The organism is Nonomuraea sp. H19 (genome assembly GCF_052068215.1).
Classification (GTDB): Bacteria; Actinomycetota; Actinomycetes; order Streptosporangiales; family Streptosporangiaceae; genus Nonomuraea.
On the sequence record NZ_JBQHCV010000034.1, the window covers coordinates 1 to 102,928 of the forward strand.

A 102,928-nucleotide genomic window follows, 5' to 3' on the forward strand; every position below is an offset into this window, starting at 1 on the left:
GCCGCGCTGCTGGTGATCTTCGTCCCGCTGTCGCTCCGCGCCTACATGCGCAGAGGACGCTGAACGCTCCAGGCATCCGCAAACCGCGTGTTCTCCTCCGAAAGGCATCAAAATGGAGCAAAACATCCACGAAGACGTCACCACCACCGCTACCTCTCCCGCGCGACCGCTGGTCATCGGTGGCTTGATCGCCGCGGTGGTCGCCGGCGGGGCGACCGCGGCCGTTGCCGCGGTGGGTGAGTTCGCCGGGATCAGCCTGGTTGTCGGCGGCATGCCGATCCCGGTGTCCGGGTTCGCCGTGCTGACCGTTGTCTTCTCCGTGGTGGGGTTGGTGCTGGCGCTGGTGCTGGCTCGCACGGTTCGCCGTCCGCGCACGGTATTCGTCCGTACCACGGTTGTGCTCACAGTGTTGTCGCTGGTACCGGATGTGCTCGTGGACGCGTCCGCAGCCACGAGGGTGCTGTTGATGCTGGCGCACGTGGTCGCCGCCGCGATCGTGGTCCCGGCCATCGCCCGCCGCCTGTCCGCCTGATCCTTCCAAGGAGTTCGAGCTCTGCACGGCGAACGTCTCCGCCGCCACCATTGATCGCATCATCTCGGGTGAGCCACCGGAGCTTGACCATCACGCGGACGTGTATGACGTCGTCAGCCAGATCCGCATGCCCGTCTGGTCTACCGGCCGCGTCGCCCTCGTCGGCGATGCCGCCTACGCGACGTCGTTCATGTCGGGCCAGGGGTCGAGCCTGTCACTGGTAGGTGCCTACGTCCTGGCCGACGAGCTGGCCAGGCACAACGACCACACCACCGCCTTCGCGGCCTATGAGAAGACCGTTCGGAACTTCGTGGAGCAGAACCAGGCCTTCGCCACCCGGCAGCAATTCGAGGCCCGCAACGCGATGCTGCGAAGCCAGACGGCGCTGCCATCCGACACCCAGGGTCGCGCAGCCCATACCGCCCTCACCCTGCCCAACTACAAGCACCTCTGAGGCAGCCGGCATGCGGCTCACGTCACGGGACTGCACGTGTCACAAGAAGTGGGCCACCGGCATCTCATGTCCGACCAGCTCAGCTGATGCAAAGGAACATGTCATGAACTCAGCACCTGAAACCCTTCGACGTGACTTCGGCGGCGACATCATCGAACCGGGCGCGGCCGACTACGCCGCGGCCCGTCGCTCGATACTGGCCTCCGGCAACCCGGCCTACGTGCTGCGTCCCAAGAGCGCCGCCGACGTGCAAGCCGCTGTCCGATTCGCCGCCGACGCGCGACTTGTGCTGAAGGTGCGTGGCGGCGGCCACGCCTTCGCCGGCTTCGGCACCAATGACGGCGGTGTGGTGATCGATCTCAGCGGGCTGTCGAGCGTGGAGGTCATCGACAAGGATCGGCACCTGGTGCGGATCGGCGGCGGCGCCACCTGGGGCCAGGTCGTGGCCGCGCTGGCTCCGCACGGGCTGGCGATCTCCTCCGGTGACACCAGGAGCGTCGGTGTCGGCGGGCTGACGTTGAGCGGCGGCATCACCTGGAAGGTCAGGAAGTACGGCCTGGCGCTGGACAACCTGGTCACGGCGAATGTGGTCACCGCCGGCGGGCAGCTCGTGCGCGCCAGCGCGACCGAGTACCCGGAGCTGTTCTGGGGACTGCGCGGTGGTGGCGGCAACTTCGGTGTCGTGACCGCCTTCGAGTTCGCCGCCCACCCGACCACCGACGTCATCTTCGGCAAGATCACCTTCCCGGCCTCCGAAGGGGCCGCGGTGCTGCAGGGCTGGGCGGACTACCTGCGTACCGCGCCGGAGGAGCTCACCTCCATCGCCACCCTGGCCAACCCGTTCGCGGGCGGCCCCGAGGCGCCGGTGGAGATCCAGGTCGCCTTCGACGGCGACGACCCCGAGCTCGCGGCCCAGGTCATCGACCCGATCCGGGCGCTGGGCACGGTGCTCTCTGACGATGTCGCGCTCATGCCTTACGGCGACGTGCTCGTGGACGGCGCGACTCCGCCGCCCGGCATCCAGCTCGTCACCCGCAGCGCCTTCGTCGGACCTACGTCGGTGCCCGGCGCCCTGCGGACCCTGACCGAGATCGCGACGGCGCAGGGCTCGCCGGTCATCGCCATCCGCAGCGTCGGCGGCGCCGTCTCCCGCGTCCCCGACGACGCCACCGCCTACGCCCACCGCCAGGCGGAGCTGATGGTCATCACCACGACCGTCGGCCCTGAGCCTGTCATCGCCGCCGGCCAGCCCGCGTTCGACGCGGTCTGGGGCAAGCTCGCCCCGCACGTCACCGGCGCCTACGCCAACTTCCTGACCACCGCCACCGACAAGGACGTCGCCGCGGTCTACCCGTCCGCCACCTACCAGCGGCTCGCGGCGGTCAAGAGCGAGTACGACCCCGCCAACCTGTTCGCCGCCAACCACAACGTGAAGGGTTCCAACTGATGAGCAAGGTCTGGTTCATCACCGGCTCGTCCCGCGGTCTTGGCCGCAGCTTCGCCGAGGCCGCCCTGGCGCGCGGCGACAAGGTCGCCGCGACCGCACGTGCAACGTCCGGACTAACCCTGCGACTGGAGCGATCTGACAGGAGTCTTGGGTGCCTAGCCGATGAGGGCCTCGGTGATCTGACGCGTGGTCTGCGCGGCGACCCTGGGGTGGATGGCGGCGTAATGGATGTAGGCGTTCAGGCCGGTGGCGAGGGCCCACCCGCGGCCGCGGGTCCAGGTGGTGTCGTCCACGCCGAGCGCCGTGCGGAAGGCGGTCCGGCTGGCACTCCCCGGCCAGTGGGCGCGGCGGGGTGGGGCGAGGACGCCGGTGACTTCGGCGATGGCTTCGCCGCCGGGTCGGACATAGCGCATGGCGGTGCGGGGGTTCTTGTGGCGTGTTTTGGCCATGATGAGGTGGAGCGGGGTCTTGGAGTCGCCGAGGTGGGCGGCGGCTGAATGGCGGAGCTGGTGGGGCTCGAGACCGGCGTACTGCTCGAGGAGGACGCGGACGCGGTCGTATCCCAGGCGGGCGCGGACGGTGTGCGGGCAGAGGTCCTTGGGCGGGGGGCGGCGGGCGGGAACCGGATGACGCTCGGACAGGAACAGCGGGCCCTCGGTGCGCGAGGCCCCATCATTCAGTACCTGGTAGAGGGCGAGAAAGGCCCTGAGTACGAGGTAGTCGCGTGGAAGCAGCCATCGCCTCACAAGCACGTGCTGAGGGCTCTGTGGAATGCGGCCATCGATGGGTATCCCAGTTTCGATGTCCTAAATCGCACGAAGGTGGAGCGGCGGAAGCCCCCGATCATCGTCTCCAGACTCAAATCCGGATGCCAGCGCGCCTGGCACGTAGCAGCGTCGACTCGTCGTGGCTGGACGTGAGTCGACGTGGGCGGACGTGGCTGAGAATTGCTGCAACGAGCGGCTAAGAGGTTCTAACAAAATTGATCCAGGACCGCGCCCAGCCTGTGGATGCGAGTGCGGGAGGAGTTCACTGCGATCATCGGCATATGACAATCGCTGCGATCTACGCCGAGTTCGCCGCGCGCGAGGCGCACGGCGTGTCGCCCGCGTACGAGCGCCTGGCATCCGCGGTGACGCGGGATCACGAGCTCCTGGCCTTGCTCGCCGTGCTTCCGCCAGCCAAGCGGCAGCCGAACCTGCTGTTCGGCGTAGTCCGGTTGCTGGGCGGGCCGGTCGAGGATCCGGCCGCGTTCCATGAATACACGGTGGCGAACTGGCCGGTGATCGAGGCGGAGATACGCACACGAGCCACGCAGACGAACGAACCCGGACGGTGTGCCGTCCTGCTACCGGTGCTCACCGTGCTACCGCAGCCGCTCGCGCTGTTGGAGGTCGGCGCGTCCGCCGGGCTGTGCCTCTACCCCGACCGGTACGCCTACCGCTACGGCGATCACCTGGTCGGCTCCGGTGACCCGCTCCTTGCCTGCACGGCCACCAATATGGCGCCACCGACCGGCCTGCCCCAGGTGGTGTGGCGGGCCGGCCTGGACCTGAACCCGCTTGATGTGACCGACCCCGTGGATCTCGCATGGCTCGACGCCCTCATCTGGCCGGAACACACGCATCGCCGCGCCCGGCTGCGGGCGGCGGCGGCCGTCGTCGCAGCCGACCCGCCGCTGCTCGTACGGGGCGACCTGGTAGACGACCTGCCGGCACTGGCTGCGCAGTCCCCACCCGACGCGACGCTGGTGGTGTTCCACAGCTCCGTGCTGTACCACGTGCCAACGCCGCGACGGGTAACGTTTGCCGAGGTGGTACGCGGGCTACCCGGACATTGGATCGCGAACGAGGCCCCGGACGTGCTGCCCTACGACACGCTTCCGATGCCGCCGGGCGAGGCACTGTACAACGTGCTCGCGCTGGACGGGACGCCGCTCGCCTGGACCCGATCGCACGGGCAGGCGATCAGCTGGTTCGCGTAATGCGCTTGGGCGACCGACGCCGAGATCAGCGATCTCGACCGTAACTGGGCACGGTCTTGGATCATTTTGTTAGGACTTCTAAGGCAAATGGCGGCGACCTGACCGGCGACGACCGCGAAAGCGTCGAGGTCTCCACCCTCGCACTCCCCCTGGTCCAGGCCGCGATCGTCTACCTGAACACCCGCATGGTGCAGATCGTCCTGGCCGAGCCGAAACGGAGCGAGAAACTCACCGACGCCGACCGGCGCGGTCTGTCACCACACGAGCTACATCCGGGTCCGCGCGTACGCTTGCAGTGCGTCGCGGACGAACGCCGCCCCCGCGGCGTCGTCGTACATGCCGGCGAAGCGGGGGTCGTCGACGTACATGTCCCCCAGGCCTTTCACCATCTCGATCGAGCGCTCCCGGTCGCCCTCGGCCGTGGGGGTGCCCGGGATCTGGCTCAGCCACCGGACGTGCCGGGCGGCCAGTGACTGAGCGTGTTCCGAGGTCGGGGAAACCTCGGCCTTCGCTGCGGCCACCCATGCGGCGACGAGGTCCTCGGTGTCCTGCTTCCAGGCCCGCTGCTGGTCAAGGGTCTTGCCGTGCCACCAGTCGTTGCTCACTTGGAACGCGCGCTCGCCCCAGCGTGAGATCACCTCGTCCTTGGAGTGGTCGTTGAACCCCGCCAACATCACGTCCATTTGCGGTTCCGCCCCCGCCTGCAGGGCCTCGAGCGTGTGACGCACAGACCGGATCTGCCGTTCGATGCGGTCCCGTTCCTCTTCCAGTGCGGCGATGTGGGCGCGGAGCCCGTCGCACGTGTCCACCTCGTCCGCCAGGACCTCGGCGATGGCCGGCAAGCCCATGCCGAGCCGGCGCATGAGCAGGATCCGCTGGAGCCGGGCGACCGCGCCCGGGTCGTAGTAGCGGTACCCGTTCGCGCCGACCCGGGACGGGGCCAAGAGCCCGACGCGGTCGTAGTGACGCAGGGTGCGGCTGGTGATGCCGGCCCTCGCCGCGAGTTCCTGGATCGTCCACTCCATCGTTCCAGTGTTACCCGCGGCGGAGCGTGGCGGCGATGATCTCCGAGCTGTCGGCGTGCAGGGCCTGCGCCGCCGTCTGCCCGGTCGCCGCCAGGTAGGTGTCGACCAGCCTGTTGCCCGCGGCGTAACCGGCACCCATCGGCAGTCCCACCGGGGTGAGGCCGAAGCGCTCGGCGCTGGGGTCGCCGTGCACCCAGGCAGTGAAGTTCTGCATGCCTGTCACGTCGAGCCCGGTGAGTACCTTGCTGAAGACCTCGTCGTCGTGCAGGTGCGGCACGCCGATGCGGGCGGGGCCGAGCTCGTCGCCGTAGAGCTGGCGGGCGAAGGCGTCGGCCAGGCCCTCGCCGACGATGTGATCGCCGACCGTGACGGTCATCGGGTCCCACACGACCCCGCCCGGGCCCCACCGCAGGTTGTGGTGCAGTTCGTGCACGGCGGTGGCCTCCAGCCGCTCCACGTTCTCGGGGAAGGGCCAGAACGTGATGGCGATGTGGCCCGAGATGCCGCCGAACCCGGTCAATCCTTTGCAGGGACCCATGAAGTGTTCGTCACCCGGATCGCCGAGGACGAACAGCACGGTGATGTCCGGGGCCTCCAGCCCCGGCGTCGCCTCCAGCAGTACGGCGAGAGCGTTGTCGAGCGCGCGTTGCATCCGCTCCCAGGCTCCGGCCGCCGCCAGGGTTTCGAGCGCGTCGAGGCAACGCTCCTCGTCGCGGTCGATGGGGAACCCGGACGTTTCGAGGTGCGCGGCCACCAGGTCGACCTCGCCGGGGTTGTAGCGGTACATGCCCCTGTTGGCTTCCAGCATCGAACGCAGCAGGTCAGCGCGCTCCGCGACCGGGGCCAGCAGGATCCGCCGCATGGCGGAGTAGGTGTCAAGAACGGTGATGGACATGGCCCCGATGCTAGAAGTTGACGCAGCGTCAAGGTCAAACCAGCGGCGCTCTTCGTCAGGTACGGCCGCCATGCCGTCACGTTTGCCCGCGGTGACGCCGACCCGAGTGGGGTGATGTGGGGTATCTGCGAGGTCTTTCTGCTTTCTATCGGGCCTTCTGCACGTGGGTGGTGTCGGTGTCGAGGAGGGTGCCGTCGGCGCCGGTCGGCGCGATTTCCGGCACAGGGGTGCCGTGCTGGTCGACAAGGGTGGAGTGGGTCTCGCCGGGGGCGAAGGCGTGGCGTTCTCCCCACTGTCGCAGGGTGAGGATGACCGGGAAGAGGTCGCGGCCGGCGTCGGTGAGCACGTATTCCTGACGGCGGCCCGATGGTGCGGTGCGCTGCGCGAGAAGCCCGTGAGCGGTGAGCTTGCGGAGGCGGTCGGTGAGGATGTTGCGTGCGATGCCGGTGCGTCGCTGGAACTCGGTGAACGATCGTGCCCCGTCCATCGCGTCGCGGATGACGAGAAGGCTCCACCTGTCGCCGACGAGGTCGAGCGTGCGGGCGACGGGGCAGTCGGGGTCGGTCCAGTCGAGGTTCGGGGCACGCATGGTGGTGCGCGACATGACACCTCCCGATGAGTTGCGGATTGAAACCATTATGCCGTACGGTCAATTTGGTTGCAATATGCTACTGATTGGGATGGGAGTGCGATGGACGTGTGGCGGCGGTTGCTGCTCGCGGTGGTGTGTGGTGTCGCTGTGGCGAGCATCTATGCCGCGCAGCCAGTTCTGGAGCCGATGGGACGCGATCTCGGTGTGTCGGCAGAACTCACTGGGTGGATCGTCGCGACCGGCCAGGTCGGCTATCTGGCAGGGCTGGTGCTGCTGGTGCCGCTTGGCGATGTGATCGACAGGCGCCGACTCATCGCCGTGCACCTGGCGCTCACCGCAGTGGGCATGATGCTGACGGCCTCGGCGTCAGCCGCATGGGTGGCGTTCGTGGGACTCGCGGCGGCTGGGGTGTTCGCGGTCGTGGTGCAGACCACGGTGGCCTACGCCGCGTCGGTCTCGCCGCCTGCCGAACGCGGACGGAACATCGGTGTCGTGACCTCGGGCGTTGTGGTCGGCATCCTGGGCGCGCGGGTCGTCACCGGCACGCTTGCCGAGGCGTGGGGCTGGCGGAGCGTCTATGCCGTGCTCGCGGTGCTGTCGTTCGGGCTCGCGGCCCTCATCCTCGTCGTACTGCCGTCGGAGGAGCGCCCCGACCGACCTGCGGGGTACAGGCGGGCCGTCGTCGCACTCGGCGGACTGTTCGGGCAGCGCATCTTCCTGACGCGCGGGCTCATCGCGTTCTTCTTGTTCGCATCGTTCGGAACCCTGTGGAGCGGACTGTCCCTGCCGCTGGCGGACACGCCGTGGCAGCTGAGCGAGAGCCAGATCGGACTGTTCGGCATCGCCGGACTCGCCGGCGCGCTCGGCGCGGCCCGTGCGGGACGGTGGGCGGATGCAGGACGGGCGGCCCCGGTCACCGCTCTCGCGCTCACCCTGCTCATCCTCTCGTGGGCAGCGATCGCGCAGCTGCCGTGGTCACTGTGGCTCCTCATCGTCGGAATCGTGGTCCTCGACTTCGCGGTCCAGGCCGTGCATGTGAGCAACCAGCACCTGCTCACCGCCGCGCATCCGGATCGCACCAGCAGCGTCATCGGCAGCTACATGGTCTTCTACTCGCTCGGCTCCGCCCTCGGCGCAGCCGCGACCACCGCCATCTTCACCGCCCACGGCTGGGCGGGCTCCAGTCTTCTCGGGGCCGGATTCGCGGCCTGCGCCCTGGCCGTCTGGGCGACCGACAGGCGACTCCACCCCGATAGGGCGAACCTCGGATCCGAGAAAGCAGGCACGCGATGACCTCACCTGACCCGTTTGCCGAAGCCGAGCTGATCGCGCTACGAGGTACACGCGATCCGCTGGATGACCACGCGCTTGGCGCCGGAAGCGCGCACGCCGTCCAGGAACGCCTCATGCAGCGCGGGGGCTGATCGTTTCTACTTGACATATTCTGCCAAGTACTTGCTATCGTTCGTCAAGTGAACCACGCGAGTACGGCAGAGCACGTCGAACTGGCCGGAGAGCTCGTCCGGCTGATGGAAACCCGGATCGTCGACCCGCTCGAAATCCTTTTCGAGTCGGATGATCAGGTCCGGCCGATTCGGGAACGGCTGCGCATCGAGGCCGAGGTGTGGGCGGCGCAGCTGCTCGGCCCAGACGACAAGCTCGCGGTCCGTACGGTGGCGCGGCTGATCGCGGCGGTCTTCCCCGGAGACGAGCCGTTCAACCCGCCAGAGGCGTGGTGGCGTTCGGTCTTCGGGCAGGCCGTCGCCCGCCGCGCGGGGCACCCGGGGGCGGCGGCCGTGCCGTACGCCACGGCCGCGGCCATGCTCGGCATAACCCGCCAGGGGGTTCACGACCTCGTCAAGCGCGCGAAGCTCGAACGCCATCCCGACGGCGGAGTGACCACGGAGTCCGTGCGCGCCCGGCTCAACCAACCGAAGGAGCAGCGTGTCCCCTCAGGACATCACCATCACTGACCACGTCATTCCTCTGGCGGCCCGCGACCACGGCGGGGACGGCACCGCCGTACTGCTCCTCCATGGGCTGGGCGGGACGCTCGAAGCGTGGGACGCCCTCGCACCGCTCCTCGCGCGAAGGCACCGAGTCGTAGCCGTGGACCTGCGCGGCCATGGGCTGTCCGGGGACGGTCCTTGGGAGTGGGACGCGGTTCTCGGCGACCTTGAGGCCGTGGTCAAGCATTTCAGCCTGGATCGTCCGGCGATCGTGGGCCATTCGCTCGGCGGCATGCTCGCCATCATGTGGGCGCGACGCCACCCCGGATGCCCGGCGATCGTCAACCTCGACGGCCTCAGATCCGCGGAGAACGACCCGGGCAACTATCCGGGCATGGCGCAGGAGGCGCTGAAGACGGCCCTCGACCAGCTCAAGGCCACCTTCGACGCCCAGGCCGCGGCGATGGGCCGGCCGATCCCCGCCGAGCAGGCGCCGATGCTCCCCCAACGGGCCCTCACCACCAGGGACGGCCACAGCTACCTCCGCCCCGGGCCGGAGACTCTGGCGGCGCTGCGCTACGCGCCGGAGTTTCGTGACGCGATCCCCCTCCTCCGCGCGGTGACGTGCCCCGCGCTGGTGGTCCTGCCCGATCGAGACCCGGCGGGAATGGACGGCGGTGAGCTCATGGCGGCCTTCCGCCGAGGGGTACGGCGCGACCTCCACGACCTCCCGGGCACCGTTCACGTGACCGAGCTGGCCGCGAGCCACAACATGGTCGCGGAGCAGCCCGGCGACCTCACCAATCTGTTCATCCGGTTCCTCGCGAGCTCCGCGAAGGAATGAGCAGGCGCCCTCGACGCCTTCAGCGCTCGCGGGCGATGACCGCCGTGGCCAGGATGGCGACGACGGCCAGGTCCAGGGCCATCCTGGCCACGTCGAGAGTGATCCAGAGATCCACCTTGGCGAGCGTCGCGCCGTGTGTCCAGCCGAGCACGGTGGGCGCGAAGTACAGGTAGGTGGCCAGGCGCTGCAGGTAGTAGACGGTGGCGGCGGTCAGTAGCCGCCGGCGCTGCCGGGGGCGGTGCCAGGTCAGGGTCAGCGCCGCGGGCATGAGCAGCCACTCCACCAGGGGGTTGAGCGCCATGTAGAGCCCGGTCGCGCCGCCGGAGGCGGGCGATTGCATCAGGCCCAGGTAGGCCTCGGGCGTCGGGTACATCACGTGCTGGATCAGCCCGGCGCCGAAGGTGAGCATCACCACGAACGCCGCACTGAGTGTGGTGAGATCGGCGGCCACCGTGTCGCGCAGCCGCAGCAGCGGCCGGGCCAGCAAGGTGGCCACGCCGGCCCACAGCAGGCCGGCGATTGCTCCGACGCCGACGAAGGGGGCGGAGTTGGCGGCCAGGCCGCCCAGCGCTCCCAGGGCCACTGCGAGCGGGGCGACGATCAGCATCGGCTTGCGCGAAGCGGGGCTGGTCAGAGTCGTCATAGCTTTTCCTCTCGACTGTCATGTATCTTGATGTTCGAGATACATATTTAGCTTGATAGTCGAGAGGCTTGAATGTCAAGGGATTCTTGGGCAGTCCTCCGCCGCACGGTCGGCGAGGAGATGCAAGCGATGCAGGCGGCCGTCGACGCCTACGACGAGACCGCGGCACGGGCGCTCGGCATCAACCGCACCGACCTACGCTGCCTGGAGCTGCTCAACCAGCACGCCGCCCTGACCCCCAGCCGCCTGGGCGCCGAGCTCGGCCTGGCCACCGGCAGCGTCACCGCCATGCTGGACCGGCTTGAACGCCTGGGCTATCTGACCCGCTCCCCCGACCCCACCGACCGCCGCAAGACCCTCATCCAGATCACCGACACCGCCCGGCAGCGCACCTGGGAGCTCTACGGACCCTTTGTCACCGAAGGCGACGCACTCATGAAGGACTACACCACCGCCGACCTGGAACTCCTCGCCGGCTTCCTGCGCCGCAACCGCGAACTCTACGAACGCCACCTGGCCAGGGCGCGCCAGCCCTGACAAACCTCCCTCCCACATAGAGGCAGACCCCGAGGAGAACCGCTCTCGTCCCCTGGCCCTCCAGAGCCGACAAGACCGCCGTCCCTGCTCGCCCGGACCACAGGGACAAGCAGGGTCTTGCCGGGTTCCCGGCGGGCCCACCACCCCACCGCCTAGATGATCCTCACCACCGTTGGACGGATGTTCACCGCTCTATCGTGAGCCGCCACAAGTTGTCCCCGCCCAGCCGTCCGAAGGCTCGGGCGCACCACGGAGGTGGCGCCGAAACTCACGTTCACCTCATGCTGAAGTGATGACCGAATGGCCCCGAATCCACCTGCCCGCCGCGGGCTGGACGAGTCCGTTGCTCAGCCCGCCCGCCACCAAGACTGCCGTCATCGTGGCCAGGTCGTTCGCCTGGAGACGGTGAGCATCACGGCACCGGCGACCACCGCTGCGCCGGCGAGCACCCCGGGGGTGGACAGGCGCGCCGCCACCCGTTTGGCGAGGGGCGAGCCAAGCGCGGTGGCGGCGCAGAAGGCACTGATCATCAGCTGTAGGTCTTGCTCGATCGCCGAGGCGAGGGCGCCGACAGTGAAGCCGGGCATGACCGTGACCGTCGCGGTCAGCGCGGCTGCGACGATGCCGGGCCAGTGCCTGGCGCGCGGCTTCATGGGGAGCTCGCACGCGAACGTGCTTGTCACCGGTCGCCTCCGATGGGTCAGGCGTCCAGGGGCCGCCAGGCGGGACCGTCGCCGTTCCGCCGGACCTGCCCGAACACCACGTCGGCGAAGTGGATACCGAAGCCGATCGTGTCGGGCTCTTCCAGCTCGGCGACGAGACGGCTGCGATGGTCGGCGGACTGGACAGGGTCGTGGTCGTAGACGCAGGACCATTCGGGGCGGTCGACCTGGATCGGTGAGTGCAGGGCGTCACCGAAGGCGATCAGCCGCTGCCCGCCCGATGTGATGACGTATTCGGCATGCCCGGGCGTGTGACCGGCGGCGATCCGGACTCGCACGCCAGGGAAGATCTCCTGGCCGTCGGTCACCGTACGGACACGCGGTGCCAGGCTGGTGATCTCTTTGGACATGCCCTGCGCCTCCAGCAGGTCGCGCTGGGCCCATTCCGGCTCGGACACAAGGTAGTCGGCATGAGCGAACGCGGGCCGGTCACCGCCCGGGGCGGGATGCCAGGCCCAGCCGAGGTGATCGGGGTGCAGGTGGGTGAAGGCCACCGCCTCGATCTCTTCTGGCCTGCGGCCGAGTTCGGTCAGACTGTCCAGCAGCGCGCCGCCGTGAATGGCGCCGTTCGGACTTCCAGGCTCCGCCGGCAGCGACCGCGGGCCGAACCCCGCGTCGATCAGCAGGGCGCGGTCGCCGTTCTCCACCAGCAGGCTGCCGATGCTCGCCACAAGATAGCCGGAGGCATCCAGGTATTCCGGGTGAGCGGCCCAGATCTCATCGGTGGTGCCGGGCAGCCAGCTGCCCGGCTTCCCCTGCACAGCGCCGTCCGGCACGAAGGACACCCTCGTGTCGCCGAGGCGTACCGAGCGGATGCCCGCCGGCCGCCGCAGCCGCTCGCCCTGGTCAACCACGGAGTTCGCCATGGTCCCATCTCCCTTTTCAGCACGTCAGGTCATCGCCGCGTCCCACGTCGGCGGCAAGGCAACGATAAGCATCAAGCTAGCAATGTTCAAGCTTTAAATGTTTCGGCTTGATGGACTTGCTAGGATGGCATGCATGACGATGTCCCCAGAACCGCAGGCCATCGCCGAGCGGCAGCTGTGCGGTCTGGTGAACGGGCTGGCCCAGCAGATCACCGACCACCTACGCGAGCGCGCCGTCACCTTGGGTCTCACCGCGGCCCAGGCGACCGCGCTGCGGGAGATGGCCGGACCGATGACCATGCGAGAGCTCGCCGAACGCATGAGCTGCGAGCCCTCCAACGCCACCTTCGTCGTTGACAAGCTCGAGAAACAGGGCCTGATCGAGCGCCGTGCGCATCCGACCGACCGCCGCGCCAAACAACTCGTCCTCACCGCGGAGGGCGACGCCCTCCGCGAACGGCTCCTCCAGCTCCTGGCCCGGGACTCACCGCTGGCCGGGCTAACCCCTGAGCAGCAGCGCGTTCTTCAGGACCTGCTTGAGCAAGCCATCACCCGTTCGTGAGCCGACGCCGACAACCCGGATCCCGGTAGCCGACGGCCGGCTTCAGTTCGCGGTGGCCACCAGCCGCCGGCGTGTGCCCCGGAAAACGTGGCCAAGGCCGTGACGATCGCCGACGACAGCCGGACTCGGCACGGGCGCGCAGCCGCCAGAGCCCCGGCGGGGAGTGGTGGTCTCGTCCGGCTGGCACTAGTCTGCCGATCATGCGCATGCTGCACCTCGGGCTGCGGGTCACCGACCTGGAACGCTCGCGCGCCTTCTACACCGCGCTCGGGTACGCCGAGCTCGGCGGTGTCCCCGAGACGGAGTTCGGCAGCCTGACCATGCTCCAGCTGCCCGACGATCCGTTCGTCAGCCTCGAGCTCGTGCACGACCCCGCGAGACCGGTCAAGGACATCGGCGCCGTCAACCACCTCGTCGTCCAGGTGGACGATCTCGACGCCACGATCGCCGAGCTCGCGGCCAAGGGCGTCACAGCCGAGCCGCCGACGGAGCCGGGGCCAGGGCTCCGGACGTCATGGCTCACCGACCCCGACGGCTACAGGATCGAGCTCGTGCAGTGGCCACCCGGCCATCCAGCCGGCATGACGGCGGCCGATTTCGCCTGACGGGTTGGGCAGGCTGGGCCTTCCTTGGGCTCGCATCGCTGTCGTTGCGTGCGCCACCAGCTGCGAGGTCAGCTCCGAGGCGCCGCGGCGGACGATGACAGGCCGGCTCGGCTTCACCAGGGGCGGTTGGCGTTAGCGGGCGAAAAGGGCGCGGTGGAGCATTTCCCGCACGCGCTTGTGGCGGTTGTCGCGCTGGGCGGCGTCGTTGGTGGTGATGGCACCCTCGCCCATGGAGATGGCGAGCATCAGGTCGTCGATGTCGACGACGGGGTGGACGATACCGGCCGCGCGGCCGTGGTCGAGGAGGGGCTCGAAGCAGGCCGCGATGCGGCGGAAATGCTCCATGAACCATTGCAGGTCGGCATTGGACAGGACCTGGGCGAGGCCGCGGTTGTCCAGCTGCATGTCCAGGACGAAGTCGAACAGCTTGACCGCACCGTCGGGTTGTTCTCGCAGTGCGGCCGCACGGTGCTCGATCTGGGCGACGTTGTCGGCGAAGACCGTGGCCGCGAGTTCCTCGCGGGTGGCGAAGTTGCGGTAGATCGTGGTGCGGCTCACCCCGGCGACCCGGGCGATCTCCTCCAGCGCGACGTCGTGGCCGTGTTCGGCGAACATCCGCCGGGCCGCGGTGAGCAGCCGGTCCCGGTTGCGGGCGGCGTCCTTCCGTGTCACTGGCAACCCACTTCACGCATGGTCCAACCCTAACTTGCCACGAACCGTACATGATTGTACGTTTAGCGGCGACGGAAACGTACACATATGTACGGTTTGGCGGACCGGGTGGCGGACGCCCATCGGATCGCGCCACCGGCCTACATCACGACGTAGGCGCCACCGAGAACAGCGGGGCGCCCGAATCGATCGGAGCGGACAATGCGTGGTTTGAAGGAGAAGGCGATCATCGTGGCCGGCGGGGCGACCGGCATCGGCGCGGGCACCGCGATCAGGCTCGCCGAGGAAGGTGCCAACGTCGTCGTCGGCGACATCAACCTGTCCGGCGCGCAGGCCACCACCGCCAAGATCACCGAGGCCGGCGGTTCGGCGATCGCGCTGCAATTCGACCTCGCCGACGAGGACTCCGTCAACGCGATGGTCGCCAAGACCATCGAGGAGTTCGGCAACGTGCACGGCCTGTTCAACGTCGGCGCGGACCTGTCGCCGGGCAACCTCGGGCGCGACAAGTCGCTGCTCGACACCGACCTGGACGTATGGGAACGGACCCTGGACGTCAACGTCCTGGGTTATGTGCGTACGGCTCGCGCCGTCCTGCCGCACCTGCTGGACAACGGCGGCGGCAGCATCGTCAACTGCTCCTCCGGCGCCGCGGTCAGCGCCAGCGACCGCAAGCGCCCCGCCTACGGGGCATCGAAATCGGCGGTCAACGCGCTCACCCGGCACATCGCCGGGCGCTTCGGCCCCAAGGGCGTGCGCTGCAACGGAGTGATGCCCGGCCTGGTCATGGGCGAGACGCAGGCGGCGCAGAACGACGTCCAGCTCCAGAAGATGTTCCTGGAGCACGTCCCCACCACCCGGCTGGGCCGCCCGAGTGACCTGGCCGCGGTCGTGGCCTTCCTGCTGTCCGACGACGCCGAATGGATCAACGGCCAGGTGTGGGCCATCGACGGCGGTGCGAACATGCGCGCCTGACCGGCACGGGGCCGATGCCATCGACGGCAAGCCCCCGCCACCATCCCCCTCGACCCGCACGGCCAGGGCTGGACCCTGCACCAGCTCCGCCACCCCGCGCTCCAGCTCCCGGCCCGGACAATGCGTCGTCCGCGCGATGATCTCCGTTCCGGAGAAGGCCCCGGCGTGACGTAGAACCTTGAATCCTGTGTCACTCATCGGGAACGGCCTGGCGGGACGCGTCTTTCCTGGCAAGCGGGCCGTCGTGTTCGGGGATGTCGATGGTGACGGTGCCCAACGCGCGATGGATCAAGTCTGGCAGCGACCCGCCGTGCGCGATCCAGTCATCGAGGGAGATCCTGACCACGGCGGACTCAACGAGACCGCCGCCATGCTCCACCTCCACCCGCGCCTGGTGGACATGGCGCAGGCCCGCCGCAGCGTCCCCGAACACCTCACAACGTACGAGCACATCGGCTTCGGCAAACCGGTCTCCTTCGGCTGGAGCAGCGACGACTTCGGCACCGGCGACGGCGTCATCGGCGACCCCACGGGCGCGACGCCGGAACTCGGCCACGAGCTCGTCGACGCGGCGATCGCGGCCAACGCCGCCGCACTGCGCGAATGCGCCCGCTTCCTGCCCGGCCGCCCCACCACCTCGTGACCCGCCGGGAGCCCGCCATGGCCGTACCCCCCACCAATGAGACAGCTGGACAGATCGAGCGGGGACGGGCCCGCGGCGGCCGGCAACATTCCGCCCACTCACCGCAGGCGGTGCGGTGACGCGGAGCCACACACTGTCTCAGGCAACGACGCGGGAAGGGCGCAGTATGACGAAGCGAGGCCTCGGTTCGCTGACCTATGGGCATGTGGTGCAACCGTGGGGCCGCGGAGCCGCAGCAGGAGGGTTCGTCTTCCTCAGCGGGATCGACGGTGCGACCGACGAACAGGGCAGACCCGTCCCCGGAGTCGCCGCGCAAACAAAGGTCGCCCTCGACCGAGTGCAAGCCCTGCTCGCGGACGCCGGCGCCGACATGGACGACGTCGTCCAGCTCGACCAGTTCGTGGCCGATCCCGCGGAGCGCACGGAGTACATGCGCGCTCGCGACGCCTGGCTCTCCGAGCACGCGCCCCGGCTGCTCGACGACCGCTCCTACGCGTCACTCCTGGTCTATCCGAGACTCGCCACTCCGGCTATGCGCGTCGAGATCCGGGCAGTCGCCTACGTCGGCTAGCGAGACCAGGCCGGCACGTGCCGGTAGCCGTGGTGGACGGTAGTACGAGCGGACAGCATGTTCACCGGTCGGCGGGGCGCCGCAGGTGCCAGACATGGGCCGGGGGCAGGTTGGGCCACACGGTGCAGCGAGCGATGGCGTAGTCGCGCTGGTAGGCGGCCATGACCTCGTCCACCGCGGCGGGCCGGCGCGCCTCGGTCCGTGATGCCAGCAGGGCACGAGCTTTGCGAGTCCAGAGGTATGCGGGGTGCGTGGCGACGAGGCGTTCACCCTGACCACCTTTGACCTCGACGAGTAGGTCTACAACGCCCTCGCGGCCGGAGCCGACGGGTTCCTGCTCAAAGACACCGACCCAGCCGAGATCCTGCGCGCCGTCCACCTGGTGGCCGCCGACTCGGCCATGCTCCACCCCACCGCCGCCCGCCGCCTCATCGACCGCTACCACGCCACCATCCAGCCCAGAACCACCGCGGCCCAGGCCCGGCTGGACCAGCTCACTCCCCGCGAACGGGACGTGCTGACCCTGCTCGCCCAAGGAGCGACCAACGCCGATATCGCCACCCACCTCGCCATGCGAGAAAGCACCGTCAAAGCCCACGTCAGCCGCATCCTGGCGGCGCTGGAAGTCACCAACCGCGTCCAAGCCGCCCTCCTGGCCCGCGACGCGGGACATACCAATTGATCAGATGAAGGCCAGTTGCGGCGCGGCCGTCTGCGTGGCAGCAGACCGCTACCGGGAGAACAGAGCCCGGTACCGCCGGTGCGCCGACCGGAAGAAGGTGGCGTGAGGACACGCGGGCATCGTCGGCGATGCGGTCGACGGTGGTGCCTGTGAGTCCCCGTTCGGAGACGCGCTCGGCGGCCGAGGCGGCGATGCGGGCGGCGGTGGCTCGCCTCTTGCGGTTGTGGGGGCCCTCCGGTTCACTATGAGACATAGTCTCACTTTCTGGACTTTGTCGCATCTGAACGTAAAGCGGCCTCCGGGCCCGCGCTTGCCTCACCGGTTGGAGCCGACCGGGCCCGCGTCCGTCCACGGCTTTCGCGCTGACGTCAAACGGGCGCCTGCCGTTGTGTCGTGTGCCCACAGAACGGGAGATGAGATGACCGACGCCGAACCCACCACCCCGGGCTTCAACCGGCCACAGGGCCTGGACTCCAGGCTGGTGCCAAAGATCATCAAAGTGGTGTCGCGGCTCAATGTCGCCGTCTACCGCGCCACAGGCGGCCGGATCGGTGGCACGTGGCGCATCGGCAGCGCTTTTCCGCGCGGTGTGCCCATGTGCCTGCTCACCACGAAGGGACGCAAGAGCGGGCTACCGCGGACACTTCCGCTGCTCCATCTGATCGACGGTGACCGGGTGATCCTGGCCGCCTCACAGGGCGGGCTGCCGAACAATCCGCTCTGGTACCTCAATCTGCAGGCCGCCCCGGAGGTCACCGTGCAGATCAGACGTGACGTCAGGAGGATGCGGGCCCGCACCGCCGACCCGGCCGAACGGGCCGAATTGTGGCCCCGGCTGGTGGCGATGTACGCCGACTTCGATCGGTATCAGGCATGGACCGAACGGGAGATTCCAGTCGTCATCTGCGAGCCGATCCGATGATCCTGCCGCAGAAGCTCCGGCGGTTTCAACGCCGCCTTGCCGACCGAGATCGTCGGTCCGGAGCGGCTGGTGGTTTCCGTGGACATCTTCTCTGTCAAGTCCCGCATGTTGAACTCTGCAGACCTGTCGCCGCGACGCGCTCACGCCCCGGCGACACCGGCCCGCACGGCTGACAGCACACAAAGACCCCCGCCTTGCGGGCGCCTTTGTGCTTTCCCGGCTGACTCAGACGCATGACCGTCCTCGTCTGCTGAGCGTGTACTGGCCTCCATACGGTGGCCAGGCCGGGATCTGTGAGCGTGGTCGGCGATGATCAGGGCGCCTGGGTGACGGGGACGAATTCGGGCTGGTCGAGCAGGCGTAGCCAGCTGCCGTCGGGCTGGCGGCGGACGACCTGGGCGCGGGCGCCGGCGCCGTCCTTGGGCGGGGTCGACGTGAGGGCGATGTCGCCGCTGATCAGCGTCGGCAGCGGGTCTTCGTGCTCGAAGTGGGGGCGGTTGGCCAGCACCTTCTCCCACAGCGCACGGATCGCTTCCCGGCCCGTCGTCTGGCTGCCCGGCGGGTAGGCCATCACCGCGTCCTCTTCGTAGAGCGCGGCGACTCCTGCCGCGTCGCCGGCGTTGGACCGCTCGACGAACAGGCGGGTGAGGTCTTCGGGGCGCATGGCCTTCTCGTACATGAGTTCCTTCTGTGGCTGGTTCTGAGGTCTCTTCCAGGGTGGTGCCAGCCAGTTCAGAAGTCCAACAGCTTGTTCTGATCGGAACTAGAATCTGTAGTTATGGAATTGCGGCAGCTGGAATACTTCGTCGCGGTCGCCGAGGAGCGGAACTTCACCCGGGCGGCCGATCGGGTGCACATCAGCCAGTCAGGCGTCAGCGCCCAGATCCGCCAGCTGGAACGTGAGCTCGGCACCGAGTTGTTCGACCGGTCGGCGCGGACCGCCACCCTCACCGTCGCGGGAAAGGCCGCGCTCGAACATGCCCGCGCCACACTCGCCGCCGCTGCGGCGGTCGGCCAGGCGGTGGGCGAGGTCACCGACCTGATCCGGGGCCGGCTCACCGTCGGCATGGTCATCGGCTGCACCATCACGCCGCTGTTCGACGCCCTCGCCGCGTTCCACAGGGCGCATCCCGGGGTGGAGATCTCGCTGCTGGAGGGCAACTCCGACTGGCTCGTGGAAGGCGTCCGCGCCGGCACGATCGACCTGGCCCTCATCGGGACGGCGACCGCCGCCCCGGACGGGCTGGACGCGATGACGATCATCAGTGAGCGGCTCGTCGCGGCGGTACCGGCCGGACACCCCCTGGCGGACCTGCGGCGGGTCACGCTGCGCGAGTTGGACGCCTACCCGATCGTGTGCATGCCACCCGGGACCGGCCTGCGCACGGTGTTCGACCAGGCCTGCGCGGCGCACGGCCGCCGGCCGGTGATCGCGCTCCAGGCCAGCGCCGCGGACGCCATCGCCGACCTGGCCAGCCGCGGGCTCGGCGTCGCCATCCTCAGCGAGTCGATGGCCGCGCATTACCGCGACCGGCTCACCGCCCGCGTCATCGACGACGTCGAGGCGCCCGCCAGGCTGGCGTTGACCTGGAAGAGCACGCATGGTCCAGCAGTACGTGAATTCCTGGTCCACGGCCGGCGAGCGTTCGCGATATCAGATCCTGTCGCCCACTGATGGCAGCCCTCCGTGTCACCGATTCCCATTTGTCGTGGGCGGGGGCCGACTTCGAATACCCGGACAAGAAGCTCATCGGGCTCGGGTCCGAAAATCAATATTTAGCGTTCCGGAATATCGGGGACGTGAGGGAGTCGCTTGGCTGAGGTCGAGCCGTAGCGCTGCGGGTGGCCGGCGGGATTCACGGTGGACGGTCCGGCGTAGCGGATATGTCGCGACAAATGCAATAAACGTGATCGTTGTTCTACGGGGCGTGGTGGAACATGAGTCCCTCTTGCGTTTTCTGCCTACAGGACGGATCATTTCGATCAGCGGTTGGGCCGCCCATGAAGTCGCGGGACCTTTGTGTTGTTTCGTGCCCAGGAAGGACCATTGATGATCCGTCGCGCGCTCGTCGCCGCCGCCCTGGCCGCCACCGCCCTCGTCGTCCTGCCATCCGGCCCGGCGCATGCCAGGCCCTGCAGGATCGACCACTACTGCACCACCACGTACTACTCCGACTCCGCCCGCACCAACGCCGTCGGCGGCAAGCAGGAGGACTGCGACGGAACCACCCGTACCTGGGGCGTACGCGGTCCCTACCAGACCTTCTCCGAGCGTTCCTGCTTCTGACCGAGCATCTGTCTCCGGCGGGGCTTCTTCACCGCGTCACCACGTACTACTCCGACAGCACCGGCACCCAGGTGGCCGGCGGCCGCTTCGAGGGTTGCGACGGCTCCTGCCACGACTGGGGCGTGCGCACCGTACACAAGGACTGGTCCGAAACCCCTGTAGCTGATTCCCACCATTCCCCCGCGATCTGGAAGGACGATTCATGATCCGTCGCGTACTGGCCGTCGCGGCCTTGGCCACCGCCGCTCTCGCGGCCGTACCGGCCGGCGCACAGGCCGCCCCTGCCTGCAGGGCCGGCTACATGTGCAACACCCAGTACTTCTCCGACTCCGCGCGCACCAAGTTGGTCGGGGTCAAGACAGAACACTGCAATGGTGAGGTCGTGACCTGGGGCAGGGTCACCGGCTACATCAATTGGTCCGCGAGCCCCTGCACCTGACGGAAGGCATCCGGCAGGGCACGCAGTGGCGGCCCTGCCGCATCCGGTTGCACGCCTGACCATCGTTATCTCGGGGTTGTCAAGCGATCTCGGCCTGTACAGCGTCAGCACTACCGCCGAAATCCGGTCCCATCCCCCTCAGCGGCCGGGGAGCGCGTACGAACAGCAGGAGCCACCTCACGGCCTCATGCCTTTGGGGAACCCGGTCCAGCGCAGGTCGGGCGGGAGGTGGCTCATGTCGTTGAACATCACGATCGTGGGCGGCAGGCCGTTGCGGTACTCGATGACCGTCAGTGCGGTGTTGGCGCTGTTCAGTCCGAGCCACCGGGATGGCGGCGCATCCAGTGCGTGCCGCACCAGCCACGCGATCTGGTAGGCGTGCGTCACCAGGACCTCGTGTGTGTCGGGCTGGGTCCCGTTCGTGGTCGTGCCGGGGACCTTCGCGAACCGGGCGATCAGGGCCTCGGCGAGCTTCTGGCCCGAGGCTGCCTCGGTGTCGTCGTAGCCGTCGAAGAAGCCGGCCCATGACGCGGGTGTTTCGGCCGCATGGGGAACGTAGGGCACGTGGTCGACGAGTTCGGCGGCCTCAGTCACGGGCACGTTCGGTAGATGCCGGGCGAGTTCGTGCGCGCTCGCGACGGCGCGTGGTAGCGGAGAGTGCCACACGGCGTCGACCGGTACGCCGGCGAGCCGTTCGCCCAGCAGGCCCGCCTGCCGGCGCCCGATGTCGGTGAGCTCCCCAAACGCGTTGGCCGCGCCGTGGCGTGCCAGGTAGAGGTGTCGCGTTGTCATGAGTAGTCAGGGCGCGGTGTCCGTGCGGACCCGTCCCCATCTCCTTCCGATTCGTAGGTGGGGGTTCGGCCGCGTGCGGCTTCTGGCAATGACTCCCGGCCTGGGACGGAAGTGATCAATCACGCGTTTGCCGCCGTGACGGTGCCGGTGGTGCCGTCGATGGTGATGATGGTGTCGTCGTGGAGCCTGCTCGTCGCGTTCGGGATGCCGAGGACGGCGGGGATGGCGTGCTCGCGAGCGACGATCGCGGCGTGGGAGAGCACGCCTCCGGTTTCGGTGACGACGCCGGCGGCGATGCGCAGCAGCGGCGTCCAAGCGGGGTCGGTGAAGGGGCAGACGAGGATGTCGCCCGGGTGCACGCGCGCGAAGTCGCGGGGACCGCGGACGATCCTCGCGGTGCCGGTCACGGTCCCGTGGCTGCCTGGTGTTCCGGTGAGTGTGGCGGCTTGGGCATCCGAGGCGCCGGAAGGCGATGGTGGTGGTGGTGGTGGTGGGGGTGCGGCGGTGACCGGCCGTGCTTGCAGAACCCAGATGCGGCCGCCGACGATCGCCCACTCGATGTCCTGCGGTCCACCGAGTACGGCAGCGATCTCCTTGCCCAGCTCGGCCAGCTGTGTGGCGGTCGCGTCGTCGATCGTCGGCTGGTTCCGGGTACGGGTGGGCACGTCGCGAATGACGAGCTGCGTGCCGCGCCGGTCAAGGCGGATCCGTTTGTCTGCGACGGTGCGTGTGACCGACCCGTCCTCGGCGACGCGGTAGGCGTCAGGGGTGACCGTGCCCCCGACGATGCTGGGGCCGAGGCCCCAGGACGCCTCGATCTGGGTCGCGTCGTCCGGGTCCGCGGGTGTGAACATGACCCCGGATACCTCGGCATCCAGATGGCGTTGGACGATGACGGCCATCGCAAGATCATCGGACGGCTGGTGGTCGCGGCCGGAGGCACCCCGGTAGCCGATGGCACGGGGAGAGAAAAGCGAGGCCCAGCAGGCACGTACGGCATCGGCGACCTCGCTGACTCCGTGCACAGCGAGAAAGCTCTCGTGCTGACCGGCCGCCGATGCCTGACCGGTGTCTTCATTTGCCGCCGATGATCTTACCGCCACGGGCGGATCGCCGAGCTCGTCGAGTGCGCGTCCCAGCGCATCGATCACGGTGGCGTGGACCGGGCGGGACTCGATCGCCTGTCGCGTTGCGTCAAGATCGTCCGACTCGCCGGCGAACGGCCCGAGGTCCAGGTCGCGGACAGCGGCGAGGTAAACGGCGAACGAGACGACGAAGCCGTCGGGAACCGGCAGACCCGCGCGGAGCAACGCGCCGAGTGCGCCGGCCTTGCCCCCGCAGGTATCGGCGGCAGCCTCCATGAGGGGTACGATCATCCACCCTACCTTTCAACATATAGTTGACAACAATTTGTTGATTGTGCATCATGAGAGCCATGCCACGCAAGCAGGACATCGCTCACGGCGTGCACGCTGACCACGTCGAGGCTCGCCGTGAGCAGGACGCTCGTGAGCGTCTGATGAGCGTGGGCGCAGATGCGCTCGACGCCCGCCCGTGGCGGCCCTCGCCCGCCCCGCCGTCGGCGGTCGACCTCGCGCAGTTCGCCGTCTGGCGCAGCGCCGACCTGGACCCGGAGGACATCCTGAGCGCGCTCGCCCTGCTGCCCGCCGCACGCGCCGAGGTCGAAGGACTCGAATCCGCCCTGCTGTTCATAGCCCGGAGCGCAGGACTGACCTGGGCACAGATGGCGCAGGCGATGGGATTCAACTCCCCGCAGGCGTGCCAGCAGCACTACACCCGCCTGACAGCACGACAGGACGCCGACTCGTGACGCCAGACTCTCCGCCCGCCCTCCTGGTCCTGCACGCCGTGCGCATCACCGGGTTCGCGGACACCCCGGTGATCGCTCATCGGTACGGCCTCAACGCGGCCGAGACGAAAGAGGTGCTGGTCGACGCCGAGGCACGTGGCTGGGTTGAGCACACCGCCTTCGCCGGCGCCGGAGGTTGGTCGTTGACCGAGCAGGGCCGGGCCGAGAACGAGCGCCAGCTCGCGGCCGAGCTCGCAGGCGTCGGCGGTGCCGACCAGGTCCGTGACGTCTACCGCGAGTTCCTCCCGCTGAACGCCCTCCTGCTACGAGCCTGCACCGACTGGCAACTCCGGCCCACGGCAGGCGATCGGCTCGCCGTCAACGACCACTCCGATCCCGCCTGGGACGCCAGAGTCCTCCACGAGCTCGCCGGGATCGACCGCGCACTCACGCCACTCGCAGACCGGCTCGGCAGCGTCCTCACCCGCTTCCGCGGATACGACACACGATTCACCACAGCCCTGGCGCGCGCCCGAGCCGGGGAGGGCACCTGGGTCGACCGCACCGACGTCGACTCCTGCCATCGTGTCTGGTTCGAGCTCCACGAAGACCTCATCGCCACGCTGGGCCTCGACCGGCACGCGGAACCCTGACCCCCACGCTCCGCATCAGCAAGTACGTGGTACGCGAAGCCGAACGCACCGGCCAAGGGATCGCCCTGGAAGAGTTGCAGGGCATCCGCGGCCGGGTAAGGGCTCACCGGCTCCAGCGGCGCACCCTGCACAACTGAGCCTTCGCCCAGCAGATCGCGTTCACCCGCTACAAGGCCGCGCGCGCCGGGGTCGCCTTCGTCCTGGTCGACCCGGCCTACACCTCGCAGGCCTGTCCGGACCGGCTTCAGCCGGTGGTAGTTGACGCCTTAGCTCCGCGGGACGTCCTTGACGAACACGATCCCGTCGTTCTCGGCCAGGTGGGCCGGGTCCAGCGGGAAGTAGCCGTAGTAGGGGGACACGCGGGGGGCGGGACGCGTGTCGCCGAGGGCGGCGGCCATCCGGCGGGCGTCGACGACGTAGCGGTCCTCCGGGAGCGCGTACAGGAGCCCTTCGACGGTGTCCGGGGGCGGGGCGTCCACTCCCTGGTGCCGGATCGTGCCGAGGGCCGTGGCCAGGAAGGCGTACCCCTCCCCCAGGTGGGCGCTGACGATCGCGCCGGCGCTCCACCACTCCAGCGGCAGGTTGCCCAGCCGCATCGTGCTCTTGTCCCGCTGGAGATGGCGGTTGTGGGCGTGGGCCAGCGCCGGGCCCCGCTCGGCGACGGCGAGAAGGTTGGCGGCCATCATCGAATCCCGCAGGCCCATCATCCGCGTCACGCGGCCCGGTGAGGTGTCGGCCATCCAGAAGTGGTAGCGCAGCAGGCCGGTGGCGGTGCGCCCGTACAGGCGCGCCCGGTCCCAGTCGTCCCGCGAGGACGCCGCGATCAGGTGCGGCGTCTGCGCGTCGAGCAGCGCCACCAGATCGTCGGCGAGCAGCCGCAGCTGCCTGGCCTCGGCCGACCGCCCCACGGACCGGGACGGGTCCATGACCGCGGCGGGGTCGATCCACCGGTCGTCGGCGCCGAGCAGGCGTTCGAGCGTTTCCACGGTGCAGGGGAGCAGGTCCGCCTCCACCCAAGCCGCGAGGTAGCCGTGGAGTGCGGTGAGGGCCTGCCGGGGGCTCGCGGCGCCGGTCATCTCCAGAGGGCCGTCGAAACCGGCGAAGCGCAGCCGCTCGGACGCGGGCCGGCCGTCGTTGTAGTCGCGCATCCAGCGCACGAGCTCGCGATTGGCCGCCGACGCGCCGAACCCGTGGCTGAAACCGCGCTCCATGACCTCGTCGAGGGTGCCCTTGCCCGCGGTGACGTAGTCGTCCACGACCAGGCCCATCACGCAGTCGCTCTCGATCGCGATCGACCGGTAGCCCTCCTGCTCGACGAGCTGCCGGAAGAGCTCGTTGCGCAGGTCGAGCAGAATGTCCTCGCCGTGGGTGGGCTCGCCCAGGGCGAGCAGCCGCGGCCGGGCCGGGAGCAGCCTCATGACGGCGGCGACCTCGACGGCATGGGCGGTGTCCTTGATGCCAGTAATCACGCCTTCAACGGTATCGTTGAACCCATTGTTGAAACTTTCGCCGTGGTAGCGCCCAATCCATGGGGCGAACCTTCAAAAATGGTGAGCGGCTCAGACCTATTGACCCGGCGCGCGGGCACGGTCCGTCCGCGCAGGCGATCAGGATCTACGAGGAGGCCGGCGTCCTTCCGGGCTCGCGCAACGATTTCTGCCTGGGAAAGCCGCCGCCTTGATCCGGCGCCCGGAGGTACGCCGGTCCCGCTGTCCACCCCGGGCCTGCTGCCCTGCCGGTGGGCGTGGGCAGGTGGCCGGGTCAGTGTGCGAAAAAGCGCTGGCGAGGACCACGGGGACGGTGGCGCCGCCAAGGATGCTCAAAAGGGCGTTGCGGCGCCACAGGTGCAGACCGATGGTGACGGCCAGGGCCGCCAGCGTCGTCGCGCCGGTCCCGGATCGCGTCGAGGGCCACGACGGCGAACAGGGCGGTGAGGGCGAAGTCCAGGCCGGCAACGCTGTCGGGGATGAGCGGGTGCGCGACGGCAGTGAAGCCAACGTCAAGCCGGGTCAACTCGGCGCTTTCGATCTTGAAAGACCGTGCCCGCTTGTCAAACCAGACACCTCACACCAGACACCCCGCCACACACAGACCTTCACCGCATCAGGCCGACACGAACATCAGACTCGCCGGGGCCCTGGTCGAGACCCGGACAGCACGACTGGCTACCGACGCTGGCATGGCCATTTTCCGCCATGCCAGCGGGCAGTGGATGTCCGACGAGAACGCCGACCACTCCCAGTTCCTGGCCGACAGCTCCGCAGATCTGCTCGCCATCTCGCCACGTATATGCGGGATGACCACTGCTCAGGCGAAATCAGTCGGCGGGCTTGCCGAACCAGCGGGAGAGGTGGTCGTCCAGGTCCTGCTGATCGTCGCCGATCCAGGCGACGTGGCCGTCGGGACGTAGCAGGACGCACGGAACATCCAGTACCGCAGTGGGATCCGCGAGGTAATCGACCCGGTCTGACCAGCCGCCGGCGGTCAGGCGTTCGGTGCGGTCCAGCAGCAGACCGCGGCCGCGATGCAGCAGACCGTAGAGGTGGCCCTGTTTCACGTCGATGTCGCGCAGGCGGCGGCCGAGCAGGTCGGGGCCTTCGCCGAAGTCGTAGCGGATGCCGATCGCGGTGATCTTCTCGATCAGATAGCGGTTCACCTCGTCGAAGTCCATCAGTTCGGTGAGCAGCCTGCGCACGGCCTGCGGGCCCGGTTCGGTCGACAGCAGTTCCATCTGGGCGCGGGTGTTGTCCAGCACGTCCTCGGCGACCGGATGACGTTCGGCCTGATAGGTGTCCAGCAGTGTTTCCGGGGCCCAGCCGCGGATCTGTGCGGCCAGTTTCCAACCGAGGTTGAATGCGTCCTGAACGCCCAGGTTGAGGCCCTGTCCACCGATGGGTGGATGAACGTGTGCCGCGTCGCCGGCCAGCAGCACCCGCCCGACCCGATAACGTTCGGCTAGCCGGGTGGCATCCCCGAAGCGGGACAACCAGCGCGGGGAGTGCACGCCGAAATCGGTTCCGGGCGATGGTGCGCAACTGTTGTTTGAAATCCTCGAGGGTGGGCGGTTCCGCGCGGTCGCTGACTCCCGCGGCGGGGACTACGACGCTATAAACTCCTTCGCCGAAGGGCCGGAGCCAGAATGGCTGATGGGTCTCGCGGATTTCGGTCACCTTGGCGGTGATCTCCTCCTGCGGCACGCCCACTTCCATCTCGCCCATCAGCGTCTCGGTCCGTGAGGCCTCGCCGGGGAAGCCGACACCGAGCAGTTTGCGCACCGTACTGCGCCCGCCGTCACAGCCGACGAGGTAGCGCGAACGCAGCTGTTCCCCGTCGGCCAGCTCGACGGTCACACCATCGTCGTCCTGCTCGAAACCGGCCACCGCACAACCGCGCCGGACCTGCGCGCCCAGTGCGATCGCATGTTCTTCGAGCAAATGTTCGATTACCGGCTGCGGGATGCCCAGCAGATAGGCGTACGCGGAATCCAGGCCCTTGGGCGCGGGTTTGGGGATGGCGGCGAAGAAACCGCCGGCCGGACGCTGTCTTCCATGCTGGAGAATGCGCTCCAGCAGTCCGCGCATCGCCATCAGCTCGAGACTGCGAATATGCAGACCGACTATGCGGACGAACGACTTGGGCTCGGTCTCCTTCTCCAGAACGAGTACCCGCACATCGTGCAGCCGCAGTTCGGCGGCCAGCATCGCACCGGTCGGCCCGCACCCGGCAATGATCACATCGAAGATGAGGGGCGCGCGATCGGCGCCGGAGGCCGGCGACCAGAGAACTCCGGGGACGTCGCCCACCGTGGAGTCACGCTCGACCCTGTCGTTCGACGGCGGCTCGGCGGTGACCTGCTGAGAGTGCATAGGTGTTGCCTTTCGGGAGTGCCTTGTTGGCGAGGCGCTCCCGGCGACACCTACCTCAATCGCCCGACCGTGACGGGAAGAGGGAGCACCCACATCGATACAGCGTTCATGGGTCTCACCTCCTCGGGCGGTGTCACGATCAACTGCAAGCTACAAGCCCGAGCATCATCCCGTCCAATCCTTTCCCAGCCACGTGATCACGACTCCAGACGGGCCCGTGCGGTCGCAGGGGGAATCCGGCGTGGCGGCCCGGCTGGTCCCGCTCACGGTCGACGGTCTGATCCTGGCTGCCCCCGAGGCGGACCGGATCTCGGTAGGCGCAGCCCTGATGAGGTTGTCATGGCCACTACGCGAACTGGTCGTAGGCGAGCTTGACGACCAGCGCGATGACTCGCATGCGTACTCCAGGGCCTGACCGCCCGCCTTGCCTCCAGAGATTCGCAAGGCCGTTAGCCAAACAGGCCGGCCTTCCAAGAACATCACTTCTCCGGCTCCATCGACGTTGCCATCGAAGGCGAGCGGGCCCAACTCGGTCTCACCGGCTACGGCCGCTGCGCGCGCGACACCCTCCATGACGGCGAGGGCTGCGATGACGAACCCGGCGCCGGGGTCGAGTCAGGTCCAGCCGAGCGCGGCGCAGGCGAGGGAGCCCGATCTCTGCGTGTCAGCCGGTGAGGCCCTTGACGCCGCGAACCGTCAAACGATATTCGCGTGGTCACGCCTCAGCCACTCGGCGATGTCGGCGACGACGTTCGGGTCCACGTGTTGCGCGGGCTCGTATTCCGCCGGCGTGGACGGCCCCGTGCCGGGAAAGAACAGGTGGTTGTCGGCGTCGTAGACGCGGATCGTGACATCCGGCCGATGAGCGAGACCCGCCTTCCATCCCGGCAGGTCGTCCGTGACGGTCACTTGATAGTCACGGCCGCCCTGGAGGATGAACATCGGCCTGTCCAGGGCCGCCGCGGTCGCGACCGGGTCGTAGTCGCGCAGATCCAGCCAGTACGCCGCCGGCCAGCCGAACAGCAGAGCTTCGGTCGGCGTCGACGGTGACAGGTCAGGACCGGCGACCATCGCAGCCTGCCGCGTGATCGCCTCGACGGCGGCCTCCACCGCCGGGCCGGGATCCAGCGAGGCGAGGTAACGGACGACGCGGACGGCGGCCTGGTGCATCGGCTGCGTATCGCCAGCCATGATCACCAAACCGGCGACGGACGGCTCGGCTGCCGCGACCCGAGGGGCGACCTTGCCGCCCATGCTGTGGCCGAGAACGAAGACGCGGGCGGGGTCCACACCCGGCTGCCGCTGGAGCAGGTGAACGGCGGCCACCGCGTGCGGCACGTATTCGTCGGCCATCGTGAAGCCGGCCGCGTTCGCCACCTGGCCGCTGTGGGCGTAGGTCACCTTGTCGAACCGCAACACCGCAACACCGCGGCCGGCCAGCCCCCAGGCGAGATCCTTGAGTGGTTTGTTGGCTCCGCTGGTGGCGTCGCGGTCGAAGGGGCCTCCCCCGCTGAGCAACACGACGCCTGGTCGCGGGCCGGGCCCATGCGGCAGGCTCATCGTGCCGGGCACAGCGAGAGGTCCGTCACCGATCATGACGTCGTGCTCGTCGAAGGTCCTCGGGTCGGCGTACGGCGGCGGCGCCCAAGGCGCTGCAGCCGCGGCTAACAGCAGGTCGTGCAGCATGCCGTCGTGGTCAACGGCTACCACCACGGTCAATGCCCCGCGCTCGCAGGTCACCGGAACACTCACGCGGACAAGCCCCGCCCCGGCCTGCTCGCTCACCGGCTCTCCGACGGCGGACACCGGTCCCCTTTTACCCATCTCGGCCACCCAGGCCACCTGCAGCACCTCGGCGTTGATCAACGCTCGCAGCGGTGGAGCGAAGAGGTGTTCGATCTCGGCGAATCGTCCCTGCTGCGCCATCTCAACGATCGCGACGGCGATCGCCGCCGGCTCGGTGCCTGTCGTCATCCCGGCCCCTACCTTTCTCGATTTTTGAGAAAGGTAGCATGATATGAGATCGTATGGAGATGAACGTGTTGGAGCTTCTGGGCCATCCGATCCGGCTGCGAGTCGTGCACGCCATGCGCGGAGGGCGGATGCTGACGACGTCCCAGCTATGCGCTCGGATCTCTGACGTCTCGAAGGCCACCGTTTACCGGCACGTCGACCTGCTCGCAGCCGGGGGAATCCTGGAGGTGGCCGACGAGCAGCGAGTGCGCGGCGCGGTGGAGCGCCGATACCGACTGCGCCAGGACCGGGCCACGATCGACGCCGACACGATCGCGTCCCTGACACTCGACGATCATCGGCGCGGGTTCGCCACAGCGATGGCCACCCTGCTCGCCGAATTCAACGCCTACCTCGACCGAGATGGCGCCGACCCGGTGGCAGACCTCGTCGGCTACCGACAGCATGCTGCCTGGCTCAGCCAAGACGAGCTCCTGGAGCTGATCAGCGAACTACGCAGCGCGATAGCGCCAAGACTGACCAATCAAGCCACGCCCGATCGCGCCCAATACCTGCTCAGCCCGATCCTGTTCCCGATCGAGGAAGCGTCCGCCGATCCCGAGGCCGGTTGAGCCGCCACCACACTCACACCGCAGTGCCGGGCAGCACGGCCTGCGGCCATGCCGGCAGGCCGGTTTCACACCTCTACGCGCGCCGCCAGCGCGAACACGAACGCGGTGCCGACCAGCCCGAGCATGGTCCAGGCCTGGAGCCGCAGGCGCCGCTGGTAGCCGGGCAGTTCCTCGGGGAGCGCGAAGAGCCGGGCCGGCCAATGGCGCCACGAGACGTTACCGAAGACCACTCCGGCGGCCAGATAGAGCACGGCGGGTACGGCCAGGCCGAGCGCTAGGCCGCTGAGTGCGAGGAAGCCGATGAGAGGCGCGACCTTCCAGCGGTTACCCTGGGCCAGGAGAAGCAGGAACTCCTCGCGGGCCGACGGGGTCGGAAAGAAGCGAGAGATCTTAGGCTGGACCACGGCGAGGCTGTAGGCCATCGCGCCGAACCAGACGGCTGCGGCGGCAAGGTGCATGATCAGCAAGATCATCACGCCTCTCACCGTATCAGCTCCTACCGGCGTCCCGCGCCACGGTGATCGCGGCCCCGAGCCGGATTCCGCGGAGCGCTGACCACCTACTCGACCTTTCAGTGGCGAGACGCTGCGCCTGGCTCACTTCATGGCCCCGCCCACCGCCATCGCGAGCATGGGCGCGACGCGTGCGGGCCGGTCCCGGCTCGGGCACCTGCCGGATGATTCACGGTCCGTCACGCAGGTCGCCCATGGATTCACGATGCTCCTCCCCCGCGCTCCATCAGGCCGCGAGTGGCGCGGCGTTCTCACGGTCGTCTCATCGAAGCCGTCCGACGATGGCAGTTGAACACTGCCGGACCGGCTGCGACCACGTCGGAGACAACACCGTTCCAAGACCTGCGGGAGGACCACATGAGCAAATTCGCGATCATCAACATGAGCGCGGTGGAGATCCTGGACTCGCGGGGCCGGCCCACGCTGTCGGTTCACCTCACCCTGGCCAACGGCGCGACCGGCTGGGCCGGAGTCCCCTCGGGCGCGTCCACGGGAAGCCGTGAGGCGGTCGAACTGCGCGACGGCGACAGCGGCCGCTACGGCGGGGCGGGCGTCCTGCGTGCGGTGGGCTCCATCAACGGAGAGATCGCCCTCATGCTGGAGCATTGCACATGGATCTCCCTGGCCGAGGTCGACCAGGCGATGATCGAACTGGACGGGACACGCGACAAGTCACGCCTGGGGGCCAACGCGCTCGTCGGTGTATCGATGGCCCTGACCCGCGCGCTGGCGCACTGGGAAGGCGGATCACTCTACGAGTACCTCACCGCCTTCACCCCGCACGACGTCCACCCGCGGCTACCCGTCCCGCATTTCAACGTACTCAACGGCGGCGTCCATGCGGACAATGCCATGGACTTCCAAGAGTTCATGATCGCGCCCCTGGGCGCCGCGTCGATGAGCGAGGCCGTACGCATCGGAGCGGAGGTCTACGCCGCCTTGCACCGCCGTCTGGCCAAAGAGGGCCGTGTGACGTCGCTCGGGGACGAAGGCGGCTTCGCGCCCCAACTCGCCGATCCGGAGGACGCCTTGGCACTGCTCGTCGCGGCGATCGAGGACGCGGGCCACACCCCCGGCCTGCACGGTGTGGCCATCGCCCTCGATCCGGCCGCCTCGCGGTTTCGCGAACCGGACGGCTCCTACCGCGTGGGTGACGCCCGGATGTCGTCATCGGAGCTGATCAAGCGCTACGCGGCCATGACCGAGGAATATCCCATCTGGAGCATCGAGGACGGCCTCGCCGAGGACGACGAAGACGGGTGGCGCCTGCTGACCAAGGAACTCGGCGACCGGGTCCAGTTGGTAGGAGACGACGTGTTCGCGACCAACCCGGCGATCATCAGGTTGGCGATCGAGCACGGAATCGGCAACGCGGCGCTCATCAAACCGAACCAGATCGGCACGGTCACCGAGACCTTGCAGGCCATCTCACTCTGCCAAACCAGAGGGTACGCGCAGATGATCTCGCACCGCTCCGGAGAGACACACGACGACTTCATCGCCGATCTGGCGGTGGCCTCGGGATGTGGCCAGCTCAAGTCGGGAGCACCGGCTCGCGGCGAGCGGATCGCCAAGTACAACCGCCTCCTCGAGATCGCTGCCTACCGCCCCCATCTGCCCTTCGGCCTGCCCGAGGGAGCGCGGCGTACCGGTGGGATCTGATACCGCGACCGGAAAGTGATCGCGACGCCCAGCGCGGGGCCGGTCTGCACGAACGTCTCTTTGGTGCGGGTTTGAGTGTGCGGGACGTTGTTGTCTGGAGGCAATTCTTAAAAACCGGCGCCTTTACAAAGTAGATTTCCATGGGCGGGGACGACAAAACCGCCGCCCGCTTCGTCGCGGCCATGAACTCCGGCGACCCCCACGCCGTAGACCATGTCTACGAGGACGACGCCGTCCTCGTACCGATGCCGGGACATCCCGTCACCGGCCCCGCGCGCCTGGCCGCCAACCAGCACCTGCAGAGCTTCGGGCTGCCGATCGAGGCCCGTCCCCGCCACGTGTACGCCGCCGGGGACATCGCGCTGCTCATCGTCGACTGGTCGATGCGCGGCACAGCCCGCGACGGCAGCCAGGTCGACCTGAGTGGCACGGCCACCGACGTCGTGCGGCGCGGCGCCGACGGCCAGTGGCGCTACGTCATCGACAACCCGCACGGCACCGCCTGACCGCAAGGGCCCCTTAGCGCTCCAGGACGAAAGACCGGCGACGGGCTCAGGCCATGGGCGATCGCCGAGGCGCTCGGCCGGGCGCTGAAGTTGGTCGAGCTCACCCGAGGAGCGGGCTCGCGAACGGTGGCGGCAGGCCGGATACGGCGATATGAAAACGGTTGTCGCCCCGCATGCCATACTGAACCCTCCGAAAACGGCGGGGAGGGCGATGACCACCGCAACAGACCGACCCGGGCGGACCATCGGGCTGCCGTGGGCGTTCCTCGTGCTGGTCGGGCTGCTGGTGGCGGGCAGGTTCCTGCTGGCGCCGCACCTGACGGATCCGGCCCTGCGGACGTGGGCGACGGTGTTCGTGGCGGTGTGCGTACAGGCGATCCCGTTCCTGGTGCTGGGGGTGGCCCTGTCGGCGGCGATCACCGCGTTCGTGCCCGCGTCGTTCTGGACGCGGGCACTCCCCCGGCGGACCTACGCCGCGGTGCCGGTGGCCGGAATGGCCGGGGCCGTGCTGCCAGGATGCGAGTGCGCGTCGGTGCCCGTGGCCTCCGGGCTGATGGCGCGAGGCGTGGCGGCGCCGGCGGCGTTGGCCTTCCTGCTGGCCTCCCCTGCGATCAACCCCGTGGTGCTGGTGGCCACCGCCGTCGCCTTCCCCGGCGACCCGGCCATGGTGGTGGCGCGGTTCGCCGCCTCGCTGGCGGTGGCGGTGCTCGCGGGCTGGATCTGGGCGCGGTTCGGGCGCGCCGCGTGGCTGCCTGCGCCGCGCCGTACCGCCGATCCCGGGCAGGGCAGGTGGGGCGCCTTCCTGGACGCGATGTGCCACGATCTGATGCACGCCGGCGGCTACCTCGTCGTCGGCGCGCTGGCCGCGGCGACGCTGAACGTGACGATCCCGCGCGAGTGGCTGACCGCGGTGGCCGGGGTGCCGGTGGTGTCGGTGCTCGTGCTGGCGTTCCTGGCGGTGCTGCTGTCGATCTGCTCGGAGGCCGACGCCTTCGTGGCGGCGTCGCTGACGGCGTTCTCCCCGACGGCCAAGCTGACGTTCCTGGTGGTCGGGCCCATGGTGGACCTGAAACTGATCGCGTTGCACGCCGGCACCTTCGGCCGCGCCTTCACCTGGCGCTTCGTGCCGCTCACGCTGGCGCTGGCGATCGCCGCCAGCGCCGTGACGGGCTGGGCGCTGCTGTGAGCCGCCAGGCGCAGGGATGGCTGCTGCTGATCGTGGGGGCGACGCTGCTGAGCGTGTCGGCGTTCTCCACGATGTACGTCAACTACGTCAGGCCCGGCTTCCGGCCGATGCTCGTGACGGCGGGCGCGGTGCTGGTGGTCCTCGGTCTGCTGTCGGCCGCCCGCCGCGGGCCCGGCCATGCCCCGCGGGTGGCGTGGCTGCTGGCGGCGCCGGTGTTCGCCATCGTGCTGGTCGCGCCGCCCGCGCTCGGCTCGTACGCGGCCCGCCGCCACGCCGCCGCTCCCCCGCTCGCCACCGCCCACGCCGAACTGCCCGCCGCCGAGGTGACGGAGCTGTCGCTGGGCGAGTTCATCGGCCGCGCCTACGACCCCGCCGGGGAACTGGCCGGCAGGCGGGTCCGGCTGACCGGGTTCGTCGTGGCGTCGAAGACCGGCTGGCACCTCGCCAGGATGCGCATCAACTGCTGCGCCGCCGACGCGCTCGCCCTGGAGGTGGCCGTCGAAGGCGCGCCCGCTCCCCGCGAGGACTCCTGGGTACGGGTCACCGGCACCTGGATCCCGTGGGAAGACGGCATCCCGGCGGAGTACGAGCCGCCCGCCATCGCCGCGATCGACGTCATCGGCGTCCAACCGCCCGCGGAGCCGTACGAGGAGCCCGCGTGAGCCGGTTGTCCCAGGGGCTGCTCCTGCTCCTGCTCGGCGGGGCGCTCCTGAAGATCTCCGCCTTCTCCGCGGACTTCACCAACTACGTCAAGCCGGGCTTCCGGCCGCTGCTGATCGCGGCGGGCGCCGTACTGACCGTGCTGGGCGCGGTGATCCTGGGGCGGGAGCGGCGTCACGGGCGCGGCCCGGCGCCCCGGGAGGCGCTCGCGGGGGCCGGCCTCGAGGAGGAGCTGCACCTGGCCCGGCTCCTCGGCCGCGAGCCGGCCGTCACCCCCCGTCCGGAGCCGCCGCTCCTTACCGAGGCACCCGCCGGGCACCATGGCGGGGCCCGGGTGGCATGGCTGCTCGCCGTGCCGATCGCCGCGATCGTCGTCGTGGCCCCGCCGGCCCTCGGCTCGTACGCCGTTCAGCGAGCCGAGCACGCCCCCGCCCCACCCCCGCCGTCCGTCGTGGACGCCGGCCTGCCACCGCTCAACAGCGGCGGCGTCAACGACCTGAGCATGAGCGAGTTCGGCGGCCGCGTCTGGGCCGACCCCGGCTCGCTGAAGGGCAAGACCGTGCGGCTGACCGGGTTCGTCGTCCCGGCCCCGGACCAGGGCGGCTGGTACGTCGCGCGCCTGCGGATCGGCTGCTGCGCCGCCGACGCCCTGACGATGAAGGTGGCCGTGACGGGCGCGCCCGCCCCGGTGACCGACACCTGGGTACGGGTCACCGGGACGTGGACACCGGCCAAGCGCACGACGGTTCCCGAGCTGGCCGCCACCCGCGTCGAGCCGGTGGCCGCGCCCGCCGAGCCCTACGATTAGCGGCCGCGCCCGGGCTGTGACCTTCGGCACTGACCGCGGGGCGGCAGCCGACCGACAGTGAAGCCATGGAGCTGCTCAGCGTGGAGTTCGAAGAGGAGTGTCTGGTACGGACCCGCCGCGCGGTCCTGGCCTGCGCCCGCGATCAGGGCGCGCCGGACGAGCGGCTCTGGGACTTTCTGGCGGCGGTCAACGAGTGCGTCGTTGTTTCGTATCAGGAATTGCCCTCTGACCTGCAAGGAAAGATGAGGAAGGCTGGGGCGCGTCATGATCATTCCATACGAATTCCGTAGCGACATCTTGAATATCACGACTCCAGTGCTTTCTCGATGCGTTGGTTGGCGACCTCGCGCTGGTCGTCTATGCACTTGGCGTAGATCTTCAGGAGCACGTTCACGCTGTGCCCGGCCCGCTCGGCGACCTCGAGAGCGTGCACGCCGGCGTTGAGCCACAGCGACACTGCGGCGTGCCTCAGGTCGTAGGGCGGCCAGCCAGCGGGGAATCGAACTGTTCCGGAGTGAGCGCAAGGCGGCGGGCCTCCCGCCACACCTTGGGGTAGGAGCCGCTCAAGAACGTGCCCCCGCCGCGGGTGTAGAAGAGGCGTCCGTCGGGAGCGGTGCGCATGCAGGCGAACATTCCCGCCAGCATTGGCCCGCGCGTCCGCCCTATGTAGGTCACGGCGACCAGCAGTTCCCGTGCTTGGCGGGGATTGACGACTACGCGCCGGTCTACAACGTTGTTCGGCCTGCGCGGTTTCCACTTGACGCGATCCAGCGGGTTGGCGTCGAGTTCGCCGGGTTCGACGGCGTACTCCAGGGGGGTGGTGGAACACCACCCGCTGCGTCGGAACGTAGAAGGCGCGGCAGCCTTGCCGTTTGGACACACCGCGAGGACTTCCAGGGCAGCGCGGGCATGGCGAGGCTCTTGAAGATCGATCATCGGCAGCGAGGCCGCCTCCAGCCACCGCAACGCGGCGGCGGCCTGGGCATCAAGCTCGGGCTGACGCTCCGCGGGGAGAAACATACTTGCGCAGGGCGCGGCGCAACAGCGTGGTATCGGATCTGCCCTTGGGGTCATTGATCAACGTCGGCGTGACAGCGACCAGGGCCTCGACGGTGCTCTTACGGGATTTGGCCGCCTGGTGCGGCCACCGGACGGCCGCGTAGGCCCGCGCGAACTCCAGCCAGGTGCGGGCGTTCTTCCGGGCCCGGGGTCTGGCAAGGGATCTACGGCGGCCCTGATTTCCGCGGCGCAACCTTCGGTGGCCTTACCTGGCTCGCAACCGCGCATGGCTTGCGCCCCAGCATGAGGGAAGTGCGGGTGACGCACCCGGAGCTCGATCACATGTGGCCATCGGGCTGGCGTCCGGAGACCGACCCCGACGACACGACGCTGATACGGGACGAGGCGCCCGACGACGGTGCGGAGGACAAGCAGGCAGGCGGGGAACCAACCGCCGAAACATAGCGAGACGTTAACGATCGGCCTACATGAGGGCTCGAACCGCGTGTCCCTCGGTGGACAGCCGCTCCAGGAGTTCGACCTGCTCGGCCTCGGAGTCGCAGGTGACGACGACGCCCCACACGGTCGGCGGCTCCACCCGCTCAGCCGGCCCCGACCCCGTGACCGGGTTCGGCGGTGCCTGCTCGGGGTCGCGGGGCACCAGCTCGTCCAGGTCCGCTAGGTCGTCGTTCGTGTACCCGGCCGCGGCCAACAGCGCCTCGTCGGCCGCCCCGATGTCCGTGAGCATGTCGGCGAGCATGCCGTGATCCCAGCCGCCCCGCTCGGTCAGCCGGTTCGCCGCCACCAGGTAAGCCTCCGCGTCCGCATGCGACCGGGACGTCCAGCCGCGCAGGATGGGCACCAGCCACGTGCCGTCGTCGCCGACCTTCACGCCTTCGGGCGGCGAATTCCCTTCGGCGGCCATCTCGTCCAGGATGTGGAGTCGGCCGTGCCCGGCGACGAGGCGGCCGGTGCGCTCGTCCAGCTCCCCGGCGAGGGTGCAGCCGAACGCTTCGACCGACTTCCGGATGGCCGGGAGATCGTGCTCCTTCGGGTTGCGAACGGCGCGGGTGATCTCGGGGAGGGGCATGTGTTCGATACGGCGCATACGGGTCCTCGCTATCGTGACGGATCATGAGCACCAGCCTGGCCGAACCCGTACGACGAGGACGCGTTCCCGGTCTCGCCCCCGCCGCTGGTGTCGGTGCCGCGACGATGATGAGCATCGCCCCTCTGGATGTCGCCGTCCGAAATGAGGCGCTGAGAGCGATTCTCAGCGCCTCACCGTGCGAGCGACACCGACCATCAGGCCAGGTCAGTTAGGCCGCGAGCGGCCACCATGATGAGCATTCCGCCCGTATACCGGACGTATTCCCTGAATATTCCGAGGTCGGATAGAGTTTGGTCGGCACAAAACCCGAAAAACGCCTGATAGGAAAGGAATTGTAATGACCAGCAAGCGGAAGAGGATCGCAGGCGTTGTGTCCGTTCTCGGCGTTTCTGCTGGCGTCATCGTCGGGATTTCCGAACCCGCGATGGCCATTCCTCCCGACGTTATGGTGGTCCGGATTCGGAGCTATGCTCAAGTCGGTGCCAGCACCGGATTTTATGAAAGCTTCAACACATATGCATACCGACACCCGGCAGTCGTGCGGGTGGTGGCCTACTTCAGGGACCACACTCGGACGAGGGTAACACTAACCAAGATCAAAGTGTGCTATTCGAATGGCTTCGATAGGAACGTGCTGATCGCCCCGGCCATCACGAACAGCAGCGGCTCTTTCCACAAGGATTGGATAACCAACAGTTACGCGCCTCGACAGTGTCGCGAATACCCTTACACTCGGAGGCTGTCAAGGCAGTCAGACGGGAACATGATGCAGGTACTCTTGCGGATCGTGTCCAGGGACCAGTCGAGGGCGTCAACGTGGACCGGATTCAACCGCTAGCCCAGCTCAGCGCAGATGCGGTTCATCCCGTTCCCCGCCTCCTGTGCCTCGCGGTCGGCTCGGAGGAACAGGGCCGCGCACGCCGACCGGCGGCACCGCCAGCTCTCCTCAATCTCAGTCGCGGGCTTCTCCTTCAGCCCACCCAGCATGATCCGGCGAGGGTCGCACGCAGCCGTGACCTCCATCGAGCCGCCCGCGACGGCGTACCGGTGAGAGACCACGGCCACGTGCCACTGCTTGACCGTCCGAGCGTCCGGGCAGCTGAGGAACCGCGCGTCACGGTACCCGGCGAGAAGCCGACCGTCCCACAGCAACGGCGCCCCATGGTCAACGCCGTCAAAAACGTCGTCGCCCACCCACTCGACGCCGGCCGGGCCTGCCACGGCGGCGCTCACACGCCACCCCCGACCGAGCCGTGGGCATCCTCGTCCTCGGCCGGGTCGTACCTCTCGTCCGGGTCGGCGTAGTAGTCGGCAGGCTTCGGCAGCGCCTCGATAGCCGCCCGCCGCTCCTTGCTCCGGTCAAGACCACGAGCAAGCCAGTTCGCCTCGGTCTGGGCGCACGGCCACCTGCCCGTGTGGCGACTGCCACGACCAGGAGCGGTACCACGTCGCGGCCCGCGTGGTCGAGCTTCAGTACAGCGAGATGACGGGCGACAGCCACGGCACGCACCTGTCGGACATCCCGAGGGGCAGCGCCCGCAGCGCGGCCAGGGAGATGGCTCGTCTGTTCCGCCAGGTCTCCCAGGGCTGCGGCCAGCCGCAGGTGCAGGGTGACGACCTGGGCAAGGTGGCTCGGCTGATGTGGGAGCAGGCGCACGGCATCGAACTGGCGAGGTGCCCATGACCACCCCACCGGCCCCGGCTGACCGAGAGCAGTACGAGCGGTGGGTGGCCGAGCAGATCGGCCCCCGCAAGGTCGGCGGACGCTACGACCACGGGTACGAGGACAGCGCCTACGAAGTGCTCGCCATCGAGCGCGGCCCCCGCGACTCCTGGCCTGTCTGGCGCATCAAGGTGCGTGACCAGGCCGGGGAGCACTGGCACCGCACCGGGTGGGATCCGCGCCGGGACCGGGTGGTGTCCGCTCGTACGTGAAAGAGGAGTAGGAGGTAGAGATACCCGACTCTGGAAAGCCCGCCGGCCATCTGTCGGCGACGCCCATTTGCGGATGGTGCACGGCTCGCGTTCCAGCCGGAGGGCAGTCTCGCAGGCGGTTACGGGAGCGTACGGGGTCACGTTCACCCCGCTTCCGCTGCTTTGTCCCGGAATGATCGACGCGCTGAGATGGCCGTAGACGCGCGAACACGCCCCGGCGAATAGGAGAGGTGGGGGCGGCACACGCACCGGCAGAAACGCGTCCAGTCCCGCGCTCCGCTCAAGCCCAGCTCACAAAGGGGGTCGCAGGGCATAGGGGTGCCGCCCGCACGAAGTGCGACACAGAAGATCGCGTGGGCGCAACCGTTGGCGGCACCGCCAACATCCCAGGCCAGACCCCGGCCGCAGCAGGCACGGCCGGGGCACCGCCAGTGGTCAGCCGTGGATGTGCTCGGCGACCTTTGCCTGCGGAGGTGCCCTCCACGTTTGGAGGGCACCCGGCCTGGCCAGAAGGAGCGGTTCAGCCGCAGTGCACGTTGTTGAGCTCGGTGGTCTTCCCGGCCACTACCGTTCCGGACACGTCAATACACTGGCCAGGCGCCGAGACGTACACCGGGCCAGCGTAGTACTGGTAATAGTTGGCTTGGTGGTCATACCCGCTGCCGTCAGCTCTCGAAATCGAGACGCCCTTCCACGTCGTGGTTCCGGCGGTTGAGCCGTAGCCGTAGGCCAGGGCGCAGTTCCTACCGGTGCTGGAGCTGTAGTACACCTCCAGCGTGCCCGTGCGGGTCCCGCTCTTGGGGATGGCGTAGGCGCCGATCCGGGAGTAGCTGCTGCCGCAAGGTCCGGCCGCGCTGGCGGGGGCGGCGCCCGCCACCAGCGCGGTAGAGGCAGCCAGGGCCGCGCCAGCCAGGAGGGTCGCCAGCTTACGTGTGCGCACGAATATCCTTTCGCTTGCCATTGATGCGATCATGGATATCACTGGCTCACGGCCGCCACGGGCGAGTCGTGCTCAATGTGATGGTTCGCACATTGTTACCTCTGTGGTCCGTTTCGTGCGTGCGGAGGTGCTGACAGGGGTCAGGCGTGGATGTGCTCGGCGACCTTCGCTAGCAGGAGCCTCAGAGCATGGGCCATTGCTGATACAGGCTGCTTTGATTGCAGCGCGCCATGAAGACCCCTCCGCCCGTAGTCGTTCCTTGCATGCAGTAGCCATTACCGGCGTTCTGGACCAGGCCGAAACCGGCACGTATCCATACCTGAACAGTGGAACCGTTACACGGGGCCGTCCAGACGCTTGCGGTGCTGGCGGTCAGGCAGCGCCCCGTCCCTCTATTGACGAGGCGGCCACCCCCGATGTCTTCGACTCCATACCAGTAGCGGTTTCCCCCTGTCGTGCAGCTGCCGGTGAAGACTCCGCTGATAGAGCCGCCGCTGTTGAGGAGACAGCGACCACTACCTCTGGTGTAGAGACGGAAGTCTGCCTGAGCTCCAACGATGCCGACTTCGCTACTCTCGGCCGTTGACACCGCCGCAGATGCGGGAGCAGCGGACGCCACGGCGGAGCCGAACAAGCACAGCCCCGAGAGGATCGCTGCGGCTGTTCCGGTGAGGCGCATTACGTCTCCTTTTGTTGGACTCCCAACCTGGGGCGACTCGCCCAACCTGGGTAACGCGCTCCCAATGCTCGTACCTGTATGTGGGCCAGGCCAGGACACGCGAAGGGCATATGCCGGGCATTGCGTGTCCGATGAATGGGCACCCGGATCGTCGCGTTCGTGCTCGGCCGCGCGGCACCCCGCCTCCATCACCGCCACCTCACGGTTCGCCGCTCCCACACGTCCAGGTCGTCAGCCGCTGACCGCTGGCCGTTCGCGCGGATCCAGGCTGCGGTGGCCGCCTATGTTAGCTTCCGCCACCCACACGGCCTGGCCATCCCGTGTGCGGCTCGCCGGTCACCACGACCTTCCGGGCAGGCCGTCGAACTCGTCTATGCACACTCAGGCGGGTGGTGCGCCGCACCACCCGCCGCCGTGAGCCATTGAAATTCGGAATGGCGCTGGATCAGGGGCTGTCAAAAGCAGCGATAGCCCAAAACCCAGATTCTATTTAGGCCGTTAATCTTGTACCAGGCCACACCCAGCCCACGACGATCGATTGTCGTCCCCGAAGTGGTTAAAACGCAGTTGGCGCCGACTTTGTAGGGCGTCGTCAACGCGGTGGAGCACGGCGGCGGGCGCGGGCGGCTGCGGATGTGGCGGGAGGACGGCAGGGTCGTGTGCGAGGTCGCCGACATCGGCCGGGGGATCTCGCCAGGCGTGCTGGAGGAGGCGGAGCTGCCCGCGCCGTCGGCTCCGGGCGGGCGCGGGATCTGGCTGATACGGCGTCTGTCCGACGAGGTGGTCTTCACGACCGGGTCCGGCGGCACCGCCGTACGACTGGCCCTGGAGCTGCCGCCTGAGCCGCATGGACCTGCCGCCCGCGCCGATGACGGCGGCGGGACGGATCTGGCGATGACATCGGGACGGCCCGGTATTTCCCCTCCGGCGAAAGCCGGCCGCGCGGTGCGTTCAAGGGCCGAGTAAGGCACTCCGTGAATGCCTGATCGGTGAAAGCCGGAGATGACGTGCTTGCGGACGCCGGGGGGCGAGGCTTTAATACGCCGAGACCCGACCGCAGCGACCCCGTTGCCGACGAGGAGGCCGGATGCCCGTTCCCGCAGGCCAGGCGTACAGCTTCGGGAAGGGCATTGCCGGCGCGGTGATGTTAGCGCTAACAGCGCGTCACCCGGCCCATGAAACTTTCTTTTCGCCCATCTGGAAAGCGCTTACCCAGCGCTGGTTGCCACCCATTTCGACAACTCCGCAGAAAGGACCCACGATGCGGTTACGAATGGCCGGCGCGGCCGCCGTCCTCGCTCTGGCAGCGGCCATGACCACCACGACCACCGGCGCCACCGCCCAGGCCGCCCCGCCCACGAAGCAGATGGAGGACCTGGATCGCGGGCTGGTCAGCGTACGGTCGGGCACCGGCAACCTGGTGTCCTGGCGGCTGCTCGGCACCGACCCCGACGGCGTCTCCTTCAACCTCTACCGCGGCTCCACCAGGGTGGCCACCGGGCTCACGACCTCGACCAACTACCTGGACAACGGCGCCGCCGCCGACGCCTCCTACACGGTCAGAGCGGTGATCGGCGGGGTCGAGCAGGCCGCCTCACCCTCCTCGATCCGCTTCACCGGCGGCTCGTACCTCGACGTGCCGATCCAGCCGCCGTCAGGCGGCACGACGCCGGACGGCGTCGCGTACACCTACAGCGCCAACGACGCCAGCGTGGGCGACATGGACGGCGACGGCCGGTACGAGATCGTGCTCAAGTGGGACCCGTCCAACGCCAAGGACAACTCCCAGTCCGGCTACACCGGCAACGTGTACGTGGACGCCTACCGCCTGGACGGCACCCGGCTGTGGCGCATCGACCTGGGCCGCAACATCCGGGCCGGCGCCCACTACACCCAGTTCCAGGTGTACGACTACGACGGGGACGGCCGGGCCGAGGTCGCGATGAAGACCGCCGACGGCACCAGGGACGGCGCCGGCACGGTGATCGGCAGTTCCAGCGCCGATCACCGCAACTCCAGCGGCTACATCCTGTCCGGCCCCGAGTACCTGACCATGTTCAACGGGATGACCGGCGCCGCGATGTCCACGGTCAACTACGACCCGCCGCGCGGCACCGTCTCCTCCTGGGGCGACTCCTACGGCAACCGGGTGGACCGGTTCCTGGCCGGGACGGCGTACCTGGACGGCGAGCGGCCGTCGCTCATCATGGCGCGCGGCTACTACACCCGCTCGGTGATCGCCGCCTGGGACTTCCGCAACGGCACGCTCACGAAGCGGTGGACGTTCGACAGCAACTCCGCGGGCTCGCAATGGGCCGGCCAGGGCAGCCACAGCTTGTCCGTCGGCGACATCGACGCCGACGGCCGCGACGAGATCGTCTACGGCGCGATGACCGTGAACGACAACGGCACCGGCATGTGGACCACCCGCACGGGGCACGGCGACGCCCAGCACCTGGGCGACTTCGACCCGGCGCGGGCAGGCCTGGAGTACTTCAAGGTCAGCGAGTCCTCCTCCCAGCCTTCTTCGCTCTACATCGACCCGCGCAACGGCCAGATCCTGTGGTCCACCCCGGCCGGCAGCGACAACGGCCGCGGCGTGGCCGGTGACATCTCGACCGTCAGGATCGCCGCCGAGTTCTGGTCGGCCGCGGACGCGAACCTGCGCAGCGTCACCGGCAACACGGCGGGCCGCAAGCCGTCGTCGATCAACTTCCTCATCTGGTGGGACGCTGACCCGGTCAGGGAACTGCTCGACCAGACCAGGATCGACAAGTACGGCACCAGCTCGGACACCCGCCTGCTGACCGCGTCCGGCGTGCACTCCAACAACGGCACCAAGGCGACCCCGTCGCTGTCGGCGGACCTGTTCGGCGACTGGCGCGAGGAGGTCATCTGGCCCACGAGCGACAACCGGGCGCTGCGCATCTACGCCACGCCCACGCCGACCGACCGGCGCATCTACACCCTCATGCACGACCCGCTCTACCGGGTGTCGGTGGCCTGGCAGAACACCGCCTACAACCAGCCGCCGCACACGAGCTTCTTCCTCGGCGACCGCATGGCCGCTCCACCCAGGCCGGATATCTATGTCCGTTGATCAGGGTAGTCATTAGTCGATCTCCTGGCCGTCTGCGGGCCGTCCCCCCCCCGTTGACGAAGCGGTGGACGGCTTCTTCGAGGCCAGGGGCCTGCCGGACGCGGGGTGGTCGCGGATGGGTGTCGATGTGCACGTGACACACGTCGACCTGGACTGGAGGGCCGCCATCCGCTACCACGACCGGCCAGAGGTCCTGGTCAGCACCGCCCCGGATCGGCGGCAAGAGCTTCACCCTCAACTTCGCCTTCCGGCGCGACGGAGAGACGACCGCGACAGGGTTCCATCGTCTACGTCGTGGTCGCCTCCGACGGGTCGGGAACCATGCCGCTGCCGCCCCGGCTGGCCGAGGCGCTGGGAGAGGTCGTCCCGCTGACGGATGATGCAAGCGGGGTTTTCGGCGGCGGACGGTGGTGCAGCGCACATGGCCCAAGGCGGCGGCCATCGCCTGCCTTCGGGACCCGACCGTGCTGCTCAACACGGCCACCGGCAACGGCGCCCCCCAGGCGGGCAAGATCCCAGCCTTACGTGCCTTACGTGGCCGTCAAGATCATCTGTCTCTGACCTGGGAGAAGGGGCCAAGAACCCCAGATAAGTCCGGGCTCTGCCTACGAGGCGCCACCTGCTGGATCCCAAGCCTTGGTCCCGCCTAAAGATCTGAACTCAGAACAGGCCCCAGTCCCATCAGCGTAGGGTGGCCAATGTTTTGAGGGGGTTGTCCAGGAGGTTGGCGAAGGCGAGTTCGGCAGCCCCGGCGAGCGTGGTGTCGTCACCAAGGGCCGTCACGGCCAGGCGGACACGTTCGCGCGACACCGGCAGGACATGCGCGTCGATCCGGGCGTGGACGCGTGGCGCGGCGCCCGGGTAGACATCGCGGAGCATCCCGCCGAAGACCACGAGCGCCGGGTTGAACAGGTTGATGAGGTTGACGACGCCGACGCCGAGCCAGTCGCCGATGCGGTCGAGGGCGTCCCGCGCTCGGGCGTCGCCGGTCCCGGCGAGGGCGACGACGGCCCGGATGCCGTCGCGTCCGACGAGTTCGTCGGACCGTCCCGCGTAGTCGAGCAGCGCCTCCTCCCCCACCTCGGCCTCCAGGCAGCCGCGCGACCCGCACAGGCAGGGCCGCCCGTCGAACGGGTTGACCAGCATGTGCCCGAGTTCGCAGCCGTAGCCTGCGTCGCCGTCCAGGAGTTTGCCGCCGACGATGATCCCGCCGCCGACGCCGACGTCCCCGTGCAGGTAGATGAGGTTGTCGACGTCGCATCCCGCGCCGCGCACGTGCTCGGCGATCGCACCCAGGTGCGCCTCGTTGCCCACCTCGACGGGAAGCCCGAGGCCGAGCCCGGCGGCGAGTTCCGCGCCGAACGCCTGGTCCACCCAGCCGAGGTGCGGTCCGTACCGGACCGTGCCGTCGGCGCGCCTGATCAACCCGCAATACGACGCGCCGACACCCACGCACAACGCGCCCGGACCGGCCCCGACGACCAGCTCGCGACCAAAGGTGGCGAGAACGCCGACGACGTCCTCCAGGTCCACCCCGGCGCGGGTGCGCACGGCCTCGCGGCGGTCGAGGACCCGGCCGCCGAGCCCGACACGGGCCGCGAGCAGCCGATCCACGGCGACGTCGAATGCGAGCCCATACACCGTCCCTCGCTCGGGCATGACGACGATGGACGGCCGCCCGGCGCGGCCCCGCCCGATGGGGACGCCCTCGCGGACGAGCCCAGCCGCGGCGAGTTCGGCGGTCAGGTCCATGATGGTGCTGCGGTTGAGGCCCATCCGGCGGCTGAGCGCGGCCCGTGACACCGCCCCGTCCTTATGGACGCGCCGCAGCACCTCACTCAGGTTCCGCTGCCGCATCTGCTCCTGCGTCCGCGCGCCCGCCGCCGATCCCGTCATCCCCGCCAGCCTAGGACCTGTCTTCAGATGATCACAGCCAGAGCAGGAGGCAGGCCATGGTGACGACGGCGACGTAGGAAGTAGCGGTCTTGTCATAACGGGTGGCCAGGCCGCGGAAGTGCCTGACCGAGCGGCCAGTGACCGTTCGAGCGCGACGGAGTGGTCCAGGTCGTCTTCGGCCCTCGTCATGGCCGGCGAGCTCTGGGCGGCGGCGCTGTGGCAGGTCGCCGATCGGTCGGTGACCCGCCCGCGCCTCGCCGCCGGTTACGGTGTGGCCGTGCCCCCGTCCACGCCGATCGCCGGGAGCGGCCGTGCCGCCCTGGTCGCCGCCCCCGCGTCAGGCCCGCACGCCGCCTCCAGCAGGTGGTTCCCGATCGCGAAGTCGATGGCGTGCGCGACAGGACTACCGCTCTCGTCGAGCTGCTGGTAGTTCCTCAGGTTGGTGCCGAAGGCGAACTGGTGGCCGCCGTCGGTGTTGGAGAACGCGAAGGTCTGCATGCCGGGGACGCTCCCGTCGTGCCCCCAGAACCTGCCGCACGGCAGGTCGAGGGGGAAGATCCCGAGACCGTAGTCGATCACGGCGCCCGAGAACGACCGGATGGGCACGGTCTTCTGCATCTCGGCGAGCAAAGTCGCGTCGAGCAGGTCGCCGCGCAGCAGCAGCCGGAAGAAGCGGTTGAGGTCCTCCATCGTCGAGGCGACCGCACCCGACGTCCAGGCCCAGGACATGTTGTAGACGCTGTAGTCCTTGGGCGGGTCGAAGTAGCCGAACAGCGCCTCGTACGCCTTGGAGCTCGGCCCAGGGAGGTACGGCGTACGCGGGAACGACGTGTGCCGCAGCCCGGCCTTCCGGAAGACATGGTCGGTGATGTACCGCTCGGCACTCGTGCCCGTCACCTTCTCCAGCAGCAGGCCGGCGATGACGAAGTTCGTGTTCGAGTACGCCCCGGGTGTCACCCCCGGCTGCCCGGTCGCGGGGGCGCCGAGCCCCGCCCGCGCCAGCTCCTCCGGCGGGAAGGCGCGGAAGCGGTTGGCGTCCAGGCTCTCGATCGTCGGGAAGATCACCTCGGTGTGGTTGGCGATGTGGCTGGTGTGGTTGAGCAGCATGCGCACGGTGATCTGCTGCCCGCGCTCACCCGGGATCAGATCCGGCAGGTAGCGGCCGATGGGGGCGTCGAGCTCGATCGTGCCCTTGCCGACCTGCTGTAATACGGCCACGGCGACGAACGACTTGGTGATGCTCCCGGCCCGGTGCACCATCTCGGGCCGCATCGGGCGGCGCGTCTCGACGTCGGCGACGCCTGCGGCGCCCTTCCAGCTCCGCCGGCCGTCCACGACGTTCGAATAGGTGCCGTACATGCCGGCCTCGTGCAGGGCGTTCAGCGTCTGGCGCAGCCGCTGCCGGTCGAGGCCGCCGTCCTCGGCGGCGGCCACGGGTCCCGCCGCGAGCAGCGCGGCGGCCAGGGTCGCGGCTCCCAGCCGCGATGCGAGCGTGCTGAATCGACGAATGGTCATGGCGCTCAGCATGAGCCTTCCGCTCGGCGGAGGTCAGTGCGCTGTGTCACAGGTCCCGCATGACAGAAGTCAACTCTCGCACCAAGTCGGCGTGGCCGTCGTCGGCCAGGCCGGGCAAGGCGGGTGTCCATACCGCCTGCCTTACCGCCTGGGCCGCTGGGCCGGCGCCTCCTGAGGGTGCCACCTGAATACGGTGGCCGCGCGGCAGGAACTTCTCGGACAGAGGTTTTCGGACGGCGTTGCCGGCCCGGTGGCGGATCTCGTCGGCTCCGGCAGCACAGCCACCCACCGACTCCGAATCGGGCCCAGATCGTCCTGACCTGAGTACGTGATAGTGAATCGTTATCACGTACATGAGCGATCACGGAGACGTGCTGAGTAGGCGATCCGGCCGCCCGGCCGCTGCGCGACTCCGGCGCCCCGCGCACCGCTGCCAGTCGCGACCGTGGAGCGTTGCGGTGACTCGTCGGCCTCAGCTTTCCGCATGCCTTACGTGCCTGAAAAGATCATCTCGCTCTGAACTGCGAGAAGGTGCCATGAACCCCAGATAAGCAACGTAATCTGGGGTCCGTCTGGACCGGTAGGCGTGTAAGGCAAGCGGCCCTCTGGGAACTTGCCTGACGGATTATCCGGGGTTGTCAGGCAAGTAGGTCACGTCAGGGGACGTGAGGTTATCTTGGGTGACTGTTTGTAGTCAGACATGTGTGGCATGTAACGTGATCACGATGATGCGGTGGCTGGACAGCCATAGAAGGTGAGAGGATCAGGTGCGGATGGTCGCCGCGTCCTCAACCGCGCAGCAGTTTCTCCCGCCTGGCCAGCAGCCGCGCTCGTTCTTTGGACAGTTCGGCGTCGCGGTGCCGCAGGTGCGTCCCCATGTCCTGGACCCATCGGGCCGTCCGCTCGACCTCGGCGCGGGTGTTCTCGATGCGCTGATGCTTCATCACATCGGTGATGATGTTGTCGAAGAATGTGTCGACGAACCACCGCGTGTCCACTTTGGGCAGGCGGGCACGCGCGGTGACGCCGACGTCGGCGAGTTCGCGAGAGAAGACGTCCAGGGCCCGCTGGGCGTGCCAGGCGGCCTCATCGGCGGAGCGCAGCCGGTTGTGCTCGACGGCGTCGGCGATCAGGCCGCCGCCCAAGAGGTCCCAGGTGGAGGCGCCCTTGGCCGAGCCGAGGTAGCCGAGCACCTGGGCCAGCGCGTTGAGTGCAGCCTGCCCGGCCTGGTGCGCCTCCGTGTGTTCGCGCAGCTCCGCCGAGACGCGGTCGAGGGCGGCGCCGAGGTCCGTCAGCTCACTGGCGCGGGCATCACCGCGGGCGAGGAACTGCCGCTCCTTCTCGGCCAGCAGCTTCTCATACTCCTCCGGGGCCGTCGCGAGTCCCGCCAGCTCACCTCCGCACCCGCGAAACGGACCATAGAGGGTAACAATGTGCGAACCGTCACATTGAGCACCACTCATGGGTGGCGGCCGTGAGCCGGTGATATCCATGATCGCATCGGCAATCGAAAGGTTATTTGTGCGCACACGCAAGCTGACGACCCTCCTGGCTGGTGCGGCCGTGGCTGCCTCTACCACGCTGCTGGCGGGCGCCACCCCCGCCAGCGCGGCCGGACCCTGTGGCAGCAGCTACTCCCGGATCGGCGTCTACAGCATCGGCATCGAAAAGTACGGGTACCGTACGGGCATTCTGGAGGTGTACTACAGCTCCAGCACCGGCAAGAACTGCGCCCTGACCTACGGAGACGGCCCCTACGCCAACACCCCGAGCTGGAAGGGCGTCACGATCTCCAGAGGCGACGGCACCGGGAAAGACATCGACGCCAAAGAGTACAAGTACTACGCCGGCCCGGTGTACGTCTCCGCGCCCGGCCAGTGTATTGACGTGGAAGGAATCTCTCCGTCATGGACGAGCATCAAGCTCAACAACGTGCACTGCGGCTGAACCTCTTCTGCCTGCGGAGGTGCCCTCCGGAGGGCACCTCCGCAGGCAAGGGCGCAGAGCACATCCACGCTTGACCCTGGACATGCGACAGGCCCGCCGCGCGGAGGGGATGCGCGGCGGGCCTGTCAGCCTCCGGGTAGTGCGGGGTCTTCTGTGTCGCACTTCGTGCGGGCGGCATCCCTATGCCCTCCAGCTCCCCTGCTGACCTGGGCTTGAGCGGAGCGCGGGACCGGAGGCGTTCCTGCCGATGCGTGTGCGCCCCCACCCTCTCCTATTCGCCGGGTCGCGTTCGCGCGTCTACGGCCATCTCAGCGCGTCGATCATTCCGGGACAAAGCGCGGAGAGCGGGTGAACGTTGTCGTTGCTCACCGAAGTTGGCAATTACTCATGCATGGTGTCATGAAGTTGGCAGTTGATCGTTGATCTTGTCATGTCGGTCACGATTGGCGTTCTGCCTCGTTGGAGTGAGGGACCTCATCGACTACGCCGTTCGGTCGTCGTCTCGCGGCTGTCGGATGTAGGGGAAACAAGATCATGATGTGCCAGCCAGGCCCTAACATGACGGCTCATGACAAAGCCGGACTTTCTCACCGCCACCCGCGCAGCGTACGACGCCGTCGCCCCTCGCTATGCCGAGGACATCCCTGAGCGTTACCATGCCAACCCACTCAACCACGCAATGATCCCCGTTTTCGTCGAGCTGATCCAAGCCCACGGCGGCGGCTTGGTGGCAGACGTGGGATGCGGCCCCGGCCACGTCACCGCTCATCTGCATTCCCTCGGCGTGACCGCCTTCGGTGTGGACCTGTCGCCGGAAATGATCGGGCTTGCTCGGAGCCTGCATCCAGAACTGCGCTTCGAGATCGGAGTGATGGATGCTCTCAAGGTCGAGGACGCTGCTCTCGCCGGTGTCCTCGCCAACTACTCCATCATCCACACCCCGCCCGAACGGCTCTCCGAAACGTTCGCCGAGTTCCACCGCGTGCTCGCGCCCGGGGGCCATCTGCTGCTCGGCTTCCAGGCCTACGACGACGCCACCAGGCTGGCCGAATCATTCGACCACGTTGTGTCACTCGCCTACAGGTATTCGCCTGACCGCATTGCCGAACTGCTCCTCAGTACCGGGCTTACAGAGGTAGCAAGGCTGGTCGTTTCCCCGGACGAGGATCCCAAGCGGGGCTTCCCGCAGGCGTACCTCCTCGTCCGCCGTGCGATCGTGGCACACATGGAATGATCAACGTCGCGTCGAGCGGCAGGAGCGGCCGGCAAGCAGTCTCCGGCTGGCGGCTATTGGCCAGCCACTCCCGCCCACGCCGAACGGCCCTTCCATCTACTCCGCCTGCCCGAGGTCGTCACTGCTCACCACCAGCACCTTGAGTTCCGACGACGACATCGCACGCCGAGCCGCCGTCGCGGCGTGACCGCTACTCGCTCGGGTCGAGCCGGGGACGGGATGCGTTCGGACCGGCGCCCCAGGACGCAGGCTCGTCGCCGCCGCCGGGTCCGACGACGATCAGGGGGCGGAAATAGCCACTGCCGGCCGACTCGGCGACCGGGCGGCCCTCGGCCTCGACCCAGGCGTGGGCGCCGAACGGCGGGCGTATGCGCACCCCGGTACACCAGGTCGGAGCTCTCCCGCTCATCCGGCACAGCAGCACGACGGCCAGCGAGCGGGGCAGGCACGCCTCGGGGCCGGCGCAGCGCAGGCTGACCGCCAGCACGGCCCGCAGGGCGTCCTCAGTCTCGGTGTGAGAGGCCGGGCGGGTGCGGCGGGCAAGCCGCAGCAGGACGGACCGGATGCGCGCCGGGGGGCGGCGGGCCAGCAGCCTGGCCAGGCCGACGGCGCAGCGCGCCGCCAACCGACGCCGCATGGAGATGGGGCGGGAGGTCATGGCTGCGCCAGGCCGGCGGCCACGAGGCCGTCGATGAGCGCGCGGACGTCATGTTCGGCCTGGGGCAGGCCGACGTCGTACCGCTCGATGAGCCGGTCGGCGGCCTGCCGGGGGCTCTCGCCGGCGAGCAGGGTCCGAAGGATCAGCGTGCCGGTGTGGTTGAGCTGCCAGTACCGGCCGTTCCGCTCGTGTAAGAGGATCATGCCGTACGCAGTGTCGGCCGTCGTGACCTCCGCGTGCAGTCTCATCGCGAGTAGGCCTTTCATCCTTCCGCGGAGCGCAGCCACCACTCGAGGGCGAGCGTGGTGTCCATGCTCCAGTTGTGGGAGTGGTTGGCGTAGGTCATGGTGGTCAACCGCCGCAACGGCCCCGGGTCGATCAGCCCCATCGCGGCCAGGCGGGAGGTTTCCCAGGTGCCGGCCAGGTCTCGGCGGCGCCTGGTGAATCCCTCGGCGGCCAGGGTGGTCCCATCGGCCTTGCTGCGGCGGGCCAGGAGCTCGGCGGGCATCAGGTCGGCCATCGCCACCTTTATCAGCGGTTTGAACTCGTACGGGGTCAGGCGTTCCTCGCGTCGCACGCGTAGGCACGCCTCGATGACGTGGTCGTCGAGGAAAGGGGATTCCGGGCGTGGGCCGTCGTCGGGGGCGAGCTGGTGCAGCAGCCGGATCTCGCGTCCGGCGCCGCGGATCGCGGCCAGGTCGGCGTGGGGGCCACGGCGTACGGCCAGCGGCTCGGCGCGTTTCTCAGCCGCCTGGAGCTGTTCGGCGATCAGGCGTCTGGCCTCGGCGGTGACCCAGGGCGGCAGGGCGGGGGACGGCTCCCAGTCGAACATCTCGCATTGGAGCGCCCCCGCACCGCCTGCGAGCAACCTGGTGCACATGGCGGCGTACCAGTCGCGGTAGGAGGAGCCGTTGGTCAGCGCGCGCATGGCCTGCCGTGGGTCGAGACCGTTCAGGTGGCGGTGGCGGCGCAGGCGGGACAGCGCCGTGAGCGGCCGTCGGCGCACCAGGTCGTGGTAAAAGGCGGGCGTTCCGGTCAGGACCTGGTCGCCCCCTAACCCGTCGAGATGCAGGCGTGCCCCGTGCTTGCCTGCCCGGCCCAGCCGCCACCGGGCCCGCGCCTGGTTGAGCGTGGCCAGGGACGGCTCGTCCGGGCGCGCCGCCCAGCGGTCCGGCTCGCCGTAGAAGTCGGGCATGTCGCTCGACGGGTAGACGACGTGGGCGATGGACGGCAGGCTCGCGGCGGCCACGCGTGCGTAGTGCAGGTCGTCGTCGGCGTCGTCGTCGCTGGCCATGGTGTAGGCCGTGATGCCGGCGGACCCATCGGCCGCCAGGAAGCACAGCGACGTGGAGTCCAGTCCTCCGGACAGGTCCGCCGTGATCGTCCCGCCATCCCAGGTACGTGCTCGCACCGCCGCACCCAGGGCCTCGCGCACGCCGTGGGCGCCGTCGCGCAGGTCGAGCCCGGCAACCGGCGGACGCCACCAGGTCCGAACCCGTGCCATGTCGGAAGCGGAGTCGAACAGCAGGCAGTCGCCGGGCGGAACCGCCTCGACCCCTTCCCATACCGACGTGTCGGCCAGCGCTTCCGGCACGACGTCGAGCATCCGCAGGGCTACGACACCCGGATCGAGCCGTGCCCCCAGCACGGCCGCGAGCACGTCCGACCGGTCCGCGGCGACATCCACGCCCGCGACCCTGGCGTGGAAGACGCGGCGTAGTCCACAGGCGCTGCCCTGCACCCGCGTCGTGCCGCCGATCGAGGCGAGCAGGTGATAGCTGCCCGGCAAGACACTGGCCAGCTCGCTCAGCCGGCCCGTGTCCCGCATCCGCGCCGCCTCGGCCCGCAGCCGCTCTGCCGTCACGGGGCAGCGGCCGATGACGACGAGGAGGTCTTCTCCCGCTTCCCCGACCGTGATCTGGTCCTCTGGCATTGCGGCGACGAACAGCGGGTGGCCGGACGGGTAGTGGAGCGTGTGCGTGACTCCTGGAAGGTGACCGGCCACGGAAGCCGCCCCAGGATGGTCGGGGAGGGCCACGAAATAGTGCGCAGGGTGACCGGCCACATTTCCTCCGGGTTGCCAATCTAGAGAGGCTGGATTACCAGACCTTGCGCGGATAATTGAGCAGGGATTCCCGCTCTCTCAACCCGACGTAGCCGGTCAGCTTCTGAAAAGAGCCGAGCTCGGTCAGTTTCGGGGCTTCGTACTCCTCGGGCACGTTGTGCTTGTCGTCCATCATCCGTACACCTCCTTTCGGATGCCATATTTTTAACACATGCGCCCTTCGGCGCATAGGGCTTCCCGGGCATGCCTCAGATTTCTGTACGAGACCCCTGAGCAGGGGTTCTTCGCGAACATCCGGGCGGTATTAGAGTCACTGACACCCCTATCGGACCCCTATCCGACGCCATGGCGCCGGTGCCTCCAATGCTCCGCCCAGGTCAGAGGGGACACGAATTACTGGGGTTGACTTTCTCCTGAATGGCTTCTTCAATTGCCGCACTACTCAGCATCTACGACAATCGGTCACCAATCCGCGTCTGCCGGTCACATAAGCAAGAGAAGCGACCGTGGACGCGATGCTCGGGTTGACCTAAGCCGCCTCCATCGCAGCAGGATGCTCCACGGCGGCCAGATATTTCCGCGCCGTTGTTGACTGATGGCCAGAGCCTCGATGCCTCAAGGCTCTGGTCATCCCGGGTGAGCAGCGCGCGTCAGCCCGTCGTCCAAGGCCGGAGCTTCTCAGGATTCCGTACTGCCCAGATGTGCTTGATCCGGTCGCCTGCGACGTCGAACGCCATCACCACCACGGTGACGCCGTCTTGCTGAGCCACCAGGCCGGGGTGCCCGTTGACCGTACGCTCCAGGATGGTCAGGCCGGGTGCCTTGCCGGCGATATCGACCATGTAGCGGGCAATCTGCTCGCCGCCTTCGATGGGGTGGAGCACGGCGCTGGCGAGGCCGCCGCCGTCGGCGATTCCCGTGGCATGGGGGTCGAGGAGGCTGATGAGGGCGTCGATGTCCTTGGCTTCCCAGGCCTGCTTGAAGTCCCTGACGATGCCGGCGCGCCGGGCCGTCGGGGTCGCGGGAGTCTGCGCGGCGCGGAGGCGGCGGCGGGCCGAGGAGGCCAGCTGGCGGCAGGCCGCCGGCGTGCGGCCGACGATCTCGGCTACTTCGGCGAAGGAGTAGCGGAAGACATCGTGCAGGATGAACGCGACGCGCTCGGCCGGGGTCATCGATTCGAGCACGACGAGGAAGGCCATGTTGACCGACTCGTCGAGAGTGACCCGGTCGGCCGGGTCACCGCCCGACCGCCCGTTGATCCACTCCGTACGATCGGGCAGCGGCTCCGGGATCCATTCGCCCACATAGCGCTCGCGCCGCGCCCGTGCCGAGCCGAGCAGGTCGAGACAGATGCGGCTGGCCACCTTCGTCAGCCAGGCGCCGGGGGAATCGATGGCCTCCTGCTGCTGCCGGGACATGGCGTACCAGCGGGCGTAGGTCTCTTGGACGACGTCCTCGGCGTCGGCCAGGGAGCCGAGGAGCCGGTACGCGAGATTGATCAGCTGACGCCGCTCGCGCATGATCGCGCTCAGGCTCGGATCGAGCCGGCCGTCTCCTGGCTCGGACGGGGTGGTCATGGTGTCGCCGACTTTCCTTGGTCGCATCTGCCCTCATCCGATCGACGAGACAACCCCTCGGAATGTGAGGTTGGCGCGTCACCTCACATTCCAGAGGGTTGTGTCGTCGTACTGCTGAGACGAACACCATCCAGCTAACAGGCATGCTCAGCGACATCACGACCGGCTTCCCCGTCCTTCCGGAACCCGTTTCACTCGAGGTCATCCGGGTAGTCAGTGGCACACACCGAACCGACCGGACTTATCGGGTCATCACGTCCTGCCTATCCCCTCGTAGACCCGCGCTCGTAAAAGACAGCCGAGGGTTGTGAGGAGGGGAACGTGAGTGAAATCCATGGGAAGTGTGAGCCGCGCTTCCGTGCGGTCCGCGACGCGTTCGAGCGCAACTTCGACGAAGGCCGGGAACTGGGCGCCTCGGTGGCCGTTTACCAGCGCGGACGGGCGGTGGTGGACCTGTGGGGTGGGACGGCGACCGTCCAGGACGGTGTCGCCGAATGGCGGCAGGACACCATCGCGCTCCTGGCCTCGGCTACCAAAGGGCTGGTCGCCGCCGCCGCCATGCTGCTGGTCGATCGCGGCCTGCTCGATCTCGACGCACCGGTCGCCGACTACTGGCCGCAATTCGCGGCCGAGGGAAAAGCGACGATACCGCTGCGGTGGGTGCTGGGACACCGCTCAGGCGTGGTGGCCGTCGACCCGCCGTTGACCATGACCGACATCGAGCAGGGCACTCCGGTGACCGACGCCCTCGCCGCCGCGAGACCCGCCTGGCCGCCCGGACGCGCACACGGATACCACTGCCTGACCATGGGCTGGCTCGTCGGCGAGGTCATCCGGCGTGTCACAGGGCACTCGACCGGCCAGTTCTTCGCCAAGGAGATCGCCGCTCCGCTCGGGCTCGATCTGCACATCGGCCTGCCCGACCGGAAGGTACCGCAGTTGGCCGACCTCGTGCCGCCCACAGGACAGCAACTCCTGCACGGACGCGGCGATCCCGAACTCGAGGGGCTCAACCAGGCCATCTGCGACCCGGCGTCCCTCTTCCACCGCTCCACCTTCGGCAGCATGGCCCTGATGGCGAACCTGCTGACCGGGGTCCATACCCACCAGGCGGAGATCCCCTCCTGCGGCGGAGCCGGCAACGCCGCCGGTCTCGCCAAGCTCTACGCCGCGCTCATCGGCGAGGTCGACGGCATCCGCCTGCTGTGCCCGGAAACGGCGGACCGGGCGCGAACGGTCGAAGCCAACGGCATGGACCTCGTCCTGCGCTGCCACACCTCCTACGGCAGAGGCTTCATGCTGCCCGGCGGCCCGATGTGGCCCGGCACCTGCTCTGCCACCGCCTTCGGCCACGCCGGCGTCACCGGCGCCTTCGCCTTCGCCGACCCCGACAACGACCTCGGCTTCGCGTACGTGCCCAACCGCATGTCCGAACTCATCGACGGAGGCCACGACCGAGTCCGGCCTCTCATCGAAGCCACACACCGCTGCGCCGGCACGTGACCGGCGACGGCGCAGCGGCTGATCCGCCTCAACCCGGCCGGCCGCGACCGCGAGCGGCGCGAGACTGCGGCGGTCCATGCACGAGAGGACTAAATGGGATCAAGAGCGCGATTTTCTCCACTGAGTCACAACTGACGACAAATGCCACAAGAGGGCATTATTGACACTCGCCTTAGGCAAGCCTTACCTTAGCGATACTGTCGCGCGGGGGCCGACGTGACCCGTCTTTCCCTCCCACGCAGGAGCCGTCCGTGCTCACCTATGCCCAGCTCATGCTGCTCATTCATCTCGGCCTGAGCGTCCTGATCATCCACGCCTTCGTCGGCGGGCTCGCCACCCTGATGCGTCCGGCCACCGGCCGCATCGGAACCGTCGTCCGGCAAGCGAGCGTCATCGCCTTCGCCGTCGTCGCCTGGGGGACCGCGGTGACCGGCACCTGGCTCGTCTACCCCGGCTATCGAGCCAAGCCCGCCATCGGCGCGGACCTGGAGGAATATCCCAAGGCCGCACTGCTCGCCGAGGAAGGCACCGCAATCTGGCACGACTTCGGCATGGAGTGGAAGGAACACGTCGCCTGGCTCGTACCCCTGCTGGCGACCACCGTGGTCTACCTCGTGATCCGGCACAGCGCCCGGCTGGACGCCGACGCACGGCTGCGCCGCCTCACCGCCGGTCTCTTCACGCTCGCCTTCGCCGCCACGGTCATCGCTGCCGGCCTGGGCGCAGTGATCAACAAAGTGGCACCCAACGACTTCCTCATGCGCTGAAAGGATCACGATGATCATCGCATCAGAACAGCAGCCGGCGTCCGCGTCCGCGTCCACGTCCGCGGACGACGGCAAGGACCGGCTGCCGGGTTCGATCGCCGCCGCCCTGATCGCCGCAGGCATCGGGGGCGTGCTCTTCGGCCTGTCCGTGATTCTGGCCGAGCATCTGCCGGCCGTGAAGAGAGTCCTGACGTTGAGCGAGGCAGTCGGTCCTTTGAGTGGCAAGGCGGTGTGCGGTGCAGCGGCCTACGCACTGTCCTGGCTGGCTCTTCACCTCGCGCTGCGCGGACGCACCATGTCGGGGACGGCCGTCGCCCGGATCACCGGAGGTCTCCTGACGGCCGCTCTCGTCTTCACCTTCCCTCCGGTGTACATGCTCTTCGCCACCCACTGAGGGCCACGCGTCCGTCGGGCGCAGGACGCCGCTCCCTGACCGGAGCGCCGTCGGCACCGGAGGGCTGATGTGATTGGATGTCCGCTGAAGATCACCTCATCGCTGCCGATCCGGTCGAAATCCGTGATCGCGGCGGTGATCTGCTCCGGCGAGGTGCAGGCGTGCAGGTAGAAGTGCACGCCGATGACAGGAGACCAGGGTGCCGCCCACCAACCAGCAGATAGCCGGCCACGCGTTCCTCAAAGGCATGTACCAGGACGGCTACTACCCCGACCACGTCGTTGACCGGGGCAGGGAGATCCTGCTGCGCCTGTGCGAGCGGATCGAGGCCGAGCGGCCGTCGGACCTCCCGGCGCTCTATGCCCTCACCCACGCGGCGACGGAGGAGTTCAACGAGCTGGAGGCCGAGTTCGAGGCGGCGGACAGCGAGATCGAGACCGTGGCACGCGAAGTGATCGCCGAGGACTTCTGGTTCGTGGCGTCGGCCTACGGGTTCGCGGACGCGGACGTGGAAGAGCTGGTGGCGACCCGGGACTGGTGACACGCAGGGTGGAGCCGCCGGCGCTCGCGCATCCGCCTCGACCGGTGGGTCTCAGGCAGGTGCGGGACGGCGGCGGCGCTCTGGTTCACTCCCCCGGCCGCCGGGCCAGGAATACGTACTCCTTGCCGGGCCGGTCGGGCGCGTCGCGGACTTCCTCCACCGCGTACCCGTGGGCGGCCAGCGCCGCCTCGACCTCCTCGCGTTCGCGAAAACGCAGCGTCGAGTCCGACGTGAGCTCCGCCCCGTCCGCCGCGAAGATCCAGGTCCCGCGGAACGTCACCAGCGGCCCGCTGACGTCGGTCACCTCGGACCAGGTCTCGACTGTGCCGGCCCCGTCGATCTCGGCGATCCGGTACGACGCCGCGCGGTTCCACTCCAGCCAGGCCCGTTTCGCCGGCACGCGGGTCTCGAACACCAGGTGTCCCCCGGGTCGCAGCGCCTCGTGGATCCCGCGCAGCGTCGCGTCCCAGTCGTCCGGATCGACGATCGCCTGGGCGACGTTCGCCGTCATGGTGGCCATGTCCACCCGCATCGGCGGCAGGCGTGTCGCGTCGCCGTGGATCCAGCGCACCCGCTCGCCGCCCGGCTTGGCCCGGGCCACGTCGAGTGAGGCGCCGGCCGGGTCCACCCCGGTCACCTCGATCCCGCGTCCGGCCAGGAGCAGCGCGAACGTTCCCGTGCCGCACCCGACATCGAGCACGCTGCGGGCGCCGAGCTCGGCGACGATGGCGGCGTACGTCTCCAGGTCGCCGCGGTCGGGGTCGAGCAGGTCGTAGACGGCGGCCAGCCGCGGATGCTCGAAGATGTCGTCGGCCATGCGGAAATCCTATGACCCGTGCCCGGTCACCTCCCAGCCCGGCCGCGTGGTGCGGGGCGGCAAAGACCCGGCCCGGCGGCGTGGCGACGACCATTGTGCGTGGTCACCGGGTCGCGGACCGCTTGGGCTGTCAGCTCGCCCTGGCAGGGGGTGAAGCCGGCGCGGTGAAGTGCGTCAGTCGCGGTCGCCGCGCTGGACGACGGTGAACTCGGCGGTGGCGGTCTTGCCGCCGATCGTGATGCCCACCCTGTAGCTGCCGGGCCTGGTGGTGCGCGGAACCGTGAGGTTCTTGGTGGCCTTGCCGTTCTCCAGCGCGACCTTGTAGGTCGTACCCTGCGGGCTCTTCACGGTCGCCGTTGTGCCGTCCTCGACGCCCGCGACCCGGTACGGCTGGCCGGCGGCGACCTTGCGAGGGGTGACCGACGCTTTGATGGAGACCCGGCTCGCGGTCTGCGCAGGCTTCTCCGCGTACACGGCCGGCGTGGTCGCGGCGAGCGACTCACCGGCGAAGGGGGCGACGAGGAAGGTGGCACCGATGGCGCCGGCGGCGAGAGGCTTGGCGAAAAGCATGACACAGTCCCATCTTCCGCAGCCTCGCGAAATCCCGGTGATTTCGCCGGCAAGGCCGCCGATGCCAAGAAGCTATCGGCGTTACCTTTGCGTCATTTGAGACGTGGCTGGCCTTTGCCTTTGAACCCGATGAAGATGGCCTCACCTGCTTCTTCATGTGAAACCGGGTTGTGTGTGGGCTGAGAACAGTCTGAGAAGCGTTTCCGGTCACGCTCATGGCCTGGGTCTGCGATCTCGGCACGGGTCGTGGTGGTGTGCCGGCCTGTTCAGCGGGCCATCACCCATGCCGCCGGGAGCGGCCGGCCCTGCGCCGCCACGCCCATGCCAGGAGCGCCGCGAGAGCCAGTAGACCGGCGAAGCGCACCACCGGGGCCGACATCACGCTTCGGGCGACCACGGTGCCCGCTTCGGCGGTGGACTGGGCGTCTGTGCGGTCGTCGTACCGGCTGCTCGGGCCGTCGTCCGACGTCTTGGCCTGGCCCGCAGCCGTCCGCGCACTGGAACGACCGTCCTGATTCAAGATCATCCCCCCTCGTTCCCCGTGACGCGTACCCGCACGTGAAGGCGCCAAACGAGAGTCCCGATCGTCTCTCAGGAACTGTGTCCACCGGTCGCACGACGTCCGCTCATTCCGGCGTCCCGCGCGCAAAGCGCTGATCACCGCCGAGCACGACACCGTGGAGCATTGACCCCGGCAGGATCTGGCCGAGCCCGACGCCCGGCCCGCGCCTCACTGTTCACTCTGAGCTCGATGATCGCCTAGAAACCCACTGACAACACAAAGCCGGATGATCGGCAACAAAACGCCCCCAGACTCGCCTCCAGCAATCCTGGAGGTGGGTGTTGGCGTACAACAGACGCGACTTCCTGTCCGCCGTCGGTGTGTCCGGCGGGGCAGGCGCGCTCTTCGCGACCATGGGGGCCCTCGGGCTCGCACCGTCCGCCGAAGCGGCGGCGAAGGGCACCTTCGACCCGCCGCAGCCATCCGACTTCTCGCTCACCGGGCGAGCCGCGAAGAAGGTGGTGATCCTCGGTGCGGGGGTGGCCGGCCTCGCGACGGCGTACGAGCTGGGCAAGGCGGGCTACGACTGCACGATCCTGGAGGCGCTCGACCGCGTCGGCGGCCGGAACTGGACCATCCGTGGCGGCGACCGCGTGACCGAACTGGACGGCACCACGCAGGTGGCGCAGTTCAAGGACGGCATCCACTTCAACGCGGGCCCGGCCCGGCTGGCGCAGTGGATGGTCACCATGGACTACTGCCGCGAGCTCGGCGTGGACCTGGAGGTCTTCACCAACTCCAACGCCCAGGCGTACATCTACCACCAGAACATGCCGGCCCCCGTCCGCTGGCGTACGGCCAAGGCAGACGTGTACGGGTACGTCTCGGAGCTGCTGTCGCGGGCGGCCGACGCGGGGGCACTGGACGCCGCGCTGACCGCGCAGGACAAAGAGCGGCTGATCGCCTTTCTGTCGAGCTTCGGGGCGGTGGGCGGCAAGGCGAGCGGATTCAAGTATTCCGGAAGCGCCCGCCGCGGCTACAGCGTGAACCCGGGCGCGGGCGAGCAGCCCGGCACGGTGCTCGGGCCGGTGCCGTCACTGTCGGACGTGCTGGCGAGCGGCGTCGGGCAGCGCTTCGCGTTCGAGTTCGGCTACGACCAGGCGATGCTGATGTTCCAGCCGGTGGGCGGCATGGACGCGATCCCACGGGCCTTCGCCGGCAAGGTCGGGCGGCAGCGGATCCTGCTGCGCTCCAAGGTCACCAAGATCACCGATCTGCAGGACGGCGTGGAGGTGGAGTACCAGGACCGCCACGGCCGTACCCAGAAGATCAAAGCGGACCTGTGCGTCGCGGCGATGCCCCCGCACATCCTCGCCAAGACCTCGCACAACCTCGGCGCGGAGGTCCAGGCCGCCCTCGCCACCCCGGTTGTCGCCAGCTCGGGCAAGATCGGGCTGGAGTACCGCCGCCGCTGGTGGGAGATCGACGAGGACATCTACGGCGGCGTCACCGCCACCGACCTGGACCTGGCCACGATCTGGTACCCCTCCTACGGGTACGGCACGGACCGCGGCCTGGTCGTCGGCTACTACAACTTCGGCGCCCAGGCCGACGCGTACGCCGCGCTCACGCACGCCGAGCGCGAGCGCCGCGCGATCGAGCAGGGCATGAAGATCCACGGTGCGAAATATCGCGACGAACTGGCGTCGTCGGTGTCCATCGCCTGGAAACGCCAGCCGCACATCGAGGGCGCGTGGGTGAGCTGGCCGTCCCGTCAGGGTGCGTACCAGCTCCTCAACAAGCCCGCCGGTCACGTGTACTTCGCGGGCGACTGGCTGAGCCACATGATCGCCTGGCAGTCGGGAGCCCTGGAGTCCGCCCGCAAGGTCGTCACCGAGTTGCACGAGCGCGTCCTGAGCACCTCCTGAGAGGACACCCCCGCATGAAGATCCGCACCGTCGCCCTCCCCGCGGCCGTCGTCCTCATCCTCGGCACGAGTACGGCTGCCGCCACCCCCACCTGGTCGCCCCGGCCGCAGGAGGTCAAGCCCTTCCTCCCCGCGGGCACCACCAACCCCGCCATCGCCGACGGAGTGGCGCTCGGGAACCTGGTGGCCTCGTACACCGCCAGCGGCCTGGGCCCGGCGGCGGCCAACCCCGCGGCCCCCGCCGACTCTCCCGAGCGCTACGTCGACTTCCCCGGCGGGACCCTGCCCCCAGGCGTCACCATCACCGAGGCCCAGGCCCTCAGCGTGCTCAAGCGCATCAAGGCCAACCTCGCCGCGGCCGGGCTGGGCCTGGCCGACGTCGTCTCCATGCGCGCCTACCTGGAGAAGCCGCCGGGCGCCGAGGCTGCCGACTTCGCCGGCTGGAACCGCGCCTACCGCCAGTTCTTCGCCAACACGGACCTGGCCACCGGCCAGCCCGTACCGGTCCCGCTCGGCACGGCGCCGCCCGCCCCGCCCCTGGAGGTCAACCCGGCCCGCCCGGCCCGCGTGACGATCGAGATCGCCAACCTCCCGGTCGCGGGCTGGCTCGTCGAGGTCGAGGTCGTCGCCGCCTACAAACGCTGACCGCCGCCCGGCGGCAAGCTCGCCCCGGTCATCGGCGTGGGCCCTGCCGGCCCGTCATCTCAGATGCTGATCCGCAGCCCGCGGATCTCGTAGCCGCCGATGTCGTTGTTGAAGGTCACGCGGGGTGCCGCCGCCATCCGGACGCCTTCCATGGCGAACAGGCGGCTGAGGAAGGCGTCGGTCTCCAGGATCGCGATGCCCGCACCGGGACACCGGTGCGGGCCGTCACCGAAGGACAGTGCCGCGGCGCTCGTGGCGCCGCCGTCGATGGCGCGGCCGTCGATGGCGCGGCCGGGGCACACCGACAGCGGCTCGGCGCCCACCGCGCGGGGGTCGGTGTTGGCCGCGTCGACGAGCACGTCGACCAGCGCCCCCGGCGGCACGGTGACCGGCCCCTCTGCACCGGGCAGGTCGAGCGCGGCCGTGGTGCGGCGGCGCAGCCGGGCCACCACGGGTTCGAGCCGTAAGATCTCGTGCAGGACGGCCAGGCGCTCGGGCTCCTCCGCCGCGCGGTAGCGCTCCAGCAGTGCGTCGTCGGTGAACAGGTGCCAGGCCGCGACGCACATGAACTCGCGCGTGGTCACCATGCCGGCCGCGGCGAGGGTCAGGCACTCGCCGAGGATCTCGGCGGCCGTGCAGCCCTCGGAGATCAGGTGCGAGATGAGGTCGTCGCGCGGCTCGCGGCGGTGGTCGCGGATCGCCGGGCGCACGTCGGCCACATAGACGCGCAGCCAGTTGACGTTCTGCCTGACGAGCCAGTAGATCCCGTGCGGGCTGGTCAGCCCGGGCCTGCCGAACTTCTCCGGGAAGAAGCGCTCCAGCCGGAGGCGGATGCCGGGCCTGCTGGAGGTGAGGCCGATGACCGCACTGGCCACCTCGATCGCGATGCCGAAGCTCAGCTCGGACAGCTGCGCCTCGCCCGCCGCCCGCAGCTTCGTCAGCTGGCGGTCGGCGGCCTGCGCCATCAGGCCGCGATACCGCTCGTCCACCCGGCGGGGCGTGAAGAACTTCGCGGTCTGCCGCCGGTCCTCGCGATGCTCGGGCCCGTCCCGGTACAGGACGGGACGCCGGACCCTGGCGGGCAGCTTCTCCACCGTCTCGATGCCCAGCCCGGCCTGGACGGTGGCGTCGCTGCGCAGCACGGCACGGGCCTGCGCGTAGCCGCGGACCTGCCAGGTGCCGTCGGCGGCCCGGCTGACCGGGCAGGTCTCCTGGGTGCTCGGGCGCTCGATCTTGCGAGCGTCGCCGCGGTGGTCGCTCACGCCGCACGTCTCCCGTCCTCGGATGCCGTTGACCATGGTCATACTCACTCGGCGGCGGATCAAGGGGGCCGGCCCGGCCCGCTCACGATGGAGGCGATCCAGCACCTCGCCGAGGTCGCCGTCCACGGGCCCCTGACTGCAGGAATGGGTCTTCGGCAGGCTTGACGATCACCGGCGGGGCGCCCCGTCGCGAAGATTCTGGTAACAAACATTTTCCGAAATAACCGGTCTATCGGGTTGTCATTGACTGGAATTGTTGGAACATATGGTCAGAGTCATCGAGTGAAGTCCGTAGATCGCTTACCGCAAGAAGGTGGCGGCGTGGGAAAGGGGCAACGCTCATGCACCAACGTGCTGTCCGAAACCTGGCCAAGCTCGATACGACGCAAGCCAGAATCACGCGGATATTCGACGCGGCGGCCGGCGGGAAGAACAACTTCCTGGTGGACAAGGACATGGTGCGGCATTTTGATCAAGTGACGCCCGCCCTCACGACCGCGGCCCGCGCCGTTCTTGAATTCTTATCCCGGGTGGTCCGCCACCTGGCCGCCGCCGAAGGCGTGGATCAATTCATGATCGTGGGAAGCGGAGTCCCCAGCGGCCTTTCGGCCGGGCACCGGCTGCACGACATAGCGCGCCGCGCCTGCGCCCATCCCGCCCCGCGCGTCGTGTACGTCGAGAACAACCCGATGGTGGTGACCATGGCGCAGGCCACCATCGAACCCTTCACCGACCTGGTCCGCGTGGTCGACGGTGACGTGCACGAGATCGACGAGATGCTCCAGGACCAGGTGATCCAGACGTTCCTCGACTGGGACAGACCCCTGGCCGTGCTGCTGGTGTCGACGCACAGTCTCGACGACGACGAGTACGCCCACTACGTCGTCAAGCGGCTGCGGCACGCCGCACCGGAAGGCAGCTTCCTCGGCCTGGTGCACACCACGTTCGACGGTGTTCCGCCGGAACTGCTGCCCGCCATCCGCTCCATGCTCGCCATGACGCTGCCCCGCCTCGCGACCCGCTCCCGAGACGAGGTCAAAGCCTTGCTGGCGGGTCTCGACCTGATGGAGCCGGGACTGGTGTGGGTGCCGCAATGGCGTCCCGCCGAGCGTGCCCACGCCTGCGGCGACGAGCCCAGTTCGGCGGGCAATTACGGTGCCGTGGCGCATATCCCCTGAGGCGCCGCGCCGGTGTACGCGGTCTCCGCCGGCCGGACCGCTCGCCCGGCCGCGATGGGGCCCGAATCATCGAGGCTCGTGACGCATGTTCCCCGAGTTTCTCGTGGAAAAGCACAATGAAATCAGGGGCAGTCGAACGCGAGGCGGCGGCGATGAGGTTACTGCGACGGGTCAGAGCCGATGTGCCGGCACGAAGGAACATCGAAATCTACGTCGTCGCTCTGCTGATGTTCCTGTTCGCCGTTGTATCCGTGATCGACGACATCGTTCCCGAAGACGTCAAATGGGCGGCCGTACTGGCCGGTGTCGGCGTGCTCCTCTACCGCGCCACCCTCCCTGACGATCCGCGCGCCGGCCGGGCGATTCTCGGAGATCGCGCCGACTTCGACGACACCCCGTTTCCAAGCTTTCGACGGCGTCCGTGACGTGCGGATCTTCGCCCCCTCCGCGGCCAATCTCCTGTCCCCGTACACCTGCGGGATCCTGCGTTCCGCCGTGCTGCAGCACAAAAATGCCACGGTCCGCGTCGTGGTGTTGAATCCCGGCGAGCCCGAGGCGATCGCGATCGCCGCCCGGCACCTCGACGGATCGGACGATCATCGGGTACAGAGTCTGTCCGTCGCGCTGGCGGCGGTGCTCGAACGACACTCCATGACGGAGGCAGATCGTGATGTCGAGGCGCGCATCATCGATCTGACGGGGCTTTCGCTGGCGCAGCTCTCCGCGATCGATGACACTGTGCTGGGCCTGGCGCTCCGGCGCGCTCTGGAGAACCGGGAGGACGACGACCCCCCGACGTACGACTGGGACGCCAGCATCTGACCGCAGGGGGACCTGTGAGCCATGCTCACACGCTCGACGACGCCGACCGGCTGGAGACGAGCTTCGTCACCGAGCACGCGGCCGCCAGGCTGTTGCCGAGCGGCTCGTGAGAGCACGGCCGGGCGAGGCGACGGGGTCAGCCGGGGGTCAGCCGAGCCGGGCCTCGAAGATGAGCTCCCAGGCCCGCTTCCGGGCGCGGGCGACGGCGCCCAGCAGCACTCCGCTGTCGCCGAGCGCGCTCGCCACCACCTGCGGCCGGAGCGGTCCCAGCCCGGCCACGCGGCGCTCGATCGCGCCGCCGAGGAGGTCGAGGTTGCGCCCGACCCCGCCGCTCAGGACGATCACCTCCGGGTCGAGGACCGCCGCGACCGCGACCACCAGCCCGCCGATGCGCCGCCCTTCGGCCTCGACCACGGCCAGGGCGGTGGGGTCGCCCCGACCGGCCGCCTCGAAGACCTCCTTCGCGCTCGCCAGGTCCAGCCCGGCGGCGCGGGCCGCGCGCACCACGCCGGGCGCGGACGCCACCGCCTCGGTGGACCCGTGCTCCAGGGCGACCGGGTCATCCTCCGCCGCCGGGTCCTCGGTGGTGGGCAGGTACGACACCTCGCCCGCGGCTCCGCGGGCGCCGACGTACAGCTCGCCGTTGATGACGATGCCCATGCCCACGCCGGTGCCGACGGAGACGAGGGCGAAGTGCCCCTTGCCCCTCCCCTCGCCGTAGGCGTGCTCGCCGACGGCCGCGAGGTTGATGTCGTTCTCGATGACGAGGTCGGACTCGAGCGCGGAGCGGAGATGCTGGACCAGGTCGGCGCCCGGCAGGTTGTAGGCGAAGTCCAGCCGTCCCGCCACCGGGTCGTAGACGCCGGGAGTGCCGGCGACGGCACAGGTGATGGCGGACCACTGCAGGCCGGCCTCCGCGGCGGCGGCGTGGGCGAGCTCGCGTACGTGGCGGGCCAGGTCGGCCGTGTTGCGGGCGTCGTTGCGGCCGTCCTTGCGGCCGACGAACGCGCCCCTCAGATCGGCCACGGCGACGCGGTTCCAGTCGCGCCCGATGTCGATGCCCGCGACGTGCGCCGAGCCGGCGTTCATGTCGTACAGCGAGGTCACCGGTCCGGGCCGGCCGGACACCTCGCCCACCAGGTGGACCAGCCCGTCCTCCTCCAGCCCGGCCAGCGCCGCCGACACCGTGGGCTTCGACAGCCCGGTGACCTTGGCCAGGTCGGCGCGGGAGGCCGGACCGTGGTCGTGGAGCCGGTCGAGCAGGCGCCGCTCGTTCATCACCCGCAACAGCCGCGGGTTCCCCAGCTCAGCACGCACTCCGGCCTCCTCCTTGATGTGATCCCCCGAAAGGGTAGCCAACGCCATTGATAGTAAACTACCTTTCTTACCATCACGGTGGACGCGGGAAAGGAACTATGCGATGCACCGAGGATGGAAAGCCCTCCCCGCCATGGCGGTCCTGCTGGCCGCCGCCTGCGGCACCGGGTCCGGCGGCGCGGGCGGCACCGCTTCCGCCGTCCCCGAGGAGGCGGCGACGATCGCCCTCTTCTTGCCGGAGTCGAAGACCACGAGATACGAGGCCTTCGACCGGCCGCTCTTCGAAGCGAAGGTGAAGGCCCTCTGCCCCGCCTGCAAGGTGCTCTACGGCAACGCCGACCAGGACGCCGCCAAACAGCAGCAGCAGGTCGAGGCCGCGCTCACCCAGGGCGCCGACGTGCTGGTGCTCGACGCGGTCGACGCCGCCGCGGTGGCCCCGCTGGTCAACCAGGCCAAGCAGAAGAAGATCCCGGTCATCGCCTACGACCGGCTGATCTCCGGCATCGGCTACGACTACTACGTCTCGTTCAACAACGTGCGGGTCGGTGAGATGCAGGGCCAGGCGCTGCTCGACGCGCTCGCCGCCAAGGGCGGCACGGGCAAGGGCCAGATCGTGATGATCAACGGCGCCCCGACGGACCCCAGCTCGGCCGACTACAAGAAGGGCGCGCACAACATCCTCGACGGCAAGGTCCAGATCGGCAAGGAGTTCGACACGCCGGACTGGAGCCCGGACAAGGCCCAGCAGCAGATGGAGCAGGCGATCACCGCGCTCGGCCGCGACAAGATCGCAGGCGTGCTGTCGGCCAACGACGGCATGGCCGGCGGCGCGATCGCGGCGATGAAGCGCGCCGGCTACCCGCAGATCCCGCCGATCACCGGCCAGGACGCCGAACTGGCGGCGGTCCAGCGGATCCTCACCGGTGATCAGTACATGACCGTCTACCTCGACATCAGGGCCGAGGCCGAGAAGTCCGCCGAGCTCGCCGTCGCGCTCACCAAGGGCCAGGGCCCCGCCGCCCCCGCCAAGGTGAACAACGGCACCGCCGACATCCCCGCCTTCCTCCTCGACCCCATCCCCGTCACGAAGGACAAGATCAAGGACACGATCGTCAAGGACGGGTTCTACAAGGTCGCCGACATCTGCACCCCCGAGGTCAAGGACGCGTGCGCGAAGGCGGGCATCGAGTAGATGTTCTCCGTCACCGCCATCTCCAAGACGTACGGGGCGGTCCAGGCCCTCGACGGCGTGAGCCTCGACCTGCGCGGCGGCGAGGTCGTGGCCCTCGTCGGCGACAACGGCGCCGGCAAGTCCACGCTGGTCAAGGCCCTGGCCGGGGTCATCGCCCCCGACGCCGGAACGATCACCGTGGACGGCCGCCCCGTCAGGATCGCCACTCCCCGCGACGCGCAGGCGCTCGGCGTCTCCACCGTCTACCAGGATCTCGCCCTCTGCGAGAACCTCGACGTGGTCGCCAACCTGTTTCTCGGCGCCGAACGCCGCCGCTGGTCGGTGCTCGCCCATCTCGCCATGGAACGCGCCGCCCGCGACTTGCTGACCTCGCTCGACGTGCGCATCCGCGACATCAGGGCGCCCGTCGCGACGCTCTCCGGCGGCCAGCGCCAGTCCGTGGCCATCGCCCGGGCCCTGATCGGCGAACCGCGCCTGGTCATCCTGGACGAGCCCACCGCCGCTCTCGGCGTGGAGCAGACGGCCCAGGTCCTCGACCTGATCGCCCGGCTGCGCGAGCGGGGCCTGGCCGTGCTGGTCATCTCCCACAACCTCGCCGACGTGCGGGCCATGAGCGACCGCGTGGTCGTGCTCAGGCTCGGGCGCAACGCCGGCGAGTTCCGCACGGCCGACGCCTCCCAGGAGGCCATCGTCGCCGCGATCACTGGAGCGAGCGCATATGAACGCTGACACGCTGACGCGCCGGCCGTACACGCCGAAGGAGGCCATGGGGCGGCTGCGGCGCGGAGACCTCGGAGCGTGGCCGGTGGCCGCCGGGCTCGTCGTCATCGCGGCCGTCTTCGGCACGCTGAACGAGCACTTCCTGTCCCCCGAGAACCTCACCAACCTCGCCCTGCAGATGGCGGCCACCGGCACGATCTCGCTCGGCATCATCATGGTGCTGCTCCTCGGCGAGATCGACCTCTCGGCCGGCTCGGTCAGCGGCCTGTGCGCGGTCGTGATGACGATCCTGTACGTCAAGCAGTCCTGGAACCCCGTGGCGGCCATCGCGGTCGCGCTCGCCGCGGCCGGCGCCATCGGCCTGCTGCACGGGGTGATGCACACCCGGCTGGGCATGCCGTCGTTCGTCGTGACGCTGGCCGGGCTGATCGGCTGGCAGGGGCTGCTGCTCTATCTGCTCGGCCAGGGCGGCACGATCAACCTGCCGTTCGACGGGTTCGTCTCGAAGCTGAGCGACACCTGGCTGCCGGCGTGGCTGGCCTGGGTGCTCGTGGCGGTGCTGACCGGCGGCTGGGCGGCGGCCGCGGTGATCGGCAGGCGGGCGCGGCGCGCGGCGGGCCTGCCGGTGCCTCTGGCGTACCTGACCGCGCTGCGGATCGGCGGGGCGGCGGTGGTGTTCGCGGCGGCCGTCACGGTCCTGTCCGCCGACCGGGGCGTGCCGCTGCTGCTCGTCATCTTCGGCGCGCTGGTGATCGCGCTCGACCTGGTGCTCCGGCACACCGTGTTCGGCAGGTGGATGTACGCGGTGGGCGGCAACACCGAAGCCGCCCGCCGCGCCGGCATCAACGTGGCCAGGATCCGGGTGCTGGCGTTCGTGCTCGCCTCCGTGCTCGCCGGGTTCGGCGGCATCCTCGCGGCCAGCCGGCTGTCGGCGGTGAACCAGGCCTCCGGCGGCAGCGACATCCTGCTCATGGCCATCGCCGCCGCGGTGATCGGCGGGACGTCGCTGTTCGGCGGCCGCGGCCGGCCGTACGCGGCGCTGCTCGGCATCCTGGTGATCCAGTCGATCACCAACGGGATGCTGCTGCTCAACGTGGACTCCTCCATCAGATTCATGGTGACCGCGGTGGTGCTGGCCCTGGCCGTGGCGATCGACTCGGTCGCCCGCAGGGGCAGCGCCAGGTGAGGCGGGTCCTCGGCATCGACGTGGGCGGCACGAAGATCGCCGTCGGCGTGTCCGGCACGGACGGCCCCGAGATCGCGGCCAGGGTACGCCTGGAAACCGGCGAGAGCCCCCTGTCCACGGCCCTCCGCGCGGCCAGGGGGCTCGACCGTTCCCCTGCCGCGGTGGGTGTCTCGACCTGCGGGGTGATCAGTGACGGCCGGGTGCTGCTGGCGCCGAACGTGCCCGGCTGGAACGGTCTGGAGCTGCCCCGGCTGCTGCGCGAGGAGTACGGGACGATCCCCGTCGCGATCGGCAACGACGTCAAGGCGGCGGCCGCGGCGGAACTGCGCTGGGGAGCCCTCCGCGGCGTCTCCACCGGCGTCTACCTCAACCTGGGCACCGGACTGGCCGCCGCCCTGGTCGTCGGCGGGCAGGTCGTGGCCGGTGCGCACGGCGCGGCCGGCGAGATCGGCTACCTGCTCGCCGAGCCCGGCGAGCCCGCCTTCACCGACGGGCATGCCCCGCTCGAGGAGCGCTTCTCGGGTGGGGCACTGGTCGCGCGCGGCTCCGCCCTGCTGGGCCGCACCGTCACGGCGGGCGCCCTGTTCGGGCTGCCGGCGGCGGCCGTCCTCGTGGACGAGGCGCTGCGCACGCTGGCCATGGCGGTCGCGAACCTGTGCGTGGCCCTGGACCCGGAGCGCGTGGTGGTGGGCGGCGGCATGATGGCCGAGGCGGCACGCATCCTGCCGCCGCTGACGCGGGAGCTGCGGCGGGTCGTGCCCTTCCCGCCGGAGGTGCGCGCCGCGCGCTTCGCCGACGACGCCCCGCTGCTCGGCGCCCTGGCCCTCGCCCACGCCCTGACCTGAGCCCCGCCCGCCACGATGCGCCAGGCGGAAGATCGTCAAAAGACGACCTCTCCTCTCAGCGTTCCGGGGCGGGCCTTACTCTCGGCTCATGGACATCGCCACTGCGAAGCTCTGGGACGCCGACCCCGGATGGCTCAACACCGCCTCCTACGGCCTGCCCCCGCGCAGCGCGTACGAGGAGCTCCAGGCCGTGCTGACCGAGTGGCGGCACGGCTCCAGCGACTGGAAGCCCTGGGACGCCTCCGTGGGGCGCTCGCGCGCCGCCTTCGCCCGCATGATCGGCGCGCCCGCCGCCGACGTGACCGTCGGCTCCACCGTCTCCCAGATCATGTCCGTGGTGGCCACGGCGTTGCCGCCGGGCGCCCGCGTGATCGTGCCGGAGATCGAGTTCACCAGCAATCTGTTCCCCTGGGCGGTGGCCGCCGAGGTCGAGACCGTGCCCGCCGACCGGCTGGCCGACGCGATCACCGGCTCGACCGCCGCCGTGGCCTTCAGCCTCGTCCAGTCCGCCACCGGCTACGTCGCCCCGCTCCGCGACATCGTGGCCGCCGCCCGCGCCCATGACGCCCTGGTCATCGCCGACGGCTCGCAGGCGTGCGGCTGGCTGCCGGTGGACGTCGAGGGCGTCGACGCGCTGGCGTGCGCGGCGTACAAGTGGCTGATGGCGCCGCGCGGGGCCGCGTTCGGCTACCTGTCGCCGCGGCTGCGCGAGCGCATGCGCCCGCTGGCCGCCAACTGGTACGGCGGGGCCGACGAGGGCGGCTCCTATTACGGGCCGCCGCTGCGCCTGGCGCCGGACGCCCGCGCGTTCGACCTGTCGCCCGCCTGGTTCTGCTACGTCGGTGCCGCCCCCGCGATCGAGCTGCTCAACGAGCTCGGCGTGCGGCGGATCCACGATCACAACGTCGCCCTCGCCAACCGCTTCAGAACAGGGCTCGGCCTCGAGCCCGGCGACTCCGCGATCGTGTCGGTGGACGCCCCCGGGGAGCGGCTCCAGGCCGCCGGGATCCGCGCGGCCGTGCGGGCGGGCAAGGTACGCGCCAGCTTCCACGTCTACACCACCGCCGACGACGTCGACCGCGCCCTGGAGGCCCTGACCTGATCGCCGTTCCCCGGCGCCATCGGCTGGGCAGGAACGGATGCGACGAGCCACGACCGAAAGGAACCGGATGGCGGTCAACGTCACTGTCTGGAGCGAGAACTACCACGAGCCCCGCGAGGAGGAGGTGCGCCGCCGCTACCCCGACGGCATCCACGGCGCCATCGCGGCCGGGCTGACCGAGGTGCTGGCCGAGCGCGTACGGGTGCGCACCGCCGTACTGGACGACCCCGAGCACGGCCTGACGGACGAGGCCCTCGCCGAGACCGACGTGCTGACGTGGTGGGGGCACATGGCGCACGAGGAGGTGGACGACAAGGTCGTCGAGCGGGTGCGGCGGCGCGTGCTCGGCGGGATGGGCCTGCTGGTGCTGCACTCGGGCCACTACTCCAAGATCTTCCGTACGCTGATGGGCACCACCTGCACCCTGAGCTGGCGCGACGCGGGCGAGCGGGAGCTGGTCTGGACGGTCTCCCCCGGCCACCCCATCGCGCGCGGCGTACCCCATCCCCTGGTCATCGACCGCCAGGAGACCTACGGCGAGCCGTTCGGCATCCCCGAGCCCGACGAGCTCGTCTTCATCAGCAACTTCAGCGGCGGCGAGGTGTTCCGCAGCGGCTGCTGCTACCGCAGAGGGCTGGGCCGGATCTTCTACTTCAGCCCCGGCGACCAGGAGTACCCCGTCTACCACCATCCCGGCGTGCGCCGCGTGCTGGCCAACGCGGTCCTGTGGGCCGCCCCGGCGGACGGCCCCGGAGAGCCCCCGCAGAACGCCCACACCCCGATCCAGTGGTAGGAGGCCCCATGACGTTCGACACCGTCGCGGCGGACAGGCCGCTGCGCGCCGTGGTCGTCGGCGCCGGGTTCATCGGCGGCCAGTGGGCGCCCGAGCTGCTCGCCCATCCCGGCACCGAGCTGGTGGGCTGGGTGGACGTGGCCGAGGACCTGGCCCGTGCCGCCGCCGGCAAACTCGGCCTCGACGACCTGGCGGTCGGCTCCTCGCTGACCGCCGTGCTGGACGGCGAGGAGCCGGACTTCATCGTCAACTGCACCACCCCGCAGGCGCACCACGACGTGACGGTCACGGCGCTGCGGCGCGGGGTGGCGGTGCTGAGCGAGAAACCCATGGCGGTCACGTTGGACGAGGCGCGGTCCATGGTGAAGGCCGCCGACGAGGCGCGGCGGCTGTTCGCGGTCAACCAGAACCGCCGCTTCATGCCGACCCTGGTGGCCTTCCGCCGCACGGTGGCCGATCTGGGGCCGCTCGGGCTGCTGACGTCGGAGTTCTTCATGCCGTACCGGGGCAGGCCGTTCCTCGACACGCTGGAGCACCCGCTGCTGCAGGACATGGCGATCCACCTGTTCGACGCGGCGCGGGCGGTCTCGGGGGCCGATCCGATCTCCGTCTACTGCGAGTCCTTCAGGCCCGCGTGGACCTGGTATCCGGGCGCCTGCTCCGCCACCGCGATCTTCGAGATGACCGGCGGCCTGCGTTACACCTTCGCCGGGAGCTGGTCGGCGCCGGGGCAGCCGACGTCGTGGACGGGGAGCTGGCGGGCCGCCGGGACGCACGGCACGGCCCGCTGGGACGGCGACGGTCACCCGCCGACGGTGGAGGCGGCCAAGGGCCTCGTGCTGCGGCCGTACGCGCCGGAGGGCGACCCGTTCCCGGATCGGAGGCGCTTCACCGGGCTGGCCGAAGGGCTGGAGGAGTTCGTGACCGGGTTGCGCACCGGGCGGCCGCCGCAGGGCGAATGCCACGACAACATCCGGAGCCTGGCCATGGTCACGGCCGCCCTGGAATCGGCGCGCACCGGCGCGAGAGTGCCGATCGTGACCTGATCACGCGGGGTACGCGTGCGTCTCCGTGGCCTTGATCGCGGCCCAGATGCGCCGGCCGGGGCTCAGGTCGAGGTCGGCGAGGGCGGCCGGGGTGATGTCGACGAAGGCGGCGATGGGGCCGCCGAGGTGGACGCGTACGTTGTCGCCGTGCCGCTCGACACCCTCGACGGTGGCCTGCCACAGGTTGCGCGGGCTGCCGTCGGGGCGGGTGCGGTAGAGCGCGACCGCGGCGGGCGAGAAGGCCACGAACGCCGGCCCTTCGAGCTGCTCGATGGTGCTGAACAGCAGCTCGCCGACCTTGACCCGGGCCCCGTCGCCGAGCCCCCGGTACAGGTTGAGGCCGACGAGGCGGGCCACGTAGTCGGTACGGGGACGGCGCGCCACCTCGGCCGGCGGGCCCTGCTGGACGATGGCGCCGTTCTCGATCACGATCAGCCGGTCGGCCAGCACCATCGCGTCGAGCGGGTCGTGGGTGACCAGCACGGTGGCGCCGTCGAAGTCGGCCAGGTGGCGGCGCAGCTGGGAGCGGATCTCCAGCCGGGTGTGGGCGTCGAGGGCGGCGAGCGGCTCGTCGAGCAACAGCAGGCGCGGCCGCACGGCCAGCGCCCTGGCCAGGGCGACCCGCTGAGCCTGGCCACCGGACAGTCTCCGGGGCTTGGCGGCGGCGTGGCCGGCCAGGCCGACGCGGTCCAGGAGCGCGGCGGCGGTGCGGCGCGCCTCGGCTTTGGAGGCGCCGCGGCAGCGCGGGCCGAAGGCGACGTTGTCGAGGGCGGACAGGTGCGGAAACAGCAGATAGTCCTGGAAGACCATGCCGATGGGGCGCTGTTCGGCGGGCTGGCTGTGCAGCGGGCGGCCGTCCAGCGTGATGTGGCCGCCCTCGGACACGGCGGTGAGGCCGGCCAGGGCGCGCAGGGCGGTGGTCTTGCCCGCGCCGTTGGGGCCGAGCAGGGCGACGACCTCGCCGGGGGCGACGTCGAAGGCGATGTCCAGGGTGAAGGCGGGCCGGGTGACCACCAGCCGGGCCCGCAGGCCACTCGCGGTGCCCGTCATGGACTGGTCACCCACCGGTCGCGGAGGCCGGCCAGGATGATCACTGAGACGGCGAGCAGGACGAGGCTGAGCACGATGGCGGCCTCCGGTTCGGTTTCCAGCGCGAGGTAGACGGCCAGCGGCATGGTGCGGGTGCTGCCGGGGAAGTTCCCGGCGAAGGTGATGGTGGCGCCGAACTCGCCCAGCGCCCGAGCCCAGCACAGCACCGCTCCGGCCACCACGCCCGGCGCGACGAGCGGCAGGGTGACACGGCGGAAGACGGTCCAGCGGGAGGCGCCGAGCGTGGCCGCCGCCTCCTCGTAGCGCTGGTCGGCCGCCCGCAATGCGCCTTCCACGCTGATGACCAGGAACGGCATCGCCACGAACGCCTCGGCGATGACGACCCCGGCGGTGGTGAAGGGCAGGGTGATGCCGAAGGCGGACTCCAGCCACTGGCCGACCAGGCCGCGCCGCCCGAGCACCAGCAGCAGGGCGACGCCGCCGACCACCGGCGGCAGCACCAGCGGTACGGTGACGACGGCGCGCACCAGGCGGCGTCCTGGGAGGTTCACCCGGGCCAGCAGCCAGGCCAGCGGCACGCCGAGGAGCAGGCAGACGGCTGTGGCGATGGTGGCGGTCACCAGCGACAGCCGCAGCGCCTCCAGCACCTGCGGCTCGGCCAGCCGCTCCAGCAGCGTCGGCCACGGGGCCCGGATCAGCAGCCCGGCCAATGGCAGCACCAGGAAGGTCAGGCCCAGCAGCGCGGGCACCACCAGCATCCAGGGCAACCGCCCGGCCACCGGCCCAGCACCACCCGGCCGCCCGCGCCCGCCCCATCGCGCGCGCCCGCCCGACCGCCCCTTTCGACCAGGCCGCCCAGGGCCGTGCCCGCCCGACGGGTCGGGGCGGCGCTCGTCCGAGGGGGCAGCGTCGTGCCCGCCTGGTGGCGGGCCGGATTCGCGCCCATCCGAGAAGGCGGGGCCGGGCCTGTCCGGGCGGTCCCGATCGTGTGGCGCCGAGGAGGTCATGGCACCTCGAAGCCGGCCTTGGCGAACACGTCCTTGCCCTGCCGCGACAGCACCAGATCCACGAACTCCTCGGCAGGCCCCCCGGCAGGCGCCTTGGCCAGCACCGCGATCGGATAGTCGTTGATCGCCTGGCCGGCCTCGGGGAAGTCGATCCCCCGCACCTTGCCCGCCGAGGCGATCACGTCGGTCTTGTAGACCAGCGCGGCGTCCACCTCCCCCAGCTCCACCTTGGTCAGCGTCGCCTTCACATCCTGCTCCAGCGTGACCGGAGTGACCTTGACCCCTGCCGCGCCCAGCGCCTTGACGGCGGCGGCGCCGCACGGCACCTGCTCCGCGCACAGCGCGACCTTCACCTTGGGGTCGGCCAGATCCTGCAGCCGGTCCACCTTGGCCGGGTTGCCGGCCGGGACGGCGATCTGCAGCTTGTTGCGCACGAACGTGACCGGCGCGCTCGCCGCCGACGCGTCCGTCACGATCTTCATCGTGGCCGGGCTCGCCGCCGCGAACACATCCGCGGGCGCCCCCTGGGTGATCTGCTGCGCCAGCGTCGCGCTGGACCCGAAGTTGAACCGCACCGTCGTACCCGGGTGGGCGGCCTCGAAGGTCTTGCCGAGCTCGGTGAACGTGCCGGTCAGCGAGGCCGCGGCGAACACGTTCACCTCCTTGACGCCCTCAGAGGTGGCGGACCCGCCGGAGCCGCAGCCGGACAGCCCGGCGATCGCGAGCACGAGCGGCATCGCGAGGGCCCACCGGGGCAGACGCCTGAACATCAAGATCGCTCCTCACTGGCCGCCGGCCATCCGCTCGTGACCGGGGACCTCGACGACGACATTGGTCGACTTGATCACGGCGTCCGCCACCACCCCCGGCTCCAGGCCGAGCTCGTCGGCGGCCTGGCGGCTCATCAGCGACACCACCCGGTACGGTCCCGCGGCGATCTCCACCTGCGCCATCACCGCATCCTTGATCACTTCGGTGACGATCCCGCGCAAGCGGTTGCGGGCCGAAGAGCGGCCTCCGTCGACCTGTTCGATCTGGGCGCGGGCGAACGCGGCCAGATCGGCGCCGTTCACCAGCCGGCGGCCGTGCTCGTCCCGCTCCGCGGCCAGCCGGCCGGCGTCCACCCAGCGGCGGACGGTGTCGGAGCTGACCCCGAGCAGCGCCGCGGCCTCGCTGATCCGGAACATCGTCACAACGCACCACCATACCCCTCGTACATTCGACCCTGAAGCCATCAATAGTGCCGCAGCAGCGACAGGTTCATCGGCTTGGTCATCGCATCCGCGATGTCCTTGCCATGGCCGGCGGGATGCGGAGTAAGATCGTGGGTGTGCTTGCCGGGCACATCCGGTCCGCGGGGCAGGGATCATCCCACCGGCAGCAGGATCGCAGGTGGTCGACGGACCTCGGCCCGAGCACGCGGACCCGGGCAGACGGAGGTTCGCCGTGCCTGATCTTCCCCAGCATCCTTCGCTGGAGCACCTGCGCAAGCAGGCCAAGAGCCGCAAACGAGCCCGTGGCAGCACGCTGAGCCGGGCCCAGTTCGAGATCGCCCGCGAATACGGCTTCGCCGGCTGGCCGCAGCTGGTCCAGCACGTCCGCCTCGCCGCCCTCGAGGGCATCGAGCGGGTCCTCGTACAGGCCGATCCCGCCGCGCTGGCGGCGCTGCTGTCCGCCGACGGAGCGGCGGCGACGCGGCCCGTCACGGAGGTGGAGGGAGGCGGCGGGCCGGCACCGCTGCTGGTGTTGCTGCGCCGCGCCATCGGCCCTGCCCAGCAGGTACGCGAGTGCGCGCGGCTGCTTCTGGACGCGGGCGCCGATCCCGGCGGCCACACCGTCGAGTGGGGCGGCGAGAGCAGGCGGACGGCTCTGTTCGACGCCGTCGAGCGCGATGACCTGGCGCTGGCCAGGCTGCTGGTGGAGCGCGGCGCCGTGCCGGATGAGGACGCGTTCTACCACGCCTGTGAGCAGTCCGATACGGCGTTCCTGGACCTGCTCCACCGGCCCGGCTTCGAGCGGCTGGTGGTGCACAAGCTGGACTTCGAGGACGCCGCGGGGCTGCGCTGGTTCCTCGATCGCGGCGCCGACGTCAACGCCTGCCGCGCCCTGCACCACGCGATCGCCCGCGGCCGTGGCACGACCATCCTGACGATGCTGCTGGACGCGGGCGCCGACGTGAACCTGCCGTGGGATCGCTGGGACGTCGGCCGCCGCCCGCTGGCGCTGGCCGCCCGGTGCGGGCATCTGGCGGCGTACGAGCTGCTGTCCGCGCGGGGCGCCCGCGCGGAGCTGGATCCGGTGGACGCCGCGGTGCTGGCCGTGGCCCGAGGCGAGTCGGTACGCCTGCCCGCCGCGCCCCGCCCGCATGGGGCAATCCGGATAGCGGCGACTTCGGGTGGGTGCTCGGCCAGTTCGCGCTGCTCGGCCGTACCGACGTGGTACGGGCGCTGCTGGACGGCGGGACGGCGGTCGACACGCGGGGCTGGAGTAACTTCACGCCGCTGGATCAGGCCGCCATGCACGGCCGGACGGCGACGGTGCGGTTGCTGATCGAGCGGGGCGCGGATCTCGATGACCGGGCCTTCGACGACGAGGGGCCGACGCCGCTGGACTGCGCGCTGTGGGGGCTGCGCGACAACCGGGCCGAGGACGGCGACTACCCCGGCACGGTGCTGGCGCTACTGGAGGCGGGCGCCCCCACGCGGCTGGGCCCGCCGACCGGCGACGAGGAGATCGACGCGCTCCTGCGCGCCCACCAGGTCGCCGGTTGACGAAGGCGTCAGAACCTCTCGACGGTCTCACAGCCGACCGGCTCGGGGTCGAGGGTCTTGTCGATGACGATCCGGTCACCGGCGCCGGTGCCACAGTCCAGGTCGCCGTCCTTCGCCGAGTCCTTGGCGACACCCTCGAAGACCGCGTCACCCCTGCATGGCATCAGGAGACGTGATCTCCGCATCGTCCACCCCGCCCTCGCGGAACCCGGTGAACTTCCGGATGTCAGCGCGGTGGTCCTTGCTGGTACGCCCATCCCACTCGTAGAAGGCCAGATCCGAAGCGGGAACCTTCACCGCCTGGGCAACGTAGTCGAGCGTGTCGCGCGATCTAGGAGGCTTGCCAGAGCGGCAGGCTCCTGAACGGCCGACACTGGCGGGGCTCCGTCAATGACGAGTGCAGGCACGCCTCGGATTCCCCTCTGGGTGGCGCGGCGTTCATCGGCTCGGACTTCACCGGTGAACGCGTCGCCGCTCAAGAGTTCACCTACCCGGGCGAGATCAAGTCCGGCCTCGACGCCGAGCGCTTGGAGAACGTTCGGATCGGCGATGTTGCGGCCTTTGGTGTGGTAACCGTGAAGGAGACGTTCCACAACGGCGTCGGCCAGGCCGCTGGTGGCGGCCAGGTGGATCAGGCGGTGAGCATCGAAGGAGTTGACGGGCCGGGCCTGGTGCAGGTTGAGTTCGAGTCCCTCGGCTGCGCCGAGCGCTTGGATGTGGGCCACCCGGGCGCTCGCTCGGGCTGTGTCGTTCTGGTAGGTGGCGATCACCTGCGCCGCCGTCAGGCCGGGGATGGGGCTTCCGTCCGGATCGAGTTCGAAACTGCGCCAGACGACGTGCACATCGTCTCGGCCCTTCAAGGCGGCGGCCAGTCGTCTCTTGCCGATGTAGCACCAGGGGCACAGGACGTCTAAGTAGACCTCGACTTGCATGATCGTTCGGTCCTTTCAGTCGAGCGCCGGGGTGGGCGTCGTGGCCTGTTCGGGCTGGCTCGGTGGTTGCGGCGGGGTTGCGCGCCGCAGGGTCAGGGTCAGCAGGGCGAGCGCGATGAGCAGGGGGATCGTGATGAGCGCGTGCACGTGGAGGCTGTGGGCGAACGCGTCCCGGGCGGTCTGGGCCAAGGGGATGCCGAGGCTTTCGGGGAGTTGCTGGGCTGCCTGGAGTGCGGCGGGCAGCGTCTCGCGGGCGGCTTCGGCGACCTTGGCAGGGACGCCGTCGGGCGTGTGGCCGATCATGTAGTTGCCGTAGACGCCGGTGGCGATGCTGCCGAGCACGGCGATGCCGAGCGCACCGCCGAGTTCGGCGCCGGTCTCGGAGATCGCTGAGGCGGCCCCGGCGCGTTCGGGCGGTGCCGCGCCGACGACCAGGTTGGTGCCCAGTGCCATGAACGGGGTCAGCCCGGCGAAGAGAAGAACGGAGCCGGACACTAGGACGACAGGGTCGTTGTCCACCTGTGTGAGCAGGATGGGACCGATGACGGCGAACGCGGCTCCGGCACTCATGAGGACGACTGGGCGGATTCGGCCGGTGAGGCTGGAGACCACCAGGGCCACGACGGTACCGGTGACCGCGCTGGGCAGCTGCCACAGGCCGGCCTCCAACGGAGAGAAGCCAAGCACCAGTTGCAGGTATTGCGAAGTGAGCAGGCTGGTCCCGAACAGCACGATCCCCACCAGCACCATGCCTGTGACAGCTACGGCGAAGGCGGGGATCCGGAACAATCCCAGGTCCAGGAGCGGGTTGGACAGCCGCCGCTGGCGGCGTACGAAGACGACGCCGATCACCAGGCCCGCGGCCAGAACGCCGGCGGACGGCAGGGCAAGGCCGCGGACGGCGAGATCCTTGATGCCGTACACGATCGTCAGAGGAGTCAGCAGCGACAGGAGCACACTGATCGCATCCAGCCGCCCGGAAGCCGGAGCGCGAGATTCGGGGACCAGGAAGGGGCCAGTGACCAGCAGCAGGGCCATGGCCGGAAGGGCGAGCAGGAACACCGCGCCCCACCAGTAGTACTGCAGCAGCACACCGCCGACCAGCGGGCCGAGCGCACCGCCGCCCATGAACGCCATCATCCAGATCGTGATGGCCAGGGTGCGCTGCTGGCCGTTGGCGAACAGGGCGCGGATCAGGGCCAGTGAGGACGGCGCCAGCGCGGCGGCGGCCACTCCCTGGACGGCCCGTGCCGCGATGAGCGGGCCGGCGCCGGGGGCGTAGGCGGCGATGACGGATGCGCCGGTGAAGGCGACGGCGCCGGCCAGCAGGATGCGGCGGTGCCCGAGACGGTCACCGAGGGTACCCATCGTGACCAGCGATCCGGCGACCATGAAACCGTAGATGTCGGTGATCCACAGTAGCTGAGGGCCGTCGGGCTCCAGGCTGGTACTCAGGCTTGGCAGCGCCAGATAGAGCACCGACATGTTCATCATGACCAACACGGCGGGGACGCCCAGGACCGCCAAGGCGATCCACTCCCGGGCTCCGGCTCTGGCAGAGGGCTTGGGGGACATGTGGGTTCTGATCTCAGCCGCGCGCATCGCCGGCGGGGATGAGCAGGGTCTTGCCGGTGGTGGTCCGCGACTCGATCGCTCGATGCGCGGCGGCTGCCGCCTCGAGCGGGAACGTCTGGCCGATGACCGGCCGCAACCTCCCGTCGGCCGCCAGATTCAGCGCGTCGACGATGAGCGCGCGGGTCTGTGCGGGGCTCGGCGCGGCGGTGAGCCCGATGACGCCGATGGAGCGTGCCCGGAGTTCGCCTTCGTCGAGTTCGGTGTCGGCGCCGCTGGCCATGCCGTAGATGCTCACGCGTCCGCCTTCACGTAGGGCCCCGATCGCCTCGGTGCCGATCCGGCCGCCGACCCCGTCGAAGACGAGATCGAGTCCGGCGCCGCCGGTCGCCTCCGCCAACTGATCCAGCCAGTCAGGCCGGGAGTAGTCGACATAGGCGGTCGCGCCCAGCGAGGTGACCAGCTCTGCCTTGCCGACGCCTCGGGCGGCGCCGATCACGTGGGCATCCGCCGCGGCGGCGAGTTGCACCAGCAGGCTGCCGACACCCCCTCCCGCAGCCTCCACCAGAACCCGCTCCGACGGCTTGATCTCCGCCTGTCTGTACAGCAGCAGCGCCGTACGCCCATCGGCCAGCAGCGCGACCGCGTCCTTGAGCTCCAGACCCACGGGAACCGAAACCATGTCCTGTGCCCGAGCCAGCGCCAGCTCGGCGTAGCCGCCCTCGCCGCCTGTGGTGGTGACCACGACCGTCCCCACCAGGGCTGGGTCCACGTCCGCTCCGACGGCGACGATGCGACCGCCCACGCCATTGCCGGGTATGCGGGGTAGCGCGGGCCTGCCGAACGGCCCGTTGCCCGAGCGCACCTGCGTCTCGACGAACGTGATGCTCGCATACGCCACCGCGACGAGCACCTGCCCCGGCCCTGGCACGGGATCTTCGACCTGCCGGATCCGCAGGGCCTCCGGCCCTCCGAACTCCTCCATCACCACAGCTCGCATGACACTTCCTCTAAACGGATAAATTCGCTTCGTTTGCGAAAGCTATAACGGAGTGAATCGCTTCGCAAGCCGACTACAGTGAGCGCATGGCCCGCAAAGCTCCCCGGCACGCAGAAGCCGAACGCAACGACCACGCCCTCCTGGAGGCCGCCAAGAAGGTCCTGGCCGTGGACGGAGCCCATGCATCGGTGGCGACGATCGCCGCACGCGCCGGAGTCGGCATCGCCAGCCTCTACCGCCGCTACCGTTCCAAGGACGAGCTCTTCCAGCACCTGTGCGCGCTCTCCCTCGACCAGTGGATTCAGGCCGCCGAGCACGGCCTGCAGCATGACGACCCTTGGGAAGGGCTCGCTCACTACATCAGCGCCTGCATCGAGTTCAGCGGCGGCTCCCTCGGGCCGCTGGCCGGCACGATCGCCGTCACCGACGAGATGGCCGCCAAGTTCACCAGGTCCGACGAGCTGATGCGTGATCTGGTGGCCCGCGCGCACGCCGCCGGAGTACTCAGACCGGACGCCACGGCCATGGACATCTCGCTACTGATCGAACAACTCGGCAAGTCCCCCCTGATCGAACAACTCGACCGGCAGGACCGTACCGATCTGATCGACGCAGCCCACAACGCCCGAAAGCGTGCGATCGCCATCGCTCTCGACGGCCTACGCCCCGGCCACCCCCAACTGCCCGGGACCGCGCCCTCTCCCGCCCTCCTCACCGAACGCTGGGAGCATGCCCCCACGGGCACTACGAGGTCGCCATAACGGCCGTAGACCAAGGAGGCCAGCCGGCGCAAAGGCACCCGCAATCTCACAAACGCTCGATTGCCAGAGAAGATCACCAGGCGGCTTCGCAGGGCTGGTTCTGATCGCCAGAGAGGCTGATTTCTTCTCAGAACTCGTTCTCATGCAAGTCTCCGTGCCGATCGCGTTCGGGCGCGGTGGCCGGCGGCCATGGTGCCGCTGGAGCGCGCGATCGTCCCGCAGGTGATCCGCAACCACCACCCCCTGTACGAGGGCACCAACGACGAACTGCTGGACTACATCGACGACCGGCTGGCCGCCACAGCGGGACCTGAACGTGATCACGACCCGGCCACAGCGCCTGCTCCTGAGCCCTAGGTACACAGAACTGCGATGCTGCGTGGACTCCACGCTCGTGGATATTCGAGCTTTCGTCTTCGCCGAACGAACCGATCTGCGCGGGCGGGGTGGCGAGATCTCCAGCCCGGTCTCCGGGCCGGGGAGAAGTTGTTCAAGGATGGAGCGCGGATAGCACGCGGGAACTCATGAGGACAGCAGGTCGAAGTAGAACCCCAGGACGAACAGGCCCAAAGCAAGTTGCCGGAAGACATGCTGATCGCGTGCTGCGTCCAGGAGCTTGGCCAGCAGCGCCGTCCCCCGTGCACGGCACCACCACCACAGCGTCGGCCCCCGCTTCGTCAGCGCCATCGTAAGGAACAATGCCCCGGTGGCCGCCCACACGCCCACGAAGATCACGACGAACACCTCCACGGATCCCTGCGGCGCCAGCCGTGCCCGCCAGAACATCAACCCGAGAATCACCATCATGACCAGTGAGCCACGGCCGAATCCTCGCCAGCCTCGGTCGTCCTGGGCGATGACCTGTTCGAGCAGCTCCACATCCGCGGCGGGCAGGTGCCGCGCGAGGAACTCGTCAGCGCTGCGCCAGACATAGTCGACCCGCTCTCCCTCGTCACGCGGCATTCCGGCCGAGACGTCGTGCCAGAAGTCCACGTACACCTGCCGCTCGAACAGCCCGTCGCCCGGAATGTCCGCTGGCGGTGCCCCTACTTTGACCTGCTTGTACTCGCGCACCCTGTGAGGGTCGGGGACCACAACCAGGAACGTCCGGTAGATCGCCACCCTCAGCTTCACGATCTGCTGCTTGCGCCTGGCCGTACCGCTTTTGCCGCTCGCCTCCAGGTACCGCTCGCGCGCGCGTTCCCCGCTCTCCTGTAACTTGACCGGGTCGAGCAGGTCGAGGATCGCGGAGAGACCGGCGACGAACTGGAGGACCTTGCCGAAGCGGCCCCAGAGCGCCATCCGGTTGCCGAACATGAGCAGGTCACTGGTGGCGCGGCCATCCAGCCACACACCCAAGATGGCTGCGCCGTTTCCGAGGATGAGCGAAGCCAGCACGGCCGACGCAACGGTCAAAACGATGGCTGTGGGGAGTAGTCGCTTACCTTTGGTCACCCCTCACCCGCCCATCCCGTACAAGGCCTGAGCTCAGGGTGCCATGATCGAGGGACGGCGAACAGGGGCGCGCCTGGCCGCCCACGCTCCAGCTGGCCAATAGGCGGGTGGGCTCGTAACGGTGGGTACCCTGCCCGGATTCGTGACCCGGGTGGGTGCTCAGCCGCCGACGAAGCGCAGCTCCCACCCGGCCAGGATGTCGTCGCCCTCGTGATCGCCCACGACTACGACCAGGTCATCAAGTACGCCACCGCGATCCGCACCCGCACCGCCTCCACCGAGGCGATCCTGTCGCGGTTCACCCACCCGGCCTACACCGCGATGCTGGAGATCGGCCGGGCCCAGCGCACCGCGTTCGTCGCCCGCTACCTGCGCGAACGCGACCTGCAATGCGAGATCGAAGAGGGCCTGAACGTGGTGGAGTCCTGGAACGCCGCCAGCAAGGAGATCTTCTACGGCAAGGCCGGTGACCTGACCGGCGACGACCGCGAGCACGCCGAGGTCTCCGCCCTGGCCCTGCACCTCATCGCGGCCACCATCGCCTACCTCAACACCGTGATGGTCCAGATCGTCCTCCACGATCCCGCCTGGCAGAAGAGGCTCACCCCGGCCGACCGGCGCGGCCTGTCGGCGCTGTTCTGGTCCCACCTGAACCTGTACGGCCGCTTCGAACTCGACATGAGCCGCCACCTGGAACTGGACCCCGCCCGCGGCCCCGATGGCGGGTAGCTGATGCGGGTCCTGGACCGCCTGGACGACTCCCCGGCCCTGGTGCAGACCGACCTGGTCGACACCCTCGCGATGAACCCGTTGGCCGTCGCGCTGCTCGGCGACCAGACCCGCCACACCGGTCTGGCCCGCAGCGGCTACTACCGCTGGTTCATGGACCCGGCCGAGCGTCTGGTGTATCCCGAGGAGACCCACGAACGCCACGGCCGTGCCCAGGCAGCGCGCCTGCGGGCCGCGCTGACAGCCGGCAGCGACACCCCCCGAGCCGCCCGGATTCTCGCCGAACTCCAGGAACACAGCCCCGAGTTCGTCCGCATGTGGGAACTTCAGGAGGTCGCCCGACGCTACGACGACTGCAAGACCATCCTCCACCCCGAACTCGGCCGCATCGATGTCGACGGCCAGGTCCTGTTCACCGAGAACCGCGCTCAGACTCTGGTGGTGCTGACCACTCGGCCCGGCACGGAGAGCCACAGCAAGCTCGAACTGCTCTCCGTCATTGGGCACCGGCAGCTCACCCCCTGACGTCCTGGACCGGGAGGGCGGGTCCAGGCTCGTCCGCGTCGTCAGCCCTCGGCGATCAGCCGAGCTCACACATGAGACCAGCGCCGACGCCCTCCAGTCCCATCCCCGTTCTTAAGGTCAGGCCCGCCGGCGCCTGCGTGCGCGCCGGTCATGCGGACGCCGCGGCGGCCTCTCGCTCGCCTCATCGGTCGGCGTCGGCCAGGGCGCGGTACAGCGACGCCACCGAGGGGCGCTTGCCCGCGTTCTTGCCCGAGGTGATGGTCAACTTGGCCGCGATCTCGGGTACCGGGACCGCCTTGGCGCGCAGCGCCGGAGCGGAGGTCAGCATGTCCCCGGGTCTTGGTCTGAATCGAGTATCCGCCTTTACAAAGTAGATTTCTTAGGGGCCATTCCTGGGCTATCGTCCGGCCGGTGGGTACCATTCGCATTCCCGGCTTGCGTTCCGGTAGTGCCTTCAGCGCGGCGATCCCGACGGGCCTTCTCTCGATCCGGCCACGCTGATCGATCCCTCAGGTCGGCAGGTCCTTCTGCTGCTCAGCGACTGCTCCGGGCCCCACTGGTGGCAGGGCCAGGTGTCGGCCACGCTCCGCCTTTGGGCGGGCAACGGGCCGCTCGCGATCATCCAGCCACTGGCCGAACGGCTGTGGCGGCGCACGGCGGCGCCGACCGTGCCAGCGGACGTCACCGCTACCCGACCTTGCGCCGCGAACACCGCATGGCGGTTCACTCCCTGCGCTGGCCTGCATCCCACAGGGGCCGTGCCCATTCCTGTACTGGAGTGCTCCCCCAGATGGCTGGCCGACTGGGCCGCCCTGATTACCGGCGGCGAATCCCGGCCCATGGCCGTGACTTACTTCAGCCCTCAGGCGCATGATGGGACGGCGCCGCTGCAGCTCGAACGCGATTTGCCGATCCAGCAGTCACGGACGAGGAACGCGACTATATGTACACCGAATACGCCAATGATCCGCGCATGCGGGCCAACGTCGGCATCCGCCGCCGCCTGGCGCCCCTGCTGGAGAACGACCGCGATCAGATCGAGCTGTTCATCGCACTGCTCCTGTCGCTGCCCGGCTCCCCGGTGCTCTACTACGGCGACGAGATCGGTGTCCCTTTTCCGCCGATCCGTAACCAGCGGTACCTGTTCACGCTTCCCGGGCACGGGTTCTACTGGTTCACCCTGCCTCCCCCATTGCAGTGGGAAGCACGCCCCCGTTTCCGGCCCCGGCACGACGGCTGGATTTCCCGGCGGTGGGCTTCGGCTGTAAGCCTGATGTCAGAAGGACGGGAGCACACGCATCCCCTGATGGTAGAAACGTGGTGCGATGCCCACCATCTACGATGTCGCTCGTGAGGCCGGTGTGTCCGCCGCCACCGTCTCACGGGTGCTCAACGGCGCCCGGACCGTGGATCCCACCATGGTCGCCCGGGTGCTGACCGCTGTCCGCGAGCTCGGCTACCGGCCCAACGCGGTGGCTCGCAACCTGCGGCGCAGCCGTACGACACTCTGGGCTGTGATCATCTCCGACATCGGCAACCCGTTCTTCACCGCCACCGTCCGCGGCATCGAGGACGTCGCCCAGCAGGCCGGCTACTCGGTCGTGCTGTGCAACAGCGACGAGGACCCGGCCAAGGAGGAGACGTACGTCGCGGCGGCGCTGAGCGAGCAGATGGCCGGGGTGATCATCGCCTCGTCGGGGAGCGTCAAGGCGGCCAGGAGCCTGCTCGAATCGCCTGTCCCGGTCGTCGCCATCGACCGCGAGCTGCCGCGCGGCGAGGTGGACACGGTCGTGGTGGACAACGAAGCGGGCGCGCGCAAGGCCACGGATCATCTGCTCGCGGCGGGCTACCGGCGGATCGCGTGCATCACGGGGCCCGAGGGCGTGAGCACCGCCGACCTGCGCCTGCGCGGTTATGCGGGGGCCCTGTCCACCGAGCCGCTCGTCGTCCGGACGAACTTCCGCGAGCAGGGCGGCTATGACGCCATGTCCTCGCTGCTCGCCTTCTCCGAGCGTCCCGACGCGGTCTTCGCGGCCAACAACCTCATGACGGTGGGGGCGCTGCGCTGCCTGGCCGATCGGGGCGTGGACGTGCCGCGGGAGATGGGGGTGGTGGGGTTCGACGAGCTCCCGTGGGCGGACCTCATCCGGCCCTCGCTCACGACGGTCGCGCAGCCGACGTACGAGCTCGGCCGCATGGCCGCCCGGCTCCTGGTGGACCGTATCGCCACCCCGGCCGCCAAGCCCGCCACGGTCGTCCTCTCCGCCGAACTGCGCCCCCGCCAGAGCAGCGCTCCCTGACCCGCCCCACCGTACGAGTGCGGCCGCAGTCCCCTTGACCGGGCCGGCACCGCGACAACCGGCCCCGCCCTCGGCCCGGGTCAGCGGGGCGGGGTGACGGGCGGCAGGGCAGGGAGCTCCCATGCCTGCCTGATCTTCTGGAGGGTCGATCTGGCGAGCGTGTCGGCGGTGCCGATCTCGTGCTGCGCCCGCGCCAGGGCAGGAAAGGCCCCAGGGTGGCCGGATTGCGACGCCCTGACGACGAGATCCTTGGAAAGCGTCGCCGAGAAGATCGCCGACACGGTGTCCAGGTAGTAGGCGCGGTTCGCGAGCGTCATACCGAGCCTGGCGCCGTCGGGCAGCAGGGCGGCGTGCTCGGCTATCCGATCGCCGAGCTCGCGCAATCCGCCCTGCTCGGCGGCCAGGTCCGCGCGGAAGAACTGGAGCAGTTCTTCCGGCGCCGCCGCCTCATTCCCTGCGCTGTTGGCGATCCGGGCCAGCTCGCGCTCGACGAGCGCGGTGGTGATCTCGGCCAGTGGACGTGATCCGTTGGGGGTGACGAGCGCGACCGCCGCCCTGGCGGTGCGGAGCAGTTCGCGTGGCATTCCGCCGGACAGGCAGTAGAACAGCGCCGCGAACGGCTCCGGCAAGCCGATGACCCTGGTGTCCAGCAGTTTCACCGCGGTCCGGTAGTCGAGCGGGTCGACCCGGATGACCTCGTCGATGGCGCTGTCGAAGGCGTCCCGGCGGCCGATGGCGGCCAGGTCCGCCTCCTTCAGCGCCTCGTCGGAGACGGACAGCACGAACAGGCAGTGCGGCACGTCGAAGACGACCTTGAGTTCGTTGAGGAAGTCACGGGCGCTGCTCACCGGCATGATCCGGTCGAGTTCGTCGATGGCGACCACCAGGCGCCGGCTGGGGCGGGCCGCGGCGAGTTCCTGCGCCACCTCGGCCAGGAAGTCAGTGAGCGTCTGCACGATCTCCGGATAGGACAGCGGCTGGCGGGCCTGGCTCGTCCCTCGTTTGACCGACAGGCTCCAGCCGCCCCAGCCCCCGCTCGCGTTCACCTCTCCCGAGGTGGTGCGCAGGAAGCGGATGTGCTGGAGATGCCTGGTGGCCTCGGCGGCGGACGCCAGGCCGGCGGCCACCACGCGCTCGCACAGCTTGGCGAACAGGTGGAGCATGAACTCGCGGCGATCGTAGCTGACCGGCGCGGTCAGCTCGACGGCCAGCTTGGCGTGCGCGGCGCCGTCGCCGCCCGTGCAGAAGGACCTGAGCAACTCGGTCTTGCCCACTCCGCGCGGCCCGGCGAGCGCGATGCTCCCGCCGTCCATACCGCTGCTGATCATCGAAAGCCGGCCTTCCGCGGGGGTGGGCACGTGCCAGTCCAGGCCGCGGACGCGGCGCAGGCCGGGGGCGGGACCGAGGCTGAGCGTGGTGGCGTATCTGCGCGTAGCCTGCTCGCTCATCTGCTCGCTGATCCTGGCGCGCAGGAAGCCCAGCAGACTCTCGTACAGAGCATTGCGCCAGTCGCCCATCAAGCGGCCGACCTGCGACCGGTCGGCGCCATCCGCACCCTTGGCAGGGGTGTCGGCGGACCAGTTCAAGAGCACCAAGAACGCCAGCGTGAGTACGCCGGCCGCACCGCCGAAGACCGGCCATTCCCAGCCATAGCCCTCCTCCGGCCCAGGCGATCGCTGGTGATCGAGCTGCCAGACGACGTTCTTGGCGCCGATACTGAGGCCGAAGGCCACGAACAGCACGGTCACCCCGGCGGCCACGAATACGCTCCAAGCCCCCTGACTGTCCTGAGCCCGGGGACTCTTCGCCCGCACGTCAGGTGAGAGCAGGCGGAACAGCCACCAGGTGAGGACTCCCGCGATCGCTCCTATGAGGGCGAACGCCAGGAGAACGCCCACGCTGTTGGCGACGATCTCGCCGGCAGAGACGGCCCGGCGTTCGGCCTGCGCGTCCTGCAGTGCGCTGTCCCAGCCGGACGCGACAGCCGCCGCCAGGATGACCAGGGCCGCCGCGCCCCCGGACACCAGTGCCAGGACCTTCCGCCGCCGCCGTTTCCTTTCTTGAGCACGTGCCTCGGTGTCGGCCCGCTGGTATTCCTCCTCGGCGCCGCGCACCTGGCTCATGATGAGCGCTCGCTCGGCCATCGCCGCGTCGCGCAGGTCTTCGGCGGAGGGCGCGTAGGGGTCGGCCATGCTGGCGAGCAGTTCCGGCTCGCTGAGCGCGCGGGTCAGGAGGTCGGCGAAGACCTTGCCATGGTGTTCGCCGGTCAACGGGACGTCTTCTCCACGGTGATCACGAGACAGCATGGTAGGGGCTTCACCGGCCTCCTGACCCGATCCTGACAAGATCAGTTCTTGATCCCGGTCAGCGTCACACCCTCGATGAAGTAGCGCTGCAGGAAGAAGAACAGCGCGATGATCGGCGCGATCACGGCCGCCGACGCCGCCATGAGGTAGCCCCACTGCGTCAGGTACATGCTCTGGAACGACGCCAGCCCCAGCGACAGCGTGTAGTTCTCCTCGCTCTGCAGGTAGAGCAGCGGGCCGAGGAAGTCGTTCCAGGTGCCGATGAAGGTGAAGATGGTGACCACGATGATCGCCGGCTTCGACAGCGGCATGACGATCGTCCAGAACACCCGCCACGGCGAGGCCCCGTCGATGTAGGCGGCCTCGTCCAGTTCGAAGGGGATCGTCAGGAAGAACTGCCGGAGCAGGAAGATGTTGAACACTCCCCCGCCCGCCCCGGCGAACCAGCTCGGGACGGTGAGCGGCGCGATCGTGTCCAGCGCGTCCAGCTCCTGCCACATGACGAACGTCGGGATGAGCGTGACGGCGTACGGCAGCATCACGCCGCTCAGCAGCAGCGCGAAGACGACGTCGCGGCCGCGCCAGCGCAGCCGCGAGAAACTGAAGGCGGCGACCGAGCAGGTCAGCACCGTGCCCAGGACGCTGATGACGGCGATGACCAGCGTGTTGACGAAGTAGCGGCCGAAGGGCTGGGTGGTCAGCGCCTCGCTGAAGTTCGACCACTGGAACGGCGAGGGGATCCACTGCGGCGGCGCGACGAACATCTGGCTGTCCTGCATGAGCGCGCTGCGTACCAGCCACACGAACGGCAGCAGGGTCGGGATCGCCCCGGCGAGCAGCGCCACGTACAGCAGCGCGCGGCCGTGCCTGCGGGGGTTGCGCAGCTTTTGGGCGGGGGCCACGCCGCGGGCGCGGGTCTCGTCCGGCGCGGCCACGGCGGTCAACGGGCACCTGCCATCTCGTAGTAGACCCAGCGGCGGGCGTTCCTGAACATCAGGAACGTCACCACCATGATGATCATGAAGAGCGTCCAGGCCAGGGCGCTGGCGTAGCCCATCTCGCTCTCGGTGAACGCCTTGCGGAACAGGTAGTAGACGTAGAAGAGGGTGGCGTGGTTGGGGCCGCCCTCGGTCATCACGTACGCCTGGTTGAACACCTGGAAGGTGCCCACCACGCCCACCACCAGGTTGTAGAAGATGGTCGGGGTCATCATCGGCAGCGTCACGTGCCAGAAGCGCCGCCACGCGCCGCCGCCGTCGATCGACACGGCCTCGTACAGGTGCCGCGGCACGCCCTGCAGGCCGGCCAGGAAGATCACCATGGTGTTGCCGAAGCCCCAGGTGCTCATGATGATCAGCGACGGGACGGCGGTCGACTCGGCGTAGATCCACTGGGACGCGGGCAGCCCGCCCTGCCGCAGCAGCGAGTTGAGCAGCCCGAAGTCCGGGTTGAAGATCCAGATCCAGAGGACGACGTTGGCGATGGCCGGGACCAGCGTCGGCAGGTAGAAGATCGTCCGCCACAGCGCCAGGCCGCGGACCTTCTGGTTGAGCAGCATGGCCACGGCGAAGCTGACGATGAGGACGAGCGGGACCGAGCCGAGCGTGTAGTAGGTGGTGGTGGTCAGCGACTTCCAGAACAGCTCGTCGCGGGCCATGGCTGTGTAGTTGTCCAGCCCGATGAACGACGGGCTCGCGCCGATCGTCCAGTCGGTGAGGCTGAAGAAGGCCGAGGCCGCCATCGGGCCGATCGTGAAGATCAGGAACCCGAGGATGGCGGGCAGGGCCATGAGGATGCCCCAGCGGGTTTCCAGGCGGCGCATCAGAGGTCCTGGATGTGGTGCCAGCCCTGCAGCATGCCGGTGACCTTCGGTGCGGCGGCCTTGAGGATCTCGCCTGCCGGGCGCTTGCCGGTCTCGATCTCCTGGAGGGCGGGAGTGAGCACGTCGCTGGCGATCGCCGACATGTTCTTGACCCGGTTGCGGAAGTCGGCGACACCGTGCTCGCGGGTGTAGTCGACCACGGCCGTCCGGAACTCCGGCGGGTGCTGCGCGTTCTTGGTCCAGGAGTCGATGGCCGCCTGGTCCTCGTAGTACTTCTTCTCCTGCGGCATCCACAGGCCCTGCTTGAACAGGTCGACATAGCGGGGGTCGTTGTGGAACGCGAACAGCTCCACCGCCTCCTGCTCGTGCTTGGTGCCCGCGAACACCGCCGACGCCCCGGCGACCTGCGTGGCGGTGAACGGCTCGCCGTACTTCGGCAGCACGCCGATGCCGTAGTCGACCTTGCTCTCGTTCATGTCGAGCAGGCTCCAGTGCCCGTCCACCACCATCGCCACCCGCTTGGTCTTGAGCAGGATGTTGGTGCCGGGCACCTCGTCCCCGGTCGCGGCGAGCTGACCGGGACCGGGAGCGACTCGATGCTTGTAGATCAAGTCTTGCAGGTTCTGGAAGACTTCGATCGCCTCGGGTGTGTCGAGCAGGCACTTCTTACCCGACTCGTCCGCTATGTCGCCGCCGTTGCTGCGCAGGAAGCCGTACCAGGCGGCGCCGTAGGTGATGCTGCTGGAGATGCCGAACTGCTTGATCTGCTTGGGGTCGAAGCCGGACTCGTCTGGATGTTTGCCGTTCTGGTCGATGGTGAGCTTGTAGGCGTTCTCCACGAGCTGGTCCCACGTCCAGGCGGACGCGGCGGCGGCGGGCGGGGTGACGCCGGCCGCCGCGACGGCGGACTTGCTGAACCACAGCATCATGGACTCGTTCGCGGTCGCGATGCCGTGCAGCTTGTCCTGGCCGCTCCACAGGTAGGCCTCCGGCAGATAGCCGGCCAGCTGCGGATACTTCTTCAGGTACGGGAACAGGTTGACCAGCTTGCCCTGCTCGCCGAGGCGGAACGACATCGACATCGGCACGTAGCCGGCGTCCGGCAGCTTGTTGCTGGCGACGAGCGTGTTGAGCTTCACGTCGTACTCGTCGGGGGTGAACAGCGGCTTGACCTTGACGCCCGGGTTCTTCTGCTCGTACTGCCTGAGCATGTTCTCGACGGCCTTCTTCTCGAACGTCGAGCCCCAGAACATGAACTGCAGCTGCACGTTCCCGGCCGAGCCCGAGCCCGAGCCGCCGCAGGCCGCCGCCGCGGAGCCGAGGGCGGCGAGCCCGCCCAGCTTCAACAGGTCGCGTCTTCTCATTCCAGCTCTTCCTTACGCGAGGGGGATCCAGACGCGCATCGCGCCGCCGTCGCGGTTGTCCCACTGGAAGTAGGGGACGGCCGTCGCGGTCGCGCGGGCGGTGGTCGCCGAGGGCTTGGCGGTGTACGGGAGTCCGTCGCGCGGCTGGTCCACGGCGACGGCGTCGATCTCGAGCAGTGCGGTGCGGCCGACGCCGTCGAGCTCCGGCACGGTGATGGCGCGCGGCTCGGCGCCCGGGGCGATCGCGAGGTCGTCCACCTCGACGCCCTCGGGCTGGTCGGCCTGCTCGAAGCAGTAGACGAGCGGGCCGCGCTGGAGCGCCGCGCTGCCTCTGACCGCGTCGATCCGGTGGTGCGGGTGCATGAGCCTGGGCGTCATGTCGAGCTGGAGCTCGACGGTGTCGCCGCTGGTCCAAGGGCGACGGATCCGGAAATATCCGTCGGCGCCGGGGTTGGCGAGACGACCGTTGACAGAGGTGGACTCGCTCCAGGACGGGATGCGGAGCGCCAGCTCCCATTCGCCGGCCGGCGCCTCCTCGACGGTGACGCGGATCAGCCCGTCCCACGGGTAGTCGGTGTCGACGCGCAGCCGGGCGCCGCCCCCGGCGAGGGTGCCCGGGACGTACTGGTGCAACTGGAGGCCGGTGTCGGTCTCGGTGGCGAGGTAGCCGCCGAGTGAGGCCACCAGGCGCATGATGTTGGGCGGGCAGCAGGCGCAGGCGAACCACTCCCTGCGCCGCCCGAGATAGGCGTCCTCGACCAGGTCGTTCCTGCGCTGCAGCGGGTTGACGTAGAAGAAGCGGATGCCGTCGGCCGAGGTCGAGGCGGCGAAGGCGTTGTAGAGCGTGCGCTCGATGAGGTCGGCGTGGCGACCGTGGCCGGTGGCCAGCAGCAGCCGCCAGTTCCAGTGGATGCTCGCGATGGCCGCGCAGCTCTCGCTGTAGGCGCGGTCAGGCGGCAGCTCGTAGCGCTCGCCGAAGGCCTCGCCGTCGTGGCGCGAGCCGTGGCCGCCGGTGATGTACGTCTTGGTGGCGACCAGGTCCTCCCAGCGGCGCACCGAGCACTCCAGCAGCGACTCGTCGCCCGTCTCCAGATAGACGTCGACGATGCCCGACTCCAGGTAGAGCTGGCGTACGGCGTGCCCGACGGCGGTGTCCGCCTCGCGTACCGGCACGTGGTCCTGGGCGTACAGCATGCCCATGCCGCTGTCCATGATCAGGCCCTTGCCGCGGTTGTCGAGCAGTTTGCCGGCCAGCTCCAGGTACGTCCGCTCGCCGGTCAGCCGGTAGAGCTCGACGAGCGCGGTCTCGACCTCCGCGTGGCCGTCGATGCCGTCGTTCCCGCCGGTGAGGAACACCGCCACCAGATGGTCGGCGAAGCGGCGCGCGACCGCGAGCAGGTTGTCGCCGACGCCCGCGCGGGCGGCCGCCACCGCCGCCTGGAACAGGTGCCCGGCGCAGTACATCTCGTGGCTGTATTCGAGCTCGGCGTAGATCTTGTCCGGCTTGACGACCTGGTAGTGCGAGTTGAGGTAGCCGTCCGGGCGCTGCGCCCTGGCGAGCACGGCCGCCGCCTCGTCGATGAACTCGGCGTATCGGGGCTCGGGAGCGCGGGCGTGCTCCCACGAGATGGCCTCGAGCTGCTTGTAGAGGTCGGAATCCTGGAACCGGTAGCCCTGGAAGGGCCCTTCGCCCTCCCCCGCCGCGCGCCGCAGGTTGGGCAGCACGCCCGAGCGCTCCATCTGCTCCAGGCCCAGGGGGACGCTGGCCTCGTGATTGATGCGCTGCCAGCGCGCGAGCGGCCCGCCGGTGATGACGACGTCGCGGATGCCGATCGGCCGCAGCACTGCCCGGGTGGACGGAACGGCGGGACCGAGGATCTGTTCCATCTAGCTCCTCACGCGGGTGAGAAAACGTGGGAATAGGTTTTCTCACCCGGAGAGTAAGGTGTGATACAGCACGGGTCAAGGGGAGGCCTGCTTTGGGGGATGCGCACGCGAAAGGGGAATCGGTTGACCAGCCCGTCCGAGGGGACCGTGAGAGCGGTCACGATCAGGGATGTCGCGGCGGCCGCGCAGGTCTCGATCGGCACCGCGTCCAAGGCGCTCAACGGGCGCGGGCGGATGCGCGCCGAGACCCGCGACCGGGTGCTCGCCGCCGCCGAGCGGCTCGGCTTCCGGCCCAACCCGCTCGCCCAGGGGCTGCTGGCCGGCCGCACGTACACGGTGGGCCTGGTCACCGGCGACAGCTTCGGGCGCTTCAGCATCCCGGTGATGCTGGGCGCGGAGGACGCGCTCGGGGCCGGGCAGATCTCGGTGTTCATGTGCGACACGCGCGACGACCCGATCAGGGAACGCCACTACGTCGAGCGGCTGCTGGCCAGGCGCGTCGAGGGCGTCATCGTCACCGGCCGGCGCACCGAGCCGCGTCCCGGCATCGGCCGTGACCTGCCGGTTCCGGTCGTGTACGCCATGACGCAGTCCACCGACGAGTCGGACGTGTCGATCATCCCGGACGACGAGGGCGGCGGTGCGCTGGCCGCCCGGCACCTGCTGGCGACGGGGCGCACGCGCATCGGGCACGTCACGGGGCCGCAGCGGTTCCAGGCGGCGCGGCGGCGGGCGCACGGGCTGACGACCGCGTTGTCCGAGGCCGGACTGGCACCGGCCGGGGAGGTCCTGTTCGGGCAGTGGAGCGAGGAGTGGGGGCGGCAGGGGGCCGACGTCCTGCTGCACGCGGAGCCGGACGTGGACGCCGTCTTCTGCGGCAGCGACCAGATCGCGCGAGGGGTGGCCGAGACGTTGCGGGAGCGGGGGCGGCGGGTGCCCGAGGACGTGGCGCTGGTGGGCTTCGACAACTGGGAGCCGATGGCGCTGGGCTGCCGGCCGCCGCTCACGACGGTGGACATGAACCTGGGGGAGATCGGACGGCTGGCGGCGCGCCACATCCTGGACGCCATCGCGGGCACGCCGTCGGACGGCGGGGTCACGATCGTGCCCGCGAGCCTCGTGCTGCGCGAGTCGACGCGGCGCGCCGCGCCCGCGTAGCGGAGCAGGGTTGACCGGTGCTGTGTAACACCTTACCGTGCGCGTGGGAAAACCTATTCCCATCCTTTAAGGAGTCCGGATGGACCGAGGATGTCGCCGCGCCTCCAGAGCCGCGAGGGGCGCCAGGCGAGTCACCGCAGCGGCAGTCTTATGCAGCTCGTTACTCGCCGGTGTGCCGCAGTCCGCGCACGCCGCACCCACCGCCACGGTGGTCGACCTGTTCGGCAGGACCGTCAACGACTACGGCGTCAAGCTGGTGGACTGGCAGGGCTACCTGGCCAACCCGTACGTCGAGCTCACCGTCAAACCCCCGCCCGACGTGCGCTATCCCGTCACCGTCGATCTCAAGGCCGAGGGCACCTCCCGGCTGATGATGGATCTGCCCAGCCAGCTCACCGCCACCGGCGCGACCAAGACTCTCACCTTCGCCAGTGCCGCCGAGCAGAAGCCGTTCAAACTGGCGATCCACTCCAAGCGCGGCCCCGGCGAGGATGAAAGTTACACGCTGAGGCTGAACATCAGGGACGCCGGCGGCACGACGTACCAGCAGTCCCTGCCGATCAGAGTGCAGCAGGACGAGAAGACCGCGCTGCAGCCGAGCCTGCCGCTCGCCTTCGACTACCGGTTCGACACGATCACCGGCTACTTCACCGACCCGCCTTTCAAGACCGCCGCCGAGGAGGCGGTCAAGGACTGGTTCAGGTTCTTCGACATGCAGCCGTTCGACACGGTCGCGGCCGGGGCGGAACCCAACCACCTGCCGGGCAACGACTGGCAGAACACCATCAACGTCACGAACAACGCCGCCTACAACGGCATGTACGTGTTCTTCCGCGGCATCCAGACGCCGTACTCGACCGGCTACCCCGCCGCCAACGGCCGCTACAGCACCAGGAACGGCCAGCAACTGCCGGGCCCGCTGCACCGCTCCACCGCGATGATCTTCGAGTACGACGAGGCCGGCAAGCGGCTGTTCACCTCCCTGGCCGACGAGGACTGGTACAAGACGGAGATCCAGGGCTCGGTGCTCGACGTGCACGGCCTGGTCATGCACGAGTACGGCCACGCGGTCGCCTTCCACAGCGACTGGGCGGGCATGCGCTCCTACGTGCAGGGCGGCGGCAACGACCCGGACGTGGTCGCCTACCAGGGCTACGCCGTGCCGCTGGACAGCAGCTACCACATCCCCGGCGAGCAGCGCTATTGGGACCGGCTCAGCGGGCAGAGCGGCGGCTGGACCCATCTGTTCCCCACCCGCAGGTGGATGCTGACCAAGCTGGCCCTGCTGGTGGCCGAGAACGCCGGCTGGAAACTCAACCGCAACCTCACCCCGTTCCTGCCGCCGTCCATCGTCACCACCTCACTCCCCCCGGCCACGCCGGGCACCGCCTACCAGCAGACGCTGGCGGCCAAGGGCGGCGTCCCGTTCTACGACTGGCAGGTCACGAGCGGCTCGCTGCCGGCCGGGCTGAGCCTGGACCGCTTCACCGGCGCCATCACCGGCACGCCGGCCACGGCGGGCACGTCGGCGTTCACCGTCCAGCTCAGGGACTACGACCGGCTCAGCACGCCGGTGACCAGGACGTTCCAGTTGACCGTGGGCGGTGGCGGGAGCGGCACGAACGTGGCCGGGAGCGCCACACCGTCGGCCTCCTACACCTCCCCGTGGGAGAGCGTGGCGGCGATCAACGACGGCATCGACCCGCCCAGCTCCAACGACACCGTCAACCGCCGCTGGGGCACCTGGCCGAACACCGGCACCCAGTGGGCCGAGCTCACCTGGCCCTCCGCGCAGACCCTCCGGTCCGCCGACGTGTACTTCTTCGACGACGGCGACGGCGTCCGCCTGCCCGCCTCGTGGAAGCTGCAGTACTGGAACGGCAGCGCCTACGCCGACATCCCCGCCACCTATCCGACCACGCTCAACGCCTACAACAAGGTCACTTTCCCGCCGGTCAGCACCACCCGGCTGCGGGTCGCGCTGCAGAGCGGGCAGGCCTCGGTGGGGCTGCTCGAAGTGAAGGCATTCTCCTAGAAGGGCTTCCATGAGGAAGATCGCCGCACTCAGCGCGCTGGCCGCCCTGGCCGGCGCGCTGTCCCTGCCCTCCCCCAGCCTCGCCGCCCGCCGGGCCGCGCCCGCGCTGGAGGTCTACGACATCTTCTTCCGCAAAGTCAACGACTACGGCGTCCAGCTCGTGGACTGGCAGGGCTACCTGGCCAATCCGTACGTCGAGCTGACCGTGCGGGCGCCGCGGGTGCCCGGGATCTCGTACCCGCTGAAGGTGGACCTGCACGCCAAGGGCACCTCCAGGCTCATGCTCAACATGCCGAGCGAGCTGACCGCCACCGGCGCCACCAAGTCCTTCACGCTCACCGGGCCGTTCGACCGGGAGGTCGTGCGGCTGGCCATCCACTCCAAGCAGGGCGCGGGCCGCGACGAGCAGCATCAGTGGATCATGAAGACCACCGACGCGACCGGCGCCGGCCTCACCCAGACGATGCCGATCAGGGTGCAGCAGGACGAGAAGACCCCGCTCAAGCCGACCATCCCGATCGACTTCGACTACCGCTACGACACGATCACCGGCTACTTCTCCGACCCCGGCGTGCGCAAGGCCGCCGAGTCCGCGGTGCGGAACTGGTTCGCGTTCTTCGACCTGGAGCCGTTCGACACCGTCCCGGCGGGCGACGAGGTCAACCGGCTGCCGGGCGATGACTGGCAGAACGAGGTCGAGGTCTCCAACGCCAAGCCGTACAACGGGATGTACGTGTTCTTCCGCGGCATCCAGACGCCGTACTCGACCGGCTACCCCACGATCAACGGCAAGTTCCACACCAGGAAGGGCGAAACCACTCCGTACCACCGCTCGACCAGCATGATCCTCGAGTACGACGAGCAGCTGATGAAGCTGTTCACCTCCCTCGGCGACGAGGACTGGTACAAGACCGACCTCGGCCAGGTCATCGACGTCCAGGGCCTGGTCATGCACGAGTACGGCCACGCGGTCGCCTTCCACAGCGACTGGAAGGGCATGGCGGACTATGTGGCGTCCAAGGGCCGCGACGACCAGGACGTCATCGACTACCAGGGCTACCCGGTGCCGCTCGACACCAGCTACCACGTGCCCGCCGACGAGCCGTACTGGGATCGGCTCAGCGGGCAGAACGGCGGCTGGCGGCACTACTTCCCGACGCGCCGGTGGGAGCTGACCAAGCTGACGCTGCTGATCGCCGAGAACGCCGGGTGGAAGCTGAACAGGAAGCTCACCCCGTTCCTCAAGCCCTCGATCGAGACCTCCGCCCTTCCGGCCGCGACGGCCGGGTCCGGGTACGAGCAGCGGCTGCGGGCCAAGGGCGGCGTGCCGTTCTACGACTGGCAGGTGGTGCGCGGCGCGCTGCCCGAGGGGCTGAGCCTGGACCGGTTCACCGGCGCGATCACCGGCAAGCCCGCCAAGGCCGGGTCGTCCACGTTCACCGTCCAGCTCCGGGACTACGACAAGCTGAGCACACCCGTCACCCGTGAGTTCACTCTCACGGTCGGCGCGTAGACCGGGCCGGGGCGGCGGCCCGGCCGTCGCCGCCCCGGCCCGCCCGTCCGGGCTCGCGCCCCCTTTGCCGGGCCGTTCATGGTGGCCCTGCCAGTGCCCTCCTCAGCACGGCCTTCCTGCGCATCCTCCGCCCGGCCAGCATTCTCCTGACGCCATCCATGGCACATCCCGGCCTTTGTGCCCGCGATGGCAACCCGCCTTCCCGACAGGAGAATCATGTTCATCGCCTACGTCGTCGTCGCCGCCCTGCTGTCACTGCTCCTGCTGGCCTCCGGAGGTCTTCTGCTGGCGAAGGAGAAGGGGGTGACGACGACCTTGACCGAGCTCGGAGTGCCGCTGAGCTGGGCGCCGCTCCTGGCCGTGCTGAAGATGGCCGGGGCGCTCGGGCTGCTGGCCGGAATCTTCTACCGGCCCCTCGGCATCGCGGCCGCCGCCGGCGTCGTGCTGTACTTCGCCGGCGCGGTGATCACACATCTGCGAGCCAAAGACGTCAAGGGAATCATGATTCCCACGGTGCTGACCGCGGCCTCAGCCACCCCTCTGCTGCTCGCCATCGCCACGATGTGACGACGACGAGTCGCCGAAGCGCCGGCCGTGGCATCCCAGGTCGTCGCGGGCATCCCCGCGACGACCTGGGCTTGCTCGGTCAGAGCCCGTAGCGGCTCTTCAGGTGGCGCCACCAGTCGCGGAACATCCACGCGTCGAACTCCGTGATCGACGACGCGCTGCCCGCCTTCATCAGGAAGCAGCACACCCCGGTCGGCGTCCAGTCGTAGAAGTCGTCGAGGCCGAACGAGTGCCCCATCTCATGCAGCAGGATGTGCATGTTGTCGGCGTTGAGGTTGGACATGTAGTACTCGCTGCCGACCCGCTGCCCCCAGTCGCCGCCCGCGCCGCCGCCGAACCCGGCCGTCAGCCACAGCGACATGTCGTAGTGGTGCGACGCGCCGCCCGGGCAGTTGGGGTAGTTGCCACTCTGGTTGAAGAACCGGCCGCACGGCTCGGCGCACTGCGGCGCGTTCTCGCGGATGTCGTTGACGTAGATGTCGACGGAGTTGTCGCTCCACTGGAGCTGGGCGCGGTCGCGGACGGCCCAGCCGACCACCTTGAGCGGCACGTTGGCGTACGGCCAGCCGTTGTGACCGGCCATGACGTCCATCCACTTCTTGAACTGGCGGGCCAGTGTCGCGTGGATCTGGTCGCGCTGGGCGGCGGTCACCGTGGCGCTGGTGTCCCAGCGGACGCAGTAGTTGATCGAGCCGCCGTTGGCCATGATCTGGTCCCAGCCGTAGTTGCGGAACCCGTACAGGTTCGGGTACGTGCTCTCCTGGTGCTGCCACACCTCGTTGAGCGGGGTGACCAGGTTGGCGGGCGGGTTCCAGCCGCTCGGGCCGCCCGAGTCGGGGGCGTACGCCTTGATCTCCAGGAGCCCGACCGAGCCCTGCCCGCTCTGCAGGACGACGCGCAGCCGCGTGGTGCTGACCTGCGCGAAGGTGACGGTGTTGTAGGCGTTGACGGCGGTCGGGTACGTGCCGGGGATGTCGGCGTAGGCGCTGCCGGTCCACCGTTGCAGCTTCCACGAGGCGGGCACGCGGACGCCGCCGCCGTCGTCGAAGAAGTACACGTCGGCGGACCGGAGGGTCTGCGCGGACGGCCAGGTCAGCTCGGCCCACTGGGTGCCGGTGTTCGGCCAGGTGCCCCAGCGGCGGTTGGCGGTGTCGTTCGAGCTGGGCGGATTGATGCCGTCGTTGATCGCCGCCACGCTCTCCCACGGGGAGGTGTAGGAGGCCGACGGCGTCGCGCTCCCGGCCACGTTCGTGTCGGCCAGAGCGCTCTCGACGGGGAAGAAGAAGGTGATGATCAGTAAGAGGGGCAGAATGGCCAGGCGTTTCATGGGATGTCTCCGGCTGGTAGCGCTAACATCCGCAGGCCTTAAGAAAGGGCGCGCTCCCTCAAGGCCCGGTTCGTGCTAGCGGTAGGTGATGTCGGACGAGGAGTAGAGGCAGTTCACGCCGTCGGCACCGGAGCCGATCTTCTCCGGCTCCTGGCCCTTGGGAACGCCCCGGTA

General features: G+C 69.3%; 114 protein-coding genes and 4 pseudogenes. 65 read left to right on the top strand and 53 right to left on the bottom strand.

Going from position 1 to position 102,928, the window contains the following annotated elements; genetic code table 11:
* The first annotated feature begins 112 nt into the window (after positions 1-112).
* The 3 genes from ACTMTI_RS47745 to ACTMTI_RS47755 all read left to right on the top strand — a co-directional run bounded on the left by ACTMTI_RS47745 (position 113) and on the right by ACTMTI_RS47755 (position 2,433).
* Positions 113-532 (top strand): DUF6069 family protein, encoded by a 420-nt coding sequence (locus tag ACTMTI_RS47745; RefSeq protein WP_441127514.1) that lies wholly within the window; start codon positions 113-115, stop codon positions 530-532.
* 100 nt (positions 533-632) lie between these two features.
* Positions 633-986: an FAD-dependent monooxygenase gene (locus tag ACTMTI_RS47750; RefSeq protein WP_441127515.1), complete on the top strand. Its 354-nt coding sequence runs from the start codon at positions 633-635 to the stop codon at positions 984-986.
* A 103-nt stretch (positions 987-1,089) separates the two neighbouring features.
* Positions 1,090-2,433, top strand: a complete 1,344-nt coding sequence (locus ACTMTI_RS47755) for an FAD-binding oxidoreductase (RefSeq protein WP_441127516.1) — start codon at positions 1,090-1,092, stop codon at positions 2,431-2,433.
* A gap of 155 nt (positions 2,434-2,588) precedes the next feature.
* Here the strand turns inward: ACTMTI_RS47755 and ACTMTI_RS47760 are convergent, their stop codons facing one another.
* The gene (locus ACTMTI_RS47760; RefSeq protein ID WP_441127517.1) at positions 2,589-3,179 is read right to left on the bottom strand and encodes a tyrosine-type recombinase/integrase; all 591 of its coding nucleotides are present in this window, start codon (positions 3,177-3,179) and stop codon (positions 2,589-2,591) included.
* 302 nt (positions 3,180-3,481) lie between these two features.
* Here ACTMTI_RS47760 and ACTMTI_RS47765 point away from each other — a divergent pair, with 302 nt between their 5' ends.
* Both ACTMTI_RS47765 and ACTMTI_RS47770 read left to right on the top strand, forming a co-directional pair.
* Entirely contained in the window at positions 3,482-4,417 is a 936-nt protein-coding gene (locus tag ACTMTI_RS47765) for a DUF2332 domain-containing protein (protein WP_441127518.1), read from the top strand.
* Positions 4,418-4,473: 56 nt separating this feature from the next.
* A pseudogene (locus ACTMTI_RS47770) lies at positions 4,474-4,668 on the top strand (Tn3 family transposase); the annotation flags it as partial.
* 15 nt (positions 4,669-4,683) lie between these two features.
* Here ACTMTI_RS47770 and ACTMTI_RS47775 read toward each other — a convergent pair.
* The 3 genes from ACTMTI_RS47775 to ACTMTI_RS47785 form a co-directional block, all read right to left on the bottom strand.
* Positions 4,684-5,442, bottom strand: a complete 759-nt coding sequence (locus tag ACTMTI_RS47775; RefSeq protein WP_441127519.1) for a MerR family transcriptional regulator — start codon at positions 5,440-5,442, stop codon at positions 4,684-4,686.
* 10 nt (positions 5,443-5,452) lie between these two features.
* Positions 5,453-6,337: a DUF2268 domain-containing protein gene (locus tag ACTMTI_RS47780; RefSeq protein ID WP_441127520.1), complete on the bottom strand. Its 885-nt coding sequence runs from the start codon at positions 6,335-6,337 to the stop codon at positions 5,453-5,455.
* A 145-nt stretch (positions 6,338-6,482) separates the two neighbouring features.
* Positions 6,483-6,941 carry a winged helix-turn-helix transcriptional regulator gene (locus ACTMTI_RS47785; protein WP_441127521.1) on the bottom strand — a complete coding sequence of 153 codons (459 nt, stop codon included), beginning with the start codon at positions 6,939-6,941 and terminating at the stop codon, positions 6,483-6,485.
* Between the two features lie 87 nt (positions 6,942-7,028).
* On the opposite strand from ACTMTI_RS47785, the gene ACTMTI_RS47790 reads away from it, so the two are divergent.
* The 3 genes from ACTMTI_RS47790 (at position 7,029) to ACTMTI_RS47800 (ending at position 9,722) form a co-directional block, all read left to right on the top strand.
* Positions 7,029-8,222 (top strand): MFS transporter, encoded by a 1,194-nt coding sequence (locus ACTMTI_RS47790; RefSeq protein ID WP_441127522.1) that lies wholly within the window; start codon positions 7,029-7,031, stop codon positions 8,220-8,222.
* Positions 8,223-8,401: 179 nt separating this feature from the next.
* Complete coding sequence (locus ACTMTI_RS47795; protein WP_441127523.1) at positions 8,402-8,902, top strand: hypothetical protein; 501 nt, start codon at positions 8,402-8,404, stop codon at positions 8,900-8,902.
* Complete coding sequence (locus ACTMTI_RS47800; RefSeq protein ID WP_441127524.1) at positions 8,874-9,722, top strand: alpha/beta fold hydrolase; 849 nt, start codon at positions 8,874-8,876, stop codon at positions 9,720-9,722. The genes ACTMTI_RS47795 and ACTMTI_RS47800 overlap by 29 nt, the downstream gene beginning before the upstream one ends.
* Before the next feature lie 19 nt (positions 9,723-9,741).
* Here ACTMTI_RS47800 and ACTMTI_RS47805 read toward each other — a convergent pair whose 3' ends face one another.
* Entirely contained in the window at positions 9,742-10,365 is a 624-nt protein-coding gene (locus ACTMTI_RS47805) for a hypothetical protein (protein WP_441127525.1), read from the bottom strand.
* Between the two features lie 120 nt (positions 10,366-10,485).
* On the opposite strand from ACTMTI_RS47805, the gene ACTMTI_RS47810 reads away from it, so the two are divergent.
* Entirely contained in the window at positions 10,486-10,902 is a 417-nt protein-coding gene (locus tag ACTMTI_RS47810; RefSeq protein WP_441127526.1) for a MarR family winged helix-turn-helix transcriptional regulator, read from the top strand.
* A 374-nt stretch (positions 10,903-11,276) separates the two neighbouring features.
* On the opposite strand, the gene ACTMTI_RS47815 is transcribed toward ACTMTI_RS47810, so the two are convergent.
* Together ACTMTI_RS47815 and ACTMTI_RS47820 are read right to left on the bottom strand one after the other, a co-directional pair.
* Entirely contained in the window at positions 11,277-11,585 is a 309-nt protein-coding gene (locus ACTMTI_RS47815; RefSeq protein WP_441127527.1) for a hypothetical protein, read from the bottom strand.
* A gap of 17 nt (positions 11,586-11,602) precedes the next feature.
* Positions 11,603-12,490: an MBL fold metallo-hydrolase gene (locus tag ACTMTI_RS47820; RefSeq protein ID WP_441127528.1), complete on the bottom strand. Its 888-nt coding sequence runs from the start codon at positions 12,488-12,490 to the stop codon at positions 11,603-11,605.
* Between the two features lie 133 nt (positions 12,491-12,623).
* Here ACTMTI_RS47820 and ACTMTI_RS47825 point away from each other — a divergent pair, with 133 nt between their 5' ends.
* On the top strand, positions 12,624-13,052 hold the full coding sequence (locus ACTMTI_RS47825; protein WP_441127529.1) for a MarR family winged helix-turn-helix transcriptional regulator: 429 nt from the start codon (positions 12,624-12,626) through the stop codon (positions 13,050-13,052).
* 200 nt (positions 13,053-13,252) lie between these two features.
* Positions 13,253-13,657: a VOC family protein gene (locus ACTMTI_RS47830; RefSeq protein ID WP_441127530.1), complete on the top strand. Its 405-nt coding sequence runs from the start codon at positions 13,253-13,255 to the stop codon at positions 13,655-13,657.
* A 132-nt stretch (positions 13,658-13,789) separates the two neighbouring features.
* On the opposite strand, the gene ACTMTI_RS47835 is transcribed toward ACTMTI_RS47830, so the two are convergent.
* On the bottom strand, positions 13,790-14,329 hold the full coding sequence (locus tag ACTMTI_RS47835; RefSeq protein ID WP_441127531.1) for a TetR/AcrR family transcriptional regulator: 540 nt from the start codon (positions 14,327-14,329) through the stop codon (positions 13,790-13,792).
* 201 nt (positions 14,330-14,530) lie between these two features.
* On the opposite strand from ACTMTI_RS47835, the gene ACTMTI_RS47840 reads away from it, so the two are divergent.
* The 3 genes from ACTMTI_RS47840 (at position 14,531) to ACTMTI_RS47850 (ending at position 16,518) form a co-directional block, all read left to right on the top strand.
* Entirely contained in the window at positions 14,531-15,304 is a 774-nt protein-coding gene (locus ACTMTI_RS47840) for an SDR family NAD(P)-dependent oxidoreductase (protein ID WP_441127532.1), read from the top strand.
* 187 nt (positions 15,305-15,491) lie between these two features.
* The gene (locus ACTMTI_RS47845; RefSeq protein WP_441127533.1) at positions 15,492-15,947 is read left to right on the top strand and encodes a creatininase family protein; all 456 of its coding nucleotides are present in this window, start codon (positions 15,492-15,494) and stop codon (positions 15,945-15,947) included.
* A 166-nt stretch (positions 15,948-16,113) separates the two neighbouring features.
* Complete coding sequence (locus tag ACTMTI_RS47850; RefSeq protein WP_441127534.1) at positions 16,114-16,518, top strand: RidA family protein; 405 nt, start codon at positions 16,114-16,116, stop codon at positions 16,516-16,518.
* 61 nt (positions 16,519-16,579) lie between these two features.
* Here ACTMTI_RS47850 and ACTMTI_RS47855 read toward each other — a convergent pair whose 3' ends face one another.
* The gene (locus tag ACTMTI_RS47855; protein WP_441127535.1) at positions 16,580-16,927 is read right to left on the bottom strand and encodes a hypothetical protein; all 348 of its coding nucleotides are present in this window, start codon (positions 16,925-16,927) and stop codon (positions 16,580-16,582) included.
* On the opposite strand from ACTMTI_RS47855, the gene ACTMTI_RS47860 reads away from it, so the two are divergent.
* The gene (locus tag ACTMTI_RS47860) at positions 16,919-17,200 is read left to right on the top strand and encodes a response regulator transcription factor (RefSeq protein WP_441127536.1); all 282 of its coding nucleotides are present in this window, start codon (positions 16,919-16,921) and stop codon (positions 17,198-17,200) included. The two genes, ACTMTI_RS47855 and ACTMTI_RS47860, sit on opposite strands and share 9 nt — an antisense overlap.
* A 418-nt stretch (positions 17,201-17,618) precedes the next feature.
* Entirely contained in the window at positions 17,619-18,122 is a 504-nt protein-coding gene (locus tag ACTMTI_RS47865; RefSeq protein WP_441127537.1) for a nitroreductase family deazaflavin-dependent oxidoreductase, read from the top strand.
* 313 nt (positions 18,123-18,435) lie between these two features.
* Here the strand turns inward: ACTMTI_RS47865 and ACTMTI_RS47870 are convergent, their stop codons facing one another.
* Positions 18,436-18,801, bottom strand: a complete 366-nt coding sequence (locus ACTMTI_RS47870) for a YybH family protein (RefSeq protein WP_441127538.1) — start codon at positions 18,799-18,801, stop codon at positions 18,436-18,438.
* A gap of 99 nt (positions 18,802-18,900) precedes the next feature.
* Between ACTMTI_RS47870 and ACTMTI_RS47875 the strand changes: the two genes are divergently transcribed.
* The 4 genes from ACTMTI_RS47875 to ACTMTI_RS47890 all read left to right on the top strand — a co-directional run bounded on the left by ACTMTI_RS47875 (position 18,901) and on the right by ACTMTI_RS47890 (position 20,848).
* Entirely contained in the window at positions 18,901-19,797 is an 897-nt protein-coding gene (locus ACTMTI_RS47875; RefSeq protein WP_441127539.1) for a LysR family transcriptional regulator, read from the top strand.
* 375 nt (positions 19,798-20,172) lie between these two features.
* Positions 20,173-20,409 (top strand): DUF6289 family protein, encoded by a 237-nt coding sequence (locus ACTMTI_RS47880; protein WP_441127540.1) that lies wholly within the window; start codon positions 20,173-20,175, stop codon positions 20,407-20,409.
* An 8-nt stretch (positions 20,410-20,417) separates the two neighbouring features.
* Positions 20,418-20,615 carry a DUF6289 family protein gene (locus tag ACTMTI_RS47885; RefSeq protein ID WP_441127625.1) on the top strand — a complete coding sequence of 66 codons (198 nt, stop codon included), beginning with the start codon at positions 20,418-20,420 and terminating at the stop codon, positions 20,613-20,615.
* Positions 20,612-20,848, top strand: a complete 237-nt coding sequence (locus ACTMTI_RS47890; RefSeq protein ID WP_441127541.1) for a DUF6289 family protein — start codon at positions 20,612-20,614, stop codon at positions 20,846-20,848. The genes ACTMTI_RS47885 and ACTMTI_RS47890 overlap by 4 nt, the downstream gene beginning before the upstream one ends.
* Before the next feature lie 177 nt (positions 20,849-21,025).
* Here the strand turns inward: ACTMTI_RS47890 and ACTMTI_RS47895 are convergent, their stop codons facing one another.
* Together ACTMTI_RS47895 and ACTMTI_RS47900 are read right to left on the bottom strand one after the other, a co-directional pair.
* Positions 21,026-21,640 (bottom strand): histidine phosphatase family protein, encoded by a 615-nt coding sequence (locus tag ACTMTI_RS47895; RefSeq protein ID WP_441127542.1) that lies wholly within the window; start codon positions 21,638-21,640, stop codon positions 21,026-21,028.
* 119 nt (positions 21,641-21,759) lie between these two features.
* Positions 21,760-23,016, bottom strand: a complete 1,257-nt coding sequence (locus ACTMTI_RS47900; protein WP_441127543.1) for a PEP/pyruvate-binding domain-containing protein — start codon at positions 23,014-23,016, stop codon at positions 21,760-21,762.
* A 59-nt stretch (positions 23,017-23,075) separates the two neighbouring features.
* Between ACTMTI_RS47900 and ACTMTI_RS47905 the strand changes: the two genes are divergently transcribed.
* The 3 genes and pseudogenes from ACTMTI_RS47905 to ACTMTI_RS47915 all read left to right on the top strand — a co-directional run.
* On the top strand, positions 23,076-23,471 hold the full coding sequence (locus ACTMTI_RS47905) for a DNA-binding protein (RefSeq protein ID WP_441127544.1): 396 nt from the start codon (positions 23,076-23,078) through the stop codon (positions 23,469-23,471).
* A complete protein-coding gene (locus tag ACTMTI_RS47910) occupies positions 23,468-24,103 on the top strand; it encodes a transcriptional regulator (protein WP_441127545.1) in 636 nt (211 codons plus the stop codon). The genes ACTMTI_RS47905 and ACTMTI_RS47910 overlap by 4 nt, the downstream gene beginning before the upstream one ends.
* 152 nt (positions 24,104-24,255) lie before the next feature.
* Positions 24,256-24,330, top strand: a pseudogene (locus ACTMTI_RS47915) (zinc ribbon domain-containing protein); the annotation flags it as partial.
* Between the two features lie 39 nt (positions 24,331-24,369).
* Here the strand turns inward: ACTMTI_RS47915 and ACTMTI_RS47920 are convergent.
* The 4 genes and pseudogenes from ACTMTI_RS47920 to ACTMTI_RS47935 form a co-directional block, all read right to left on the bottom strand.
* Complete coding sequence (locus ACTMTI_RS47920; RefSeq protein WP_441127546.1) at positions 24,370-25,572, bottom strand: erythromycin esterase family protein; 1,203 nt, start codon at positions 25,570-25,572, stop codon at positions 24,370-24,372.
* Positions 25,573-25,710: 138 nt separating this feature from the next.
* Positions 25,711-26,106, bottom strand: coding sequence for an AzlD domain-containing protein (locus ACTMTI_RS47925; protein ID WP_441127547.1), 396 nt, complete (start codon positions 26,104-26,106; stop codon positions 25,711-25,713).
* A 314-nt stretch (positions 26,107-26,420) separates the two neighbouring features.
* Positions 26,421-27,846: pseudogene (rox, locus tag ACTMTI_RS47930) on the bottom strand (rifampin monooxygenase).
* A gap of 819 nt (positions 27,847-28,665) precedes the next feature.
* Positions 28,666-29,943, bottom strand: a complete 1,278-nt coding sequence (locus tag ACTMTI_RS47935) for a serine aminopeptidase domain-containing protein (protein ID WP_441127548.1) — start codon at positions 29,941-29,943, stop codon at positions 28,666-28,668.
* A gap of 65 nt (positions 29,944-30,008) precedes the next feature.
* Between ACTMTI_RS47935 and ACTMTI_RS47940 the strand changes: the two genes are divergently transcribed.
* Complete coding sequence (locus ACTMTI_RS47940) at positions 30,009-30,554, top strand: helix-turn-helix domain-containing protein (RefSeq protein ID WP_441127549.1); 546 nt, start codon at positions 30,009-30,011, stop codon at positions 30,552-30,554.
* Between the two features lie 65 nt (positions 30,555-30,619).
* Here ACTMTI_RS47940 and ACTMTI_RS47945 read toward each other — a convergent pair whose 3' ends face one another.
* Entirely contained in the window at positions 30,620-31,030 is a 411-nt protein-coding gene (locus ACTMTI_RS47945; protein WP_441127550.1) for a hypothetical protein, read from the bottom strand.
* A 393-nt stretch (positions 31,031-31,423) separates the two neighbouring features.
* Between ACTMTI_RS47945 and eno the strand changes: the two genes are divergently transcribed.
* The 6 genes from eno to ACTMTI_RS47975 all read left to right on the top strand — a co-directional run bounded on the left by eno (position 31,424) and on the right by ACTMTI_RS47975 (position 36,178).
* Complete coding sequence (gene eno / locus ACTMTI_RS47950) at positions 31,424-32,728, top strand: phosphopyruvate hydratase (RefSeq protein WP_441127551.1); 1,305 nt, start codon at positions 31,424-31,426, stop codon at positions 32,726-32,728.
* Positions 32,729-32,868: 140 nt separating this feature from the next.
* On the top strand, positions 32,869-33,234 hold the full coding sequence (locus ACTMTI_RS47955; RefSeq protein WP_441127552.1) for a YybH family protein: 366 nt from the start codon (positions 32,869-32,871) through the stop codon (positions 33,232-33,234).
* 211 nt (positions 33,235-33,445) lie between these two features.
* A complete protein-coding gene (locus ACTMTI_RS47960; protein ID WP_441127553.1) occupies positions 33,446-34,420 on the top strand; it encodes a permease in 975 nt (324 codons plus the stop codon).
* Positions 34,417-35,082, top strand: a complete 666-nt coding sequence (locus ACTMTI_RS47965; RefSeq protein WP_441127554.1) for a TIGR03943 family putative permease subunit — start codon at positions 34,417-34,419, stop codon at positions 35,080-35,082. Before ACTMTI_RS47960 ends, ACTMTI_RS47965 begins: the two co-directional genes overlap by 4 nt.
* On the top strand, positions 35,079-35,888 hold the full coding sequence (locus ACTMTI_RS47970) for a TIGR03943 family putative permease subunit (protein WP_441127555.1): 810 nt from the start codon (positions 35,079-35,081) through the stop codon (positions 35,886-35,888). The genes ACTMTI_RS47965 and ACTMTI_RS47970 overlap by 4 nt, the downstream gene beginning before the upstream one ends.
* Before the next feature lie 65 nt (positions 35,889-35,953).
* Positions 35,954-36,178: a hypothetical protein gene (locus tag ACTMTI_RS47975; protein ID WP_441127556.1), complete on the top strand. Its 225-nt coding sequence runs from the start codon at positions 35,954-35,956 to the stop codon at positions 36,176-36,178.
* 14 nt (positions 36,179-36,192) lie between these two features.
* On the opposite strand, the gene ACTMTI_RS47980 is transcribed toward ACTMTI_RS47975, so the two are convergent.
* On the bottom strand, positions 36,193-36,345 hold the full coding sequence (locus ACTMTI_RS47980) for a hypothetical protein (RefSeq protein WP_441127557.1): 153 nt from the start codon (positions 36,343-36,345) through the stop codon (positions 36,193-36,195).
* 11 nt (positions 36,346-36,356) lie between these two features.
* Positions 36,357-36,908, bottom strand: coding sequence for a hypothetical protein (locus tag ACTMTI_RS47985; protein WP_441127558.1), 552 nt, complete (start codon positions 36,906-36,908; stop codon positions 36,357-36,359).
* A 291-nt stretch (positions 36,909-37,199) separates the two neighbouring features.
* Between ACTMTI_RS47985 and ACTMTI_RS47990 the strand changes: the two genes are divergently transcribed.
* The gene (locus ACTMTI_RS47990; protein WP_441127559.1) at positions 37,200-37,352 is read left to right on the top strand and encodes a hypothetical protein; all 153 of its coding nucleotides are present in this window, start codon (positions 37,200-37,202) and stop codon (positions 37,350-37,352) included.
* Between the two features lie 19 nt (positions 37,353-37,371).
* Here the strand turns inward: ACTMTI_RS47990 and ACTMTI_RS47995 are convergent, their stop codons facing one another.
* Together ACTMTI_RS47995 and ACTMTI_RS48000 are read right to left on the bottom strand one after the other, a co-directional pair.
* Positions 37,372-37,995 carry a hypothetical protein gene (locus ACTMTI_RS47995; RefSeq protein WP_441127560.1) on the bottom strand — a complete coding sequence of 208 codons (624 nt, stop codon included), beginning with the start codon at positions 37,993-37,995 and terminating at the stop codon, positions 37,372-37,374.
* Between the two features lie 837 nt (positions 37,996-38,832).
* A complete protein-coding gene (locus tag ACTMTI_RS48000; protein WP_441127561.1) occupies positions 38,833-39,231 on the bottom strand; it encodes a hypothetical protein in 399 nt (132 codons plus the stop codon).
* Between the two features lie 226 nt (positions 39,232-39,457).
* Between ACTMTI_RS48000 and ACTMTI_RS48005 the strand changes: the two genes are divergently transcribed.
* Positions 39,458-39,682 carry a hypothetical protein gene (locus tag ACTMTI_RS48005; RefSeq protein ID WP_441127562.1) on the top strand — a complete coding sequence of 75 codons (225 nt, stop codon included), beginning with the start codon at positions 39,458-39,460 and terminating at the stop codon, positions 39,680-39,682.
* A complete protein-coding gene (locus tag ACTMTI_RS48010) occupies positions 39,679-39,933 on the top strand; it encodes a hypothetical protein (protein ID WP_441127563.1) in 255 nt (84 codons plus the stop codon). Before ACTMTI_RS48005 ends, ACTMTI_RS48010 begins: the two co-directional genes overlap by 4 nt.
* A gap of 520 nt (positions 39,934-40,453) precedes the next feature.
* On the opposite strand, the gene ACTMTI_RS48015 is transcribed toward ACTMTI_RS48010, so the two are convergent.
* Together ACTMTI_RS48015 and ACTMTI_RS48020 are read right to left on the bottom strand one after the other, a co-directional pair.
* Positions 40,454-40,873 (bottom strand): hypothetical protein, encoded by a 420-nt coding sequence (locus ACTMTI_RS48015; protein ID WP_441127564.1) that lies wholly within the window; start codon positions 40,871-40,873, stop codon positions 40,454-40,456.
* Between the two features lie 181 nt (positions 40,874-41,054).
* Entirely contained in the window at positions 41,055-41,741 is a 687-nt protein-coding gene (locus tag ACTMTI_RS48020) for an RICIN domain-containing protein (RefSeq protein WP_441127565.1), read from the bottom strand.
* 411 nt (positions 41,742-42,152) lie between these two features.
* On the opposite strand from ACTMTI_RS48020, the gene ACTMTI_RS48025 reads away from it, so the two are divergent.
* Both ACTMTI_RS48025 and ACTMTI_RS48030 read left to right on the top strand, forming a co-directional pair.
* Complete coding sequence (locus ACTMTI_RS48025; RefSeq protein ID WP_441127566.1) at positions 42,153-42,518, top strand: ATP-binding protein; 366 nt, start codon at positions 42,153-42,155, stop codon at positions 42,516-42,518.
* A 295-nt stretch (positions 42,519-42,813) separates the two neighbouring features.
* Positions 42,814-44,652: a rhamnogalacturonan lyase gene (locus tag ACTMTI_RS48030; protein ID WP_441127567.1), complete on the top strand. Its 1,839-nt coding sequence runs from the start codon at positions 42,814-42,816 to the stop codon at positions 44,650-44,652.
* Between the two features lie 681 nt (positions 44,653-45,333).
* Here ACTMTI_RS48030 and ACTMTI_RS48035 read toward each other — a convergent pair.
* The 3 genes from ACTMTI_RS48035 to ACTMTI_RS48045 form a co-directional block, all read right to left on the bottom strand.
* Complete coding sequence (locus ACTMTI_RS48035) at positions 45,334-46,548, bottom strand: ROK family transcriptional regulator (protein WP_441127568.1); 1,215 nt, start codon at positions 46,546-46,548, stop codon at positions 45,334-45,336.
* A gap of 264 nt (positions 46,549-46,812) precedes the next feature.
* Positions 46,813-48,063: a serine hydrolase domain-containing protein gene (locus tag ACTMTI_RS48040; RefSeq protein WP_441127569.1), complete on the bottom strand. Its 1,251-nt coding sequence runs from the start codon at positions 48,061-48,063 to the stop codon at positions 46,813-46,815.
* A 788-nt stretch (positions 48,064-48,851) separates the two neighbouring features.
* Positions 48,852-49,526 carry a hypothetical protein gene (locus tag ACTMTI_RS48045; protein ID WP_441127570.1) on the bottom strand — a complete coding sequence of 225 codons (675 nt, stop codon included), beginning with the start codon at positions 49,524-49,526 and terminating at the stop codon, positions 48,852-48,854.
* Between the two features lie 58 nt (positions 49,527-49,584).
* On the opposite strand from ACTMTI_RS48045, the gene ACTMTI_RS48050 reads away from it, so the two are divergent.
* On the top strand, positions 49,585-50,010 hold the full coding sequence (locus tag ACTMTI_RS48050) for a hypothetical protein (protein WP_441127571.1): 426 nt from the start codon (positions 49,585-49,587) through the stop codon (positions 50,008-50,010).
* Positions 50,011-50,578: 568 nt separating this feature from the next.
* Entirely contained in the window at positions 50,579-51,244 is a 666-nt protein-coding gene (locus ACTMTI_RS48055) for a class I SAM-dependent DNA methyltransferase (protein WP_441127572.1), read from the top strand.
* 190 nt (positions 51,245-51,434) lie between these two features.
* On the opposite strand, the gene ACTMTI_RS48060 is transcribed toward ACTMTI_RS48055, so the two are convergent.
* The 5 genes from ACTMTI_RS48060 to sigJ all read right to left on the bottom strand — a co-directional run bounded on the left by ACTMTI_RS48060 (position 51,435) and on the right by sigJ (position 55,571).
* A complete protein-coding gene (locus ACTMTI_RS48060) occupies positions 51,435-51,902 on the bottom strand; it encodes a lasso peptide biosynthesis B2 protein (RefSeq protein WP_441127573.1) in 468 nt (155 codons plus the stop codon).
* Positions 51,899-52,150 (bottom strand): lasso peptide biosynthesis PqqD family chaperone, encoded by a 252-nt coding sequence (locus ACTMTI_RS48065; RefSeq protein WP_441127574.1) that lies wholly within the window; start codon positions 52,148-52,150, stop codon positions 51,899-51,901. Before ACTMTI_RS48065 ends, ACTMTI_RS48060 begins: the two co-directional genes overlap by 4 nt.
* Before the next feature lie 14 nt (positions 52,151-52,164).
* Positions 52,165-53,967, bottom strand: coding sequence for an asparagine synthase-related protein (locus ACTMTI_RS48070; protein WP_441127575.1), 1,803 nt, complete (start codon positions 53,965-53,967; stop codon positions 52,165-52,167).
* A 34-nt stretch (positions 53,968-54,001) separates the two neighbouring features.
* Complete coding sequence (locus tag ACTMTI_RS48075; protein ID WP_441127576.1) at positions 54,002-54,142, bottom strand: keywimysin-related RiPP; 141 nt, start codon at positions 54,140-54,142, stop codon at positions 54,002-54,004.
* Between the two features lie 475 nt (positions 54,143-54,617).
* Entirely contained in the window at positions 54,618-55,571 is a 954-nt protein-coding gene (gene sigJ / locus ACTMTI_RS48080) for an RNA polymerase sigma factor SigJ (protein ID WP_441127577.1), read from the bottom strand.
* Positions 55,572-55,865: 294 nt separating this feature from the next.
* Between sigJ and ACTMTI_RS48085 the strand changes: the two genes are divergently transcribed.
* The 4 genes from ACTMTI_RS48085 to ACTMTI_RS48100 all read left to right on the top strand — a co-directional run bounded on the left by ACTMTI_RS48085 (position 55,866) and on the right by ACTMTI_RS48100 (position 58,749).
* On the top strand, positions 55,866-57,047 hold the full coding sequence (locus tag ACTMTI_RS48085) for a serine hydrolase domain-containing protein (protein WP_441127578.1): 1,182 nt from the start codon (positions 55,866-55,868) through the stop codon (positions 57,045-57,047).
* Positions 57,048-57,298: 251 nt separating this feature from the next.
* Positions 57,299-57,814 (top strand): hypothetical protein, encoded by a 516-nt coding sequence (locus tag ACTMTI_RS48090; protein WP_441127579.1) that lies wholly within the window; start codon positions 57,299-57,301, stop codon positions 57,812-57,814.
* Between the two features lie 10 nt (positions 57,815-57,824).
* Positions 57,825-58,208 carry a hypothetical protein gene (locus tag ACTMTI_RS48095; RefSeq protein WP_441127580.1) on the top strand — a complete coding sequence of 128 codons (384 nt, stop codon included), beginning with the start codon at positions 57,825-57,827 and terminating at the stop codon, positions 58,206-58,208.
* Positions 58,209-58,407: 199 nt separating this feature from the next.
* Positions 58,408-58,749 (top strand): DUF5713 family protein, encoded by a 342-nt coding sequence (locus ACTMTI_RS48100; protein ID WP_441127581.1) that lies wholly within the window; start codon positions 58,408-58,410, stop codon positions 58,747-58,749.
* Between the two features lie 85 nt (positions 58,750-58,834).
* Here the strand turns inward: ACTMTI_RS48100 and ACTMTI_RS48105 are convergent, their stop codons facing one another.
* The 3 genes from ACTMTI_RS48105 to ACTMTI_RS48115 form a co-directional block, all read right to left on the bottom strand.
* On the bottom strand, positions 58,835-59,566 hold the full coding sequence (locus ACTMTI_RS48105; RefSeq protein ID WP_441127582.1) for a class I SAM-dependent methyltransferase: 732 nt from the start codon (positions 59,564-59,566) through the stop codon (positions 58,835-58,837).
* A 174-nt stretch (positions 59,567-59,740) separates the two neighbouring features.
* Positions 59,741-60,136 carry a hypothetical protein gene (locus tag ACTMTI_RS48110; protein WP_441127583.1) on the bottom strand — a complete coding sequence of 132 codons (396 nt, stop codon included), beginning with the start codon at positions 60,134-60,136 and terminating at the stop codon, positions 59,741-59,743.
* A 277-nt stretch (positions 60,137-60,413) separates the two neighbouring features.
* Positions 60,414-60,662: a hypothetical protein gene (locus ACTMTI_RS48115; protein ID WP_441127584.1), complete on the bottom strand. Its 249-nt coding sequence runs from the start codon at positions 60,660-60,662 to the stop codon at positions 60,414-60,416.
* 317 nt (positions 60,663-60,979) lie between these two features.
* On the opposite strand from ACTMTI_RS48115, the gene ACTMTI_RS48120 reads away from it, so the two are divergent.
* Both ACTMTI_RS48120 and ACTMTI_RS48125 read left to right on the top strand, forming a co-directional pair.
* The gene (locus ACTMTI_RS48120) at positions 60,980-62,566 is read left to right on the top strand and encodes an FAD-dependent oxidoreductase (RefSeq protein ID WP_441127585.1); all 1,587 of its coding nucleotides are present in this window, start codon (positions 60,980-60,982) and stop codon (positions 62,564-62,566) included.
* A gap of 14 nt (positions 62,567-62,580) precedes the next feature.
* The gene (locus ACTMTI_RS48125) at positions 62,581-63,210 is read left to right on the top strand and encodes a Rid family hydrolase (RefSeq protein ID WP_441127586.1); all 630 of its coding nucleotides are present in this window, start codon (positions 62,581-62,583) and stop codon (positions 63,208-63,210) included.
* A gap of 59 nt (positions 63,211-63,269) precedes the next feature.
* Here the strand turns inward: ACTMTI_RS48125 and ACTMTI_RS48130 are convergent, their stop codons facing one another.
* A complete protein-coding gene (locus ACTMTI_RS48130) occupies positions 63,270-64,598 on the bottom strand; it encodes a cytochrome P450 (RefSeq protein ID WP_441127587.1) in 1,329 nt (442 codons plus the stop codon).
* 215 nt (positions 64,599-64,813) lie between these two features.
* Between ACTMTI_RS48130 and ACTMTI_RS48135 the strand changes: the two genes are divergently transcribed.
* From ACTMTI_RS48135 to ACTMTI_RS48145, 3 genes are all read left to right on the top strand, one after another.
* Positions 64,814-65,650, top strand: coding sequence for an SAM-dependent methyltransferase (locus tag ACTMTI_RS48135; protein WP_441127588.1), 837 nt, complete (start codon positions 64,814-64,816; stop codon positions 65,648-65,650).
* A 227-nt stretch (positions 65,651-65,877) separates the two neighbouring features.
* Positions 65,878-66,075 (top strand): hypothetical protein, encoded by a 198-nt coding sequence (locus tag ACTMTI_RS48140; RefSeq protein ID WP_441127589.1) that lies wholly within the window; start codon positions 65,878-65,880, stop codon positions 66,073-66,075.
* Between the two features lies 1 nt (position 66,076).
* Positions 66,077-66,472, top strand: coding sequence for a hypothetical protein (locus ACTMTI_RS48145; protein ID WP_441127590.1), 396 nt, complete (start codon positions 66,077-66,079; stop codon positions 66,470-66,472).
* Between the two features lie 147 nt (positions 66,473-66,619).
* Here ACTMTI_RS48145 and ACTMTI_RS48150 read toward each other — a convergent pair whose 3' ends face one another.
* Positions 66,620-67,789: an ROK family protein gene (locus ACTMTI_RS48150; protein ID WP_441127591.1), complete on the bottom strand. Its 1,170-nt coding sequence runs from the start codon at positions 67,787-67,789 to the stop codon at positions 66,620-66,622.
* A gap of 103 nt (positions 67,790-67,892) precedes the next feature.
* Here ACTMTI_RS48150 and ACTMTI_RS48155 point away from each other — a divergent pair, with 103 nt between their 5' ends.
* The 7 genes from ACTMTI_RS48155 (at position 67,893) to ACTMTI_RS48185 (ending at position 74,673) form a co-directional block, all read left to right on the top strand.
* Positions 67,893-68,981 carry a sugar ABC transporter substrate-binding protein gene (locus ACTMTI_RS48155; protein ID WP_441127592.1) on the top strand — a complete coding sequence of 363 codons (1,089 nt, stop codon included), beginning with the start codon at positions 67,893-67,895 and terminating at the stop codon, positions 68,979-68,981.
* A complete protein-coding gene (locus ACTMTI_RS48160; protein WP_441127593.1) occupies positions 68,982-69,710 on the top strand; it encodes an ATP-binding cassette domain-containing protein in 729 nt (242 codons plus the stop codon).
* Positions 69,700-70,887, top strand: a complete 1,188-nt coding sequence (locus ACTMTI_RS48165; protein ID WP_441127594.1) for a sugar ABC transporter permease — start codon at positions 69,700-69,702, stop codon at positions 70,885-70,887. The genes ACTMTI_RS48160 and ACTMTI_RS48165 overlap by 11 nt, the downstream gene beginning before the upstream one ends.
* Positions 70,884-71,732, top strand: coding sequence for an ROK family protein (locus ACTMTI_RS48170; RefSeq protein ID WP_441127595.1), 849 nt, complete (start codon positions 70,884-70,886; stop codon positions 71,730-71,732). Before ACTMTI_RS48165 ends, ACTMTI_RS48170 begins: the two co-directional genes overlap by 4 nt.
* Before the next feature lie 88 nt (positions 71,733-71,820).
* Entirely contained in the window at positions 71,821-72,834 is a 1,014-nt protein-coding gene (locus ACTMTI_RS48175; protein WP_441127596.1) for an aminotransferase class V-fold PLP-dependent enzyme, read from the top strand.
* Positions 72,835-72,901: 67 nt separating this feature from the next.
* Positions 72,902-73,627: a ThuA domain-containing protein gene (locus tag ACTMTI_RS48180; RefSeq protein WP_441127597.1), complete on the top strand. Its 726-nt coding sequence runs from the start codon at positions 72,902-72,904 to the stop codon at positions 73,625-73,627.
* An 8-nt stretch (positions 73,628-73,635) separates the two neighbouring features.
* On the top strand, positions 73,636-74,673 hold the full coding sequence (locus tag ACTMTI_RS48185) for a Gfo/Idh/MocA family protein (RefSeq protein WP_441127598.1): 1,038 nt from the start codon (positions 73,636-73,638) through the stop codon (positions 74,671-74,673).
* On the opposite strand, the gene ACTMTI_RS48190 is transcribed toward ACTMTI_RS48185, so the two are convergent.
* The 4 genes from ACTMTI_RS48190 to ACTMTI_RS48205 all read right to left on the bottom strand — a co-directional run bounded on the left by ACTMTI_RS48190 (position 74,674) and on the right by ACTMTI_RS48205 (position 77,923).
* Entirely contained in the window at positions 74,674-75,723 is a 1,050-nt protein-coding gene (locus ACTMTI_RS48190) for an ABC transporter ATP-binding protein (RefSeq protein WP_441127599.1), read from the bottom strand.
* The gene (locus ACTMTI_RS48195) at positions 75,720-76,481 is read right to left on the bottom strand and encodes an ABC transporter permease (RefSeq protein ID WP_441127626.1); all 762 of its coding nucleotides are present in this window, start codon (positions 76,479-76,481) and stop codon (positions 75,720-75,722) included. Before ACTMTI_RS48195 ends, ACTMTI_RS48190 begins: the two co-directional genes overlap by 4 nt.
* Positions 76,482-76,726: 245 nt before the next feature.
* The gene (gene modA / locus ACTMTI_RS48200; protein ID WP_441127600.1) at positions 76,727-77,500 is read right to left on the bottom strand and encodes a molybdate ABC transporter substrate-binding protein; all 774 of its coding nucleotides are present in this window, start codon (positions 77,498-77,500) and stop codon (positions 76,727-76,729) included.
* A gap of 12 nt (positions 77,501-77,512) precedes the next feature.
* A complete protein-coding gene (locus tag ACTMTI_RS48205) occupies positions 77,513-77,923 on the bottom strand; it encodes a TOBE domain-containing protein (protein ID WP_441127601.1) in 411 nt (136 codons plus the stop codon).
* A 253-nt stretch (positions 77,924-78,176) separates the two neighbouring features.
* On the opposite strand from ACTMTI_RS48205, the gene ACTMTI_RS48210 reads away from it, so the two are divergent.
* Both ACTMTI_RS48210 and ACTMTI_RS48215 read left to right on the top strand, forming a co-directional pair.
* Complete coding sequence (locus tag ACTMTI_RS48210; protein ID WP_441127602.1) at positions 78,177-79,280, top strand: ankyrin repeat domain-containing protein; 1,104 nt, start codon at positions 78,177-78,179, stop codon at positions 79,278-79,280.
* Positions 79,166-79,501, top strand: coding sequence for an ankyrin repeat domain-containing protein (locus ACTMTI_RS48215; RefSeq protein WP_441127603.1), 336 nt, complete (start codon positions 79,166-79,168; stop codon positions 79,499-79,501). Before ACTMTI_RS48210 ends, ACTMTI_RS48215 begins: the two co-directional genes overlap by 115 nt.
* A gap of 8 nt (positions 79,502-79,509) precedes the next feature.
* Here ACTMTI_RS48215 and ACTMTI_RS48220 read toward each other — a convergent pair whose 3' ends face one another.
* From ACTMTI_RS48220 to ACTMTI_RS48240, 5 genes are read right to left on the bottom strand one after another with little or no spacing between them, the layout of a single operon-like run.
* Positions 79,510-79,665 carry a hypothetical protein gene (locus tag ACTMTI_RS48220; RefSeq protein WP_441127604.1) on the bottom strand — a complete coding sequence of 52 codons (156 nt, stop codon included), beginning with the start codon at positions 79,663-79,665 and terminating at the stop codon, positions 79,510-79,512.
* Positions 79,649-79,798 (bottom strand): hypothetical protein, encoded by a 150-nt coding sequence (locus ACTMTI_RS48225; protein ID WP_441127605.1) that lies wholly within the window; start codon positions 79,796-79,798, stop codon positions 79,649-79,651. Before ACTMTI_RS48225 ends, ACTMTI_RS48220 begins: the two co-directional genes overlap by 17 nt.
* Positions 79,795-80,433, bottom strand: a complete 639-nt coding sequence (locus ACTMTI_RS48230) for a DsbA family oxidoreductase (RefSeq protein ID WP_441127606.1) — start codon at positions 80,431-80,433, stop codon at positions 79,795-79,797. The genes ACTMTI_RS48225 and ACTMTI_RS48230 overlap by 4 nt, the downstream gene beginning before the upstream one ends.
* A 15-nt stretch (positions 80,434-80,448) precedes the next feature.
* Complete coding sequence (locus ACTMTI_RS48235; RefSeq protein ID WP_441127607.1) at positions 80,449-82,008, bottom strand: MFS transporter; 1,560 nt, start codon at positions 82,006-82,008, stop codon at positions 80,449-80,451.
* A gap of 13 nt (positions 82,009-82,021) precedes the next feature.
* Entirely contained in the window at positions 82,022-83,005 is a 984-nt protein-coding gene (locus ACTMTI_RS48240; RefSeq protein WP_441127608.1) for a zinc-binding dehydrogenase, read from the bottom strand.
* Positions 83,006-83,091: 86 nt separating this feature from the next.
* Between ACTMTI_RS48240 and ACTMTI_RS48245 the strand changes: the two genes are divergently transcribed.
* Together ACTMTI_RS48245 and ACTMTI_RS48250 are read left to right on the top strand one after the other, a co-directional pair.
* A complete protein-coding gene (locus ACTMTI_RS48245; protein ID WP_441127609.1) occupies positions 83,092-83,766 on the top strand; it encodes a TetR/AcrR family transcriptional regulator in 675 nt (224 codons plus the stop codon).
* Positions 83,767-83,955: 189 nt separating this feature from the next.
* A complete protein-coding gene (locus tag ACTMTI_RS48250) occupies positions 83,956-84,123 on the top strand; it encodes a hypothetical protein (RefSeq protein WP_441127610.1) in 168 nt (55 codons plus the stop codon).
* A 165-nt stretch (positions 84,124-84,288) separates the two neighbouring features.
* Here ACTMTI_RS48250 and ACTMTI_RS48255 read toward each other — a convergent pair whose 3' ends face one another.
* Positions 84,289-85,182: a hypothetical protein gene (locus tag ACTMTI_RS48255; RefSeq protein WP_441127611.1), complete on the bottom strand. Its 894-nt coding sequence runs from the start codon at positions 85,180-85,182 to the stop codon at positions 84,289-84,291.
* 249 nt (positions 85,183-85,431) lie between these two features.
* Between ACTMTI_RS48255 and ACTMTI_RS48260 the strand changes: the two genes are divergently transcribed.
* The gene (locus ACTMTI_RS48260; RefSeq protein ID WP_441127612.1) at positions 85,432-85,950 is read left to right on the top strand and encodes a Tn3 family transposase; all 519 of its coding nucleotides are present in this window, start codon (positions 85,432-85,434) and stop codon (positions 85,948-85,950) included.
* A gap of 3 nt (positions 85,951-85,953) precedes the next feature.
* Positions 85,954-86,475, top strand: coding sequence for an MmyB family transcriptional regulator (locus ACTMTI_RS48265; protein WP_441127613.1), 522 nt, complete (start codon positions 85,954-85,956; stop codon positions 86,473-86,475).
* 181 nt (positions 86,476-86,656) lie between these two features.
* Here the strand turns inward: ACTMTI_RS48265 and ACTMTI_RS48270 are convergent, their stop codons facing one another.
* Positions 86,657-86,803: a hypothetical protein gene (locus ACTMTI_RS48270; protein ID WP_441127614.1), complete on the bottom strand. Its 147-nt coding sequence runs from the start codon at positions 86,801-86,803 to the stop codon at positions 86,657-86,659.
* A 591-nt stretch (positions 86,804-87,394) separates the two neighbouring features.
* On the opposite strand from ACTMTI_RS48270, the pseudogene ACTMTI_RS48275 reads away from it, so the two are divergent.
* Positions 87,395-87,586 (top strand): annotated as a pseudogene (locus tag ACTMTI_RS48275) (trehalose synthase); the annotation flags it as partial.
* Between the two features lie 214 nt (positions 87,587-87,800).
* A complete protein-coding gene (locus ACTMTI_RS48280; RefSeq protein WP_441127615.1) occupies positions 87,801-88,775 on the top strand; it encodes a LacI family DNA-binding transcriptional regulator in 975 nt (324 codons plus the stop codon).
* 80 nt (positions 88,776-88,855) lie between these two features.
* Here ACTMTI_RS48280 and ACTMTI_RS48285 read toward each other — a convergent pair whose 3' ends face one another.
* The 5 genes from ACTMTI_RS48285 to ACTMTI_RS48305 form a co-directional block, all read right to left on the bottom strand.
* Entirely contained in the window at positions 88,856-91,045 is a 2,190-nt protein-coding gene (locus ACTMTI_RS48285; protein WP_441127616.1) for an AAA family ATPase, read from the bottom strand.
* A 77-nt stretch (positions 91,046-91,122) separates the two neighbouring features.
* Positions 91,123-92,016: a carbohydrate ABC transporter permease gene (locus tag ACTMTI_RS48290; RefSeq protein WP_441127627.1), complete on the bottom strand. Its 894-nt coding sequence runs from the start codon at positions 92,014-92,016 to the stop codon at positions 91,123-91,125.
* Positions 92,017-92,021: 5 nt separating this feature from the next.
* Positions 92,022-92,903 (bottom strand): carbohydrate ABC transporter permease, encoded by an 882-nt coding sequence (locus ACTMTI_RS48295; RefSeq protein ID WP_441127617.1) that lies wholly within the window; start codon positions 92,901-92,903, stop codon positions 92,022-92,024.
* The gene (locus tag ACTMTI_RS48300; RefSeq protein ID WP_441127618.1) at positions 92,903-94,267 is read right to left on the bottom strand and encodes an ABC transporter substrate-binding protein; all 1,365 of its coding nucleotides are present in this window, start codon (positions 94,265-94,267) and stop codon (positions 92,903-92,905) included. The genes ACTMTI_RS48295 and ACTMTI_RS48300 overlap by 1 nt, the downstream gene beginning before the upstream one ends.
* A 12-nt stretch (positions 94,268-94,279) precedes the next feature.
* A complete protein-coding gene (locus tag ACTMTI_RS48305) occupies positions 94,280-96,154 on the bottom strand; it encodes a glycoside hydrolase family 127 protein (RefSeq protein ID WP_441127619.1) in 1,875 nt (624 codons plus the stop codon).
* A 123-nt stretch (positions 96,155-96,277) separates the two neighbouring features.
* Between ACTMTI_RS48305 and ACTMTI_RS48310 the strand changes: the two genes are divergently transcribed.
* The 4 genes from ACTMTI_RS48310 (at position 96,278) to ACTMTI_RS48325 (ending at position 101,427) form a co-directional block, all read left to right on the top strand.
* The gene (locus ACTMTI_RS48310; protein ID WP_441127620.1) at positions 96,278-97,312 is read left to right on the top strand and encodes a LacI family DNA-binding transcriptional regulator; all 1,035 of its coding nucleotides are present in this window, start codon (positions 96,278-96,280) and stop codon (positions 97,310-97,312) included.
* A gap of 172 nt (positions 97,313-97,484) precedes the next feature.
* Positions 97,485-99,347 carry an Ig domain-containing protein gene (locus tag ACTMTI_RS48315; protein WP_441127621.1) on the top strand — a complete coding sequence of 621 codons (1,863 nt, stop codon included), beginning with the start codon at positions 97,485-97,487 and terminating at the stop codon, positions 99,345-99,347.
* Positions 99,348-99,357: 10 nt separating this feature from the next.
* The gene (locus ACTMTI_RS48320; protein ID WP_441127622.1) at positions 99,358-100,860 is read left to right on the top strand and encodes an Ig domain-containing protein; all 1,503 of its coding nucleotides are present in this window, start codon (positions 99,358-99,360) and stop codon (positions 100,858-100,860) included.
* 216 nt (positions 100,861-101,076) lie between these two features.
* Positions 101,077-101,427: a DoxX family protein gene (locus ACTMTI_RS48325; protein WP_441127623.1), complete on the top strand. Its 351-nt coding sequence runs from the start codon at positions 101,077-101,079 to the stop codon at positions 101,425-101,427.
* A gap of 79 nt (positions 101,428-101,506) precedes the next feature.
* Here the strand turns inward: ACTMTI_RS48325 and ACTMTI_RS48330 are convergent, their stop codons facing one another.
* Complete coding sequence (locus tag ACTMTI_RS48330; protein ID WP_441127624.1) at positions 101,507-102,754, bottom strand: hypothetical protein; 1,248 nt, start codon at positions 102,752-102,754, stop codon at positions 101,507-101,509.
* Between the last annotated feature and the right edge of the window lie 174 nt (positions 102,755-102,928).

Bases quoted from the DNA above. Each gene is read 5' to 3' on its own strand.
- ACTMTI_RS47745 (WP_441127514.1), top strand. From the start codon at position 113: ATGGAGCAAAACATCCACGAAGACGTCACCACCACCGCTACCTCTCCC.
- ACTMTI_RS47755 (WP_441127516.1), top strand. From the start codon at position 1,090: ATGAACTCAGCACCTGAAACCCTTCGACGTGACTTCGGCGGCGACATC.
- ACTMTI_RS47765 (WP_441127518.1), top strand. From the start codon at position 3,482: ATGACAATCGCTGCGATCTACGCCGAGTTCGCCGCGCGCGAGGCGCAC.
- ACTMTI_RS47775 (WP_441127519.1), bottom strand. From the start codon at position 5,442: ATGGAGTGGACGATCCAGGAACTCGCGGCGAGGGCCGGCATCACCAGC.
- ACTMTI_RS47780 (WP_441127520.1), bottom strand. From the start codon at position 6,337: ATGTCCATCACCGTTCTTGACACCTACTCCGCCATGCGGCGGATCCTG.
- ACTMTI_RS47785 (WP_441127521.1), bottom strand. From the start codon at position 6,941: ATGTCGCGCACCACCATGCGTGCCCCGAACCTCGACTGGACCGACCCC.
- ACTMTI_RS47790 (WP_441127522.1), top strand. From the start codon at position 7,029: ATGGACGTGTGGCGGCGGTTGCTGCTCGCGGTGGTGTGTGGTGTCGCT.
- ACTMTI_RS47805 (WP_441127525.1), bottom strand. From the start codon at position 10,365: ATGACGACTCTGACCAGCCCCGCTTCGCGCAAGCCGATGCTGATCGTC.
- ACTMTI_RS47810 (WP_441127526.1), top strand. From the start codon at position 10,486: ATGCAAGCGATGCAGGCGGCCGTCGACGCCTACGACGAGACCGCGGCA.
- ACTMTI_RS47820 (WP_441127528.1), bottom strand. From the start codon at position 12,490: ATGGCGAACTCCGTGGTTGACCAGGGCGAGCGGCTGCGGCGGCCGGCG.
- ACTMTI_RS47825 (WP_441127529.1), top strand. From the start codon at position 12,624: ATGACGATGTCCCCAGAACCGCAGGCCATCGCCGAGCGGCAGCTGTGC.
- ACTMTI_RS47830 (WP_441127530.1), top strand. From the start codon at position 13,253: ATGCGCATGCTGCACCTCGGGCTGCGGGTCACCGACCTGGAACGCTCG.
- ACTMTI_RS47840 (WP_441127532.1), top strand. From the start codon at position 14,531: ATGCGTGGTTTGAAGGAGAAGGCGATCATCGTGGCCGGCGGGGCGACC.
- ACTMTI_RS47850 (WP_441127534.1), top strand. From the start codon at position 16,114: ATGACGAAGCGAGGCCTCGGTTCGCTGACCTATGGGCATGTGGTGCAA.
- ACTMTI_RS47860 (WP_441127536.1), top strand. From the start codon at position 16,919: ATGCTCCACCCCACCGCCGCCCGCCGCCTCATCGACCGCTACCACGCC.
- ACTMTI_RS47865 (WP_441127537.1), top strand. From the start codon at position 17,619: ATGACCGACGCCGAACCCACCACCCCGGGCTTCAACCGGCCACAGGGC.
- ACTMTI_RS47870 (WP_441127538.1), bottom strand. From the start codon at position 18,801: ATGTACGAGAAGGCCATGCGCCCCGAAGACCTCACCCGCCTGTTCGTC.
- ACTMTI_RS47875 (WP_441127539.1), top strand. From the start codon at position 18,901: ATGGAATTGCGGCAGCTGGAATACTTCGTCGCGGTCGCCGAGGAGCGG.
- ACTMTI_RS47880 (WP_441127540.1), top strand. From the start codon at position 20,173: ATGATCCGTCGCGCGCTCGTCGCCGCCGCCCTGGCCGCCACCGCCCTC.
- ACTMTI_RS47890 (WP_441127541.1), top strand. From the start codon at position 20,612: ATGATCCGTCGCGTACTGGCCGTCGCGGCCTTGGCCACCGCCGCTCTC.
- ACTMTI_RS47895 (WP_441127542.1), bottom strand. From the start codon at position 21,640: ATGACAACGCGACACCTCTACCTGGCACGCCACGGCGCGGCCAACGCG.
- ACTMTI_RS47900 (WP_441127543.1), bottom strand. From the start codon at position 23,016: ATGATCGTACCCCTCATGGAGGCTGCCGCCGATACCTGCGGGGGCAAG.
- ACTMTI_RS47905 (WP_441127544.1), top strand. From the start codon at position 23,076: ATGCCACGCAAGCAGGACATCGCTCACGGCGTGCACGCTGACCACGTC.
- ACTMTI_RS47935 (WP_441127548.1), bottom strand. From the start codon at position 29,943: ATGACGACAGGCACCGAGCCGGCGGCGATCGCCGTCGCGATCGTTGAG.
- eno (WP_441127551.1), top strand. From the start codon at position 31,424: ATGAGCAAATTCGCGATCATCAACATGAGCGCGGTGGAGATCCTGGAC.
- ACTMTI_RS47955 (WP_441127552.1), top strand. From the start codon at position 32,869: ATGGGCGGGGACGACAAAACCGCCGCCCGCTTCGTCGCGGCCATGAAC.
- ACTMTI_RS47960 (WP_441127553.1), top strand. From the start codon at position 33,446: ATGACCACCGCAACAGACCGACCCGGGCGGACCATCGGGCTGCCGTGG.
- ACTMTI_RS47975 (WP_441127556.1), top strand. From the start codon at position 35,954: ATGGAGCTGCTCAGCGTGGAGTTCGAAGAGGAGTGTCTGGTACGGACC.
- ACTMTI_RS47985 (WP_441127558.1), bottom strand. From the start codon at position 36,908: ATGTTTCTCCCCGCGGAGCGTCAGCCCGAGCTTGATGCCCAGGCCGCC.
- ACTMTI_RS47995 (WP_441127560.1), bottom strand. From the start codon at position 37,995: ATGCGCCGTATCGAACACATGCCCCTCCCCGAGATCACCCGCGCCGTT.
- ACTMTI_RS48010 (WP_441127563.1), top strand. From the start codon at position 39,679: ATGACCACCCCACCGGCCCCGGCTGACCGAGAGCAGTACGAGCGGTGG.
- ACTMTI_RS48020 (WP_441127565.1), bottom strand. From the start codon at position 41,741: ATGGAGGCGGGGTGCCGCGCGGCCGAGCACGAACGCGACGATCCGGGT.
- ACTMTI_RS48030 (WP_441127567.1), top strand. From the start codon at position 42,814: ATGCGGTTACGAATGGCCGGCGCGGCCGCCGTCCTCGCTCTGGCAGCG.
- ACTMTI_RS48035 (WP_441127568.1), bottom strand. From the start codon at position 46,548: ATGACGGGATCGGCGGCGGGCGCGCGGACGCAGGAGCAGATGCGGCAG.
- ACTMTI_RS48040 (WP_441127569.1), bottom strand. From the start codon at position 48,063: ATGACCATTCGTCGATTCAGCACGCTCGCATCGCGGCTGGGAGCCGCG.
- ACTMTI_RS48045 (WP_441127570.1), bottom strand. From the start codon at position 49,526: ATGAGTGGTGCTCAATGTGACGGTTCGCACATTGTTACCCTCTATGGT.
- ACTMTI_RS48055 (WP_441127572.1), top strand. From the start codon at position 50,579: ATGACAAAGCCGGACTTTCTCACCGCCACCCGCGCAGCGTACGACGCC.
- ACTMTI_RS48060 (WP_441127573.1), bottom strand. From the start codon at position 51,902: ATGACCTCCCGCCCCATCTCCATGCGGCGTCGGTTGGCGGCGCGCTGC.
- ACTMTI_RS48065 (WP_441127574.1), bottom strand. From the start codon at position 52,150: ATGAGACTGCACGCGGAGGTCACGACGGCCGACACTGCGTACGGCATG.
- ACTMTI_RS48075 (WP_441127576.1), bottom strand. From the start codon at position 54,142: ATGATGGACGACAAGCACAACGTGCCCGAGGAGTACGAAGCCCCGAAA.
- sigJ (WP_441127577.1), bottom strand. From the start codon at position 55,571: ATGCGACCAAGGAAAGTCGGCGACACCATGACCACCCCGTCCGAGCCA.
- ACTMTI_RS48095 (WP_441127580.1), top strand. From the start codon at position 57,825: ATGATCATCGCATCAGAACAGCAGCCGGCGTCCGCGTCCGCGTCCACG.
- ACTMTI_RS48105 (WP_441127582.1), bottom strand. From the start codon at position 59,566: ATGGCCGACGACATCTTCGAGCATCCGCGGCTGGCCGCCGTCTACGAC.
- ACTMTI_RS48110 (WP_441127583.1), bottom strand. From the start codon at position 60,136: ATGCTTTTCGCCAAGCCTCTCGCCGCCGGCGCCATCGGTGCCACCTTC.
- ACTMTI_RS48115 (WP_441127584.1), bottom strand. From the start codon at position 60,662: ATGATCTTGAATCAGGACGGTCGTTCCAGTGCGCGGACGGCTGCGGGC.
- ACTMTI_RS48125 (WP_441127586.1), top strand. From the start codon at position 62,581: ATGAAGATCCGCACCGTCGCCCTCCCCGCGGCCGTCGTCCTCATCCTC.
- ACTMTI_RS48135 (WP_441127588.1), top strand. From the start codon at position 64,814: ATGCACCAACGTGCTGTCCGAAACCTGGCCAAGCTCGATACGACGCAA.
- ACTMTI_RS48140 (WP_441127589.1), top strand. From the start codon at position 65,878: ATGTTCCTGTTCGCCGTTGTATCCGTGATCGACGACATCGTTCCCGAA.
- ACTMTI_RS48155 (WP_441127592.1), top strand. From the start codon at position 67,893: ATGCACCGAGGATGGAAAGCCCTCCCCGCCATGGCGGTCCTGCTGGCC.
- ACTMTI_RS48160 (WP_441127593.1), top strand. From the start codon at position 68,982: ATGTTCTCCGTCACCGCCATCTCCAAGACGTACGGGGCGGTCCAGGCC.
- ACTMTI_RS48165 (WP_441127594.1), top strand. From the start codon at position 69,700: ATGAACGCTGACACGCTGACGCGCCGGCCGTACACGCCGAAGGAGGCC.
- ACTMTI_RS48175 (WP_441127596.1), top strand. From the start codon at position 71,821: ATGGACATCGCCACTGCGAAGCTCTGGGACGCCGACCCCGGATGGCTC.
- ACTMTI_RS48180 (WP_441127597.1), top strand. From the start codon at position 72,902: ATGGCGGTCAACGTCACTGTCTGGAGCGAGAACTACCACGAGCCCCGC.
- ACTMTI_RS48185 (WP_441127598.1), top strand. From the start codon at position 73,636: ATGACGTTCGACACCGTCGCGGCGGACAGGCCGCTGCGCGCCGTGGTC.
- ACTMTI_RS48190 (WP_441127599.1), bottom strand. From the start codon at position 75,723: ATGACGGGCACCGCGAGTGGCCTGCGGGCCCGGCTGGTGGTCACCCGG.
- ACTMTI_RS48195 (WP_441127626.1), bottom strand. From the start codon at position 76,481: ATGCTGGTGGTGCCCGCGCTGCTGGGCCTGACCTTCCTGGTGCTGCCA.
- modA (WP_441127600.1), bottom strand. From the start codon at position 77,500: ATGTTCAGGCGTCTGCCCCGGTGGGCCCTCGCGATGCCGCTCGTGCTC.
- ACTMTI_RS48220 (WP_441127604.1), bottom strand. From the start codon at position 79,665: ATGCCATGCAGGGGTGACGCGGTCTTCGAGGGTGTCGCCAAGGACTCG.
- ACTMTI_RS48230 (WP_441127606.1), bottom strand. From the start codon at position 80,433: ATGCAAGTCGAGGTCTACTTAGACGTCCTGTGCCCCTGGTGCTACATC.
- ACTMTI_RS48235 (WP_441127607.1), bottom strand. From the start codon at position 82,008: ATGTCCCCCAAGCCCTCTGCCAGAGCCGGAGCCCGGGAGTGGATCGCC.
- ACTMTI_RS48240 (WP_441127608.1), bottom strand. From the start codon at position 83,005: ATGCGAGCTGTGGTGATGGAGGAGTTCGGAGGGCCGGAGGCCCTGCGG.
- ACTMTI_RS48245 (WP_441127609.1), top strand. From the start codon at position 83,092: ATGGCCCGCAAAGCTCCCCGGCACGCAGAAGCCGAACGCAACGACCAC.
- ACTMTI_RS48250 (WP_441127610.1), top strand. From the start codon at position 83,956: ATGGTGCCGCTGGAGCGCGCGATCGTCCCGCAGGTGATCCGCAACCAC.
- ACTMTI_RS48265 (WP_441127613.1), top strand. From the start codon at position 85,954: ATGCGGGTCCTGGACCGCCTGGACGACTCCCCGGCCCTGGTGCAGACC.
- ACTMTI_RS48270 (WP_441127614.1), bottom strand. From the start codon at position 86,803: ATGCTGACCTCCGCTCCGGCGCTGCGCGCCAAGGCGGTCCCGGTACCC.
- ACTMTI_RS48280 (WP_441127615.1), top strand. From the start codon at position 87,801: ATGCCCACCATCTACGATGTCGCTCGTGAGGCCGGTGTGTCCGCCGCC.
- ACTMTI_RS48295 (WP_441127617.1), bottom strand. From the start codon at position 92,903: ATGCGCCGCCTGGAAACCCGCTGGGGCATCCTCATGGCCCTGCCCGCC.
- ACTMTI_RS48300 (WP_441127618.1), bottom strand. From the start codon at position 94,267: ATGAGAAGACGCGACCTGTTGAAGCTGGGCGGGCTCGCCGCCCTCGGC.
- ACTMTI_RS48305 (WP_441127619.1), bottom strand. From the start codon at position 96,154: ATGGAACAGATCCTCGGTCCCGCCGTTCCGTCCACCCGGGCAGTGCTG.
- ACTMTI_RS48320 (WP_441127622.1), top strand. From the start codon at position 99,358: ATGAGGAAGATCGCCGCACTCAGCGCGCTGGCCGCCCTGGCCGGCGCG.
- ACTMTI_RS48325 (WP_441127623.1), top strand. From the start codon at position 101,077: ATGTTCATCGCCTACGTCGTCGTCGCCGCCCTGCTGTCACTGCTCCTG.
- ACTMTI_RS48330 (WP_441127624.1), bottom strand. From the start codon at position 102,754: ATGAAACGCCTGGCCATTCTGCCCCTCTTACTGATCATCACCTTCTTC.